General features: G+C 33.8%; 101 protein-coding genes, 1 tRNA gene and 3 pseudogenes (2 of these 105 cut by a window edge). 65 read left to right on the top strand and 40 right to left on the bottom strand.

Features of this window, described 5'->3' with window-relative positions:
• The 3 genes in view from carA to argH are tightly spaced (at most 14 nt apart) and all read left to right on the top strand, a layout consistent with a single transcriptional unit that may run on beyond the window.
• Positions 1 to 835, top strand: partial view of a glutamine-hydrolyzing carbamoyl-phosphate synthase small subunit gene (carA, locus tag ACP5QL_RS02005; RefSeq protein ID WP_012584129.1) — the 3' portion only. 242 nt of this gene lie to the left of the window's left edge; the window shows 835 of its 1,077 coding nt (coding positions 243-1,077); its start codon lies off the left edge, out of view; its stop codon occupies positions 833 to 835.
• 14 nt (positions 836 to 849) lie between these two features.
• Positions 850 to 4,014 carry a carbamoyl-phosphate synthase large subunit gene (carB, locus tag ACP5QL_RS02000; RefSeq protein ID WP_273334422.1) on the top strand — a complete coding sequence of 1,055 codons (3,165 nt, stop codon included), beginning with the start codon at positions 850 to 852 and terminating at the stop codon, positions 4,012 to 4,014.
• Positions 3,978 to 5,417: an argininosuccinate lyase gene (gene argH, locus ACP5QL_RS01995; RefSeq protein ID WP_012584127.1), complete on the top strand. Its 1,440-nt coding sequence runs from the start codon at positions 3,978 to 3,980 to the stop codon at positions 5,415 to 5,417. Before carB ends, argH begins: the two co-directional genes overlap by 37 nt.
• On the opposite strand, the gene ACP5QL_RS01990 is transcribed toward argH, so the two are convergent.
• The 3 genes from ACP5QL_RS01990 to ACP5QL_RS01980 are packed head-to-tail and all read right to left on the bottom strand — an operon-like array spanning position 5,414 to position 6,882.
• Entirely contained in the window at positions 5,414 to 6,406 is a 993-nt protein-coding gene (locus tag ACP5QL_RS01990) for a DUF128 domain-containing protein (protein ID WP_272996602.1), read from the bottom strand. The two genes, argH and ACP5QL_RS01990, sit on opposite strands and share 4 nt — an antisense overlap.
• Before the next feature lie 10 nt (positions 6,407 to 6,416).
• Positions 6,417 to 6,680 carry a hypothetical protein gene (locus ACP5QL_RS01985; RefSeq protein ID WP_428125110.1) on the bottom strand — a complete coding sequence of 88 codons (264 nt, stop codon included), beginning with the start codon at positions 6,678 to 6,680 and terminating at the stop codon, positions 6,417 to 6,419.
• A gap of 19 nt (positions 6,681 to 6,699) precedes the next feature.
• Entirely contained in the window at positions 6,700 to 6,882 is a 183-nt protein-coding gene (locus ACP5QL_RS01980) for a hypothetical protein (RefSeq protein WP_012548709.1), read from the bottom strand.
• 130 nt (positions 6,883 to 7,012) lie between these two features.
• Here ACP5QL_RS01980 and ACP5QL_RS01975 point away from each other — a divergent pair, with 130 nt between their 5' ends.
• The 6 genes and pseudogenes from ACP5QL_RS01975 (at position 7,013) to ACP5QL_RS01950 (ending at position 12,710) form a co-directional block, all read left to right on the top strand.
• Positions 7,013 to 7,801, top strand: coding sequence for a sugar phosphate isomerase/epimerase family protein (locus ACP5QL_RS01975; protein ID WP_012584124.1), 789 nt, complete (start codon positions 7,013 to 7,015; stop codon positions 7,799 to 7,801).
• Between the two features lie 163 nt (positions 7,802 to 7,964).
• Positions 7,965 to 8,763 (top strand): annotated as a pseudogene (locus ACP5QL_RS01970) (C4-dicarboxylate TRAP transporter substrate-binding protein); the annotation flags it as partial.
• Positions 8,764 to 8,842: 79 nt separating this feature from the next.
• Entirely contained in the window at positions 8,843 to 9,322 is a 480-nt protein-coding gene (locus ACP5QL_RS01965) for a TRAP transporter small permease (RefSeq protein ID WP_012584120.1), read from the top strand.
• A gap of 2 nt (positions 9,323 to 9,324) precedes the next feature.
• The gene (locus tag ACP5QL_RS01960; protein WP_428125107.1) at positions 9,325 to 10,608 is read left to right on the top strand and encodes a TRAP transporter large permease; all 1,284 of its coding nucleotides are present in this window, start codon (positions 9,325 to 9,327) and stop codon (positions 10,606 to 10,608) included.
• Between the two features lie 12 nt (positions 10,609 to 10,620).
• Positions 10,621 to 11,379: an SDR family NAD(P)-dependent oxidoreductase gene (locus tag ACP5QL_RS01955; RefSeq protein ID WP_012584118.1), complete on the top strand. Its 759-nt coding sequence runs from the start codon at positions 10,621 to 10,623 to the stop codon at positions 11,377 to 11,379.
• 149 nt (positions 11,380 to 11,528) lie between these two features.
• The gene (locus ACP5QL_RS01950) at positions 11,529 to 12,710 is read left to right on the top strand and encodes an FprA family A-type flavoprotein (RefSeq protein WP_012584117.1); all 1,182 of its coding nucleotides are present in this window, start codon (positions 11,529 to 11,531) and stop codon (positions 12,708 to 12,710) included.
• 21 nt (positions 12,711 to 12,731) lie between these two features.
• Here the strand turns inward: ACP5QL_RS01950 and larE are convergent, their stop codons facing one another.
• On the bottom strand, positions 12,732 to 13,538 hold the full coding sequence (gene larE, locus ACP5QL_RS01945) for an ATP-dependent sacrificial sulfur transferase LarE (protein WP_012584116.1): 807 nt from the start codon (positions 13,536 to 13,538) through the stop codon (positions 12,732 to 12,734).
• A 112-nt stretch (positions 13,539 to 13,650) separates the two neighbouring features.
• Between larE and nikR the strand changes: the two genes are divergently transcribed.
• The 9 genes from nikR (at position 13,651) to ACP5QL_RS01900 (ending at position 21,437) form a co-directional block, all read left to right on the top strand.
• Complete coding sequence (gene nikR, locus ACP5QL_RS01940) at positions 13,651 to 14,058, top strand: nickel-responsive transcriptional regulator NikR (RefSeq protein ID WP_012584115.1); 408 nt, start codon at positions 13,651 to 13,653, stop codon at positions 14,056 to 14,058.
• A 101-nt stretch (positions 14,059 to 14,159) separates the two neighbouring features.
• Positions 14,160 to 14,819 carry a cobalt transporter CbiM gene (gene cbiM / locus ACP5QL_RS01935; protein ID WP_012584114.1) on the top strand — a complete coding sequence of 220 codons (660 nt, stop codon included), beginning with the start codon at positions 14,160 to 14,162 and terminating at the stop codon, positions 14,817 to 14,819.
• Positions 14,820 to 14,832: 13 nt separating this feature from the next.
• Positions 14,833 to 15,174, top strand: a complete 342-nt coding sequence (locus ACP5QL_RS01930) for a PDGLE domain-containing protein (RefSeq protein WP_012584113.1) — start codon at positions 14,833 to 14,835, stop codon at positions 15,172 to 15,174.
• Complete coding sequence (cbiQ, locus tag ACP5QL_RS01925; protein WP_272995956.1) at positions 15,167 to 15,970, top strand: cobalt ECF transporter T component CbiQ; 804 nt, start codon at positions 15,167 to 15,169, stop codon at positions 15,968 to 15,970. The genes ACP5QL_RS01930 and cbiQ overlap by 8 nt, the downstream gene beginning before the upstream one ends.
• Positions 15,940 to 16,686: an energy-coupling factor ABC transporter ATP-binding protein gene (locus ACP5QL_RS01920; RefSeq protein ID WP_273334411.1), complete on the top strand. Its 747-nt coding sequence runs from the start codon at positions 15,940 to 15,942 to the stop codon at positions 16,684 to 16,686. Before cbiQ ends, ACP5QL_RS01920 begins: the two co-directional genes overlap by 31 nt.
• A 9-nt stretch (positions 16,687 to 16,695) precedes the next feature.
• Positions 16,696 to 18,057: an MFS transporter gene (locus tag ACP5QL_RS01915; RefSeq protein WP_273334409.1), complete on the top strand. Its 1,362-nt coding sequence runs from the start codon at positions 16,696 to 16,698 to the stop codon at positions 18,055 to 18,057.
• Positions 18,058 to 18,122: 65 nt separating this feature from the next.
• Positions 18,123 to 19,844 (top strand): hypothetical protein, encoded by a 1,722-nt coding sequence (locus ACP5QL_RS01910; RefSeq protein WP_428125101.1) that lies wholly within the window; start codon positions 18,123 to 18,125, stop codon positions 19,842 to 19,844.
• A gap of 64 nt (positions 19,845 to 19,908) precedes the next feature.
• The gene (locus ACP5QL_RS01905) at positions 19,909 to 20,199 is read left to right on the top strand and encodes an RNA recognition motif domain-containing protein (RefSeq protein ID WP_012584108.1); all 291 of its coding nucleotides are present in this window, start codon (positions 19,909 to 19,911) and stop codon (positions 20,197 to 20,199) included.
• 86 nt (positions 20,200 to 20,285) lie between these two features.
• Positions 20,286 to 21,437 (top strand): alanyl-tRNA editing protein, encoded by a 1,152-nt coding sequence (locus ACP5QL_RS01900; RefSeq protein ID WP_012584107.1) that lies wholly within the window; start codon positions 20,286 to 20,288, stop codon positions 21,435 to 21,437.
• Here ACP5QL_RS01900 and ACP5QL_RS01895 read toward each other — a convergent pair.
• The 9 genes from ACP5QL_RS01895 to ACP5QL_RS01855 form a co-directional block, all read right to left on the bottom strand.
• A complete protein-coding gene (locus tag ACP5QL_RS01895) occupies positions 21,417 to 22,217 on the bottom strand; it encodes a GGDEF domain-containing protein (protein WP_272995494.1) in 801 nt (266 codons plus the stop codon). The genes ACP5QL_RS01900 and ACP5QL_RS01895 overlap by 21 nt on opposite strands.
• A gap of 577 nt (positions 22,218 to 22,794) precedes the next feature.
• Positions 22,795 to 25,893 (bottom strand): alpha-mannosidase, encoded by a 3,099-nt coding sequence (locus ACP5QL_RS01890; RefSeq protein WP_272995496.1) that lies wholly within the window; start codon positions 25,891 to 25,893, stop codon positions 22,795 to 22,797.
• Complete coding sequence (locus ACP5QL_RS01885) at positions 25,890 to 26,918, bottom strand: methionine synthase (RefSeq protein ID WP_012584104.1); 1,029 nt, start codon at positions 26,916 to 26,918, stop codon at positions 25,890 to 25,892. The genes ACP5QL_RS01890 and ACP5QL_RS01885 overlap by 4 nt, the downstream gene beginning before the upstream one ends.
• A complete protein-coding gene (locus tag ACP5QL_RS01880; protein ID WP_272995497.1) occupies positions 26,915 to 27,892 on the bottom strand; it encodes a methylcobamide--CoM methyltransferase in 978 nt (325 codons plus the stop codon). Before ACP5QL_RS01880 ends, ACP5QL_RS01885 begins: the two co-directional genes overlap by 4 nt.
• A 15-nt stretch (positions 27,893 to 27,907) precedes the next feature.
• The gene (gene ilvD / locus ACP5QL_RS01875; RefSeq protein WP_012584102.1) at positions 27,908 to 29,584 is read right to left on the bottom strand and encodes a dihydroxy-acid dehydratase; all 1,677 of its coding nucleotides are present in this window, start codon (positions 29,582 to 29,584) and stop codon (positions 27,908 to 27,910) included.
• A 77-nt stretch (positions 29,585 to 29,661) separates the two neighbouring features.
• Positions 29,662 to 30,819 carry an iron-containing alcohol dehydrogenase gene (locus ACP5QL_RS01870; protein WP_272995499.1) on the bottom strand — a complete coding sequence of 386 codons (1,158 nt, stop codon included), beginning with the start codon at positions 30,817 to 30,819 and terminating at the stop codon, positions 29,662 to 29,664.
• 47 nt (positions 30,820 to 30,866) lie between these two features.
• On the bottom strand, positions 30,867 to 34,088 hold the full coding sequence (locus tag ACP5QL_RS01865) for a diguanylate cyclase (protein WP_428125095.1): 3,222 nt from the start codon (positions 34,086 to 34,088) through the stop codon (positions 30,867 to 30,869).
• Positions 34,089 to 34,128: 40 nt separating this feature from the next.
• Positions 34,129 to 36,285 carry a diguanylate cyclase gene (locus tag ACP5QL_RS01860; protein WP_428125093.1) on the bottom strand — a complete coding sequence of 719 codons (2,157 nt, stop codon included), beginning with the start codon at positions 36,283 to 36,285 and terminating at the stop codon, positions 34,129 to 34,131.
• Between the two features lie 50 nt (positions 36,286 to 36,335).
• Positions 36,336 to 37,535 carry an iron-containing alcohol dehydrogenase gene (locus ACP5QL_RS01855; protein ID WP_428125091.1) on the bottom strand — a complete coding sequence of 400 codons (1,200 nt, stop codon included), beginning with the start codon at positions 37,533 to 37,535 and terminating at the stop codon, positions 36,336 to 36,338.
• 38 nt (positions 37,536 to 37,573) lie between these two features.
• Here ACP5QL_RS01855 and ACP5QL_RS01850 point away from each other — a divergent pair, with 38 nt between their 5' ends.
• From ACP5QL_RS01850 to ACP5QL_RS01825, 6 genes are all read left to right on the top strand, one after another.
• On the top strand, positions 37,574 to 38,464 hold the full coding sequence (locus ACP5QL_RS01850; protein WP_273334397.1) for an AEC family transporter: 891 nt from the start codon (positions 37,574 to 37,576) through the stop codon (positions 38,462 to 38,464).
• A 22-nt stretch (positions 38,465 to 38,486) separates the two neighbouring features.
• Positions 38,487 to 39,887 carry an alpha-glucosidase AglA gene (gene aglA, locus ACP5QL_RS01845; RefSeq protein WP_273334395.1) on the top strand — a complete coding sequence of 467 codons (1,401 nt, stop codon included), beginning with the start codon at positions 38,487 to 38,489 and terminating at the stop codon, positions 39,885 to 39,887.
• Between the two features lie 71 nt (positions 39,888 to 39,958).
• On the top strand, positions 39,959 to 41,671 hold the full coding sequence (locus ACP5QL_RS01840) for a ribulokinase (RefSeq protein ID WP_012584095.1): 1,713 nt from the start codon (positions 39,959 to 39,961) through the stop codon (positions 41,669 to 41,671).
• A gap of 101 nt (positions 41,672 to 41,772) precedes the next feature.
• Entirely contained in the window at positions 41,773 to 42,714 is a 942-nt protein-coding gene (locus ACP5QL_RS01835; protein ID WP_428125086.1) for a 2-hydroxyacyl-CoA dehydratase subunit D, read from the top strand.
• On the top strand, positions 42,689 to 43,915 hold the full coding sequence (locus tag ACP5QL_RS01830) for a 2-hydroxyacyl-CoA dehydratase family protein (RefSeq protein WP_272995511.1): 1,227 nt from the start codon (positions 42,689 to 42,691) through the stop codon (positions 43,913 to 43,915). The genes ACP5QL_RS01835 and ACP5QL_RS01830 overlap by 26 nt, the downstream gene beginning before the upstream one ends.
• Entirely contained in the window at positions 43,912 to 44,697 is a 786-nt protein-coding gene (locus ACP5QL_RS01825) for an acyl-CoA dehydratase activase (protein ID WP_012584092.1), read from the top strand. The genes ACP5QL_RS01830 and ACP5QL_RS01825 overlap by 4 nt, the downstream gene beginning before the upstream one ends.
• Positions 44,698 to 44,701: 4 nt before the next feature.
• On the opposite strand, the gene ACP5QL_RS01820 is transcribed toward ACP5QL_RS01825, so the two are convergent.
• Positions 44,702 to 45,712, bottom strand: coding sequence for a LacI family DNA-binding transcriptional regulator (locus ACP5QL_RS01820; protein WP_012584091.1), 1,011 nt, complete (start codon positions 45,710 to 45,712; stop codon positions 44,702 to 44,704).
• Positions 45,713 to 46,103: 391 nt separating this feature from the next.
• On the opposite strand from ACP5QL_RS01820, the pseudogene ACP5QL_RS01815 reads away from it, so the two are divergent.
• From ACP5QL_RS01815 to ACP5QL_RS01795, 5 genes and pseudogenes are all read left to right on the top strand, one after another.
• Positions 46,104 to 46,925: pseudogene (locus ACP5QL_RS01815) on the top strand (carbohydrate ABC transporter permease); the annotation flags it as partial.
• 4 nt (positions 46,926 to 46,929) lie between these two features.
• Positions 46,930 to 47,787, top strand: a complete 858-nt coding sequence (locus tag ACP5QL_RS01810; protein WP_012584077.1) for a carbohydrate ABC transporter permease — start codon at positions 46,930 to 46,932, stop codon at positions 47,785 to 47,787.
• Between the two features lie 30 nt (positions 47,788 to 47,817).
• Positions 47,818 to 49,236, top strand: coding sequence for an arabinan endo-1,5-alpha-L-arabinosidase (locus ACP5QL_RS01805; protein ID WP_428125082.1), 1,419 nt, complete (start codon positions 47,818 to 47,820; stop codon positions 49,234 to 49,236).
• A gap of 126 nt (positions 49,237 to 49,362) precedes the next feature.
• On the top strand, positions 49,363 to 50,322 hold the full coding sequence (locus ACP5QL_RS01800) for a hypothetical protein (RefSeq protein WP_012584075.1): 960 nt from the start codon (positions 49,363 to 49,365) through the stop codon (positions 50,320 to 50,322).
• A gap of 4 nt (positions 50,323 to 50,326) precedes the next feature.
• On the top strand, positions 50,327 to 51,496 hold the full coding sequence (locus tag ACP5QL_RS01795) for a glycosyltransferase (RefSeq protein WP_012584074.1): 1,170 nt from the start codon (positions 50,327 to 50,329) through the stop codon (positions 51,494 to 51,496).
• On the opposite strand, the gene ACP5QL_RS01790 is transcribed toward ACP5QL_RS01795, so the two are convergent.
• Together ACP5QL_RS01790 and ACP5QL_RS01785 are read right to left on the bottom strand one after the other, a co-directional pair.
• Positions 51,461 to 52,048, bottom strand: a complete 588-nt coding sequence (locus ACP5QL_RS01790; RefSeq protein WP_012584073.1) for an Rrf2 family transcriptional regulator — start codon at positions 52,046 to 52,048, stop codon at positions 51,461 to 51,463. The genes ACP5QL_RS01795 and ACP5QL_RS01790 overlap by 36 nt on opposite strands.
• 2 nt (positions 52,049 to 52,050) lie before the next feature.
• Positions 52,051 to 53,439 (bottom strand): radical SAM protein, encoded by a 1,389-nt coding sequence (locus ACP5QL_RS01785; protein WP_272996405.1) that lies wholly within the window; start codon positions 53,437 to 53,439, stop codon positions 52,051 to 52,053.
• A gap of 256 nt (positions 53,440 to 53,695) precedes the next feature.
• Between ACP5QL_RS01785 and ACP5QL_RS01780 the strand changes: the two genes are divergently transcribed.
• The 5 genes from ACP5QL_RS01780 (at position 53,696) to ACP5QL_RS01760 (ending at position 56,818) form a co-directional block, all read left to right on the top strand.
• Positions 53,696 to 53,929 carry a hypothetical protein gene (locus ACP5QL_RS01780; RefSeq protein ID WP_272996407.1) on the top strand — a complete coding sequence of 78 codons (234 nt, stop codon included), beginning with the start codon at positions 53,696 to 53,698 and terminating at the stop codon, positions 53,927 to 53,929.
• Positions 53,908 to 54,117 carry an oligopeptide/dipeptide ABC transporter ATP-binding protein gene (locus ACP5QL_RS01775; RefSeq protein WP_428125077.1) on the top strand — a complete coding sequence of 70 codons (210 nt, stop codon included), beginning with the start codon at positions 53,908 to 53,910 and terminating at the stop codon, positions 54,115 to 54,117. Before ACP5QL_RS01780 ends, ACP5QL_RS01775 begins: the two co-directional genes overlap by 22 nt.
• Before the next feature lie 2 nt (positions 54,118 to 54,119).
• On the top strand, positions 54,120 to 55,076 hold the full coding sequence (locus tag ACP5QL_RS01770) for an ABC transporter ATP-binding protein (RefSeq protein WP_012584066.1): 957 nt from the start codon (positions 54,120 to 54,122) through the stop codon (positions 55,074 to 55,076).
• 72 nt (positions 55,077 to 55,148) lie between these two features.
• Positions 55,149 to 55,697: a macro domain-containing protein gene (locus ACP5QL_RS01765; protein WP_012584065.1), complete on the top strand. Its 549-nt coding sequence runs from the start codon at positions 55,149 to 55,151 to the stop codon at positions 55,695 to 55,697.
• Positions 55,698 to 55,795: 98 nt separating this feature from the next.
• Positions 55,796 to 56,818 carry a DUF362 domain-containing protein gene (locus tag ACP5QL_RS01760; protein ID WP_428125074.1) on the top strand — a complete coding sequence of 341 codons (1,023 nt, stop codon included), beginning with the start codon at positions 55,796 to 55,798 and terminating at the stop codon, positions 56,816 to 56,818.
• A 32-nt stretch (positions 56,819 to 56,850) separates the two neighbouring features.
• Here ACP5QL_RS01760 and ACP5QL_RS01755 read toward each other — a convergent pair whose 3' ends face one another.
• Together ACP5QL_RS01755 and ACP5QL_RS01750 are read right to left on the bottom strand one after the other, a co-directional pair.
• The gene (locus tag ACP5QL_RS01755; RefSeq protein ID WP_164931033.1) at positions 56,851 to 57,048 is read right to left on the bottom strand and encodes an FmdB family zinc ribbon protein; all 198 of its coding nucleotides are present in this window, start codon (positions 57,046 to 57,048) and stop codon (positions 56,851 to 56,853) included.
• Positions 57,049 to 57,054: 6 nt separating this feature from the next.
• Positions 57,055 to 58,170 carry an MBL fold metallo-hydrolase gene (locus ACP5QL_RS01750; RefSeq protein WP_273333821.1) on the bottom strand — a complete coding sequence of 372 codons (1,116 nt, stop codon included), beginning with the start codon at positions 58,168 to 58,170 and terminating at the stop codon, positions 57,055 to 57,057.
• A 190-nt stretch (positions 58,171 to 58,360) separates the two neighbouring features.
• Here ACP5QL_RS01750 and ACP5QL_RS01745 point away from each other — a divergent pair, with 190 nt between their 5' ends.
• The 4 genes from ACP5QL_RS01745 (at position 58,361) to ACP5QL_RS01730 (ending at position 65,021) form a co-directional block, all read left to right on the top strand.
• Positions 58,361 to 60,793 carry an endo-1,4-beta-xylanase gene (locus ACP5QL_RS01745; protein WP_428125071.1) on the top strand — a complete coding sequence of 811 codons (2,433 nt, stop codon included), beginning with the start codon at positions 58,361 to 58,363 and terminating at the stop codon, positions 60,791 to 60,793.
• 75 nt (positions 60,794 to 60,868) lie between these two features.
• Positions 60,869 to 62,926 carry an alpha-glucuronidase family glycosyl hydrolase gene (locus ACP5QL_RS01740; protein WP_428125068.1) on the top strand — a complete coding sequence of 686 codons (2,058 nt, stop codon included), beginning with the start codon at positions 60,869 to 60,871 and terminating at the stop codon, positions 62,924 to 62,926.
• Positions 62,927 to 62,943: 17 nt separating this feature from the next.
• On the top strand, positions 62,944 to 63,993 hold the full coding sequence (locus ACP5QL_RS01735; protein ID WP_012584060.1) for a uroporphyrinogen decarboxylase family protein: 1,050 nt from the start codon (positions 62,944 to 62,946) through the stop codon (positions 63,991 to 63,993).
• 107 nt (positions 63,994 to 64,100) lie between these two features.
• Complete coding sequence (locus ACP5QL_RS01730; RefSeq protein WP_272996443.1) at positions 64,101 to 65,021, top strand: cation diffusion facilitator family transporter; 921 nt, start codon at positions 64,101 to 64,103, stop codon at positions 65,019 to 65,021.
• Positions 65,022 to 65,030: 9 nt separating this feature from the next.
• Here ACP5QL_RS01730 and ACP5QL_RS01725 read toward each other — a convergent pair whose 3' ends face one another.
• Positions 65,031 to 65,225 (bottom strand): DUF6485 family protein, encoded by a 195-nt coding sequence (locus ACP5QL_RS01725; protein ID WP_012584058.1) that lies wholly within the window; start codon positions 65,223 to 65,225, stop codon positions 65,031 to 65,033.
• Positions 65,226 to 65,272: 47 nt separating this feature from the next.
• Here ACP5QL_RS01725 and ACP5QL_RS01720 point away from each other — a divergent pair, with 47 nt between their 5' ends.
• Positions 65,273 to 66,247, top strand: coding sequence for a radical SAM protein (locus ACP5QL_RS01720; RefSeq protein ID WP_012584057.1), 975 nt, complete (start codon positions 65,273 to 65,275; stop codon positions 66,245 to 66,247).
• Here ACP5QL_RS01720 and ACP5QL_RS01715 read toward each other — a convergent pair whose 3' ends face one another.
• Together ACP5QL_RS01715 and ACP5QL_RS01710 are read right to left on the bottom strand one after the other, a co-directional pair.
• A complete protein-coding gene (locus tag ACP5QL_RS01715) occupies positions 66,248 to 66,742 on the bottom strand; it encodes a ribonuclease H-like domain-containing protein (RefSeq protein WP_012584056.1) in 495 nt (164 codons plus the stop codon). It abuts the gene before it with no gap.
• 11 nt (positions 66,743 to 66,753) lie between these two features.
• On the bottom strand, positions 66,754 to 67,782 hold the full coding sequence (locus ACP5QL_RS01710; RefSeq protein WP_012584055.1) for a LacI family DNA-binding transcriptional regulator: 1,029 nt from the start codon (positions 67,780 to 67,782) through the stop codon (positions 66,754 to 66,756).
• Positions 67,783 to 68,034: 252 nt separating this feature from the next.
• On the opposite strand from ACP5QL_RS01710, the pseudogene ACP5QL_RS01705 reads away from it, so the two are divergent.
• The 9 genes and pseudogenes from ACP5QL_RS01705 (at position 68,035) to ACP5QL_RS01665 (ending at position 77,571) form a co-directional block, all read left to right on the top strand.
• Positions 68,035 to 69,016 (top strand): annotated as a pseudogene (locus ACP5QL_RS01705) (ABC transporter permease).
• Positions 69,017 to 69,030: 14 nt separating this feature from the next.
• Complete coding sequence (locus ACP5QL_RS01700) at positions 69,031 to 70,167, top strand: ABC transporter permease (protein ID WP_428125062.1); 1,137 nt, start codon at positions 69,031 to 69,033, stop codon at positions 70,165 to 70,167.
• A gap of 12 nt (positions 70,168 to 70,179) precedes the next feature.
• Positions 70,180 to 71,184 (top strand): ABC transporter ATP-binding protein, encoded by a 1,005-nt coding sequence (locus tag ACP5QL_RS01695; protein WP_012584052.1) that lies wholly within the window; start codon positions 70,180 to 70,182, stop codon positions 71,182 to 71,184.
• Positions 71,177 to 72,187 carry an ABC transporter ATP-binding protein gene (locus ACP5QL_RS01690; RefSeq protein ID WP_273334114.1) on the top strand — a complete coding sequence of 337 codons (1,011 nt, stop codon included), beginning with the start codon at positions 71,177 to 71,179 and terminating at the stop codon, positions 72,185 to 72,187. Before ACP5QL_RS01695 ends, ACP5QL_RS01690 begins: the two co-directional genes overlap by 8 nt.
• Before the next feature lie 13 nt (positions 72,188 to 72,200).
• Positions 72,201 to 74,117, top strand: coding sequence for an ABC transporter substrate-binding protein (locus ACP5QL_RS01685; protein ID WP_428125058.1), 1,917 nt, complete (start codon positions 72,201 to 72,203; stop codon positions 74,115 to 74,117).
• A 56-nt stretch (positions 74,118 to 74,173) separates the two neighbouring features.
• Complete coding sequence (locus ACP5QL_RS01680; RefSeq protein WP_428125054.1) at positions 74,174 to 74,848, top strand: carbohydrate binding domain-containing protein; 675 nt, start codon at positions 74,174 to 74,176, stop codon at positions 74,846 to 74,848.
• Between the two features lie 96 nt (positions 74,849 to 74,944).
• Positions 74,945 to 75,688, top strand: coding sequence for a DUF4388 domain-containing protein (locus ACP5QL_RS01675; RefSeq protein ID WP_428125048.1), 744 nt, complete (start codon positions 74,945 to 74,947; stop codon positions 75,686 to 75,688).
• 29 nt (positions 75,689 to 75,717) lie between these two features.
• Positions 75,718 to 76,350 carry a hypothetical protein gene (locus tag ACP5QL_RS01670; protein ID WP_428125046.1) on the top strand — a complete coding sequence of 211 codons (633 nt, stop codon included), beginning with the start codon at positions 75,718 to 75,720 and terminating at the stop codon, positions 76,348 to 76,350.
• Between the two features lie 45 nt (positions 76,351 to 76,395).
• Positions 76,396 to 77,571, top strand: coding sequence for an MFS transporter (locus ACP5QL_RS01665; protein WP_012584047.1), 1,176 nt, complete (start codon positions 76,396 to 76,398; stop codon positions 77,569 to 77,571).
• On the opposite strand, the gene ACP5QL_RS01660 is transcribed toward ACP5QL_RS01665, so the two are convergent.
• The 6 genes from ACP5QL_RS01660 to ACP5QL_RS01635 form a co-directional block, all read right to left on the bottom strand.
• The gene (locus tag ACP5QL_RS01660) at positions 77,563 to 78,249 is read right to left on the bottom strand and encodes an anaerobic ribonucleoside-triphosphate reductase activating protein (protein WP_012584046.1); all 687 of its coding nucleotides are present in this window, start codon (positions 78,247 to 78,249) and stop codon (positions 77,563 to 77,565) included. The genes ACP5QL_RS01665 and ACP5QL_RS01660 overlap by 9 nt on opposite strands.
• Positions 78,221 to 80,104: a ribonucleoside triphosphate reductase gene (locus tag ACP5QL_RS01655; protein ID WP_272996459.1), complete on the bottom strand. Its 1,884-nt coding sequence runs from the start codon at positions 80,102 to 80,104 to the stop codon at positions 78,221 to 78,223. The genes ACP5QL_RS01660 and ACP5QL_RS01655 overlap by 29 nt, the downstream gene beginning before the upstream one ends.
• 23 nt (positions 80,105 to 80,127) lie before the next feature.
• On the bottom strand, positions 80,128 to 80,580 hold the full coding sequence (gene nrdR, locus ACP5QL_RS01650; protein WP_012584044.1) for a transcriptional regulator NrdR: 453 nt from the start codon (positions 80,578 to 80,580) through the stop codon (positions 80,128 to 80,130).
• A gap of 198 nt (positions 80,581 to 80,778) precedes the next feature.
• Positions 80,779 to 81,885, bottom strand: coding sequence for a TIM barrel protein (locus ACP5QL_RS01645; RefSeq protein ID WP_012584043.1), 1,107 nt, complete (start codon positions 81,883 to 81,885; stop codon positions 80,779 to 80,781).
• A 47-nt stretch (positions 81,886 to 81,932) separates the two neighbouring features.
• Positions 81,933 to 82,160: a hypothetical protein gene (locus tag ACP5QL_RS01640; protein ID WP_428125141.1), complete on the bottom strand. Its 228-nt coding sequence runs from the start codon at positions 82,158 to 82,160 to the stop codon at positions 81,933 to 81,935.
• Between the two features lie 160 nt (positions 82,161 to 82,320).
• Positions 82,321 to 82,407: transfer RNA gene (locus ACP5QL_RS01635), tRNA-Ser, on the bottom strand.
• A 158-nt stretch (positions 82,408 to 82,565) separates the two neighbouring features.
• Here ACP5QL_RS01635 and ACP5QL_RS01630 point away from each other — a divergent pair.
• A complete protein-coding gene (locus tag ACP5QL_RS01630; RefSeq protein ID WP_428125041.1) occupies positions 82,566 to 83,912 on the top strand; it encodes a sensor domain-containing diguanylate cyclase in 1,347 nt (448 codons plus the stop codon).
• 2 nt (positions 83,913 to 83,914) lie between these two features.
• On the opposite strand, the gene cysS is transcribed toward ACP5QL_RS01630, so the two are convergent.
• On the bottom strand, positions 83,915 to 85,312 hold the full coding sequence (cysS, locus tag ACP5QL_RS01625; protein WP_272996467.1) for a cysteine--tRNA ligase: 1,398 nt from the start codon (positions 85,310 to 85,312) through the stop codon (positions 83,915 to 83,917).
• 57 nt (positions 85,313 to 85,369) lie between these two features.
• Here cysS and ACP5QL_RS01620 point away from each other — a divergent pair, with 57 nt between their 5' ends.
• Entirely contained in the window at positions 85,370 to 86,302 is a 933-nt protein-coding gene (locus ACP5QL_RS01620) for a D-2-hydroxyacid dehydrogenase (protein WP_428125038.1), read from the top strand.
• Between the two features lie 36 nt (positions 86,303 to 86,338).
• Here the strand turns inward: ACP5QL_RS01620 and ACP5QL_RS01615 are convergent, their stop codons facing one another.
• The 3 genes from ACP5QL_RS01615 to ACP5QL_RS01605 are packed head-to-tail and all read right to left on the bottom strand — an operon-like array spanning position 86,339 to position 87,962.
• The gene (locus tag ACP5QL_RS01615; RefSeq protein WP_012584038.1) at positions 86,339 to 86,533 is read right to left on the bottom strand and encodes a hypothetical protein; all 195 of its coding nucleotides are present in this window, start codon (positions 86,531 to 86,533) and stop codon (positions 86,339 to 86,341) included.
• A gap of 48 nt (positions 86,534 to 86,581) precedes the next feature.
• The gene (locus tag ACP5QL_RS01610) at positions 86,582 to 87,295 is read right to left on the bottom strand and encodes an HAD family hydrolase (RefSeq protein WP_272996473.1); all 714 of its coding nucleotides are present in this window, start codon (positions 87,293 to 87,295) and stop codon (positions 86,582 to 86,584) included.
• The gene (locus ACP5QL_RS01605; RefSeq protein WP_428125035.1) at positions 87,288 to 87,962 is read right to left on the bottom strand and encodes a PrsW family intramembrane metalloprotease; all 675 of its coding nucleotides are present in this window, start codon (positions 87,960 to 87,962) and stop codon (positions 87,288 to 87,290) included. Before ACP5QL_RS01605 ends, ACP5QL_RS01610 begins: the two co-directional genes overlap by 8 nt.
• A gap of 76 nt (positions 87,963 to 88,038) precedes the next feature.
• Between ACP5QL_RS01605 and ACP5QL_RS01600 the strand changes: the two genes are divergently transcribed.
• The 3 genes from ACP5QL_RS01600 (at position 88,039) to nuoF (ending at position 92,153) form a co-directional block, all read left to right on the top strand.
• Positions 88,039 to 89,985 (top strand): HD domain-containing phosphohydrolase, encoded by a 1,947-nt coding sequence (locus ACP5QL_RS01600; protein WP_428125033.1) that lies wholly within the window; start codon positions 88,039 to 88,041, stop codon positions 89,983 to 89,985.
• A 72-nt stretch (positions 89,986 to 90,057) separates the two neighbouring features.
• Positions 90,058 to 90,519, top strand: a complete 462-nt coding sequence (nuoE, locus tag ACP5QL_RS01595) for an NADH-quinone oxidoreductase subunit NuoE (protein WP_012584034.1) — start codon at positions 90,058 to 90,060, stop codon at positions 90,517 to 90,519.
• Complete coding sequence (gene nuoF, locus ACP5QL_RS01590) at positions 90,516 to 92,153, top strand: NADH-quinone oxidoreductase subunit NuoF (protein ID WP_012584033.1); 1,638 nt, start codon at positions 90,516 to 90,518, stop codon at positions 92,151 to 92,153. The genes nuoE and nuoF overlap by 4 nt, the downstream gene beginning before the upstream one ends.
• An 11-nt stretch (positions 92,154 to 92,164) precedes the next feature.
• On the opposite strand, the gene ACP5QL_RS01585 is transcribed toward nuoF, so the two are convergent.
• On the bottom strand, positions 92,165 to 93,034 hold the full coding sequence (locus ACP5QL_RS01585) for a VIT1/CCC1 transporter family protein (protein WP_273334099.1): 870 nt from the start codon (positions 93,032 to 93,034) through the stop codon (positions 92,165 to 92,167).
• A gap of 110 nt (positions 93,035 to 93,144) precedes the next feature.
• On the opposite strand from ACP5QL_RS01585, the gene ACP5QL_RS01580 reads away from it, so the two are divergent.
• Positions 93,145 to 94,347 (top strand): ROK family protein, encoded by a 1,203-nt coding sequence (locus tag ACP5QL_RS01580; protein ID WP_428125027.1) that lies wholly within the window; start codon positions 93,145 to 93,147, stop codon positions 94,345 to 94,347.
• Here the strand turns inward: ACP5QL_RS01580 and ACP5QL_RS01575 are convergent, their stop codons facing one another.
• Genes ACP5QL_RS01575 through ACP5QL_RS01565 form a run of 3 tightly spaced genes read right to left on the bottom strand, consistent with a single transcriptional unit; the run spans position 94,348 to position 96,706 of the window.
• Positions 94,348 to 95,145, bottom strand: coding sequence for a metal ABC transporter permease (locus ACP5QL_RS01575; RefSeq protein WP_428125024.1), 798 nt, complete (start codon positions 95,143 to 95,145; stop codon positions 94,348 to 94,350).
• On the bottom strand, positions 95,146 to 95,889 hold the full coding sequence (locus ACP5QL_RS01570) for a metal ABC transporter ATP-binding protein (protein WP_012584029.1): 744 nt from the start codon (positions 95,887 to 95,889) through the stop codon (positions 95,146 to 95,148).
• A complete protein-coding gene (locus tag ACP5QL_RS01565; protein ID WP_273334096.1) occupies positions 95,873 to 96,706 on the bottom strand; it encodes a metal ABC transporter substrate-binding protein in 834 nt (277 codons plus the stop codon). The genes ACP5QL_RS01570 and ACP5QL_RS01565 overlap by 17 nt, the downstream gene beginning before the upstream one ends.
• Positions 96,707 to 96,804: 98 nt before the next feature.
• Here ACP5QL_RS01565 and ACP5QL_RS01560 point away from each other — a divergent pair, with 98 nt between their 5' ends.
• The 5 genes from ACP5QL_RS01560 (at position 96,805) to ACP5QL_RS01540 (ending at position 102,873) form a co-directional block, all read left to right on the top strand.
• Positions 96,805 to 97,935 carry an ROK family transcriptional regulator gene (locus ACP5QL_RS01560; protein WP_012584027.1) on the top strand — a complete coding sequence of 377 codons (1,131 nt, stop codon included), beginning with the start codon at positions 96,805 to 96,807 and terminating at the stop codon, positions 97,933 to 97,935.
• 65 nt (positions 97,936 to 98,000) lie between these two features.
• Positions 98,001 to 99,680 (top strand): 2-oxoacid:acceptor oxidoreductase subunit alpha, encoded by a 1,680-nt coding sequence (locus ACP5QL_RS01555; RefSeq protein ID WP_428125020.1) that lies wholly within the window; start codon positions 98,001 to 98,003, stop codon positions 99,678 to 99,680.
• A complete protein-coding gene (locus ACP5QL_RS01550; RefSeq protein WP_272995181.1) occupies positions 99,677 to 100,531 on the top strand; it encodes a 2-oxoacid:ferredoxin oxidoreductase subunit beta in 855 nt (284 codons plus the stop codon). Before ACP5QL_RS01555 ends, ACP5QL_RS01550 begins: the two co-directional genes overlap by 4 nt.
• An 88-nt stretch (positions 100,532 to 100,619) precedes the next feature.
• Positions 100,620 to 101,870: a 6-phospho-beta-glucosidase gene (locus ACP5QL_RS01545; RefSeq protein WP_012584024.1), complete on the top strand. Its 1,251-nt coding sequence runs from the start codon at positions 100,620 to 100,622 to the stop codon at positions 101,868 to 101,870.
• A 22-nt stretch (positions 101,871 to 101,892) separates the two neighbouring features.
• Positions 101,893 to 102,873: an N-acetylglucosamine kinase gene (locus tag ACP5QL_RS01540; RefSeq protein WP_012584023.1), complete on the top strand. Its 981-nt coding sequence runs from the start codon at positions 101,893 to 101,895 to the stop codon at positions 102,871 to 102,873.
• On the opposite strand, the gene ACP5QL_RS01535 is transcribed toward ACP5QL_RS01540, so the two are convergent.
• Positions 102,835 to 104,334, bottom strand: a complete 1,500-nt coding sequence (locus ACP5QL_RS01535; protein WP_012584022.1) for an alpha-amylase family glycosyl hydrolase — start codon at positions 104,332 to 104,334, stop codon at positions 102,835 to 102,837. The genes ACP5QL_RS01540 and ACP5QL_RS01535 overlap by 39 nt on opposite strands.
• Positions 104,335 to 104,627: 293 nt before the next feature.
• Between ACP5QL_RS01535 and ACP5QL_RS01530 the strand changes: the two genes are divergently transcribed.
• Together ACP5QL_RS01530 and ACP5QL_RS01525 are read left to right on the top strand one after the other, a co-directional pair.
• On the top strand, positions 104,628 to 105,608 hold the full coding sequence (locus tag ACP5QL_RS01530; RefSeq protein WP_012584021.1) for a radical SAM/SPASM domain-containing protein: 981 nt from the start codon (positions 104,628 to 104,630) through the stop codon (positions 105,606 to 105,608).
• 4 nt (positions 105,609 to 105,612) lie between these two features.
• A complete protein-coding gene (locus ACP5QL_RS01525) occupies positions 105,613 to 106,032 on the top strand; it encodes a M67 family metallopeptidase (protein WP_012584020.1) in 420 nt (139 codons plus the stop codon).
• Here the strand turns inward: ACP5QL_RS01525 and ACP5QL_RS01520 are convergent.
• Genes ACP5QL_RS01520 through ACP5QL_RS01505 form a run of 4 tightly spaced genes read right to left on the bottom strand, consistent with a single transcriptional unit; the run spans position 106,006 to position 110,604 of the window.
• Positions 106,006 to 106,962: an ATP-binding protein gene (locus ACP5QL_RS01520; RefSeq protein ID WP_012584019.1), complete on the bottom strand. Its 957-nt coding sequence runs from the start codon at positions 106,960 to 106,962 to the stop codon at positions 106,006 to 106,008. The two genes, ACP5QL_RS01525 and ACP5QL_RS01520, sit on opposite strands and share 27 nt — an antisense overlap.
• Positions 106,962 to 107,159: a MoaD/ThiS family protein gene (locus tag ACP5QL_RS01515; protein ID WP_012584018.1), complete on the bottom strand. Its 198-nt coding sequence runs from the start codon at positions 107,157 to 107,159 to the stop codon at positions 106,962 to 106,964. The genes ACP5QL_RS01520 and ACP5QL_RS01515 overlap by 1 nt, the downstream gene beginning before the upstream one ends.
• 19 nt (positions 107,160 to 107,178) lie before the next feature.
• The gene (locus ACP5QL_RS01510; RefSeq protein ID WP_272995186.1) at positions 107,179 to 109,359 is read right to left on the bottom strand and encodes an alpha-galactosidase; all 2,181 of its coding nucleotides are present in this window, start codon (positions 109,357 to 109,359) and stop codon (positions 107,179 to 107,181) included.
• 42 nt (positions 109,360 to 109,401) lie between these two features.
• Complete coding sequence (locus ACP5QL_RS01505) at positions 109,402 to 110,604, bottom strand: serpin family protein (RefSeq protein WP_272995187.1); 1,203 nt, start codon at positions 110,602 to 110,604, stop codon at positions 109,402 to 109,404.
• A 165-nt stretch (positions 110,605 to 110,769) separates the two neighbouring features.
• Here ACP5QL_RS01505 and ACP5QL_RS01500 point away from each other — a divergent pair, with 165 nt between their 5' ends.
• The 4 genes from ACP5QL_RS01500 to ACP5QL_RS01485 form a co-directional block, all read left to right on the top strand.
• On the top strand, positions 110,770 to 111,765 hold the full coding sequence (locus ACP5QL_RS01500) for a sugar-binding protein (protein ID WP_012584015.1): 996 nt from the start codon (positions 110,770 to 110,772) through the stop codon (positions 111,763 to 111,765).
• Between the two features lie 98 nt (positions 111,766 to 111,863).
• Complete coding sequence (locus ACP5QL_RS01495; RefSeq protein ID WP_353745317.1) at positions 111,864 to 113,354, top strand: sugar ABC transporter ATP-binding protein; 1,491 nt, start codon at positions 111,864 to 111,866, stop codon at positions 113,352 to 113,354.
• Between the two features lie 18 nt (positions 113,355 to 113,372).
• Positions 113,373 to 114,356: an ABC transporter permease gene (locus tag ACP5QL_RS01490; RefSeq protein WP_272995189.1), complete on the top strand. Its 984-nt coding sequence runs from the start codon at positions 113,373 to 113,375 to the stop codon at positions 114,354 to 114,356.
• Between the two features lie 33 nt (positions 114,357 to 114,389).
• Positions 114,390 to 115,343: the 5' portion of a DUF4388 domain-containing protein gene (locus tag ACP5QL_RS01485; RefSeq protein ID WP_428125006.1), read on the top strand. The gene runs 444 nt beyond the window's last position; 954 of the gene's 1,398 nt are visible here — the first part of the coding sequence; it begins with the start codon at positions 114,390 to 114,392; the stop codon falls past the right edge of the window.

The raw sequence follows: 115,343 nt of genomic DNA, 5'->3' as shown, positions 1-115,343 counted from the left end.
TGTGGCAAGGGAGTTTAATGATTACAAGTTTCATTGGAATAGTAAAAAATCTCTAAGGGAATTTTTGATTGAAAACAAAATTGTAGGAATTCATAAAGTAGATACCCGAGCCATAGTGAGAGAGATAAGAAAATTTGGTACCATGAAGGCAATTATATCTACAAAAGAAAAAGATGTCTTTGTGCTTGCCAAAAAGCTTCTAAAATATGATTTTAATTATCTTGACTTAGTAAGAAGAGTTACTACTACGGTACCTTACGAAGTAAATCCAGAGGGAGATAAAAAATTAGCCCTTTTGGATTTTGGAGTAAAAATGGGTATATTAAGGGAGCTTTTAAAGTATAATTTTAGAATAAAAGTCTTTCCCGCTTGGACCTCTTTTGAAGATATTAAAAGCTATAATCCTGATGGTATAGTCTTATCTAATGGTCCTGGGGATCCTTCTAACGTGCCCTATGTTCAAGAGACTATTAGAAGGATTATGGCTCTTGAAAAGCCAGTTCTTGGGATATGCCTTGGTATTCAACTTATAGCTTTAAGCCTTGGTGCAAAAACTTATAAATTAAAGTTTGGACATAGAGGGGCTAACCATCCTGTATACCATGTGGACTCAGGAAGGACTTATATAACTTCTCAAAACCATAGCTATGCTATAGACGAGAGGACTTTACCAAAGGGCTTTGAAGTGAATTATTATAATCTGAACGATCATACTGTGGAAGGAATAAAACACAACTTTTTGCCTCTTGTAGCGGTACAATTTCATCCAGAGGCATCTCCAGGTCCATGGGATACCAAATTTATATTTGAAGAGTACTATAGACTTTTTGATTAGTGAGGTGAGATATATTGAGTAAATATAAGAAGGTTTTAGTTATAGGTTCAGGACCTATAGTGATAGGACAAGCGGCAGAGTTTGACTACTCCGGTACTCAGGCTTGTAGGGCTTTGAAGGAAGAAGGGGTTGAAGTAGTACTTATCAATTCAAATCCTGCTACTATAATGACTGATTGGGAGATGGCTGATAGAATCTACATAGAACCCATAACTGCGGAAGTGATAGAAAGAATCATAGAAAAAGAAAAACCTGATGGCATAATTGCTACTCTTGGCGGACAGACAGGTTTAAACCTTGCCATGGAGCTTGCCTCTATAGGAATACTTGAAAAGTATGGTATTCCTCTTCTTGGAGCATCTCTTGAATCTATTAGTATGGCTGAAGATAGAGAACTTTTTAGGAAGAGAATGGAAGAGATTGGAGAACCTGTACTTCCAAGTGTGGTTGTAAGGTCCATGGAGGAAGGGAGAAAAGCTCTTGAGATAATTGGATTACCTCTTGTCATTAGACCCGCTTATACTCTTGGAGGAACTGGTGGGGGAATTGTAGAGAGCGTTGAAGAATTTGAGAAGGCTCTTTTAAGAAGTTTAAAATTGAGTCCTGTGAGCCAGGCCCTTCTTGAGAAAAGCGTAGTAGGATGGAAGGAAATTGAGTTTGAGGTAATGAGGGATAGAAAAGGTAATGTGATTACTGTTTGTAGTATGGAGAATGTGGATCCTATGGGCATACATACAGGAGACAGTATTGTGGTTGCGCCAACTCAGACCCTTAATGACACAGAGTATCAAATGCTGAGAACAGCCTCTTTAAAAATAATTACTGCACTAAAAATTGAGGGTGGATGTAATATTCAATATGCTTTAAATCCTAATAAAAGGGAATATTATGTGATTGAGGTTAATCCAAGAGTAAGTAGGTCCTCTGCTTTGGCGTCTAAAGCTACGGGTTTTCCTATTGCAAGACTCACAGCCAAAATTGCTCTCGGAAAGACTCTTGATGAAATAAAAAATCCTGTAACCGGTGAAACTTATGCAGCTTTTGAACCTGCCCTGGATTATGTGGTGATAAAGATTCCAAGATGGGCTTTTGAGAAATTTAGAGTTAAAGATAGAAGATTAGGCACCCAAATGCAGGCCACAGGTGAAGTTATGGCTCTTGGAAGAACTTTCGAAGAGGCATTGCTGAAGGCTTTAAGGTCTTTGGAGGTTGATGCAGGGCTTTTTGATAGAAGGTATTCTTATTTTAGCGATGATGAAATAAGAAAGTATTTAAAAATGGCTGATGATAGGAGATTATTTTTACTTGCTGAAGGCTTTATGAGGGGTCTTACGGTAGATGAAGCTTACGAATTAACTAAGATAGATAAATTTTTCCTTACCAAGATATACAACCTTATAGAGGTCTCCAAGAAATATAAGGGTAAAAGTCTAAGTGAGCTTTCTCCTGATGAAATTAGAGAACTTAAAAAGATGGGGTTTGGGGACTATGATCTTTCTTGCTTCTTAAATGCTACAAAAGATGAAATCTTTGCTTATAGAAGGCTCCATAAAATCTTTCCGGTTTATAAGATAGTTGATACTTGTGCGGCAGAATTTTCTGCAAATACTCCTTATTATTACTCTACTTATGAAGAGGAGAATGAGGCTCAGAAAAACCCACAACGATCTGTTGTAGTGCTTGGTAGCGGTCCTATAAGAATAGGACAGGGAATAGAGTTTGATTACTGCACTGTCCATGCTGTAAAGGCTATTAAAGAAGAAGGTTTGGTGTCCATAATGATTAACAATAACCCAGAGACTTTAAGTACTGATTTTGATATGTCGGATCGACTATATTTTGAGCCTCTGACCAGTGAGGATGTTACTAACATTATGGAGCAAGAAGAGCCTCTTGGGTTCCTCTCCCAATTTGGAGGCCAAACCGCTATTAATTTATCAAAGAATCTTGAAAAAAGAGGTTTTTACCTCCTTGGAACATCTCAAAAGAGCATAGATCTTGCAGAAGATAGAGAAAAATTTGATAGATTCCTAAGAAAAAATAAAATCCCAAGACCTAAAGGATTTTATATAAGAAATATTAATGAAGCCAAGGAGGTAATAGAGGAAATTGGATTTCCAGTACTTTTGAGGCCATCTTATGTGCTTGGTGGAAGGGCTATGATTATTGTTTACAATATGGAAGATTTAGAAAGTTATTTTGAAAGAAAAGATATAATCTTACCTTTGTGGATGGATCAATTTATAGTGGGTAAAGAGGCGGAAGTAGATCTTCTCTGTGATGGAAAAGAAGTATTTATTCCTGGGATTATGGAACATATTGAGAGGGCTGGTATTCATTCAGGAGATAGTACTACTGTTTTTCCTCATTATACACTCTCTCAGGAAGTGGTAGATAAAATTGTAGACTATTCCACAAAAATAGCTCTTGGACTTGAAGTTAAGGGGCTTTTGAATATTCAGTATGTAATATCTTCTAAGGATGAAGAAGTATATGTCTTAGAGGCAAATCCAAGAGCCTCAAGAACTATTCCTTATCTTAGTAAAGCTTTAAAATTACCTTTAGTAAAATATGCTACAAAAATTGCTCTTGGTTATACTCTGCGAGAGCTTGGGCTAAAACCTGGACTTTATCCTAAACCCAATTATTATGCTGTAAAAGCCCCTGTTTTCTCATTCACAAAAATAAAGGGTGCAGAAGTAGAACTTGGTCCTGAAATGAGATCTACAGGGGAGGTTATGGGAATAGATTATGAATGGTCTAAAGCTCTCTATAAGGCACTATATGCTAGTGGAGTAAAAGTTCCCATAAATGGGGGTAAAATATTTGTTACCACTGTTATTCCTTCTAAATGGAAAGAATTAAAAAAATTAGGCTTTAAGCTCTTTTCTCTTGAAAATCATGAGGATTTTACAAAGGTAGAGATGAGAGGAGACGAATTATCTACTCTTACTAATTATGATTTTGACCTTGTAGTGGCTGTGAACGATAAAGACAAGCCATGGAGGAGGGCATGTTTTGATATTGGACTTTCTTGTATTGTTTCGGAAGACATGTGGAATGCGGTGGTAAAGATGATTATGGAGTTTGGAGATAAAGATATAGATTATAGAGCAATTCAGGAGTTTTATGAGGAGGAAGTATGGCTCTCTGGGGAAGCCGCTGGAGAAAGCCGTTAGATAAAACGGTAGAAGATTTTACATATTCACTTGACTTTGATAAAAGACTATGGAAGGCAGATCTTACAGGTACCCTTGCCCATGTAATTATGCTTAATAAAATTGGAGTTATTTCAGAAGAGGAATTAAAAACTCTGAAAAAGGAGATTAAAAATCTTTATCTTGAAATTCTAAATAATCCTGATTTAATAAGAGATAGCGAAGATGTTCATACCTTTATTGAGGAAAATTTGACTAAGAAAATTGGAGATATAGGCAAAAAAATTCATACAGGAAGAAGTAGAAATGATCAGGTAGTTCTTGATTTGAGACTTTATCTAAAGGAAGAAGCTTGTAATATAGCGGAGTTACTAATAGATTTAAGAAAAGTCCTTTTTGATCTTTCAGAGAAATTTATAAACGTACCTATGCCAGGATACACTCATCTTCAGCAGGCTCAGCCTGTAACTCTTGCTCATTATTTTTTAGCTTATGATGCTATGTTTAGCAGAGATTTGGAGAGGTTAGAAGATATATATAAGAGGATTGATGTTATGCCTCTTGGCTCTGGTGCTCTTGCAGGGAGTAATATTCCTCTTGATAGAGAGTATACTGCAAAGCTTTTAAGATTCTCAAAGATCTCTGATAATAGTATGGATGCTGTGTCTGATAGAGATTTTGTGCTCGAATTCCTTTTCTTCTCGGCTCTTGTGTATACTCATCTTTCTCGCCTTGCTGAAGAGATAATTCTTTGGTCAACTAAGGAATTTTCTTTTATAAGACTTCCTGAAGAGTACTCTACAGGAAGTAGTATGATGCCTCAAAAAAGAAATCCTGATGTAGCAGAACTTACAAGGGGAAAAACTGGAAAGGTTATAGGAAACCTTGTAAATATGTTTACTGTGGTGAAAGGGTTACCTTTAAGTTATAATAGAGATTTGCAGGAAGATAAACCATCTTTATTTTCTTCTGTGGATGAACTAAAGATAACATTAAAAGTTTGGACTGGGTTTTTATCTCATATTGAATTCAATATTGATGGGATGTATAGGTTTTCCTCTGAGGATTTTCTTTTTGCTACTGACATAGCTGAATATCTTGTGCTAAAAGGTATGCCATTTAGGGAAGCACATAAAGTTGTAGGAGAGATAGTTAGATTTTGTGAGGAAAATAATAAAAAATTTAGAGATCTTTCTCTTGAAGATTGGAGGCGTTTTTCGGATCTTTTTGATGAGAGTGTATTTAGTTTATTAACTCCAGAAAGCAGTTTAAAATTTAAGAAAACCTATGGAAGTCCTAATCCAGATATAAATAGAGAAGTAATTAAAAAGAGAAGGGAAGAAATGAAAAATACAATTGAAAAATGGAATATTTTGAGAAATAATTTACCTGATTTAGCGAAGTTGTTAGAAGGACTTTACTAAATATAGTCTTTTATAGGCTTAAGATCTTCATAGTTATAGAGTATACCCATGGCTTTATTTTCTGCCTCAATATCTGCTTCTATTATGCCAGCAATAGGATTTAACCCCCCCACTATTACAAGGGCTGAGGTTCCTTGAGTAACAGGAACACCAAAAAGTTCTTGATTGGGTTTTCCTAAGTAGATTTTGCCTTTTATATCTATTTCTTTTAGCTCTTCAATTATATTTTGAGCATCCTCCCGAGCAGAATTAGGTATTTCCCTAAAAGTAGCGAGAACTCTTCCTTCTTTCTTTTTTACCACTGAAGAAATAGAAGTCATCTTACTTTTTATGAATATTTCTAAAGGATCAAGAGTTGAACCATTGTAGGTGATTGCTTCTAAGAATCTTGTAGGTTCATGATCTTTTACTTCTAAAACTCCTGCGAACTTTGCATTCACAGGAATGCCATTTTTTATAAGGACACCATGGATGGTTACGCTACAAACAGTTCCTAAAATTACAGATTTTTCAGGGACTATTACCCCTGGAATTATTTCCTCCTCTTTTTTATCAAAAATAATGATTTTCTCACTTATCCCATAGCCCTTTTTAAGTATATCTTTCATTATATTTAAAGATTTTTGGAGATCTTTTTTAGGAATAATAGAGAGGTTTAGAATTACTTTCCCCTTCCCTGTAGATCTATCAAGGGTAACTTGATAAGCAAGATTTTCTATTTTGCTTATAATAAAGCCTAACTTATCAGCTATTAAAGCCTTTTTAATCTCTTCTCTGCCCTTCTCTGTTATAAGTCTTCCCTTTTTTCCTACTACTTTTGTTAGTCCCCGTTCGTCCATTATTTTTAAGTGATATCTCACAGCTCTATCACTTAGCTCTATACCTTTCTCCAAAAGCTTTTCTGATATGGTATTAGCACCAACAGGCTCGTTATAGTTGTTGAGTATCTCAAGGATGGCAATAACTTTTCTTTCAATATCCTTATTCATTGCTCTTTATTTAATGTATGTATGGAGATGGGGGAAAGAAGAGATCAAAATCGTCTTCTTGCTTTAGCCAACCTTCTTGTTGTAAGAATTTTTTAGTAGCTAAAGCAAGGAATTGAGCGAGAATCATTAAATCATCACTATCTACTTCCTCGTCAAATTCATCTTTTAACCTATCGGAAAGTTCCAATTTATCAACATAATTCTCAAGAGCTGTATAATAAAAGGCAATTAATTTTTCTTCCCAATCAAAGGTAGATTTGAATCCCTTTTTCAATATAAGCTCCTCCTAATTATTATTGTTCTTTCTTTAAATTAATTTGTACTGCAGGATCTTCAAGAACCCACCTTAATACAGAGATTATTCTTTGGGCTGTTTCTCTCCTTATATACTCTGGGCCAAAGCTATCTAATAATTTTGAATGTTTATAGTCACTTAATTCTTGTATTAATTGTCTTATTTCTTCCGGTTTTCTCATTTCTATCTCTTACCTCCTTGTTTATTGTAGTTTTTATATTGTGCCTTGGATAGTTTAGCATAGAATAAGGTCTGTGACAAGAATGTGTTAGAATTAGATATATGAATATTGAGAAGGGGGAATAAAAAGTATGGAGATAGTCTGGACAGGAAGTAATTTGATAAGTCTTTCTTTAACAGAAGAAATAGATTTGATAAAGGAATATTCAAAACTTATAATTTTTGATCATCACAAATTGGTCAATTTTTTAAAGGGGAATGATAAGGAGAAAATAAAGGATATTTTGCTACGAAATGATATAAAGCCTTTGTTAATCTCTCATGATTTCAAACTCCCTTTAGAAGGAGAAAATAAGGAGATTTTAGAAATTTATGAGCTTTCAAAAGAATTAGACCTTCCTTTTCTCCTTATTAATCCTTGTGAGAAGCCCTCTAATATAAGCTTTAATGTGGCTTTGGAGATGTTTGCAAAAAATCTTTCAAGGTCTTTATCAAAGATTGATTTGCTAATAGTAATAAGGATAAATGCTTTCTCAGTAGTTAACACTTTAAGTAAAGCTTATAAGGTTTTGAACTTAATAAAAGAGAGGGAAAGATTAAGTTTAGCTTTTGATACTTTTCATTTTTACTTAGGTGGAGAAGATTTTGATGTATTTAGAGATAAGGATTTTTCTCAAATAAAATTTGTTTTTTTAAAGGATGCAGAAAACGTTCCAAGATATTATCTAAAAGAAAATCAGCAAGTTTTTCCAGGCGAAGGGGTTATTCCTTTAGTTCAGATTTTAACTTATTTAAGAGATGGGGGATTTAATGGGTATATTGTTCCCGAGGTAGTAAGGCCAGAATACGAGAAGATGAAGCCAGAAGAATATGTTTCTAAATTAATGGAAACTACAAGAAGGATAATGAGTTATCTATAAAAGTTTTTTGTTTTTGATTCCTATTAGTAATTTTTTACCGGTCTTTTGTAGAAAATTTTCATCTTATAACTCTATTGACATTTTTACACCCTATAATATTATAATTAAACATAGAAATATACTTTAATTTTTTATTTTTGTAAAAATTTTTCTTAAAAGAAATTATCATAGTGCTCAATTAGGAGTTGAAGAGGATATATTGAAGCAGATTAGACAGGGAGCTAATGTAGGGCAGAACACCGATGCTGCAAGAATGGCTATGTATTTGCCAGAAATTGGTGTTATGAATTGCCCTTACTTTGTGGACAGTCCTGAAGAGGTGGCAAAGTTAAAGAAGATGCCAACAGTACATAATTGGTTAAAGACCCTTGAGGAGAAATATGGCTTTAAGGTACTTTCTTTTACTTGGATTCAAGGATTCAGACATTTTATGACTAATAAACCCATTAAAAAACCCGAGGATTTAAAAGGGTCTTAGAATAAGAACTCCTGGAACTCCAGTTTGGCAAGAATCTATCAGAGCTCTTGGAGCAACGCCAGTTGCTCTTGCTTTTGGAGATGTTTATCCTGCTCTCCAGCAAAAGGCTATAGATGGTGTAGAGCTAGTATATAACAACATACCAGGAATGAGACTTTATGAAGTATTAAAGTATGTGAATGAAACTAGACATATTCTCCTTATTAACTTTGAGGTTGTTAGTGCTAAATGGTTTAGAAGCTTGCCACCTACTTATCAGAAGATCTTAGAAGAAGAATGCGATAAGGCAGGACTTGAAACAACCAAGGTTGTGTTCCAGAGAGAAGAAGAAGTAAAGAAGTTAATACAAGAAAAGGGTATGGTAATCGTCCCTACAAAGGATATTGATCTTGAGGCGTTTAAGAAAGCTGGAGAAAAGGCTTATGAAGTATTAAAGGTAAAAGAAGTGAAAGATAGAATCTGGAAAGAGCTGAGGAAGAAGTAGGTGAAAAATTTCAAGGGGGTCCGTTCAATGTAGGACCCCCTTAAATTTTCTCTATTCTTACAGGAGGAGTTGAAAAGCAATGAGAAAAATATATGAGATATTAGGAAAGATTGAACTATATATGGCAGAAATTCTTTTGGTCTTAATTGTAGTATTGGTTTTTTCTGCCGGTGTCTCAAGAACTTTAAGAAGTCCTATATATTGGGCTAATCCATTAGCAAGCTTCTTTTTTGCTTGGGCAACAATGTTTGCGATGGATGCTGCTTATAGAAGAGATAAACTTATGAATGTGGATCTTTTAGTTAAAAGACTTCCTCAAAGGGTTCAGAGTTATATAAAAATTTTTAACTACATTATTATTTTAGCTTTCTTAATTTATCTTATTGTGTTTGGGATTAGACTTGCTTTTGTCCAAAAATATAGAACCTTCGAAGGAATGTATGGTTTTAGCTATATGTGGGCTACTTTAAGTATTCCTGTAGGTTCTTTTCTTTTGGCAATAACAACCATAGTAAAAATTATTGACGAAATAAATAATTTGAGGAAATGGAGGAAATAGCTATGCTGTTGGTTATAATCTTCTTTTTCCTTTTTATGCTCCTTGGAATGCCTGTAGTTTTTGCTATAGCAATTTCAGGTTTTCTTTTCTTTTTACAACACCCAGAGATTCCAATAACAACTCCTATTCAATTGCCTTTAACCCAAAATATTAACTTTGCATTACTTGCTATTCCTTTATTTATTACTGCTGGGAATATGATGAACTATACTGGTATTACTAAGAGATTAATAGATCTTTCTATGGTGCTTGTAGGACATTTAAGGGGAGGACTTGCTCATGTGACTTGTGTCCTTTCTGCTTTGATGGGAGGAGTATCAGGTTCTGCTATTGCAGATGCAGCAATGGAAGCGAGAATGCTTGGACCTGAGATGATAAAAAGGGGACTTCCTAAGGGTTATGCAGCAGGAGCTTTGGTTTATTCTTCTCTTGAAGTTCCAACTATCCCTCCAAGTATAGGATTGGTTTTGTTTGGAACCATTGCCCAAGTCTCCATAGGAAGATTGTTTGCAGGAGGCATTATTCCAGGACTTTTAGTGATGACATTTTTAATGATTACTGTTGCAATTACTTCTCGTATAAGAAATTTTGCACCTTTAAGAGAAAAGAGAGCTTCTATTGTGGAAATTGGAATTTCTTTCATAAAGAGTATTTGGGCTATAATCTTTCCAGTAATACTTATTGTGGGATTGAGAGGAGGACTCTTTACTCCCTCTGAAATTGGAGCTTTATGTGTGGTATATGCATTGTTTGTAGGGATTTTGGCATACCGAGAATTGACTTTAAAGAATTTCATCGAGGCTCTTAGAGATTCTACTATAGATATAGGTGCAACTATGTCTTTAATTGCTTTTTCCAATATATTTTCCTATGGAATTGTTTGGGAGAGAATTCCAGAAATAATTTCCAGCTGGATTTTAGGTATAACAACTAATCCTTACATTTTTTATTTGATTTTAATTGCTTTACTTCTTGTTGCTGGATGTTTTATTGACGCTACTGTTCTTATATTGATGCTAACTTCTATATTTTTCCCCATCGCTATTAAGCTTGGTATTGATCCTGTACATTTTGGACTTGTCTTTGTTATGACTTGTGCTATAGGTAATTTTACCCCTCCTGTAGGTGCTGCCATGTATGCGGTATGTACGATTCTGGATGTTAGCTTAGAGGAGTTTTTAAAAGAATCCTGGCCTTTTCTTTTAGCTGTAGTCCTTGCGATTGTTACTTTGATCTTCTTCCCAAGTCTTGTGCTCTTTATCCCAAACTTAATCTTTGGAAAATAGGAGGGAGAAAAGATGAACTTTAAGGGTAAGGTAGTTCTCATTACTGGTGCAGGTTCTGGTATTGGAAGAAAAACTGCTATTATGTTTGCAGAAAGGGGAGCAAAGGTAGCAGTAAATGATATTTCGGAAGAAAAAGGTAAGGAAACTGTTGAAATCATAAAAAATAATGGTGGTGAAGCTATTTTTATTTTGGGAGATGTCTCCTCTCCTAAGGATGCCGAAAGGATAATAAAAGAAGTGGTTGAAAATTTTGGCAAGATAGATATCCTGGTTAATAATGCTGGAATAGTGGTATATGGTAAGGTGGAGGATACTTCTGAAGAAGATTTTGATAAGACCATGCTTGTGAATGTAAAAGGTCCCTTCTTCCTTTCAAAGTATGCTGTTCTTGAGATGAAAAAACAAGGTGGAGGAGTAATAGTAAATGTATCTTCAGAGGTAGCATTGAAGGCAATTCCCGAAAGATGTGTTTATAGTATGTCAAAGGGAGCCCTTATTTCTTTGACAAAATCTATGGCTATTGACTATGCAAGAGAAAACATAAGAGTTAATGCGGTATGTCCAGGAACCACTTTTACTCAAGGACTTGCAGAAAGGTTAAAGAAATTGCCTAATGCTGATGAGGTATTAAAGCAGATGTCTGAAAGACGTCCTATAGGAAGATTGGGTAAAGAGGAAGAGATTGCTTTTGCTATACTTTTTGCTGCTTGTGATGAGGCAGGGTATATGACTGGAAGTATTATCTCCATTGATGGAGGATTTACCGCTTAGGGAAGGAACAAAGATGTTCCTTCCCTTTTTACCCTTTAATCCCTCAGAAGCTGTTCCTCCTTATTGAAAATTTTTTGCAATTTTGTATTATTAGTATTATAATTATTTTCGAAAAGTATATCTAAAAAGTATAAATTGGAGGGATGAGAATGAAACCAAGAAAAATAAAGGAAAAGGTTTATTATGTGGGAGTGCCTGATTGGAACAGGACACTGTTTGATTCTCTTATTCCTTTGCCTGATGGTACCAGTTATAATGCCTATTTAGTTATAGGAAGTGAGAAAACTGCCTTGATAGATACTGTTGATCCCACTAAAAAAGATATACTATTCTCCTATTTTTCTAATATATCTAAAATTGACTATGTAATATCCCATCATGCCGAGCAAGATCATTCAGGAAGTATTCCTTTTGTTTTAGAAAAATATCCATCAGCTAAGGTAGTGACCAATCCAAAAGGTAAGGAGCTTCTTAAGTCCCATTTACATATACCTGATGATAGATTTATTACAGTGAATGATGGTGAAGAGCTTTCTCTTGGAGATAAAACTTTAAAGTTTATATATACTCCTTGGGTACACTGGCCCGAGACCATGGTAAGTTATCTTATGGAAGATAGAATTCTTTTCACCTGTGATCTTTTTGGTTCCCATTATGCTACTTCAAGTTTATATGTGGAGGATGAAAAAATTGTTTATGAGGCTGCAAAAAGATATTATGCCGAGATCATGATGCCATTTCGTAGTATAATTCAGAAAAATTTGGAAAAGATTAAAGAACTTCATATTGATTTAATAGCTCCAAGTCATGGGCCTATTTATAATAACCCTAATTTTATTATTAATGCTTATAAGGATTGGATAAGTGAAGATCCTAAAAATATAGTAGTTCTTCCCTATGTTTCTATGCATGATAGTACGAAAATAATGGTGGATTATTTAGCAGATAAACTTATTGAAAAAGGAATTGCTGTAGAGATATTTGATCTATCCACTGCTGATATTGGAAAGATAGCTATGGCACTTGTGGATGCTGCAACCATTATAGTGGGAACTCCTACGGTACTTGCTGGACCTCATCCAAAGGCTCTTTATGTTACTTACCTTGCAAATGTTCTTAAGCCAAAGGCAAAGTTTGTATCCATAATTGGATCTTACGGATGGGGTGGAAGAACTCTTGAAATCTTAAAGAATAATCTTACAAATTTGAATGTAGAAATATTAAATCCTGTGCTTGTTAAAGGACTTCCTGAGAAAGAAGATTTTAAATTATTAGATGAGCTTGCTGATGCTATCTATTTAAAACATAAAGAGTTAGGTTTAACTTCCTAAGGGGAGGGAAATTTTCCTCTCCTATTTTTTAATTTCTTGATTCATGCTCCCTGTTCTGTATCCCTCAAGGTCAAGAGTTATATACTTATATCCCAGCTCCTTAAGTTTTCTGATAATTTTCTCCCTTATATCCTTTTTTAGGATCAAAGAGAAGTTTTCTTCCTCTATTTCTATTCTTGCCATGTTTTTATAGTCTCTAACCCTAACCTGATTGAACCCTAATTTAGTCAAATAATCTTCTCCTTCTTCTATTCTTTTTAGCCTTTCTATCTCAATCCTTTCTCCGTAAGGGATTCTTGTGGCAAGGCAGGCGAGGGATGGTTTTTCTGAGGTGGGAAGATTAAATTCTCTTGACAACCTTCGAATTTCTTCCTTTGAAAATCCTAATTCCAAAAGAGGGCTTAAGATTCCTAACTCTTTAAGAGCCATTTTTCCAGGTCTATAATCTTTTAGGTCATCTACATTGCTCCCATCAAGCACACAATCTATATTATTTTCCTTTGCAACTTCAATTATTTTTTGAAAATTATATTTCTTACATATGTAGCATCTTTCAGGAGGATTTTTAATAAACTCTTCATGCTTCAAAAGCTCGTCATTTTTCAGTATTATGTGCCTTACTCCAAGTTCTTCTGCAATTCTTTTTGCCTCTTTAATTTCTCTTTCTGGGAAAATAGGGCTTATAAGGGTTACCGCTAATACATTGTCTCCAAGGGTGTCTTTTGCAACTTTTAAAAGGAAAGTACTATCTACACCTCCCGAGTATGCTACTACTACTTTTTTACAATCTCTTAAGAAATTTTTAAGTTCTTCTAATTTTTCCTTCATATGCTTCACCTCAATTGGTTTTTAAAATATTATACTTAAAAAGTATGAATTGTGAAATAATTTATTTTCATGTGTTATAATTTATTCAAAGATTTTTTACTGGGAGCTTGACATGGCTAAAATTGTTCGCTTTGGGGTTTCTATAGAGGAGGATCTTTTAGAAAATTTTGACAAAATAATAGAAGATAAAGGATATAATAGTAGATCAGAGGCTATAAGAGATCTAATAAGAGATTATATTATAAAGGAAAAATGGAATTTAAAAAAAGAAAAGGTAGCAGGAAGTATAAGCCTCATTTATGAGCATGATGTTTATGGACTTTCTGAAAAGTTGACGGACATACAGCATCATTACCATGATGTAATTATCTCTACCTTGCATGTTCATCTTGATGAAAAAAATTGTATGGAAGTGATACTTGTAAGGGGAAAAGTTGAAAAGATAAAAAGACTTTATGATGAGCTATCTTCTCTTAAGTGGGTAAGACATACAAACATTGCCATAACTGATATTATTTAGCTTCAGATTTTTTTCTTTACGCCTTTAATATATTGATATATAATTTTTTAGTTTTTTAGTAGCACTTTTTTTAAAATTTATAATACACGGAGGTGTGGGTAATGCATATACCTGATGGTTATTTAGGGCCAGAAACTTATGGAAGTCTATTTGTTTTAATGGTTCCTTTTTGGGCTAAAGCTTATAATGCTGTAAAAAAATCTTTAAAAGAAAAAGATGTTCCCCTTCTTGCTATCTCTGCAGCTTTTTCTTTTGTGATTATGATGTTCAATATACCTATTCCCGGAGGAACCACAGGGCATGCAGTAGGGAGTGTCCTTATTGCTATACTTCTTGGACCTTGGACTGCAACTCTTGTTACCTCTATTGTTCTTATAATACAGGCACTGATTTTTGGGGATGGAGGAATTACTGCTATTGGAGCAAATTGTTTTAATATGGCAATTGTTATGCCTTTTTTAGGATATTATGTTTATAAGCTTGTGAAAGGGAAGGCAAATTTAGGTTCTAAAAGAGAAATTATTTCTGCAGGAATTGGAGCATATGTAGGGATAAATGTGGCTGCTTTGCTTACTGCTATAGAGCTTGGTATTCAACCTTATATAGCAAAGGATGCTAATGGGCTTCCTCTTTATTGTCCTTATCCTTTGAAAGTTGCTATTCCTGCGATGATGGTAGAGCATCTTTTAATTTTTGGTATTGTGGAAGCTGTAGTTACAATGGCTGCGCTTTATTATTTAAGAAAAATAGAAAATAAATAGGGGGAGATAAAAAATGAGTAATTGGAAAAGATTGTTTATAGGTATTTTAATTCTTGTACTTTTGTCTCCCATAGGTATTATTTTGCCTACTCTTCTCAATGCTGGATCTGCATGGGGAGAGTGGGGACCTGAAGAGTTAAAAGAGATGATAGGTTATGTGCCAAAGGGAATAGAAAAACTTTCTTCTCTCGCAAAACCTTTATTTCCTGACTATAATATAAAGGGTTGGGAGGATAAGGATGTTTTGTATCAAAGTATTGGATATATAATCAGTGGAATAGTTGGGGTTTTAGTTGTTATACTTATAACTTATGTGATAGGAAGGTGGAGTGTAAAAAAGAAAAAGAATGAATAATTTTATAGATAAAACTTTATATGAGATAAACAGAATAGTAAAGGACTTTCTATTCTTTGAGGTAGTAGAGACTCCGGATTTTTGGAAGGATGTGAAAGACGATATAAAAATAGTAATCTTAATTTTGTCTTTAATTGGAGTAAGTCTTATTCACAATCTTTGTTTTTTATTGTTAGCCTATTTTCTTTTACTAATCTTTGCTTATCTTTTGAAGATAGACTTAAGGAAATTCATGAAGCGCTCTTTTAGTTTTGTATTATTTTTTACAGTTCTTATTGTTATTCCTTACCTTTTCTTTAATCCTGAAACTCTTAATATAGGTTATTCCCATAAAGGGCTTTATGTCGCCCTTAGGTTGATATTTAGAGTTCTGATCTCTATTTCCTTAGCAAATATTCTTTTCTTCACTACTCCTTGGATAAATATAGTAAAGGGTTTGAGGATGCTTGGAGTTCCTTCTTTGGCTATCGCTATTATTTATATGACCTACAGATACATATTCTTTTTTGCTAATTTAGCTCAAGATATTTTTCTTGCTAAAAAAAGTAGAACTATTGAGTTTAATTACAAAAGGGAATATTCTTTTATTGGTTCTGCTATTGGACTTTTGTTTATGAAGGCAAGAATGCTCTCGGAGGAAGTATCTCAAGGAATGATTTCTCGCGGTTTTGGTAAAGAGTTTCATCCTATTATTAAGAGAGAAAAATATACTATAAAGGACTTTTTGCCTATAATAATGGAAATTTTAATAATTGGAGTTTTAATATGGATGGATCGAAAATTTTATTTAAATTAGTAGATGTAAGTTTCTATTATGTTCCTGAAAGGTTGGCTTTAAATTCTATATCCCTTGAGATAAAAGAAGGAGAAAGCATAGGAATATTAGGTCCTAATGGATCAGGAAAATCTACCCTTTTAAAAATTCTTGATGGTCTTTTATTTCCTCAAGAAGGAAAAGTTTTTTTTGAGGGAAGAGAGCTTAGGGAAAAGAGTTTTGAGGACCCTAATTTTAATCGTTATTTTAGAAAAAAGGTGGTCTTACTTTTTCAAAATGTAGATGCTATTCTATTTTCCCCTACTGTAAGGGACGAGCTTGCTTTTGGGCTTCTTCAACTTGGCTATTCTGACTCCGAGATAGAAAGGAAAATTTATGAATGTAGTAGGAAGTTTAGGATTGAAAATCTTTTGAAAAGGTCCCCCTTTCAATTGAGCGAAGGTGAAAAGAAAAAAGTTGCTCTTGCCTCGCTCCTTATAATAGAGCCCGATATTATTCTTTTGGATGAGCCTACAAATGAACTTGATCCAAGAAGTGTTAGAGAGCTTCTTTCCTATATTAAGGAGTTAAGAGCTGCTGGTAAAACTATAATTACTGCAACTCATGATTTACAGATGGTAAATGGATTTTTTGACAGAATTTTTGTTATGAACGAGGAAAAGAAAATTTTGAAAGTAGGTGATTACAAAACTATTTTTTCCGATAAGGAGTTTTTAAAAGAGGTAAATTTGATATAATTTTTTCTTATGAGAGTAAGGAATTTATTTGATATAAGTTTTGTTGAGGATAAAGAATTAAGAAAAAGTTTGAGCCTTGTAATACTTGGCGTATGCTTTGGTATTATATTCTTTAATGTTACCCAAGGAGCACCAATAGCAGGTTTTGCTAAGGAGCTTGGTTTTGGAGATCTTTTATACGGAGTTATGTTGGCAATGCCTGTTCTTGGTGGTGCTATACAACTTTTTGCCTCATATGTACTTGAGAAAACAAGAAAGAGAAAACTTCTTTTCTTTTTAGGTGGATTTATTCAAAGACTTCCATGGCTTTTAGTGGTAATTTTGCCCTTTTTTGTCCACGATAAAAATGTTCTTTTTTCAAGCATTGTTTTTTTATTAAGCATTACTGCTATTGGTAGTGCTTTTATAAATGTAAGTTTTATGTCTTGGATGGGGGATTTGGTTCCCATAGAGATTAGGGGAAGGTTTTTTAGTCATAGAAGTATGCTTGCAACTTTTGTTTCGTTGATAAGTGGTCTTTTAATTGGTGCGTTTCTTGATAGATTTTCTGATCTTTACGGTTTTGCAGTAGTATTTATATTTGCAGTAATTTTGGGAATTTTTGATATTTTGTGCTTCATATGGGTATACGATCCTCCTATGAGGGGAAATGATTTTTCAAATGTTAATTTTGCTAAACTCTTTAAGGAATCAATAACTCATCCTAAATTTTCTCATTTTCTATTATTTGCTGTTCTTTGGAACTTTGCTCTGAATATCTCGGCTCCTTATTTTAATTTATACATGATAAAGTACCTAAAAATGAGTTACTTTGATATAGCTCTTTATGTACAGATCATTAGCAATGTTACTACTATTCTTTCGGTAAGAATTTTGGGAAGACTAATAGATAGATTTGGGAATAAGCCTGTTCTTCAAATAAGTACTTTTATTGTGAGTTTTTTACCTTACATATGGTGCTTTACTACTCCCAATAATTGGTTGTTCTTTGTGATACTCGTACAAATCTTTGCAGGAGTTTTTTGGCCTGGTATTGATCTTTCTTTTAATAATTTAGCATTGGGTCTTTCTCCTAACGAAAACAGGTCTTTTTATATAGCAGTATTAAATTTGTTTGTGGGTATTATCAATGCTATATCTTTTATTCTTGGAGGCTACATTATAGAGTATGTTGCTCCTTCAATAGTTAATTTCATAAATAGTCTTCTCCATATTCATCTTGTGGAGTATCATTTAATATTTATTCTCTCAGGTATGTTGAGATTTACTTTTTCAAGAATCTTTATTCCCAAAATCTCCGAGGAAAGATCAAAACCTGTTGAAGAATTAACCAATCATATTGTTAGAAGAATTAGAAAAAGAACTCCCTAAAATTTTATTGATTTTTTAAAATAATTGTTTTAATATTAAATTATCTTTAAAACTGGGGGGTTATTATGAAGAAAATAATTCTAATTGGCATCCTTTTTGTTTTCCTCTTTTTAGGCTTTGCAGAAGGCAATCAAGAAGGTTTTAATGTACCGAGTATATCTCCAAATATTAAGAGTATAAAGGTGAGATTAAATACTCCTCTTATACTTAGCTCTTCTAATATTAAGATAATTACTATTAAAAAGACTCCTATTGCTTTTAAGCCTTTTAATTATAGCTTTTTTAAAATAACTAAGGACCAGATAATAACTTTAGAAAATGGAAACAAAATTACAGGAGAAGAATTCTTAAAGGAAATAAATGATATTGAGAAGAAATTAAATGATTATGGATACTCTTTAAGGGATAAAGAAGAGGAAATTGTAATTCAAAGGATTTTAATAAAAAGAGAAGATTTAGAAATGCAAAGAAAACTTATGCACAGTATTACGCCTTTTGCTACTTTTGAGCCTGTTCAGAAGGAAGAACCTCTAAAGGAATTTAAGGACTATAATTTTTCAAGAAAATGGGAATTACCATTAGGGGATGATAATTTTAATATTAATATATTTGCAAATCTGGAGATGAAAGGAAGAGAAGATCAAGTATTAACAAACGCCTATGCTTTAGCAGAAGCCAGGGTTTTAGGGCGTAAAGCTGAGCTAATAAAGATTGAGGCCGATCTAAATTCGGCAAGAAATAGTAATAATGATGCTAAATTAAATGTGTACATTCTGGGAAATAAGGAATATTCAAAAAACTTTAATGTCAGTTATAGTTTAAAGGAAAACTTAAAATATGATGTAGACTGGGGATTTCCTATTACTGCTCCTGTGGGACCTTTTAGCATAACAGGAATTTTTGGTATAAGAGGCGGCATAATATTGGAATTAAATTCTAAATTGGATAGTTTGAATTGTTCTATAGGTGTAAAGCCATCCATAGACACAAAAGCTTTTGCAGAAGTTGGGATTGATTATAAGGTGGCTTCTGCAGGAATGGGTGGTGAACTTACTATTTTGAAAGACAGTCTTGAATTAGGAGGCAGTTTGGGATTAGTTTTACAAGACCCCATATATAATTCCTTTTTTGACATCTCTGCTTTTGGAAGAAATAGTTTAAATGCTTTATCAGGAGATTTATATTTCTTTGTAAAAGTAAACTATCTTGTAGGGTCTAAAAAATTTAAGGCACAAATATATGAATGGGATGGATTTTCTTATGAATATTCTCTCTTCAATTATTCTCTAAATGAGCCTGTCTATAAAGATAAAACCGTCTGGTTGGTGGTAAAGGATATTAGGGGAATAACTCCTTATACTGCAAGAAATGAAAAGATTAATATCTCTTCGAAGAGGTTTTATGTGGAAGCTGAAATAGGGGGAGAGATTTTCAGCACTGTAATACCTGACAGAAATGGTGACGGTATTGCTGATTCTAATTGGCTTTTAAAGATTCCCTTGAGTAGCAAAAATACAAAGGTACCCATAAAAATTAGAGTAATTCAGGAATATTCTATGAGAAGCCTGAATTTCAAGAATAATCTGGATATTTTAAAAGGAGAAGGAAAAGATTTAGATTTTGTTCTTGATTTAAATACAAATACTTTAAGTGGTTCAATTAATGGTCAGATAGAAAGGGACTATATTTGTAAAGGGGATACTAATTATTTTGGAGAGAGATATCATAGCATAACTGTAAAGCTTACAGAATCAGTATTTACGCCTGCTCCTGCTCAGGCACAATAAAATTTGACAAAAAAAATAATAAGTGTATAATTAAAGAATAAATTTTTTTAGGAGGTACGTTAAATTGGTTAAGACACTGTATGTAGGCAACCTATCGTGGCAGACCACCGAGGAGGACATCAAGGGACTTTTCGGAGGAGAAGGAGAGATCCAAAGTGTTAGATTGATTACTGATCGTAATACTGGAAGATCCAAAGGATTTGCTTTTGTGGAGACCACAGAAGAGGTAGCACAAAAACTTATTGATTCTTACAATGGTTATGAATTCAATGGAAGGAAGATTGTTGTAAGCGAAGCAAGACCTAAGGAAGAGCGAAGATCTTCTTCTAGCAGAAGCCATAACAGAAGATTTTAAATTATCAAAATTTTGATGGTTTGAAAAAGGGAAGCCCCTGTGAAAAAAAGTAGCAGGGGCTTTTTATTTGATGTATAATTGAGTCCATGAGAACGAGAAAAATTTATTACGAAGATTCAGAAATTTTTAATTGGAAGAGTAGGATTGAGGATATAAAACAAGAAGGAGATTTTCTTCTCTTAAGCTTGGATGAGACCATCTTTTATCCCGAGGGTGGAGGACAACCTTCGGATCGAGGAGAAATAGTGGGAGAAGCCTGGAAGCTTGAAGTAAGTAAAGTCTTTGAAAAAGACGGGGTAATATGGCATAAAGGTAAAATATTTGGGGAAAATTTTCCTAAAATAGGTGAAATTGTTGATCTCTTTATAAATATAGATCTTCGTAGGGAATATATGGAACAGCATACTGCCCAGCATCTTCTCTCTGCTATTTTAGAGAAAGATTATTCTCTTGAGACTACAGGTTTTCAAGTTTTTGAAGATCATACAAAGATTGAGATTCCATATAAAGGGTTAGATCCAGAGGGTTTTATTAAAGAGGTGGAAGGAAAGGTTAATGAGTATATCGGAAGAAATATCTCTATTTCCATATATTGGAAGGATGAAAGTACAAGAATTGTTGAGATTCCAGGTCTTGATGTAAATCCTTGTGGGGGTCTTCATGTGAAAAGTTTAGGAGAACTAAAATTATTAAAGATATTAGATTTTTACAAAAAGAATAATCTATATTGGCGGGTGGAATTTGTAGCAGGCAGGAGAATTATCAAACAGCTTGAGAAAAGGGAAAAAGAATACAAAATTATTAAGGAAAAATTAGGGAATCCTAATATTGTGGAAGGAGTAGATATGCTCTTGTCAAAGGCTGATAACTTAGAAAAGCAGATCAGAAAGCTTAAAGAAGAATTGAATTCCTATAGGTTGGAGGCTTTGTTAAAAGAGACAAAGGAATTTAAAGAATATAAATTTGTTGCAAGAATGATGGATCTTGAAATAGGAGATTTAAAATACGTAGCTCAAGGGCTTTTTGTAAAGGATAAAGTAGTAGGGGTTTTATTTAATCCACAGGGGCAGGGATTTGTATTTGGAAGAAGTGTAGAGAAAGATCTTTGGAATAGTATTTTATCTTTTCTTTTTAGAAATGGATGGAGAGGGAGTAAAGAGGGAGAATTTTTACAAGGAAAGATTGAAAACCCTAAAAAAGTTATAGAGGAAATTTTCTTAGAATTTTTCAAAGATTGATGTTTTATTTCTTTCCCTTTTAGCTTTGTAAAGGGCATTGTCTGCTAATATTAAAAGTTCTCTGGGGTTTTGAGAGTGAATAGGTGAATTTGCTATCCCTATACTTAAAGTTCCTGTTTTTTCTTGAACATTTATAGGTACTATATGCCTTTCTATGTTCCATCTAATTCTTAGCTTTTCTCCTACTTTATAAGCTGAATCAAGGTCTGTTTCAGGTAATATACAAACAAATTCCTCTCCACCAAATCTACCTATACTGTCTATGTTTCTTGTGTTGCGTAGGAGAAAAAGAGCAAGTTCCTTTAAAAAATTATCTCCTATTATATGTCCATACATATCATTGATGTTTTTAAAATGATCAATATCTATGAACAGTAGACTCAAAGGACGGTTATATCTTAGTGCTCTATTTATCTCATTTTCTAAGATCTCATCAATTTTTCTCTTATTGTATACTCCTGTAAGAGGATCAATACAGGAAAGCTTTTCAGTGTGTTCATAAAGAAAAGAGTTTTCAAGAGATATAGTAAGATGATACAGGATCGAAAGTATAGTGTCCTGTAAGTCATAGGAAGAGGGCATTGATAATCCCACAAATCCGTATAATTTTTCATTTCTCTTTAAAGGTATGAGAAGATAATCTTCTGGGATATTATAAGCAAATAGTTTTATATCCTTTGAAGTATAAAAACTATTATCATGACCAAAACTAAGTATATCAATTATCTCTTTTGCTTCTTCTCTACTAATTATTTGAAAATCTTGATAAAATTCTTCCATTACAAAGTTTAGCCACTACTCTTGCTACGTCCACAGGCTTTTTTGCCATATTTAAGTCAGAGATACACTGAAGAAGTATACTTGGATTGCTTCCTTTTTGTTGAAGTAGCCTTATCTATGATTTTTCGGGTTAAATCTCCGATTTCGTCTTTTCTATTTATTTTGTTCGGCTAATTTTTCAAGGGGTTTCACGTAGGTATATTTCATGGAATAGTAGAAAAGCATAGTAAAGAATATTTGAAGAGTAAGAAGAGGCAAAGAAAAAGAAACAGCAGAACCTATAATTTTGTTTCTTAAATCCTTTATGTCAAAACTAAATATTAGCTCTACTGAGTTTAGTGAGCTTTTCGTTAAAGTATAAACATAAAAGTAATTATCTTTGTAATATATGTTCTTTTGAGTAAGGAGATTTTGGGGGATGTCCTCGTATTTTATATTGGGTATTAGTTTATATGTATTGCCATTTTGGAAAATTATACCTTCAACTTTACAACACTTACAAAAATAACTTCTAAAAAAGTGAAAAAGATTAAAGGGAAAATTCTTTTGATTTTTATACCACAAAAGTTTACGTAATTCAATAAATTATTTTAATAGTTTTTATTTCAAAGGGTCTGAAATGCAATTTAAAACAAGAGTTTTTCTGGGGTATTTCTTGTTCTATTTCTTCTAAAAGATTTGTTTCATAAACTTTTTTGATAGGAATATCAAAGTTTATATCAACCTCTTCTTCTTTTCCAAGATACTCTATAAATCTTAAAATTATTCCTTCTTCATCCTCCGATTTTTTAAGCGCTCCAATAATAACGTTTCTTTTATCCCAACTTAAAAATCTTTTTTCTCCTTTATTTTCAGATATTTCCATAATATACAAAGGTCTGTTAAGTGCTTCTGCCTCTTTTAAGGTTGATTCATCTAAGCCTCCTAAATGAGGAAAAACAGAGTATGTAAAGTTATGGATACCTATGTCTGCCATATAATCAGGTGTTATAGGAGATCTTAAGAGGGTAATTCCTATAATATTTTCGTCAATACTATGACCATATTTTCCATTGTTGATTATACTTACCCCAAAATCTCTTTGGGATAGATCAATAAATCTTTGTACTGGGATTTCAAATTGAGCTTTTTCCCAGGAGGTATTTTTGTGTACAGGTTTCCAATAAATTCCATAAGGAACTTCGTATTGAGTAATTGGAGTAAATATATTTATAGGGAAATAAACTCTAAGCATAGTTCTTCTTTCGTGCCATTCAATTTCATTGATAATGTCTAATCTTTTTGAATAGGCATAGAGAGTGTAGTATTGAGTTATTGTTGAACTTTTATATTTTTTTACAACTTTTATTTGGGCTCTTAAAGGTCCCTTTTCCACTATCTCAATTTTTTCTACGTCTTTTATCTCTTTTCCAAATTTTTCATATTCTAAAGGTATATCCCATGCTTCCCAATATCTGGGTCTGTCTGGAAATGCAAATATTTGATTTCCTCTTTCTTTAAAAACTTCTCTGTTTAAGTCTTTATATAAAACGTTTATGGTTCCATCTCCATTTATTTTTACTTTGAGAAAAGAATTTTCTAAATGATCTTCTCCGATAATGAGATCAGTACTTATTTTTTCGTAGGTTTCCTCTTTTGAAACTTGAAGGGTTATAAAACTGAAAGGCTCAATTAATACGTCTCTCGAGTAAACTAACATTTTTTTGTCATAAGTTTTTTGAGAGGGCAAAGCTTTATTTTTGTATACTAGGGTCAAATCTTGATTAGAATCTAATTCAAAATTTAATTCTTGAGGAAAGGAAGTTGGATTATATATGAGAAGGAAATCTCCCTTATCTTTTGAGGTTAAATTGATATTAAAATCAAGGATTTCTTTAAGTTCTTTTTCTGTATCTTCATAGACTTCTCTTATGGAGGATCCTGGAAGAATATCATGAAATTCATTCCTTAAAAGTTTTTTCCATTGCTTGTCTATTTCTTCCTTAGGATATAAAGTATTTTCAAGAGCATTAAATAGGGTAGCTAAACTCTCAATAGTTATTAGGTGGTTTTCTGCTATTCTGTGGAGTCTTTTTATCCTTCCTTGTGTAGTAAAGGTTCCTCTATGAAGCTCTAAATAAAGATCTCCATAATATATAGGAAGTTTTTCTTCATTTATTTTTTCTAAAAACTTAATAGGATTTTCCTTTCTTATTTTAGGAATTAAGGGAAAATCTTTTAAAAGATTGAGCCTTTCAATCATTTCAAAAGTAGGTCCACCACCGCCATCTCCATATCCATAGGAGTAGATAAGAGAGTTTGATAAGTCTTTTTGTTGAAATTCCATAAAGGTTTTTATAATCTCTTTAATATCTGTGGTTCCGTTATAGCCGCAGTGTTTTCCAAAGATGTGAGCAACAATCTTTGTTCCATCTATTCCTTTCCATAAGAAAAGATCATAGGGGAATGTATTGGTTTCATTCCAAGTTAGTTTAGTGGTTGCAAAGTATTTAATACCTGACTTTTTTAGGATTTGAGGAAGGTTAGGGTTAAAGCCAAAAGTATCAGGAAGCCATGCTAATTTACATTTTATCCCAAATTCTTTCTCAAAAAATTTTTGGGCATAGAGAAATTGCCTTACAAAGGATTCTCCAGAAGGAAGTTGACAATCATTTTCTACCCATGTTCCTCCCTCAATTATCCATCTTTCTTCTTTTGCTTTTTCTTTTATCTTCTCAAAAAGATATTTATTTTTTTCTTTTATATCTTGATAAATTTGGGCACTACTTTGAAGAAAGACAAAGTCTGAATAGTTCTTCATAAGAGTGAGAACAGTAGAAAAGGTCCTTTGTGCCTTTCTTATGGTCTCTTCTCGAGGCCATAGCCAAGCATAATCTATATGAGCATGCCCTATGGCATAGAGTTCTCCCATGTTAGGATATTCATTTTTTAATTCAGAGAGCCTTTTTAATGCCAATTGAGAATAATGAGTAATAGATTTTTTTAGCTCCTCAGGTATAGGTTTTTCAATATTTTCAAATTCAGGTTGGCTCCAAAGTCCATTTATAAGGTCCATAGTAAATTTGGTGTTTTGAATTCTTAGCATAAACTCAGAATAAGAGCTTATTAAATCAATTTTTCCAAGGGTCTCCTCTAAAATATTTTGGATTTTCTTTTGGAGTTCTTTATTTGTGTCTTCTAAGGCAAGTCCAAACTCTCTTATGAGATAAAAAGTAAGCCATGCACGATATAATTCTTCATCTTTCTGATAGATATAGGCTTCTTTGAAAATAGGGTTTTTTTGATTTTGCCCAAAAAGCCCTTTGGGAACTGCCTCTATTAAAAAGAGATATTCTTCTTTGTAGGGAATTTTATGATCTTGGTGATAGGGATTTATACCAGCGTAGGGGATATTGTTTAAAAATAAAAATGCCTCTCCCCCTACATCAAGATGTATATAAAGAGGGAGAGCCGACACCTCTCTACTTAACTTAACTCTTTTTATAAAGTATACGGGGAGAGAAATCTTCTTCCATCTCTCCCCAAGTTTTATAACCTCTAAATTTGATAAAGTTTCAATATCTTCCCTTCTATCTGTAAATCCCCACTCATCAAGAATAAACTTTCTGAGAATAGAGTAACTATAAAGTTCATCTAACCAAAAATTCCATTGTTCTAATAGATATTTTTCGCTCATAGCTCTAATCTTATAGTGATTTCAGAAGGATATCCTTGTTTTATTAATTCTTCTCTTACCTCCATTACCGCTTTAACCATATTTTCCAACTTTGCTTTTGCTTCTTCCCAGGTTCTTGTCTTTAAGCCACAATCGGGATCAATAAATACCTGTTCTGGGCTAAAATGTTTTAAGGCTTCTTTTATTCTTGCTTTTATCTCATCTACTGTTTCTATTCTGTGGGAGTGTACATCAATAACCCCAACGGCAACATATTTTTCTTCTGGAAAACCCTCTTTTTCTATAAGAGGATAAAGTTTGTCAGCATTATTAGTGAATTCAAGATCAAATTGATGTACAGGAAAATTTACTACTTCTTTCCATATAGGTCTAAAATCACCGTAACAAATATGGGTTATAAGGAAACTTCTTAAACCTCTTGTAGTAATTTTAAAGGCTTCCTTTGCAATCTCGATCTCCTCAGGATGGGTTGGAACAGCAGGTTCATCTATCTGTACAAATAAGGCTCCCGCCTTTTCTAAGTCTAAAGCTTCCTGATTTATCACTTCTGCAAGGTCAAGGACTAAATCCCTTTTATTGTCATAATATTCGTTAAAGGACCAGTCTGCTATGGTGTAAGGTCCTGTTAACATCCCCTTTACAGGCTTTTTAGTTAGACTCTGGGCATATTTAAACATTTCTACAGTTATAGGTTTTGGTCTTCTTATTTTTCCTATCACAATAGGTTTTTTGTAATATCTATTTCCATAGGACCTTACAAGGCCACTTATGGTAAATCCTTCTAAATTTTCGGCAAAGTAGGTTGCCATGTCGCCTCTTTCCATTTCTCCATGTACCAATATGTCTATTCCTATCTCCTCTTGAAGTTTTATAACCTCTTCTGTGGCTTTTAGTTCTAATTCGTGGAGAGTAGAATAAGGGATTAAACCTCTTGAGTATTGGTTTCTTGCCTTCACCAAATAATCTGGCTTAGGAAAACTTCCCACACTGGTGGTAGGTAATATGGGTAGTTTTATCTCTTTCATCTTTTCTCACCTCTTACTAAATTTACTCCTTTTGCAAGATTTACCAGTTTATCATATGCTCTCTCTCTGGGTAGGTATTCAAGACCACAGCTTGGATTTACAAAAAGTTTGTCTTCTGATATCCATTGTAAAGCTTGTTTTATAAGATCTGCGATTTGTTCTGGAGTTTCTAATTTTGTATTTCTTGCATCCACTATTCCATAACCTAAGGCAAGATTTTTAGGAAATTCTTTTAGTATCTCAAAGTTTTCTTTCCTGGATACAAAATCAATGCCAAAAGTGTCTATTGGAAGATCTTTAATTCTGTTTTTGAGGGGAATTACTGTATGAAAATAAGTGTATATAGCTAAATTTCCTGAAAAATATTTTCTCATTTCTTTATATACATCTATGAAAAGGTCTATATCTTCAGGATAGTATTGAATAGATGGTTCATTAAATTGAAGGTATTTTACCTTGTTTTCTTCAAGAAGTTTAGTTTCTTCTATAAGGGCATTGGTATAGGCTTTTACAAGTTTTTCAAAGTTTTTGTAGTGCTCATCTCTGCTAAGTCTTGCCATAGTGTATGGTCCTGTAAGTACTGCTTTTACTGGAATGTTTCCTGCCCATTTTTGAGCTTTTTTCCAGTCTTCTATAACAATTGGTTCTTTCCATTTTATTTCACCCACAATTACTGGCTGTCTATAATAAGTATTGTTATCAAAATACCTTATAAGTCCTCCGATTTGAGCTCCGTCAAGTTTTTTAGCAATATAGCTTTGTCCATCCTCCCATCTTATTTGTCCATCGGTTATTAACTCTACTCCTGCCGAAATCTGTTCTTGTATAACTTCTTGGGTTACCTCATCAAATATTTTTTCTAATTCTTCTTTTGTAATTTTGCCTTGGTCATAAGCATGAATAGCTTTTCTTAGTTTTGGCTCCTTAGGTGGATTAGGTATTTTAGGATAGTGATCTACTACTGTGATAATCATTTCTTACCCTCCTTTTTATTCATATATGTCTTTTAAAACTGCACCCTTGCTTGCAGATGTAACCAAAGCTGCGTATCTTCTTAAATAACTAAACTCAATATCTCTTTTAATGGGCTTCCATTCTTTCTTTCTCTTTTCAAGCTCCTCGTTACTTAATTTCACATTTAAAGTCCTATTGGGGATATCTATCTCAACAATATCGCCATCTTTGAGAAGGGCTATGGGACCTCCTTCGGCAGCCTCAGGAGAAATATGTCCAATAGCAGCTCCTCTACTTCCTCCTGAGAATCTGCCATCGGTTATTAGGGCTACATCTTCATCAAGTCCCATTCCAGCAAGGGCTGATGTGGGTCCGAGCATTTCTCTCATTCCAGGCCCACCCTTAGGTCCCTCGTATCTTATCACTACTATATCTCCTTTTTTAATATTACCAGCATATATTTCTTTTATAGCTTCCTCCTCGCTGTTAAATACCCTTGCGGGTCCTTCATGCTTTAACATCTTAGGTGAGACTGCGGATTTTTTAACTACAGCACCTTCTGGTGCAAGATTTCCATACAATATAGCAAGACCGCCGTCTTTTGCATAAGGTTCTTCCAATGGCCTTATGATGTTTCTGTCTCTTATTACTGCACTTTCTGCTATTTCTCCTATGGTTTTTCCTGATACTGTTAAGGCATTTGGATCTATTAGGTTCCCTTTGAGAAGTTCTTTTAATACTGCGGGTATTCCTCCCGCCTCATGAAGGTCTTGAATATGTTGAGAAGAAGCTGGGCTTAACTTACATATATTTGGGGTTCTCTCGTTAATTTTTTGGAAAGTGTCAAGAGGTAGGTCCACTTTTGCTTCTTTTGCAATTGCAAGAAGGTGAAGTACTGTATTTGTAGATCCCCCAAGAGCCATATCAACTGCAATGGCATTTTCAAATGCAGATCTTGTTAAAATATCGCGAGCCCTTATATTATCTTTTACTAATTGGACTATTCTTTTTCCAGCTTCTTTTGAAAGTCTTTTTCTCATACCATCATAAGCAGCAGGTAGTGTCCCATTGTAGGGTAGAGCTATACCAAGAGCTTCTGAAAGGCAGTTCATGGTGTTCGCAGTAAACATTCCTGAACATGAACCACATCCAGGGCAAGCATACTGTTCCAATTCATAGAGGTCTTCTTCTCTCAAATTTCCTGCTTTTACTTGTCCTATTCCTTCAAAGACACTTATAAGATCTACATCTTTTCCTCTCCATCTTCCTGCAAGCATAGGACCGCCACTCAATATAAGGGAGGGTAGATTAAGCCTTGCTGCTGCCATCAACATTCCAGGGACGATTTTATCACAATTGGTTATAAGTATTATTCCATCAAGTTGATACGCCTCTACCATAGCTTCAATAGAGTCTGCAATTAATTCTCTGCTGGCAAGGGAATACTTCATCCCTTTATGTCCCATGGCAATTCCATCACATATTCCTATAACCCTAAATTCTAAAGGAGTACCTCCTGCTTCCAAAATACCATATTTTACTGCTTCTGTGATTATATCTAAATGGATATGTCCAGGAATCATTTCATTTCCAGAATTTACTACACCTATAAGAGGTTTTTCTAATTCATCCTTTGTATATCCCATGGCATAAAACAAAGATCTATGAGGTGCTTTTTCTATCCCTTTTTTAACAGCATCACTCCTATGCATAAGCGAGCCTCCTTTTTTCCAAAATGAGAAATTTGCATAATCTTAACAACGATGAGATTATTATGTCAAGGGATTTTTTATAAGCACATCTCTAAAATTTTATACACATCTTCTTTATTTAGTTTCTTTACATTTCCTATGGGTCCAAATTTAGTAGCTTTTTCTGCCATTTCCTCTAAACGTTCATTATTGATTCCTATTCTTGATAGATTAGTAGGAATTCCTAAGCTCTCATAAAAGTCTATAAGTTTATCAATGCCCTTTAGTCCTACTTCAAAATCATCTTCTCCTTGAATACCCCATACATTTCTCGCAAAATTAGCGAATTTGTGAGGAATTACATCTATAACATATTTCATCCAATGAGGAAAAACAATGGCAAGTCCAAGACCATGGGGTATATCATAAAGGGCGGAGATGGCATGTTCAATTGCATGAGAAGCCCAGTCTTGTTCTTTTCCTACGCCTATTATTCCGTTGAGGGCATTAGTTCCGCACCAAAGAATTATGGCTCTACTTTCAAGATCCTCGGGATTTTGGGCAAGTTTTGGTGCGGTTTCTATTACTGTTCTCATTATAGCTTCTGCAAATCTGTCTTGAAGTATGGCATCTTCAGTTCTATCAAAATATTGTTCAAATACATGGGACAATATATCTACAATTCCATAAAGAGTATGGTTTAGGGGAACAGACACAGTATTTTGGGGATCAAGAATAGAAAATTTAGGATAGAGATAAGGACTTGAAATTGCTAACTTTTCTTGGGTATCCATGTTGGATATGACTGCATTACCGTTCATTTCTGAACCTGTCGCAGCTAAGGTTAGGACAACTCCAATAGGTATAGTAGGTTTTATGGGAATTCTTTTGGTAAATAAGTCCCATACGTCTCCCTCATAGGTTAGCCCTGCTGCAATTGCCTTTGCGGTATCAATCACGCTTCCGCCACCCACCGCAAGGAGTATGTCAATTTTATTTTCTCTAACTATTTTTATTCCTTCTCTTACAAGGTCTACTCTTGGATTTGGTTTAACTCCAGAAAGTTCATATATTTCAAGTTCTTCTTTTTTGAGTAAATCTACTACTTTATCATATAATCCTATTTTTTTGATGCTTCCTTGTCCTGTAATGAGAAGTACTTTCTTTCCATAATTTTTTGTTTCCTTTCCCACTTTATTAGTTGAGTCATTTCCAAAGATGATCTTTGTAGGATTATGGAATACAAAATTTCTCATTTTTATGAAAGCCTCCTTTTTTGATATATGTTTTAAAAAAAATTATATCACTCAATTTCTCCTTTTTCTAATAATTCTAAAAATAATTGGGCAATCTCTGGATCAAATTGTTTGCCCATATTTTTCTTTATTTCATTAATGATCTCTTTCTTAGAAAGGCCTTTTCTGTAAGGTCTATTGGATTTCATTGCAGAGTAGGCATCAGCTACTGCGAGAATCCTTGCAAGAAGAGGAATTTCCTTTCCCTGAAGGCTTTGGGGATATCCTTTTCCATCATATCTCTCATGGTGATAAAGTACTGCCTGAAGGAGTTTTTCCATTTTGGGAAGTTGGTTTAATATAAGGTAGCCTAATCTTGGATGTTCCTTAATAATCTTCCATTCCTCATCGGTTAGAGGTCCTGGTTTTTTAAGTATTTCGAAGGGTATTCCAATTTTTCCAATATCATGAAGTTTTCCTGCAAGCTCTAATATCTCAAGATCTTCTTTAGAAAGTCCTAATTTTTCTCCAATTTTTCTTGCATATTTGGCTACTTCGTTACAATGAGTATAAGTGTAATTGTCCTTGTTATCAATGGCATTAATTAAACCAAGAAATACATCAAATTTAGGGGCTTCTTTGGACATGGGAGTTTTGTAGGAGCAAGATATGGTACTAAAAGAATCTCCTCCTGAAGTTTTAGCTTTGTACATGGCTGTATCTGCAAGGGTCAATAGTTTCTCTGGTTCATTAGTATCATCAGGATAAGATGCTATTCCCATACTTATTTTTATAGGGATTTTGTCGTTCGTAGGAGTTGTAATGGTTAAGTTTCTAATACTCTTTAATAATCTTTCTGCAAGTTTAATAGCCCCCTCTAAATTGGTCTCTGGTAAGATTATTGCGAATTCATCTCCTCCATATCTTCCTACTAAGTCCGTTTTTCTACATGAATTTTTTAAAATTTTCGCTAACTCTCTTAGTACTTGGTCTCCAAAAGTGTGTCCATAGGTATCATTAAATAACTTAAAATTATCCACATCTATTACTATTGCAGAAAGGGGTCTATTGTATCTTTTTGCCCTTTCTACATCTTTGTTAAACCCTTCCTCTAAAGCTCTCCTATTTAGAACTCCTGTAAGAGGATCTATGGTTGCTAATTTCTTTATCTCTTCAAATAGAAGGGCATTTTCAATAGCTATAGAAATATAATTGGCAATAGCTTTTAAAAAGTTTACTGTCTTCTCGGTGTATACATCATTTTCATGTTTAAGGACTATGGCACCTTTTACTCCTCTTCCTGTAATTAATGGTACACATAAAATGTTTTTGTTTTCTTTCTTTATAAGCATAGGGTTATTATTTTTTATTGACTCTATTATTATGTTTTTGTCTGCATTAGTTAACTTTTCATGAGTCTTTTTAAGTTTTTTCACTTTTATATCTAAGATATTTTCATTTCCATTTAGAAGAGCTAAGTAAAAAGCATCATAATCAAATAGATTTGCTATTTTGCTTGAGACAAGATCCCATATTAGATCTAGTTCGATGGAGGAGGTTATGGTATTTCCAATCTCATTTAGAATTGATAACTCTCGGATATGTTCTATTAGCTGATCTTCATATGCTCTTCTTTCTTCAAATAATTTTGCTCCCTGGATTCCTGCACTTATTTGGGTTCTTAGAATCTCATAAAAAAATCTATGTGGGATACCAAGTTCAAAAAGAGCATATCCAAAAAATGTATCTTGGAAATATAGGGGTTCTATAATATATGTAAATCTCCTTTTAGGGAGAATTCTTTTAGGTATAAATTCGTCTGAAAATTTTATATCTTTATGTTCTGCATTTTCTGAATAGCCAAAAAGTAAATTCTTTTTATTCTGAGAATTTTCCTGCTCTACAATATAGAAGCTCTTTATACCAAGATCAGGTAAATTATCTTTTAGATAATTTACAATAGCATCTTTATTAAAGGAAGAAATTAGATTTATTCCAAAACCTGTCAGATTTTGAAAATCTTCTTCTAATTGAGCTTTTTTATATCCCTGAGACCTTTCTGCATAATCGCTTATTATGACCCTTGCTTGATGCCAAAGATTTTCTGCAAAGGCCAAATCATCTTTATCCACATAATATATGACAAATCTTCTTAATGTGGAAATGTAATCTTGGAAATATCCTATTTGAGGGGTGATTAATTCCCTTGTCTTAAGGAGTTTCTGGAGATAATTGATAAAATAGTCTGGATTTTTCTCTCTTAAACTGGCAAGAAAGCTTTTGTAAAGTTCTATTAACTCATTTTTTTCTAATTCATACTGGACTTTACTTGCCACTTTTACAAATTCCTCTTTTAAGTCCTCTAATTTCTCCCAGGAGAGGCTTATGTTTACTTTTTTAGGCTCCACCTTTGCTCTGTCCAGCGCTGAATATTTACATCCGCAAGATTCCCTTATAATTAATTTAGTGGGAAGAGGTTCCATATTTTCTATTTCTCTTCCCTCTATAATATTTACTAAGGTCTCTATAGCTTTTTCGCCCATCTCAAAAAGGGGTTGTCTTACCGTAGTGAGAGGTGGAGTTATAAAGCTTGCTTCTTCTACATCGTCAAATCCAGTAATTTTAATATCTTCTGGTATAAGAAAGTTTCTTTTTTTGAGTTCTTCAATAGCTGAAAGAGCCATGTCATCATTGGATGAAATAATAACTTCGGGTTTTATCTTTCTCTCATCAAAAAAGGTTTTTATAGCGTTTTTCCCTGATTCATGTAGAAAATCTCCATAATATATGTGATCTTCTGGTACCTTTATATCATATTGAGACAAAGTCTCTATAAAAGTTTCATATCTTATTCTGGCTTCAATATTATCCATGGGCCCAGTTATAAAAGCAAACTTTGTATAACCATGGTCTTCAATGAGATGGATCAAAAGTTCTTTGAAACCATTAATATTGTCAACAATAAAGCTTGGAACCTTTTCTAAGGGAAGTCCAATACTTACAGTAGGTATATTTTCAGAGAATAGTTTGCAGAATTTTATGGTTTCTTCATTAGGGATGTGAGAACTTAAAGCAGAGGTGAACATTATCAGTCCATCAATATCTTTTTTAGAGATCAAATAATAGATTTTATTGGCACATTTTTCATAATCAAAGGGAGAGTTTAAGGTTTTTCCTACAATACAATAGAGATTTATATCCTTTCTCTCTGCATATGAGAAAATTCCCTTTAAAATATTCCATTGATATACATTTAAATTGTCTACGAATATTCCAATATTTTTCCGCATTAAATTCATCCTCCCCCGCTTTGATATTTAATTTTAATCTTTAAAAACTTGCAATAGAATATTGCTTTCCTCCTAATCTTTTTGCATTATACATTGCTGAATCAGCAAGACTTAAAATTTTTTCTGGATCTTTACTGGTTTCCGGATATGATGCTATACCAATACTTATACTTATGTATATTTTTTCACCTTTGGGAAATTTTATCTCCATTTTTTCAAGGTTTTTTATTATTTTATTTGCAACTTTTATACTCTTTTCAAGATTCGTTTCTGGCAGGATTATTACAAATTCGTCTCCTCCAAATCTTCCTACGGTGTCTACTTTTCTACAAGATTTCTTCAAATTTTCTCCAATCTTCTTTAGTACTTCATCTCCGTATTGATGACCCAAGATGTCATTTATAATTTTGAAATTATCAAGATCGAGCACCATAACCGACAATGGTCTTGAATATCTTTTGGATCTTTCTATCTCTTTTCTAAGTTCCTCTTCAATATATCTCCTATTAAAAAGTTGGGTTAGTGGGTCAGTAATGGCTAATCGGTTTAGTTCTTCGCAGATTTTTGCTCCTTGAATGGCTGCACTAATCTGAGATCTTAAAATTTCATATATTACACCTCTCTTGGGACCATACTCCAATACCATATATCCAAAAAAGTTTTCTTGAAAATAAAGAGGTTTTACTATAAGTTCTTTTCTTTCCTTAGGATAAAGTTTTTTAGGTATTATTTCATCAAAGCTAAGTTTTATTTCTTCTCGAACATTTTCATCTCTTAAGTGGGCAAATATAAGCTTTTTCTCTTTTAGGTTTTCATCGGTGAATACAAGGTAAAAACTGTTGATATTTAACTCTGGAAGTCTTGCAGATATCCTTTCTATAATATCCTCCATTCTAAAACTTGAAAGTAGATCAGAACCAATATATCCTAAAAGTTCTATTTCTTCGTTAGTTTTGTATTGGTCATATCTTAATAACTTTTCTGAATAAGTACTTATTATTCTTTCTGCTTTCAGGATTAGAGTTTCTGCATCTTTCTTTAAATCTTTTTCTAAATATGTTTTAGTAAAGGAGTCAATTAAAAACACTATTTCTTTTAACTCTTCTGTGGTGGAGAGATTTTTTTCCAAGTACTCATGAATTTTTTCTAAAAAGATTTGTCGTTTCTCAAATAGGGAGGTAAAAAATAGATCATAAATTTTAGAGAACAACTCATAGTTTTCCTTTTTAATTTGAGAATCTTCTGTTAGAAATTCTAAAAATTTATTTTTTAGAATTTTAGCCTCAGTAATATTTACTATTTTCTTTTCCGATGGTGGAATTGCTTTATTAAAAATTTCTTCTTTATGTCCACAAGATTCTCTTATTATTAATCTTGTGGGGAGGACAATATTCTCTTTTACTTTTTCTCCTAAGATTATAGATAAGCAGATCTCTAATGCTTTTTCTCCAAGCTCGTAAAGGGGCTGGTTTACGGTAGTAAGAGAAGGGGTTATAAAATAGGATTCCTCAATATTATCAAAGCCGGTTATTGCAATATCTTCTGGAATTTTTATCTTTCTTCTTTTAAGTTCTTCTATTCCACCTATAGCCATCGTGTCGTTGGAAAAGACAATTACATCTGGCTTTAACTTTCTCTCGTCCAAAAAAGTTCTTACTGCATTAATCCCAGAAAACTTTGAGAAATCCCCTTCGTAAATATAGTCATCTTTTATCTCTATATTGTTCTCTCTCATTATTTTCAAAAAGATCTCATATCTCTCTTTTGCCTCATCATTGTTTAGAGGTCCTGTTACGAAGGTAAAATTTTTGTATTTATGGTCTTTTACAAGGTGATCAAGTAGGTTAATAAAGCCCTTTGAGTTATCAATGGTAATAGAAGGAAAGTTTTCTACGGTAAGCCCAATGCTTACTGTAGGTATATCACTAAAATTTTTATAGAATCCAATAATCTTTTCTTTTGGTATGTTGTATCCAAGGACTAAACCAAGAATTATTAATCCATCAATATCTTTATAGTTTATCAACTGATATATTTTATTTCTCTGTAGGTTTTCTATATCATAATTTAGATTTCCTCCCACAAAGATGAAAAGATCAATATTATACTTTCTGGAAGTATTAATTATTCCAGAGATTACCTTTAATTGGTATTCCTCATATAAGTAGTTTACTATGACTCCAATCCTCTTTCTCAAGTTATACCCCTTTTAGAAAAGTTAACTTTCTTAACAATATTATACATCAGTTAAAAATTTTTTAAAATTCCTAAAAATTGATATAAAGTAAGAATAGTAAATCTATCTCTTATGTATAAAGCGTACTGAATTGCTTTTTTGATATCTTCCTTTTTAATACCCCAGTACTCTGGATTTGTAGAAAATCCAATTTTATTACATGCTTTTGTTATCTCTTCTTTCTTATCAAGGAGATTTTCTGCAATGGCATATATTTTGTGCTTGTTCAGTTTTATTCTCTCTATCAGATCTTTTCTAAAAGATAGATCGTTAAATTTTTTAATCCTTTCTATGTTTTCTTTTATTATTCTCTCACTATTTTTAGGAAAGTGGGTTTTTATCTCCCCTTTCCACTGGTCTATATCTATTCTGTAAGCTAAATATTCATCAATATTATCAAGATTAAGCTCAAGAAGTTTTTCATATAGATCTATTACATAGAAGGTGGAAATGCCAACTTTTATTCCGTGAAATATCTCATAACCTAAGAATTCTAGATAATGAGCAATATGATGTTCTGCGCCCGATGCAGGTCTGGAATTACCTACAATTGCCATCAATTCTCCTGATTTTACAAGGGCTTCAAGAAGGAGTTTTTCAAAATCGGGTTTATTTATGCTTTTTACAGTATTCTCACAAGCTTTATACATCTCATTATAAACTTTCTCATTTAAAGGCTCATCTATGAGAATATTTGCTAACTTCCAATCGGAAAGAGCAGTATACTTTCCTATTAGGTCTCCAAAACCAGCCCTTTTAAGTATATCGGGAGCATTTTTTATAATCTCAAGATTGGCAAAGATCTTTTTAGGAGTTTTTGCTATTACCGTAGTTTTTATATCCTCGATTGTAAGAGCTGCAACTGAAGAAGCATAGCCATCCATAGATGGAGCTGTGGGCACAGATATAAATTTAAGCTTCATTTTATAAGCGATAAATCTTGCAATATCTGTTAGACTTCCTGAACCTATGGATACCATCATGTGATGGTGATCTACATAAAGCATTACTTTACAGATGTGTTTCTCATTTGCATGAGTATCCCTGGGCAATATTAACAGATCATAGTTAATGTTTAGTTCTTTTAGTTTGTTTTCAATTTCTTTTCCACATACTTCGTAGGTGTTTTCATCAGCAAGAAGAAAGGGTTTTTCTTTTTGAATTTTGATATAGGAGATTAATTTTGAGTAATCTTTGTCCCAAACTAACATTTTTTGTCCCCCTATAAAAATGATATAATTTTTTTCATATGGCAGAAAGTATCTTAATAAATGTGCTTGTGATAATTATAGGGTATATTGCAAAAAAAATAAAATTATTTCCTGAAGATACAGGAACGGTCCTTAGCAGACTTGTAATATATATAACCCTTCCTGCAACTGTTTTAAAAGTTTTTATTTCTTCAGCTTTGAAGCTTGATCTTTTTATAGTTCCTTTAATTTCATTCTTTTTTGGACTACTAATATTTCTCATTGGTTTTTTACTTTTAAACAATTTGGAGTTAGAAGATAGATTAAAATGGACTTTACTGATAGGAATATGTGGTTATAACGTAGGTCTTTTCTCTTATCCTTTCATTAAAAGTCTTTATGGTGATGAGGGACTTCTCTATATGGCGATGTTTGATATAGGAAATTCTTTTATTGTTTTTGGGCTTTCTTATGCTCTTTCCTTAGTGTCTGAGGATGGATGGTCCTTTAATAAAACTTCTCATCTTTTAGAGAGAGTTTTTTCTTTTTTCCCTTTGCAGGTTTATATAATTTCTATTCTATTAAGTCTTTTAAAAGTTAATTTTCCAGAAATTTTTATCTCTCTTATATCTCAACTTTCTATTCCCAACTCTACTCTTGCTCTTTTTACCCTTGGTTATTTTTTAGATTTTAGGTTAAATAAAGCTGAAATAAGAGCCTTAATATATGGAACTTTAATAAGATTTATCCCAGGAATAATTTTTTCTTTGGTATTAAGATCTATATGGCATTCTTTAATGGTTAAAATTATCTCCATAGGGGTACTGCTTCCAGCACCCCTTGTAGTGGTAATTTATTCCAACGAAAAGGGTTTAAATTCAAAATTTGCCTCTTTTTATGTATCCCTTACTATACTTTTAGGTATAATTTTTCTTGTGTTGTTCAAATAAATTTTGAAAGGGGGTTAATCTTATGAAAATAGCTATTGTAGGAGCAGGAAGTATTAGGTTTTCTTTACAGATTATTGGGGATATTGCTAAAACGCCAAGATTAAATGGGACTTTAATATCCATGGTAGATGTACATGAAGAAAGGTTAAATGCCTCTTATATTCTTGCTAAAAAGTATATAGAAGAGCTTGAAGCTGACTTAAGATTTGAAAAGACAAAAAGTCTTGAAGAGGGGATTGAAGGAGCAGATTTTATTATAAATACTGCCCTTCCTTTTCCTCAAGGACACGAAGATGGATTTATAAAATATGATTTAATTACCCAAATTGGAGAAAAACATGGCTATTATAGGGGAATTGATAGTCAAGAATTAAATATGGTGTCTACTTATACTTATGGGCTTATTTCCTATTACGATTTAAAGCTTGCTCTTGATATAGCAAAAGCCATGAAAAAATATGCTCCATCTTCATGGTTACTTCAAACTGCAAATCCTGTGTTTGAGATTAGTCAGCTTTTGAACAGGTTAACTGATATAAAGGTGGTAGGTATATGTCATGGCTTTCATGGAGTATATGAAGTGTTCAATTCTTTAAGATTAGATCCGAAAGAGGTGGATTGGCAAGTTGCTGGTGTTAATCATGGGATCTTCTTGAACAGATTTTTATATAGGGGCAAAAATGCTTATCCTCTTCTTGACGAATGGATTGAAAAAGAGGCTCAAAATTGGGAACCTAAAAACCCATGGGATCTTCAAATGAGTCCTGCGGTAATAGATATGTATAAATTTTATGGGATGCTTCCTATAGGAGATACCTGTAGAAATGGTACTTGGAAATATAATTATAATCTTGAGACTAAGAAAAAGTGGTATGGAAAATTTGGGGGTATTGATAATGAGATAGAAAGACCTAAATTTCACGAAGAATTGAGGAAGGGTAGAAGAAAGATAATTGAACTCGCTAAAGAAGTGGAAAAAGATAAAAGTATAAAGCTCATGGATATATGGCCTGAGCTATTTAATAGAGATAAGTTAAGCGGTGAGCAACATGTACATTTTATAAATAGCATTACTGGCGGAGGTAATTCAAGATTAATACTAAATGTTCCTAATCGGGGTACTATCTCTGGAATTCCTGATGATGTAGTGGTGGAGATTCCTGTATGGGTAGATGAATCGGGAATAAAGCATGAAAAAATAGAGCCTGATCTTACTCATAGAATAAAAATCTTCTATTTAATACCAAGAATTTTAAGAATGGAATGGGCATTGGAGGGATTTATTTCCAAAGATGTAAAGGTTCTGGAAGAGATATTAATTAGAGATCCAAGAACTAGGTCTTATGAGCAAGTGCTTTCTGTTTTAGATGAGATCCTATCTCAGCCTTTTAATAAAGAGCTTAGAGATTACTTGAACTACTAATATTTTATTTTTGACTTATTTTTAGTAAAATTATTACTAAAAATTGAAGAATATTTTGGGGAGGTGCATATATGGGTAAATATGCTATTGGTTTAGATTATGGGACCAATTCTGTGAGGGCCCTTGTAGTAGATATAAGTAATGGAGAAGAATTAGGCACGTATGTTTATAATTATGAACATGGAGAAGATGGCGTAATTCTTGACCCTAAAAATCCTAATGTGGCAAGACAACATCCGGCAGATTATATAAAAGGTCTTGAGGTAACTATAGAAGGAGCATTAAGGGAGGCAGAGAAAAATAGTAAGGAGTTTAGTAGAAAGGATGTTATAGGGATAGGAATAGATACTACAGGAAGTACTCCTTTACCAATAGATAAGGATGGGGTTCCTCTTGCCTTTCATGAAGAATTTAAAGATAACATTAATGCTTTAGCGTGGCTTTGGAAGGATCACTCAAGTTATGAGGAAGCCGAGGAGATAACGAGACTGGCTAACGAGAAGGGATATCCTTATTTAAGGAAATACGGGGGTGTATATTCCTCAGAATGGTTCTTCTCCAAGATATTACATTGTTTAAGAGTAGATCCTAAGGTGTTTGATTCTGCATATACTTGGGTTGAGATATGTGATTATATACCAGCAGTTTTGACAGGAAAGACTAAACCTCATGAGATAAAAAGAAGTATATGTGCAGCAGGGCATAAAGCTATGTTCAATTTGGAATGGGGAGGATTGCCCAGTAAGGAATTTCTTTCTCAGTTAGATCCTAAGTTAGCAGATTTGAGGGATAGGCTATACGATAAGGCTTATACTTCTGATGTTCCTTTTGGATATATATCAGAGTATTATGCGGATAAATTTGGCTTAAATAAAGATGTAGTAGTAGCTGTAGGAGCTTTTGATGCTCACATGGGTGGAGTTGGAGCAGGAATTAAGCCTGGTGTGCTTGTGAAGGTTATAGGCACTTCTACTTGCGATATGATGGTGGTACCAAATACTGAGAAACTTCCTGACATACCTGGGCTTTGTGGAATAGTAGATGGTTCAATTCTTCCAGGATATTATGGGCTCGAGGCAGGGCAGTCTGCTGTAGGAGATATATTTAACTGGTTTGTGAAGTATTTAACTCCGAGGGAATATTTTGGAGAAGAGGGAAAAAACAAGGATTTGCATCAACTCTTAACAGAGAAGGCAGAGAAGCTAAAGACAGGAGAAAGCGGACTTCTTGCTTTGGATTGGAATAATGGAAATAGAACAGTACTTGTAGATGCAAAGTTAACTGGCCTTCTTATAGGACAAACCCTTCATACAAGACCAGAAGAGATCTACAGAGCGTTAATAGAAGCGACAGCTTTTGGAGCAAGAGTGATAATGGAAAGATTTGAAGAATATGGAGTGAAAGTCAATGAAGTTATAGCATGTGGTGGTATACCTGAAAAGAATCCTTTTATGATGCAGGTTTATGCTGATATATTAGGAAGGACAATAAAAATATCCTATTCTTCTCAAACGCCGGCTCTGGGAGCAGCTATTTTTGGAGCGGTAGCTGCGGGATATGAGAAAAGCGGGTATAGGAATGTGGAGGAAGCACAAAAGGCTATATGTAGAGTAAAGGATAAAGTATATTATCCAAGGCAAGAAGATAGTGAGATTTACAATAAACTTTATAAGTTATATAGGGAGCTTCATGATATTTTTGGAACCAAAGAAGCCTCTTATAATTTGTACCATGTGATGAAAGAATTGATTGAAATTAGAGATAAGGTTAAAGGAGTAAAGTAGTTTTTGTGATATAATCTTTCTCAATGGAGGAAATAGGAGAATATTTTGATTATTATTCATACTTAAAAGACAAGATTAATTCAGGGGGGTATGTAGGATATATGTGTTCCTATGTACCTCCCGAGATTATTTCCGCTTCAGGTTTTGAACCTCTTCCTATAATTTTTCCTCCTTTATATCCAGAAAGAACTGACGAGGTATATCCTAAATATTTCTGTCCATACATCAGAAATGTGAATGAATATATTTTAAGAAATGGTTTAAATTTGGAAAAGATCATTCTTACCGATGGTTGTGATTCCTCAAAGAGAATATATGAGTGTTGGAAAGAGTTAGGAGTTTCTAATAGTATTTATTTCTTAAGAATTCCCTTTAATAGTGATGAGAATTCTGTAAAATACTTTGCTACTGAACTTAAGGAACTTTTTAAAGACCTAAACGGTGGTATAGAAACGGAAAAGCTTGTTAAGACGATTGATTTTTACAACTCTTTAAGGGATAAGATTAGGAGAGATGGGTTAAATCCTTTATCTATATTTTCTCTTCTTACTGGAGAAGCCTATACTAACTTTGAGAATAATTATGATCATAACCCTCAAGTAAAAGTTTATTTACTCTCTTCTATGTTTCCTCTTGATTTTATTAAATACTTACATAGCTTAGGAGTTGAGGTTGCTTATATTGATTCCTGTTTTGGGGGGAATTTATTAGAAAGAGTTGAAAATTACCATAAAGATCCTTTTTATGTTATCTCCGAGTATTATCTTAAAAGAACTGCATGTGTTAGAAGTTTGGGGCAGGAAAAAAGGATTGAAAATATAAAAAGGTTGAAGGAAAATATTGATGGAGTTATTATTTATACTCTAAAATTCTGTGATCCTCTTATCTACCAATCAGCAAGATTGAGGGAGATTATTAAAACTTTGAATCTTCCAGTTCTTACAATTGAGGATGATTATACCTTAGGGAATAAAGGACAAATAAGAACAAGAGTTGAAGCTTTTGTGGAGATGATTTATGAGCGTAGAAAAGTTAGTTTATGAAAGACAAAATTTAATAAAAAGTTTTGTGGGTTCTTTTCCTGTCTATTTAGGGGCAAAGATCTTCATCAACGCGAAATACAAGGAAGACAAAGTTACAAAAATCTCCTACCTATATGCTTTAGATCTGATAAAGTACATATATGGTAAGAAGAGTAAAAAAGTTATGATAAATATTTTTACTCCCTCAGAGATATTCTATGCTTTAGATATATATCCCCTTCTTCCAGAAGTAGCATCAGGTTTTTTCTCTGCTCTTGGTTTATTAAGAAGAGCTCTTAATGAAAGCGAGGGAATTTTGGGAAATTCTGATGTATGTAGTGTACATAGAGGTATTTTGGGATTATCAAAATTAAAGGTTTTTCCTACTCCTGATTTCCTTGTAAGCTATACAAAGCCATGCTTTTCTCCCATATTTTCTTTTAGTCTCATAAAAGAATTGAATGGAGGAGAGATTTTTGTCATAGATTCTTTTGAAGATGAAGAGTATTTAGCTTCTCAAATTGAGAGGATATATTATGAACTTACTAAAAGGCTCGGGGTAAAAGATGGAATAGAAAGGCTTAAGAAAGTTATTATTTTGTCCAATGAGGCTTATAATTATTTTGAAGAAGTGAAAGAACTTAGAAGAGATTACGTAGTGATGGATGGTAAAAATTTTCTTGATTATGCTGGGATGATTTTTTCAGTTTTTGGCTCTAAGTATGGAGTTGAATTCTTTAAGACCCTAAGAGATGAGATAAAAAGTAGAATTCAAAAAGGTAAAATTATAGAACCAAAAGTAAGATTATACTGGATGCATCTTGGCCCCTATTTTAAGACAGACCTTTTTAAGTGGCTAAATGATAAAGGAGCGTACATTGTTTTTGAGGAATCTACATCGGTCTCTTGGGAAAGGCTTGATATTAATAACCCCTTTGAATCTCTTGCTAAAAAGCTAATAAATCTTAAAGCCTTCTCAAGTTTGGAGGATAGAATAAAGGTAGCATTAGAAAACGTAGAAAAATATAAAGCTCATGGGGTGATAATTTTCAATCAATGGGGATGTAGACAAGGTTCAGTACCTACTTATATAATTAGGCAAAAACTTGTAAGAGAGGGAGTTCCCTCTATTGTAATTGATGGAGACCTAGTAGATGAACTTAATTTTCCAAAAGAGCAGATTAAAACGAGAATAGAAGCCTTTTTAGAGGTGATATCATGAAGTATTTCTTAGGAGTAGATATTGGTTCAGCTACCACAAAGGTTGTTTTGCTTTCATCCAATGGGACAAAAGATAATATTTTGGGTTATGCTATAAGAGAAACAGGTTCTGATGGGAATAAAACTGCTTTGGATCTGATTGACGATTTGCTAAAAACTCATAATATCTCTTTAAAGGATATTAACAGTATTGTGGCTACAGGTTATGGAAGGATAAAAGTGGATTTTACTGACAAATCCAAAACTGAAATATCTTGTCATGCTAAAGGTATAAATTTTTTATTTCCAGATGCAAGAACAGTGATAGATATAGGTGGACAAGATAGTAAAGTGATAAAAATTGGTAAAAATGGTGCTGTACTTGATTTTGTAATGAATGACAAGTGTGCCGCAGGGACAGGACGCTTTTTGGAGATCATGTCTAAGGTACTTCAAGTTTCTTTTGATGAATTTGGAGAAATTCATCTTAAAACCTCAGATTACGTGGATATAACTAATATTTGTACTGTTTTTGCAGAATCTGAAATAATAACCCTAATTTCTGAGGGCGTACCTAAGGAAAAAATTATAAAAGGAATTAATTATTCGGTAGCTAAAAGAGCGGTTGCTCTTGTCAAGAGGGTAGGCATAGATCAGGAGGTAGTTATGAGTGGGGGAGTAGCAAAAAATATTGGAGTTGTAAAGGCATTAGAGGAGTTAATAGGAGTAAGTATAAAAACTCCCCATGAACCCCAAATAGTTGGGGCTTTAGGAGCTGCCCTTTTTGCTAAGGAATTATCATAAATTTTTATTTAATTGGTGCAGGGCCAGTGGATTTTCTAATGACAAGGTAAGTATGGATATAGGATACTGCTTTCTCTCCCTTTTCTATGGCTCTAAGTATTAGTTCTGCTGCTTTTGTTCCTACTTCTTGTTGAGGGAATACTACTGTGGTTAAAGAAGGATTTACATAAGATGCCATCATGATATCATCAAGACCTACAATGGATATATCTTCTGGAATTCTTAATCCTTGGTTTTGAGCCTCTCTTAAAGCACCAATTGCCATCATATCGTTAGATGCGAAAACTGCAGTAGGTCTTGGGTCAAGTTTTAAAATTTTTCTCATGGCCTCTTCACCACTTCTCATTTTGAAGTCGCCCTCAAAGATTCTATCCTCGGGTAAGTCAATATGATATCTCTTAAGAGCCATCTTAAAGGCTCTGAGTCTTGCTTGGGCTGTCTCTAAATCAAGGGGTCCCGTAATTATGGCGATATCTGTATGTCCTAAATTGACAAGGTGAGTGACAGCTTCGGATATTCCTGACTGGAAATCTACTAATAACCCGCTGACATCAAGACCCTCTATATTCCTGTCAAAGACTAACACAGGAATATTATACAGTTTAAGAAGTTCTATTACTGAGTCATCCAATCTGTTAGTCATTATTATTACACCATCTACGTTTCTGTCTATGAACCTTTTTATAGATGTACATCCAAGGTCAGGGTCATAATCAGTATTGCAAAGGAAGAGACTATAACCATGTTTTAATAAGACACTCTCCACTCCTATAACCACTGCTGGATAGAAGGGATTTGTAACATCACTTATTACAAGTCCTATAGTATAAGTCTTTTTTAGCTCTCTTTCTGGAGTATAGCCAAGTTCTTGAGCAATTTTTAAAATTTTTGTCTTTGTCTCAGGATTAAGAGATCCTTTGTTATTTAATGCAAAGGATACTGCTGATACAGATACCCCAGCAGCTTTTGCAATATCTTTTAATGTGACCTTTTTCTTTATATCTTCTCTCCTCATTACTATCACCTTTTGACATTAAGAGATTAAAATTTTACTTAAAATATACAATTATTTTAATTAGTAGTCAACAGTTTAAATTAGTCAACAGTTTAAACTTGACTTTAAAAGTAAGTAGTGTTATATTATTTAGTGAAGTTTTTACTAAAAAAATTAAGGGGGCGATAAGGAGTAAGGAGTTTTGTAAATCTTTTAAAGATCCTCTTGGGGTTTCCAAATTTTCTCAAAGGGGAGGGTTATTTATGAGAAAGTTTTTGGTTTTAGCTACCGTTTCTTTATTCCTATTATTAATTGTTGGGGGATATGCCCAAAAACAAGTAGTTTTAAATGTATTTTGACCCCACTATATGGCATATAGCTGGTATATGGGCAGAAAGGAATATAGGTATACCTTTTTATTGTAATACCTTTAATTACTAATATACAGATAAGTTTTCACAACTGGAATTTATTGGGACAAAAGGTTTATGTGGGACTGCAGAATTATATAAGAATATGGACTGATGATAGATTCTGGTTGGCGGTAAAGAATACAGTAATTTTTGCCATAATTAGCATACCTCTTACCATGGCTGTTGCTATGATTATCGCATTAATACTTAACCAAAAGGTATATGGCAAACTATGGCTTCTTGTTGCTTTTGTTTCACCTACCTTTTTTGGATCCGTAGGAATACTTACTACGTGGAAGTGGATATATGCATCCTATCCTACAGGTCTTGCAAATTATGCTTTATTGAAACTTGGTTTTTTAAAAGAGGCAATTTCTTGGTTTGAAACCCCTACAAGGGCTTGGGCTTGTATAATTATAACTACAGTTTGGTGGATTGTTGGGTTTAGCGTCCTCCTTTATTTAGGTGCCCTGCAGAGAATTCCTCCTGAACAATATGAGGCTGCAAAAGTGGATGGCGCTGGTCCTTGGAAGACTTTTTGGAATATTACTCTTCCATGGATGAGAAATGTACTCTTTTTTGATGTGGTCAGACAAGTATTACTTGCTTTTGGTTTATTTGATCAAGTATATTTCTTCACAGGTGGAGGACCCGCAGGGAGCACAAGAACTATGGTGTATTACTTATATTTAGTGGGATTCACAAGACAGGAATTAGGCCAAGCTGCTGCTATATCATGGTATATCTTTGCAATAGTTTTAATTTTTGCTTTGCTTCAGTTGATTTTATTAACAAGGACAGTGAGGAGTGCAGAGGAGTGATATTATGCGATATATAAAGAATTGGAAACAATTTCAGAGAGTCCTAATATCAATTTTTTTGTGGATTATAGCTGCTATTTGGTATATTCCTATTTTTTGGATGCTTTCTACTTCTCTAAAATCCACTCAAATAGCGATTACAGAAGATCCTCCAAGGTTAATTCCTAAGGAACCTACTCTTGAAAATTATAAGACTGTTTTTTCAGCGGCAAGTGGTATAAGTGTTATGAGAGGTATAATAAATAGTATCATTGTAGCTGTTGTCTCTACTATTTTAGGATTAGTAATAGCCACCCCTGCAGCATATGCTTTGTCTCGTCTTAATTTTAAAGGTAGGAATGCTATATTTTGGAGCTATGTAGCAATTTTGGCTTTTCCAGGGGTTTTGTTTTTAGTTCCTCAATATTTCATAATACATAGACTTGGGCTCATGGATAATTTTCTTGCTCTGATTTTACCTGGATTAGGGAGTACCTTTGGAGTATTTCTTCTTAGGCAATACATGTTGGGAATTCCAAGGGAATTAGAAGATGCTGCTTGGATTGATGGGTGTTCCCGTTTAAGATTTTTAATAACAGTGGTTATACCATATGTGAAGCCCGCTCTTACTACCTTAGCGTTAATGTCATTTTTAGGATCGTGGAATAGTTTTTTGTGGCCATTGTTGGTTATGAATTCTCCAGAGAAATTAACCTTACCTATAGCCTTAGTTAGATTTAGTGCTGGGTGGGGAGATCCTTTTAGAGGGATTGGCCCATTAATGGCGGGAGCTTTTATATCTGTTTTGCCTACTCTTATAATTTTTGTGGTCTTTCATAAATATTTGATGCAAGGTATATCTTTAAGTGTTGGAGAGAAATAAGATTTAGTGTTTTATAAAGAGGTGTAAAATATGCGAGTGATTAATTTAGGATTGTTTATTGTTGCTATATCATTTTTAATGCTCCTTGTTGGAAGCTATTCTCAAGGCATTATTTATCCTAAGGAGCCCCCTAAAATTGAGCTTATGGATGCATCTATAGTTAATGATGAAAGTAAATGGAGTATCAATAATGTTCATGATCCATCTATAATTAAAGCAAGTAATGGATGGTATTATATCTACTCTACTGATGTGAAGGCTTATGGTATTCCAAGACCAGGGATACAAATAAGAAAGTCTAAGGATCTGATTAATTGGCAATTTGTGGGCTATGTATTTAATGACGATAAATATGTCTTCAAGGGTATACCTCCGCAAGCTTTTGAGTGGGGTAAGGCTTCTACTCTCTGGGCTCCTGATGTTAAGTTTATGAACAATAAATATTATCTTTACTATTCTGCTTCTACTTTTGGAAAAAACCAATCATATATTGGTTTGGCTACAGCTAATAATCCTGAAGGTCCTTGGAAAGATGAGGGTGAAGTAATAAAGACAAGACAGGGAGATCCTGTCAATGCTATTGATCCGTGTCTTGTGTTTGACGAAAATGGGGAACCTTGGCTTTCCTATGGCTCTTTTTGGAGTGGTATTTATATAATTAGGATTGATAAAAAAACTGGAAAGCCAGCTGAAAAGGGGTTTGGAGTAAATATTGCAAGGAGAAAAGGAACCGTTGCTGGCGCTGTTGAGGGATCTTATATAATTTATAATCCTAAGTTTAAGAAATATTATCTCTTTGTGTCATATGATTCTTTGTTTTCAGATTATAACGTAAGAGTAGGAAGAGCTGATAAAATAACAGGACCCTATGTGGATTATAATGGAAATCCTCTAACAGATTTGACTTTGCCTCCTGAGGAGGTTGGAACTAAAATTCTTGGAGGGTATAAATTTGAAAATGACAATGGCTGGATTGCCCCTGGACATAATTCGGTTTTAAATGATGGAGATAACTGGTATATAGTACATCATGCAAGGCCAGCTCTCAATAAAAATTGGATGTATTTGCATATAAGAAGGATGTTATGGACAAATGATGGGTGGCCTGTGGTTTCTCCAGAAAGGTATGCGGGAGAAATTATTCAAGAAGTACCTCAAGAATTAGTGATAGGAACCTGGGAAAGAATTGTTTTGGACCCTTATGACAAGGTTCAATCTCAATCAAAGAGACTTATATTACAAAAGGATGGGACGTTTGTTTTTGGAGATAGAAAAGGTACATGGGAATTTACTTCTCCTAATAATTTAAGCCTTATTTGGAGAGATTCCAATGAAAAAGAAAATCTCCTGGTTTTGGCTTCTTGGGATTGGGAAAATTGGAGGCCTACTCTTGTTTTCACAGGTTTGAATTCAAGGGGTATTGCTATCTGGGGAAAGAAGATAGAGTAAATTTGTGAATTTATAAATTTTATTGGGGAGCCATGATCATTAGTTTTTATTGATTATGGCTCCCTTTTTGATTTGGTATAATATTATATGTTGTTCAATGCTTTGAGATTTGAGGAGGATAGTTTTATGAATGTGAAAGAGATATATGAAATGTTTATTGATTTGGGGATGAAGAATGATCCGAGGGGTTGGGATAAGGTTCAAGAGATTTTGGAGAGAGCTAAGAAAGATTATGAGAAGTTAAGTGATAAAGAAAAGGAAAAATTTGATTTAGAGAAATTAAGAAATCCATATACTGATACAAGAATATTAAATGGTGATCCTAATAAAGAGGTAAAAAGGGTACTTGTGGGGATAGATATTGATACTTCTGAAATTTTGCTTGCAAAAGAGTTAGGAAGAAATGGAAAAGAAATAGACCTTGTTATATCTCATCATCCTGCAGGTTATGCTTATGCTAATTTCTATGATGTGATGCATCTTCAGGAAGATCTACTTGCAAAGTTAGGAGTTCCAATAAATTATGCTGAGGGTGTTTTATACCCCAGAATTTTAGAAGTTGAGAGAAAAGTAATGCCTGCAAATCATAATAAGAGTGTCGATGCAGCAAGACTTCTTAATATACCCTTTATGTGTTGTCATACTCCAGCGGACAATTGTGTTGCTACTTATCTTCAAAAGCTTTTTGACACAAAAGCTCCTTATAATTTACAGGAGATATTAGAACTTCTAGAGGATATACCAGAGTATAAAGAAGCAACCAAAAGGAATAATCCTCCTAAAATACTTGTGGGAAATCCTAAAAATAGGGCTGGTAAAATATTTGTAGACATGACTGGTGGAACGGAAGGACCCGTAGAAGCTATATCTAAGCTTGCAGAAATAGGAGTTGGTACTATAGTAGGAATGCATATGAGTGAAGAGCATCGTAAAGAGGCAGAGAAACATCATATTAATGTGGTCATTGCAGGACACATGGCTTCTGATTCTCTTGGTATGAATATTCTTTTAGATAATCTTGAAAAAAGTGGAATTGAGATATTAAATTGTTCTGGATTTATAAGGATCTCCAGATTAAAGGGGTAATACTATGAGGGAGAAGATAACTGTTAATATTGTCTCTGAGGCTCAAGCATGGGAGGTAAAAGGACAGGGAGTTTATACCGCAACTTTAGTACTAACAGAAGCTCTGAAAAAGAGAAGTGATGTGGAAGTTTATCTTAATGCCAATGGGTTATTTGATATTGCTCATCTTCATACACCAGGTCCCTATGCTATAAGTAAAGGACTTTTTACAGGAAAGAGATTAGTAATTAGTGCTCATGTGGTTCCAGAGTCCGTTTTAGGAAGTTTTATTCTTTCAAATTTATGGCTTCCTCTTTTTACCTCATATTTAATAAGGTATTATAACTTAGCGGATATGGTAATTGCAGTTTCACCCAAGGTGAAGGAAGAATTGGAAGAGATAGGGGTAAAAGCCCCTATAGTTTTTATACCAAATCCTGTTAATTTGGAAAGATTTTATAAAAGTCAGGAACTAAGAATAGAGGGTAGGAAAAAACTTGGACTTTCCAATAAAGATTTTGTTGTGATTTGCTCTGGACAAATTCAACCAAGAAAAGGAGTTGATACTTTCTTAGAAATTGCAAAAATTTTACCTTTTATTAAATTTGTTTGGGTAGGAGGACAACCCTTCTCAGTTCTTACTGCGGGATATATAGAAATGAATGAGAAAATTAAGAAGGCACCTCCTAATGTTATCTTTACAGGTCTTGTACCTTATGAAGAAATGCCAATTTATTTAAATGCTGCAGACATCTTTTTCTTCCCATCATATCAAGAAAATTTTCCAATGGCAGTTTTAGAAGCTGCATCCTGCGGGCTTCCACTTCTTCTCAGAGATAATCCTGAATATAGAGAGCCTTATAAGGACTGGTACATACCTGCAAAGAATGATGAAGAATTTAAAAACTATATTTTAAAACTTCATCAAGACATATCCTTTAGAGAAGAATATCAAAAGCGAGCCTTAAGGCTTGCAAAAGAATATAGTGCTGATAATGTGGCAGATATGATGGTAGAAGTCTATAAGGAGATATTAAGTAAACCACCACGGATGAAGAGAGATTTTCTCAAATTAGAACCTCTTAGGGAGGAATGGAGAAAGCTTTTCCAAAATTTAGGGCATAAAAATATCCATTCCTCCCCAAGAAAGAGAAGGTATTTAAATATCAAGAACATTCAAAATGAAATTAAGTAGTAATTTTCTTTCCTCCACTGCCAATTGATTAAGAGATTTTATGTAGTCTTCGAAATATGCTTTTATTTTGTTCTTAGGAATAATTTCGTAGATTTTTTTGCCTGCATATCCTACCATTAAAACAGGAAGTAAGATAAGCACTAATTCTAAATTAGATTGGAACACGCCTAAAATTAGGCTAATTATGGACTTTAATTCTTTAGAGAACTTAGCCTCTTTTAATATGGTTAATATAAGAGAAAGAATAATAGCAATTGAGATAGGATATTTATTTAATTCTTGAATACTTGTTATAGAGGTATTTATATCTTCTTTCTCTTCTTTAGGTTTAAAAAATATTTTTCCCCTTCCTCGTTTGTTATTCACAGAATTTTCAAGGTATACCGCTTCTACATATCCGTTTTTGTAAAGAGCTTGCATTATATCATAGGCTGTTGCAGGACTTACTGAAAGTTCTTTTGCAATTTCTGCATAATGTATAGGTCTTTTATTTTTTTTATATAAGTTCTCTAATGCTTGTAGAAATTGTCTTCTTCTTTCAGTAAGGCTCATAATTACTCAACTCCTACTTTCTCTTTTTCTTCCTCGGGGAGATCTCCATGAAATTCTTCAACCCATATGGGATTTAGAGCTTTTCTCACTCCCTTTGCATACTCGTCAATTATAGGAGCAAACTTTGTAATTATATCATCAGCTCCAGGATGGGTTGGGTGAGCACCAGTTTTTTGAACAATTTCTCTCAAGATCCAAGGAGAGTCTATAATCATGCAAGGAAGAAGGAGATTTTCATGGAATGGTTGTCTTTTTCTTATTTCTTTAAAGAATTCCGAATTAAGTACTTCTACAAGAGATTTTTCCTTTATATTATCTACTGCAAAATGGGCAAATATACAGGGTTCAACCTCTCCTTTATGGTTAATATGTAAGTATCTTCTTCCACCTGCTATACATCCACCTACGTATGGGGCGTCATTCCAGAAATCCATAGGAAATATGGGAAGATGTCCTCTTATCTTTCTTATGAATTTTCCATACTCTGCTCTTTGCTCTGGAGTAGGCATTAATGATGGATCGTCGTCTTTTCCAACAGGCATGTAAAGAAATGTCCAGCCAAAGAAGGCACCCTTATTGGCGAGCCATTGATAAAATTCAGGCTTTGTTACAGCCTCAAAGTTATTCCTTGTAAGGGTTATAGAATACCCAAAAGGAATTCCGGCTTTTTTCAAGAGATCCATAGCATTTACTACTTTTTCATACACCCCTAATCCTCTTCTATAATCTGTCTCTTCTTTTCCTCCTTCTAAAGATAAGACAGGTACTACATTCTTGCTCTTCCAAAATCTTTCTATCTTATTTTCATCCAGCAAGGTGGCGTTTGTAAATATCTGAAATACAGATCTTGGATGTCTATTGACTATATCCAAAAGTCCAGGATATACAAAGGGCTCTCCTCCAAGAACAGTATAAAAATAAGTGCCAATTTCTTCTCCTTCTTTTATTATTCTTTCTACAGTTTCTGGGGGAAGATCGTCATTTTTGGTATAGTTTCCTGCGTAACATCCTATGCATTGTAAATTACATCTCATAGTCGGGCTTATTAAAATGGTATATGGAGTTGGTATATCTTTTTTTTGATTTTCATTATTGAAGTATATCCAAAAGAAACCTACGTTCAGTATAACATTAGCAAATATCCTTGAAGCATAATTAGGATCATAATCTGTAAAAACTCTGTGTATCAACCTTTGGACAGCAGGATCTTTCTGTAAATATTCTTCTATGGTGCTTATAATTTTATCTGTCCCTTCGTCAGGGCTAAATCTCTTTACTAAATTCAAAAGTTTAGGAATTCTTTTCTTGTAGTCCTTTGCTACATACTTAAATAGGGACTCAAATAACATGTCTCCAAGATACATCTTAAACTTTAAACTTTGGGTACTCATATAGTTCACCTCCCCTAAATATCCAAAATAACCAAAAAATTTTATAAATTATACTTCCTTCTTATTTTCATTGTCAAACCTATTTAATTTAATTTCATAGCTAAACTTTTTATTTTAATTGACACACTTTTAAATTTAGTTATAATATTATTAAAACGATTGTATGATAGTTTTCCTTAAAGGAGGTGGAGATCTTCTAGTTTTAAGTTTGTGAGTTTTTAAGGTTCAGATTCTTGATAGAAGAGGGGGTTGTTTTATGAGGAAGTTTGTATTTTTCTCTTTATTATTAATATTTTTAATCTTATCGCAGGTAGGTTTTTCTCAGCTTGCTCCTAATGTACCAAGAAATGAGACATTGATTGCAAATATCTTGACAGGTAGGATTGTAGCACCTGATAATTTTAACTCTTGGACCTCTTCTTGGATAACTCCCGATAGAGGAATCCAACAGTTAATGCTTGAGCCTCTTTGGATCCCTTGCCCAAAATAGGTGACAAGTCCTATAAAATTAGTGCGCCAGGTGCCCCGCCCTCCCTCTTAAATCCACCTAAAGGATGTAGATTTCATCCAAGGTGTAGTTATGCTACGGAAGAGTGTAGAGAGTTTGTTCCTAGGCTTGTTGATATAGATACAAATCATAGAGTTGCTTGCTTCTTATATTCAAAGGAGAGGGAATAGTTATGAAACAAGAAATACTTTTGAGGGTTGAGAATTTAAATAAGGTGTTCACTATTGGAAGTATTTTTTCAAGGGTAAGAATTAGAGCTGTAAACAATGTAAATTTTGAGATAGGAAATTCCGAGATATTCACATTAGCTGGTGAAAGTGGAAGCGGAAAAACAACTGTAGCAAAGATAATACTTGGATTTTTAGAACCTACCAGTGGGAAGATATTATACAAAGGTAAAGATATCTCAGAATTACAAAAAGATAGGGCAAAAGATCTTTTAAGAAAAGAAGTGCAAGCGGTATTCCAAAACCCTTTTGAAACCTTCAATCCTTTGCGAAGAGTCAGTAATTATTTAATGGAAACAGTTAAAAATTTTGGTATAAGCGAAAGGCCTGAAGAAGTTATAGAATCTGCATTGAATCTTGTGGGATTAACGTGGAATGAGGTAAAAGATAAGTACCCCAGTGAATTTTCAGGAGGACAACTACAGAGGATCTCCATAGCAAGATCTTTGCTTACAAATCCAACTTTACTTGTTGCTGACGAGCCTGTATCCATGGTAGACGCATCGCTTAGAATGTCTATAGTAAATTTATTCAAAGATTTAAAAGAAAAGAGAGGAGTAAGTGTACTATATATAACTCATGATCTTGCTACCGCTTATTACGTAAGTGATAGAATAGCTATAATGTTCAGAGGAGAGATCGTAGAAATAGGTTCTGTAGAAAAAGTATTGATGGATCCAAAACATCCATATACAATGCTTCTTAAAGAGTCTATTCCAGAGCCAGATCCCAAGAAGAAGTGGACGAAGGATATAAAGATCCTTACTTTGGAAGAGGAAGAGTACCAGATGAAAGGCTGTAAATTTATAAGTAGATGTCCATATAGGATGGAAAAATGCAAAAATCCAGTGCCCGATGTGGAAGTAGATGATAGATTAGTAAAGTGTTATCTTTATACTTAGTTGATTCCTAGGTCCATGCCCTTTTTTTGTTGATATAATTTACTTAAAGGAATTTTAAGGAGGTGAAAGGGCATGGACTTTTTATTCGAAAAAGAGATTAGCGGTGTTAAGTTGAAGGTTGTTAAGGGAGATATTACCCAAGAAGAGGTTGAAGCTATTGTGAATGCAGCAAATTCCTATTTAAAGCATGGAGGAGGAGTGGCAGGAGCTATTGTAAGAGCAGGAGGAGAAATAATCCAGAAAGAAAGTGATGAGTATGTTAAGAGATATGGACCATTACCTGTAGGTAGTGCTACCATAACTTCTGCTGGGAAATTAAAAGCTAAATATGTGATTCATACTGTAGGACCTCAATGGGGAGAGGGTGATGAAGAAAAAAAATTGGAAAGGGCTATTGAAAGTGTTCTTAACCTTGCTAAAGAGAAAAATATTAAATCTCTGAGTATTCCTGCAGTAAGTTGTGGGATTTTTGGATTCCCTCCTGAGCTTGGGACCAGAGTAATTGTTAATAAGGTAGTGGAATTTGTTAAAGAAAATCCTGGAGTCTTTAAAGAAATACACTTTATTGGAATAGGAGACGATATCCCCTCACTATTTGCGGAAGCTTTAAAATCTGTGTAAATTAGGAGGTTTAGAGTAATGAAGGCACCCTTATACTTTATATCCATGAGAGCTACAAATGAAAATGAGTCTGCAAGATAAAAAGACTTACAAAAAAGTTGCTTGAGGGAAGAATAGAAAAGGGAGCTCTTGTAGTAATTAAACTTACTTTTGGAGATCCCGGCAATCATGCCTTTATAAGACCTGTCTTTATACGACAAGCTGTAGAAGCGGTGAGAGAACTTGGAGGTAAACCCTTTTTAACTGATGCTAATACTTTATATAAAGGTGGACGTGCAAATGCTGTGGATCATTTGGAGTCTGCTATCTATAATGGTTTTGGATATTCATCAGTTGGTGCCCCGTTGATCATAGCTGATGGTATAAATGGAGATTATTATAAAGAAGTTGAAGTTAATTTGAAACATTTTAAAAAAATTAAAGTAGCAGGAGCTATATATGATGCTGATTTTCTTTTAGTGTTAACCCATGTTAAGGGACATATGTCAGCAGGATTAGGGGGAGCTATTAAGAATGTGGGAATGGGATGTGCTCCCAGATCTGGAAAGCAAATGCAACATGCTCAATTTAAGCCAAACCCTAATCCCAATCTATGTATAGGTTGTAGAAGGTGTGTTGATCATTGTCCTACGGGAGCTTTAGAGATGGTGGATAAAAAATCGAAGTTAACAAGGCCTGAGCTTTGTATAGGTTGTGGAGAATGTGCAGTGGTGTGTCCTACCTCTGCAATAAAGATTTTATGGAACGAATCTGCTATTGGTCTGCAAGAAAAGATGGTTGAGTTTACTTACGGCATATTGAAACAAAAGGAACCTAAATATGCTTTTATCAATTTTGTCATGGATGTTTCTCCTGATTGCGATTGTGCAGGGTGGCATGATGCAAATTTAGTACCTGATGTGGGAATTTTAGGTGGCTGGGATATTGTGGCTATAGATCAGGCCTCTTCTGATCTTATAAATAAGCAAATCGGGTTGAGAGACACTGCTTTAAAATCTGGATTTAATCCTGGAGAGGACAAATTAAGGGCGGTGCATCCTGATATAGACTGGAGTTGGCAAATAAAATATGCCGAAGAAATAGGACTCGGAACAAAGGAGTATGAACTTATTAAGTTCTAAGGGAGAGCTTTTGAGCTCTCCCTTTTTAAAAATTACCTACAGGAACTGCAACTTCCTCCAGAACAAGAGGAACACGATGGTCCTGAAGAAAGTCCTTGAGTTGCAAATAGGGATAACAATTTTATAATCTTCTTACTGCCACATTTGGGACATGTGATTTCTTCTTCTCCCATTACTAATTTTTCAAATTTCTCTCCACAGTTTTCACACCTATATTCATAGATAGGCATGGTGTTTCACCTCTGAAAGATTTTGAATAATCTTCTTAATGGGTTTTCTGTAGTCTTTTGTTTTTCTGTAAGAATTCCTTCAGGAATATCAAGATTATACTTCCTTAAGGTCTTTATTATATCAATCCTTAAGTTCTCTTTCTCTTCAAGGGTAGCATCTTCTTTAAATTTTTCAAAAAGAAGTTCAAGGGCTGATTCTGGTTGTATTCTAAATTCTGTTGCAACTCCATTTTCAAAATGGATAAGTTCTGGGAAGAAAGGAGAAGAGTTTAGTTCTTTTAATTTTTGCATTAATTTATCTCTATTTTGATAACTGTTTTTGAGATTTTGTAAGATTTCATTGAAAGCGAATAAGTATATCTGGTGTTGTGATTCGTATTTTTTGATATAGTCCAAGCCTACGTCGAGATCATTGAGCCTTGATAGAAAATCAAGTATCAGATTTTTTCTTATTATATCTCCATGTTGAGGAAGAATAAGTTCAGGAAGGGGAGTTAACCTACCTATCTTATCAATGGCAAGTTTTAAAGCTTCCTTAGAGGGCATATATATCTCGTGGAATAATTTTATGCCTTCCCATGAATCTTCGTTAGCATATATTCCATTTACTTCTCTACTTGATAAACCTCCTAATAAGTCTCCTGAGAAAAGCGCTTTTCTCTCGGGAATATATAGCATCCATGCTCCTCTAAAGTGGCAAAAAGGTGTATGTATAAATTCTAACGTATCATCGGTTTTTAAAATCACTCTTCTATTGGGGAAATACTCTATAGGTTGAAATCTTTCTCTGTTTAATCCATAAAATCTTACAAGTCGCCATGTATCTTCAGAAGTGATGAGGATAGTATTTTTGCTCATATCCATAAGGGGTGCCACCGAGGATGACAAATCAGGATCCTGGTGATTCAGAAATATGATATCTATATTTTCTACCCCTCCTATAAGGTCTTTTAAACTTAGGACTAAATCTTTAAAAAATTCCTGAGGGATGGGATCTACTAAAATGTTTATCTTTTCTTCTTTGTTTTTTAAAGTAATAAGATAACTATTTGAGGTAAAAGGATAGTCAGGAGTTTGAATTGCTGTTATATATTCATCTATTTTTGTCACTTTCAAAGGCATATTTTTATCACCTCTACATCTTTTTTGTTATTATTTTACTACTTTTTTAATAAAGTGTATAGAATTATTTTTTTTGTTTTTCTAACTAACATATTAAGGCTTTAAGATAATTTCTTTCAAAAACATTTGTATAAACGATTTTTATCCTTTATAATATTTAACGAATACTTTGAGAGATGGGAGGATAATAATGCTTAAAAAGAGATTCTCTCTTCTATTTTTGATTACATTCCTACTAATCCTCTCTATAACCATTGGCTCTGAAGATCTTACTTTATATTTTAGTTTTGAAAATGGTTCAGAAGAGGGATTCCTGGGGACCAGTGAGAGGGTAAAACTAAGTATTGTAGAAGATGTAGTCTTAGATGGGAAATATGCATTAAAGGTACATAATAGACTCTCTTCTTGGGACGGATGTAGGGTAAGCTTGACTTATAATTTATTACCTGAGATGAATTATTTAGTAAGTGCTTTTGTATACCATACTTCTGATAAACCTCAGCCTTTTCAAATTGTTGCTCGTATTAAAGATATTGTAGGTGAAAGATTTGAACTTATTGGGGAAACCATAGCAATGCCTAAGGTATGGAAGGAGATAAAAGGAAATTTTAAGTTTAATTATTCTGTTTATTTAGAGGCATTAGATTTAATGATTGTATCTCCTAATGAATCTGGATTTGATTTTTATGTGGATAAGATACAAGTATTGGGTCCTAATAAAGTTTCTTCCCCAGGATCTGTGGTTAACTCAACTTTTGAAAGTGGTACTGTGGAAAATTGGGAAGCAAGAGGAGATGGGGTAAAAATCTTAGTTAGGGATAATGTAGCCAAAACTGGAAAGTACTCTCTTTTTGTAACGGGAAGAACAAGAAGTTGGCATGGTGCTCAAATAAATCTTTCAAAAATTTTAGAAACGGGTAAGAGCTATGATATATCAGTTTGGGTGTATCAAAGTTCTGGTGAAACTCAAAAAATAACTCTTACAATGCAGAGGAAATTTGACATAGATGAGAAAACAAGATATGAAACCATAGTCTGGCAAAAGAGTATTCCAGATAAGACTTGGGTTGAGCTTTCAGGATCCTACAATGTTCCACTCAATGTAAAGATTGAAGAGTTAATACTTTATGTGGAATCTCCTAATACCAATTTAGAATTCTATGTGGATGATGTTAAGGTAACCGATAGGACCTTAGTTTTGGGTCAACCAGAATGGGAAATCCCATCCTTAGCTGAGATGTTCAAAGGGTATTTTAAAATTGGAGTTGCTATTCCTTTTAAAGTTTTGATAAATCCTGTTGAGGCTAAAATGGTGGTTAAACATTTTAATAGCATTACTTCGGAAAACGAAATGAAGCCAGAATCTCTTCAACCAAGGGAAGGAGAGTTTGATTTTAGTAAAGCAGATGCTTATGTAAAGTTTGCCGAAGAAAATGGTTTGGTAGTGAGAGGACACACTCTTGTATGGCATAGTCAGACTCCTAATTGGTTCTTCGTAGATAAAGACGGAAAACCTGCTTCTAAGGAATTACTCTTAAAGAGATTGGAAAATCATATTAAAACAGTGGTGGGAAGATACAAGGGAAGGGTTTATGCTTGGGATGTGGTAAATGAAGCTATAGATGAAGCTCAACCTGATGGTTTTAGAAGAAGTAAGTGGTTTGAAATATTAGGTCCCGAATATATAGAGAAAGCCTTCATATGGGCTCATGAAGCAGATCCAAATGCAAAGCTTTTCTATAATGATTATAATACTGAGATTCCTGCTAAGAGGGAATTTATATATAAACTCGTGAAATCTCTTAAAGAAAAAGGTGTTCCGATTCATGGGGTTGGATTACAATGTCACATAAATATCTCTTGGCCAGAGATTGAGGAGATAGAAAATACCATAAAACTGTTTAGTACTATTCCAGGAATAGAAATTCATATTACAGAGCTTGATATGAGTGTCTATACCCAGGCTGGAGAAGAGTATAAAACTCTGCCAAGAGATGTGGCTGTAAGACAAGGGTATAGGTATAGAAAGTTATTCGATATGCTTAAAAAATATAAAAACGTAGTGACTAATGTAACCTTTTGGGGATTAAAAGACGATTATTCTTGGTTAAATCAGAGGGGAAGATTCAATTATCCTCTATTGTTTGACAAAGATTATCAGGCAAAATTGGCTTATTGGGCTTTGGTGTCTCCTAATGTTTTGCCTCCTCTTATTCAAATTGCTAAGATGGCAAGTGGACAGGCTGTGGTGGATGGGATAGAAGATAAAAGCTATAAATCTGCTATACCAGTAATTATAAATGATGGAGAAAGAGATGTAGCTGTGGTTAAACCTATATGGTATATGAGTAAGATATTTGTTTTTGCAGAGGTATTTGATGGAAGAAAAGATGATACAGATTGTTTAACTGTGTTTGTGGACCAAAACAATGCAAAATCCCCATATCTTCAAAGTGATGATGTATATTTTAAGTTCTATAGAAATGGAAAAATAGAAAGTAATTTTGCTCCCATGTTAAAGAATTATACGATAAGAGAAAAAGAAACAGGATATACAATTGAATGCGAAATCCAGTGGGAGATAATTGGAGAGATACAAGAAGGTTTGGAAATCTTGAATTGATACAGTAAGAAAAACCCCTGGGAAAAATATCCCAGGGGTTTTCACATTTTTGGCGTAAAGGAGGATCTTAAATATATGGCTGAAGTTAAACCTTATAATATGTGTTGGTTAGAGTATACAGCTCTTAGTAAGTATAAAAACAAGTATATTAAAGTGTTTGAAAATGTTGTAGTCTTAGGAGGCAATGAATTAAATTTACCCTTGAAAGAATTAAAAAATTTTCTCACCTTCTCTTTAAATATTAAACCTAAAATTTTTAAAAATACTCTTGTAAAAGGCCGAAATTATGTGTTAATTGGGAGGTTAATAGAAATTAAGAAAATTTTCAAAGAGAGTGAAAGATTTGAAAAATTGTTAAATGATGAGGGTTTTATAATAAAGAGAATAGACATTGATGGAAACAAGGTTTTGATAATTACAGCAAAAAGCTATAATGGTATTGTTTATGGGATATTTAATTTGATTGAAAGGTTAAAACGGGGAGAAGATATAGAAAATATAGACATTGTAAGCAATCCCTCTCTAAGGTTTAGAATGTTAAATCATTGGGATAATTTAGATGGGAGTATAGAAAGAGGATATGCAGGGAAATCTATATTTTTTAGGGAGAATAAGATACTTATTAATGAAAGAACTAAGGATTATGCAAGATTGCTATCCTCTATAGGAGTTAATGGGGTAGTGATTAATAATGTAAATGTAAAGAAAAAGGAAGTAGAGCTTATAACACCTTCTTATTTAAAAAAAATAGGAGAGCTTTCTAAAATTTTTTCAGCTTATGGGATTAAAATTTACCTCTCTATAAACTTTGCCTCTCCCATATATCTTGGTGGTTTAAATACTGCTGATCCTCTTGATAAAAGGGTAGCAGTTTGGTGGAAGGCAAAAGTAGACGAAATATATGAGTATGTTCCAGATTTTGGAGGCTTTTTGGTAAAAGCAGATTCTGAGTTTAATCCAGGACCTCATATGTATGGCAGGACTCATGCTGATGGGGCTAATATGTTGGGAGAAGCCTTAGAGTCTTATGGAGGATTTGTAATATGGAGAGCTTTTGTTTACAATTGTTTACAAGATTGGAGAGATACTAATACGGATAGGGCAAAGGCTGCTTATGAGAACTTTAAGCCTCTTGATGGTAAATTTAGTGAAAATGTTATAGTGCAGATAAAATATGGTCCTATGGACTTTCAGGTTAGGGAGCCTGTTAATCCTCTCTTCGGAGGATTAGAACATACAAATCAGATATTGGAGCTACAAATAACTCAAGAGTATACAGGACAGCAAATACATTTATGTTATCTGGGTACTTTGTGGAAAGAAGTTCTTGATTTTGATACTTATGCAAAAGGGGAGGGATCTAAGGTAAAGGAGATATTAAAGGGAAATGTTTTTGATTTGAAAAATAACGGTATGGCGGGGGTATCTAATGTGGGGGATGATATCAATTGGACAGGACATGATTTGGCTCAGGCTAATTTATATACCTTTGGAGCTCTTAGCTGGAATCCTGATGAGAGGATAGAAGAAGTTGTAAAAAGATGGATAGAATTGACTTTCGGAGATAATGAGAAGGTAATTAAAAATATTTCTTATATGTTATTAAGCTCTCATAAGGCTTATGAGAAATATACTACTCCTTTAGGATTGGGATGGATGGTAAATCCAGGTCATCATTATGGACCTAACCCAGAAGGGTACGAATATTCTAAATGGGGTACTTATCATAGAGCAAATTACGAGGCGATAGGAGTGGATAGATCTTCAAGAGGTACAGGCTATACTCTTCAGTATCACTCTCCTTGGAGAGAAATTTACGATAATATAGAGACGTGTCCTGAAGAATTGTTATTGTTCTTTCATAGGGTACCTTACAATTACAAATTAAAGTCGGGAAAAACTCTAATTCAGACTTATTACGATTTGCATTTTGAAGGGGTAGAGGAGGCAGAGGAGATTAGAAAAAAATGGATTGAGTTAAAGGGCGAGATTGAGGATAAGATATATGAAAGGGTTTTAAATAGGTTGGATATACAGATAGAGCATGCGAAAGAATGGAGAGATGTTATAAATACGTATTTCTTTAGGAGAACGGGAATACCAGATGAAAAAGGTAGAAAAATATATCCTTAAAAGGAGGAGGAAAAAACATGAAAGATAAAGAGTGGCAGATTTTGTTGGATTGTGTAAATATGAAAGAGCCTGAGGAGATTCCTATTGCTCTTATTGTGGATAGTCCTTGGATTCCTGGATATTTAGGAATTCCTCACATGCAATTTTATTTTATTCCTGATGTATGGCTTGAAGCCTACAAAGAGATCAAAAGGAGATTTCCTGAAGTTATTTTTATTCCCGATTTCTGGGTCGAGTTTGGAATGGCTCAAGAACCTTCTGCTTTTGGAGCTAAAATTGTCTTTAAGCCTAATGCTACTCCTAATATAGAACCTATATTAAGTTCTGCTGACGATCTTCCTACTTTTATTGCTAGGTTAAAAACTCCAAATCCTAAGACTGATGGATTTATGCCTATTGTTCTTGAGTACTATAAATATATTGAGCCTAAGGTAAAAGGGATGGGAGAAAAGATAAAAATCGTTGCTGCAAGAGGTCCTCTTGCTATTTCCTCTCATTTAATGGGAGTTACCGAGTTCTTAGTCTCGGTGAAGTTATATCCTGAGGAAGCAAAGAGACTTATTGAAATTGCAACAAATTTGGTAATTGATTTTCTTACTGCTCAAATAGAAGTCCTCCATGATGTGGAAGGTATCCTTGTACTTGATGATATTGTAGGCTTTTTCTCGGAGGAAGATTATCTTGAGTTTGCACATCCTTATCTTAAAAAGATATTTTCAAGCTTTGATTATCCAGTAAAGATTTATCATAATGATACTAATAACAATGTTTATTACAAATATTTACCAGAACTTGGTATCAACATATTTAACTTTACTCATCTCCAAAATATAAAAGATGTTTATAATTTAACCCAAGGAAAGATGTGCTTAATGGGAAATGTACCTCCCTTGGATGTTCTTGTTAATGGGAGCAAAGAGGATGTGAAAAGAGTTGTAGAAAAGATACTAATGGATTATGGAATGAAGAAGGGATTACTTCTTTCTGCTGGGGGTGGTGTATCTCCTGGAACCCCTGGCGAAAATATAAGAGCTATGATTGACACATCAAGAAGTTTTAAATTTTAGAGCCTTTGACATAATTTAATTAAAGTAATATAATATGCCTCGTATATAAAGATAAGAAAGCTTCCTGTTTTTTTAACGGGAAGCTTTTGTTTGATAAAAGGTGAGCCATGAATTTTAGTGAGTGGTTGTCAAATAAAATTTTGACTAAAAAAGAATATAGTAAAAAATATGCTGGATATTTGGAAGGTTGGGTAAGTATAGTAGGAAATCTTACTTTATTTTTATTTAAATACTTTGCTGGTCTTTCCTTAGGAAGCATTTCTCTAATTGCTGATGCTTTTCACTCTCTGTCGGACGTATTTACCTCAGTAGTTGTAATTCTTGGTTTTAAATTAGGAAGTAAACCAGCCGATAAAGAACATCCCTATGGGCATGGTAGGATAGAACAGATAGCTACTCTTATAATTGCACTTTTATTATTAATTGTTGCTTATGATCTCGTTAGATCTTCCTTTGAAAGATTGATGAATCCTCACAAGGTTGAATTTAATTTAGGAGTTTTTGTTTTATTGATAATTTCTGCTATTTTTAAAGAATGGATGGCAAGGTTTTCTATCTATTTAGGAAAGAGATTTGATGCTAGTCCTTTAATTGCTGATGCATGGCATCATAGAAGTGATGCTATTGCAACCCTTCTTGTGACAATAGGACTTTTGGGAAGTAAATTAGGTTTTTATAGGCTTGATGGTATTTTAGGAGTTCTTGTATCCTTATTAATTGCCTGGGTAGGAGTTGATCTTTTAAAAAGTGCTACTAGTTTTTTGATTGGTGAGGCGCCGAGTGGCGACCTTGTAAAAAAGATTGATGATATCATAGTGAATACCCCTGGGGTTTTAAATTATCATGACTTATCAGTACATGATTATCAGAACGAGAAGTATATTACTCTTCATATAGAGGTAGACAATAATTTAACTGTGAAAGAAGCTCATGATTTAGCTCTAAAAGTACAAGATGAGATTAAGTCAAAGATTGAAAACTCACAAGTTACGGTACATATAGATCCAAAAGGAGAAAGGGAGGATTAATTGTCCTCCCTATTTGTAAAGAGAGACAAATTTTCCGATAGATCTGTCATAGGTTCTTTCTACTTCAGGAGGAAAGTAACATGCAGGAAGTTCTCCATGACTTCTATGATAAGCTAAGCATTCACAGCATATGCCCTTTCTTGGACAAGGTTCATAGGTACAATTGCAATTTTTTAGGTTCTTTTCTACTCTACACTCTGCCATCTTTTCACCTCCCATCTTTGGTTATTATATCAAAGGCTTGAGGGTTTATGGGAAAAGAGTTTTCCTTTCAATGGCATATAACGGACTTTTGTAATCTGAGATGCAAGCACTGCTATCAAGATATTTTTGATAGAAGTAGAGAGCTTACTTATGATAGGTTAATCCATATTATTCAAGATATATCAGGGTTTTTAAAAGAGCAAGGGTTTGAAAGACTTTCCATAAATATTACTGGAGGTGAGCCTCTAATTTATCCCTATATTAATCCTATTTTAAAAGCATTAGACGAAATAGATATTATAGACGAGATAAATATTATAACTAATGGCATAATAATGCCCGATATTGTGCTCAAAGGGCGTTATGAAAGATTAAAATACTTAAAGGTTTCTCTGGAAGGAGCAAGGGAAGAGACTAATGATTTGATAAGGGGTAGGGGGATTTTTAAAAGGGTTATTGGTAATCTTAAAAATACTAATTATAATTTTCTTTTAATGTTTACTCTTGCAAAATACAATTATAGAGAGTTAGATGATATGTATAGATTATCTCAGAATTTAGGTGCAAAGGGATTTATCTTGGAGAGGTTTATACCTCTTGGAGAAGGGTCAAAAATCAAAGATATGGTATTAAATTCAAAGGATTGGTACCAGGTAGTGGATAGGGTAGCTACTTGGGCTGATCTTACTGTAGAAGATCTGCTTCCTTATAAGGCTTTTTATATTGATTTTGAAGAGAATAGAATCTTAGGAGCTCTTTGCAATTTAGGTGAATCTTGTGCAGTTATGCCTAATGGAGACGTTTATCCTTGTAGGAGGTTTCCTTTAGTTTTGGGTAATTTAAGTCAGGAAAGTTTTTCTAAAATATACCCAAAAATTTTAGATTTTAGGGCTAATTTTACTAAGGATAAATTGAAAGGAAAATGTTTTCTATGTGCCATGGAGGATTGTATAGGATGTAGAGCCCTCTCTTTTTCTCTATTTTCTGATAGTTTTGCTGAAGATTATCAATGCTGGCTTTAATTAGAATCCATATAATTTTTCTCTTAAAGTCTTCAAATTCATAACATCTTCCCTGTTATATTCTAATAGTAAATTTAAGGCATTGTAGTCATTATGTTTTGTATATCTATACCAAAGTATTACTGCTATCCTTCCATTAACTTCTTTCAGTTTTCTTTCAATTCCTAATTTTTCTTCGACTTTTTTTAATCCACCATACAATCCTCTCTCCCAACAACGATACATGAGATCTTCATGGAGAACATGCTTTTCTAAGTCTATTCCAAGTTTTGAATGAATAAAAGGCAAGTCAAATCTTGACCCATTATAGGTATATATAGTGTGTACTTTTTCTATGATGTACAAGAGATTATAAGAAGTTATTTCTTTCCCAATAAGTTGAATAAGGATTGATTCTTCTTTATTTTCAAGATATATTCCAATTACAGTAATATCTGAATATATAGGACTTAATCCTGTAGTCTCTATATCTAAGTAAGCTTCATACTTTTTCATCTTAATTTAACTTATTTAAGAGGAGCGCAGGATTCTCTTATAATCAATTTTGTGGGTAATATTACCTCTTTTCTCTTTTTTCTTCCCCTTTTTAATCTCTCAAAGAGTAGTTTTACTGCAGTCTCTCCTAATTCATATGCTGGTTGATAGACTGCTGTTAGGGGAGGAGAAAAATATGGAAACCAATCCATATCATCAAAAGATATTAAGGAAAGGTCCTTAGGAATTTTTAATCCAAGCTCAGTTATTTTTTTAAGAGCTCCAAGGGCCATAAGATTATTACTGGTAAAAACAGCGGTAGGTGGATTGCTAATGTTAAGTAGGACTTCTATCCCTTTATAACCGCCATCCTCCTTAAAGTTTCCTTCATATATAAGGTTGTCATCCTTATTAATTCCTGACTCCTCTAAGGCTTTAAAATATCCTTCAAGTCTCTCATAACCTGTAGTTGTATCTAAAGGACCTGTTATTATTCCTATCCTTTTATGACCTAAGCTTATCAGGTAATTTATTGCTTCGTATGTTCCTCCCACATTGTCTGCGAGTACCACATCTTCTTCTAATCCTTCAATTTTTCTATCTACAAGAACTACAGGAATGTTTTTCTCTCGAAAAAGATCCAGGTTTTCTCTTGTTTCGCTACTTTTACTTGGAGTAATGATAAGTCCATCAACTCTTCTACTAAAAAGAACCTCTATGTAATTTTTCTCCTTTTCTACGTTTTCATCAGAGTTGCATAGAATAAGATTATAATTGTATTTTGCTAAGTAGTCTTCAACTCCTCTTACTACTTCAGGATAAAAAAGGTTTGTAATGTTAGAGATAATAAGCCCTATGGTGTTAGTTACTTTTTTTCTCAGACTGCTTGCGAGAATATTTGGCCTATATCCTAAGGTTTTTATAGCTCGATAAACCTTTTCTCTTGTTTCAGGCTCTACATACCTGGTCTTGTTTATCACATGGGATACAGTACTTATAGAAACGCCTGCAAGTTTAGCTACGTCCTTCATTGTAGGTGATTTATTTTCTTTTCTCCTCATGTTTCAACTCTCCTTTTCATGTTTTTAAACTTTAACACCACAAGATATAATTGTCTAATTTTTTTTATTCTATGAATTTTTTTTGCATATTTCAAGATTTTTCTTATTTATAAAAGATATTGACTTTGAAAGAGATATAATGTATATTTAAATAAAAACGATTAGCAAACGTTTTTATTGTATAAAATATTTTTTAGGGGGCAAAAAAATTTCATAATTTCTATGTTTCTAATGAGAGGAGGCTAAACTCAGGTGAAAGAGTATCTATTAAGAAGAATCCTTTATATGTTGTTAACCTTATTCTTTGTCTCCATAATTGTTTTTGTAGTAATTCAACTTCCTCCTGGTGATTTTTTGACCTCCTATATAGCTCAGCTTGCCACTAGCGGTGAATCGGTGAATTTAGAGACCATAGAGGCTTTAAAGAAACAATATGGACTTGATAAACCTATATGGGAACAATATCTTCTTTGGATTTGGAATGTTTTACATGGAGATTTTGGGAGGTCTTTACTTTACAATAGACCTGTCAGTGAGCTTATAGGGGAAAGACTTGCTATAACTTTTGTCATATCTTTGTTTACCCTTGTCTTCATTTGGGTAGTTGGTTTCTTAATAGGAACTTATTCTGCTACTCATCAATATTCCTTTGGAGATTACTTTTTTACCTTTTTAGGATATATTGGACTTTCGGTTCCTGCTTTTATGGTGGCTTTGATTCTTCTTTGGGTGGCTTATGCTTATTTTGGGCAGAATTTGACAGGACTTTTTTCACCAGAATATTTAGAAGCAAAATGGAGTTTTGCTAAGTTTGTAGATATGCTGAAACATATATGGGTGCCTGTGGTTATTATTGGTTTAGCAAATACTGCTGGAATGATTAGAACTTTGAGGGCAAATCTTCTTGATGAATTAAATAAGCCTTATGTCTTAACTGCAAGGGCAAAGGGTTTAAAGGAATGGAAAGTGGTATTTAAATATCCCTTAAGGGTTTATGATTCCCTTTATAAGTACTGTAGGTTGGTCTCTTCCCTTTCTGGTTTCTGGTGCTGAAATTACCGCTATAGTTTTGAATCTTCCCACATCTGGCCCTTTACTTCTTGAGGCTCTCAGAAACCAAGATATGTACTTGGCAGGTGCCTTTTTACTTATGTTAAGTTTTCTAACTATGTTAGGGACTTTAATATCGGATCTTCTTCTTGCATGGGTAGATCCTCGCGTAAGGTATGAGTAAGAGGAGGGTATCATATGGCAGAAGTTGAGAAAAGAGAAGAATTTATAGAAGAGGTTCCAGAAAAAGAAGAGAAGATATATGTTGCTTCCAAGTGGAAGTTAATGTGGTGGAGATTTAGAAGGAACAAACTTGCAATTGCTGGTTTGGTGGTTCTTATAATCTTTTATATTATTGCAGCTTTTTGTGAGTTTTTTGCCCCTTATGATCCTTACAAATATGATGTAAGATATGTTCTTGCTCCTCCCCAAAGAATTCATTTTGTGGATGAGCATGGATTTCATTTGAGACCCTTTGTATATGCGTATAAAATGGATATAGATCCAAATACATTAAGAAGGATATACAGTGAAGATAAAACCCGAAAATATCCTATTAAGTTTTTTGTAAGAGGGCATGAGTATAAACTTTTAGGTCTATTTAAGACAGATATACATCTTTTTGGTGTAGAAGGAGATGGGCATATATTTCTCTTTGGAACTGATAGTTTAGGAAGAGATGTGTTTTCAAGGGTTATATATGGTACCCGTATTTCTACTACAGTAGGGCTTGTGGATATATTTTTAAGTTTTCTTTTTGGAATTATTATAGGAGGAATTTCGGGATATTATGGTGGACCTTTTGATATTATTATTCAAAGAATAATAGAGATATTAAGAAGTATTCCTACCTTACCCCTTTGGATGGCTTTATCTGCCGCTGTTCCTGCCAACTGGTCTCCTGTAAAGGTATATTTTGCTATCTCTATAATTCTTTCCTTTATTGGTTGGACAGGACTTGCAAGGGAGGTAAGAAGCAAATTTTTGTCTCTGCGTGAAGAAGATTTTGTAACTGCCGCAAAGCTTGCAGGAGCAAGCGAAGGTAGAATAATCTTTAGACACCTTCTTCCCTCTTTCTTGAGTCATATTATAGCTTCCTTGACTTTATCTATACCTGGTATGATCATAGGTGAGACTTCTTTAAGTTTCCTTGGACTGGGGATAAGACCTCCTGCCATAAGTTGGGGTGTTTTAATACAGGATGCTCAAAATTTTAGAACTGTAGCTTTAGCACCTTGGTTACTGCTTCCTGTGGTTTTTGTTATTCTTGTGGTGCTTTCTTTTAACTTTGTGGGTGATGGATTGAGGGATGCTGCAGATCCTTATGCAAGGTAGGGAGGAGTAAAAATGGATAAGCTTTTAGAGGTAAAGGATTTAAAGACCTATTTTATATTGGATGAGGGTACAGTAAGGGCTGTAGATGGAATAAGTTTTGATGTAAAACCTGGAAAAACTCTCGGGGTAGTAGGAGAATCAGGTTGTGGAAAGAGTGTAACGGCACTATCTATCTTAAAACTTACAGGACCAAGAAGTAAAATTCAAGGAGAGATTTTGTTATATAGAGATGGACAAATTATAGATTTAGCTAAATTAGACCCTAAGGGGGATGAAATAAGGAGTATTAGAGGAAAAGAAATAGCTATGATATTCCAAGAGCCAGGAGCCTCATTTTCTCCTGTGCATACCGTGGGAGAGCAGATAATAGAAGCTATAATGCTCCATCAAAAATTGGATAAGAAGTCTGCAAGAGATGCAGCTATTGAACTCATGAGAATTGCTGGAATTCCAAGACCTGAGTTAAGAGTCGATGAGTATCCTCATCAGTTCAGCGGTGGAATGCTCCAAAGAGCAATGATTGCTATGGCACTCTCTTGTAGACCAAGGCTACTTATAGCAGACGAGCCAACTACAAACTTAGATGTGACGATACAGGCTCAAATTCTTGAGCTTCTCAAAGAGTTACAAAAGCAATTTGGTATGGCAGTTATGATGATAACCCATAACTTAGGGGTAATAGCTGAGATGGCTGAGGAAGTTATTGTAATGTATTTAGGTAAAATTGTAGAAAGTGCTCCTGTAGAAGAGATTTTTTACAATCCAATGCATCCTTATACAAAGGCGCTATTAGAATCTATTCCCAAAATTGGTAAAAAAGTTAAAGGGAAGAGATTAAAAGCCATTAAAGGGATAGTTCCAGATCCTTACAATCTTCCTACAGGCTGCACTTTTCATCCCAGATGTCCTGAATTTGTAAAAGGACTGTGCGATGTAAGGGTTCCAGAACTCATAGAGGTAAAACCAGGACATAAAGTAAGTTGTCTACTTTATGGAGAGGTGAAGAGTCATGAATAATTTGTTGTTAGAGGTGAAAAATCTAAAAAAGTATTTTCCCATAACTAAAGGCTTTTTAAGGAAAAGAGTAGCAACAGTTAGAGCGGTAGATGATATAAGTTTCTTTGTAAGAGAAGGAGAAACTCTTGGGCTTGTGGGAGAGTCGGGTTGTGGAAAGACTACCACAGGAAAAGTGATACTTCGTGCCTATGATCCTACTGATGGAGATGTAATATTGCATGTAGATGGAACAGAAATAAATGTAGCAAAACTTTCTCAAAAGGAACTAAAAAGTGTGAGAAGATATATGCAGATGATATTTCAGGATCCCTTTAGATCTTTAAATCCCAGAATGACAGTAAGGGATATCATAGGAGAACCTTTAATTGTAAATAATGTGGCAAAGGGCAAAGAGTTAGATGAGAGGATAGCAGATCTTATGAGGAAAGTAGGTTTAAGACCAGAATACATGAAAAGATATCCTCACGCTTTTTCTGGAGGGCAAAGACAGAGGATAAGTATTGCAAGGGCACTTGCTTTGAATCCTAAGCTTGTAATATGTGATGAACCTGTATCTGCTCTTGATGTTTCTATTCAAGCTCAAGTTCTAAACTTGCTTATAGATCTTCAACAAGAGTTTAAATTAACTTATCTTTTCATATCTCATGATCTTTCCGTGGTAGAGCATATATGTGATAGGGTGGCAGTAATGTATGTGGGGAAAATTGTAGAACTTGCAAAGACAGAGGAGATATTTGAAAATCCTAAGCATCCATATACTGAAGCTTTACTTTCTGCTGTACCTAAGCCCGACCCTAAGATGAAGACTCGTAGAATTCTTCTTAAAGGCGAGGTTCCTGATGCCTCTAATCCTCCTTCTGGATGCTATTTCCATCCAAGGTGTAGCTATGCAAAGGATATTTGTAAGGAGGTGAGACCTGAGTTAATAGATATTGGGAATGAACATTATGTGGCGTGCCATTTTGCTAAGGAATTAAATTTAAAGGGTATTCCAATAACTTAGGTGGGATTAAGTTATGAAATATGTTAAGTTTTTGAGTATTCTTTTGATTTTCATACTAATATTCAGGAACACCATTGTAGGACAGAAAAAGTATAATGAGTCTCCTATGACTGCAGCACTTGTAAGGGAAGGGAAACTTCCACCAGTAGAACAAAGACTTCCTAAAAATCCCATTGTGGTAAAACCTTTAGAAGAGGTTGGAGTTTATGGTGGAACTCTCAGAAGAGCTTGGATGGGACCTGGAGATAGGTGGGGAATAGCAAAGATTTGTTATGATGCAAATAATCTAATGAGATGGGCATCGGACAGTAAAACTATTCTTCCATGGCTGGTAGAAAAATATACAGTCTCAAAGGATGGTAGAGTGTTTACTTTTAAATTGAGAGAAGGATTGAAGTGGTCTGATGGACATCCTATGACTACTGATGATGTAATCTTCTGGTATGAGGATGTAATAGGAAATGAGGAATTAACCCCTACATTTCCTTCTGGTTTTGTTCAAGATGGAGTTAGAGCTAAATTTATAAAAGTAGATGATTATACTTTTAGGATTGAGTTTAAGAATCCCAATCCAATGTTTATTTATACCTTCCCAACTCAGGGGTGGTTTATTGATAATTCCAAAGGTTCTTTTGCTTTCTATGCACCAAAACATTACTTAATGCAATTTCATCCTAAATATACTCCTAAGGATAAATTAGAGGCTCTTGCAAAACAAAAAGGCTTTAATAAGTGGTATGAATTGTTTCAGTTTATGATAGATTACATTCAAAACCCTGATCTACCTACCATGTCTCCATGGAAGATCGTGAGCAAGAGCCCCAATGAGCCTGTATTTGTAATGGAGAGAAATCCATATTATCCTGTGGTGGACACAGAAGGTAATCAATTGCCGTATATTGATAGGGTAGTTCATTACTTAGTAAGTGATGCAGAAATGATCAACATGAAGGCTGTAGCAGGAGAAATAGACTTCCAAGCTCGCCATATGAGATTACCTAACTACACCCTATTTATGCAAAATAAAGATAAAGGTAATTACAGAATTCTTATTTGGAGAACAGGAACAGGTGCAGATCCTGCCATATATTTGAACCAGAATGTAAAGGATCCAGTGAAGAGGAAACTCTTCCAAGATGCAAGGTTTAGACAAGCCTTATCCCTTGCAATAAATAGGGAAGAGATTAATAAGATTTTATTCTTTGGTCTTGGAGTTCCAATGCAAGCAGCTATTCCACCTGGATCAGCCTATTATGATAAGGCATGGGCACAAGCTTATGCTCAGTATGATCCAGGAAGAGCGAAGATATTACTTGATGCTATTGGGCTTAAGGTTGGAAAAGATGGATTTAGAATTGGACCTGATGGAAAGCCAATTGAGCTTATAGTAAGTTTCACTACATATCCCGGTAGTGCTAACATGAGTACCATGGAGCTTATTAAGAGTTATTGGGAAAAGATAGGAATAAAAACTATAATCAAGCAGGTAGATAGAAGCTTGTATACTACGCAATGTAATTCAGGTGATATAGAAATAGGTGTTTGGGTCATGGATAGAATGAGTAATGTGGCAATTTCTGCAGGAAGACTTCTTGGTACATGGACCGATGGACCATGGGCACCACTCTATGCAAGATGGTATTGGACAAAAGGGCAAGAGGGGGAAGAGCCAACGGGAGACATAAAGAAGATCTATGACTTGTGGGACGAATTCAATAGAACTGTTGATGCAAGAAAAAGAGATACAATTATAAGGCAAATTATAGCTTTACATAGAAAGAATATTTGGATTATTGGAACGGTAGGAGGAATTCCTCAACTTGTGATCGTAAACAATAAGTTAAGAAATGTGCCCGATGGGATACTATGGGATGATCCATATAGATCTGAGTTAAATTCCTTCCCAGAGCAGTTCTTCTTTAAGCAGTAGAAAAAGAGGAGGGGAATATATTCCCCTCCTCTTAAAACCAAAAGGAGGTGTTTAAATTGTATAAGAAGCTATACTATTTGCTTTTGGTGTTATTTTTGATCTTTGTAGTTTCCGGTTGTGCCCCTAAGGAGACAGGGATGCCTATTGCTGTTTCTCAAGAAGCTGTGAAAGAAGTAACTAAGGAAGTTCCAAATATACCTAATGCTGTTCTTATTACTACTTTTGAATCTGGAAAAGAAGAGGGATGGACTCCTAATGGAGAAGGTGTATCCATAGCTGTGGTTGATAAAGATGCGCATACAGGAAAATATAGCTTATATATTACGGGAAGAAAAGTAGGTTGGAATGGAGCTCAAATTCAACTAAAGGATCTTTTAAAACCAGGAAAGACTTACAGTATATCTTTATGGGTTAAGCACAATTCTGAATTACCTCAGCATATTGGTATCACTATGAGAAGAAGGTATGATAGTGATAGTAGTACTCAATATGATTGGATAAGCCACAATCAAGAGACCCCAGGTGGCAAATGGATAGAGCTTTCTGGAACATATCAAATACCTGCAGGAGTAAATATCCTTGATTTAGCTTTATATGTAGAAGTACCTAGTAATTCTACCCTTGATTTATATATTGACGATCTGGTAATTGTGGAAGGGAAACAGAGTTTTAGAATTACTCCAGAACTTTTTAATTTGTTTGCAAGCTATTTTAAAGACTATTTAAATTAATGTATAAATTGTGATATAATTTAAGCAAGGGGAAGGCTCTAAGATGGAGTTCTTCCCCTTCTTTATAAAAATATTATTAAGAAAGGAGAATAACTAATGAGCCTTAATGGGGATCTGAAAAGTGTCTCCTTGTGGGAGGTTTTAGAGATACTATCTTTTAGTAGGAAAACTGGTAGACTACAACTTACAAAGGATAAAAAAAAGACTGATGTTTACTTTGAGGATGGAAAAATAAAGCATATAAAGGCAGACACCTGTGAGGATGAAGATGCTATTTTGCATCTTGCTCTTTGGAAAGAAGGAAATTTTGCTTTTTATCCTGATGAAAAGGCTCCTAAAGCTAATTTAAATCTTGATCCTCTCCATATTTTGGTAGATGTATCAAAGGATATTGATTTAATAGAATATCTTGGGGATTTAGTGTTTCTCTTTGTTAATGTTGCTAATTTATCTGACGAGGAAAGACAAGTAGGAAATCTTTTTGATGGGATTAGAACAACAAAAGATATAATTTTAAATTCCCCTTATGGTGAATATAGAACCCTTAGAATAATTGAGAAATTAAGAAGAAATAAGAATCTTTTAAGAATTGATGATAATATTAATTTATTCTGGACCTATACTTTTTGGAGATACTTCATATTTACCCTTGAAAGAGAAAATGAAAGAGATTTTAGGAAGAAATGGTCCGATCAATTGAATAAATTGACTACTTATAAACTTGCTTTTGAGATACTTACGAAGGATAGAAAAGTAGAATGGTATAATGTCTATCCTTTAATTAAAGATGCTCCTTCTAATGAATATTTTAACGTAATAAAAAATGTATTTTTTTCATAGAAAATTATAGAAAACTTGAGATCAATAATGTGATTGATACTGGAAAGATTTTATTCTTATCTCAGGAATTGGATCCTTTCATGTCTAAAATCTACGTCCCTATAAAATATAGTGAAGTAATTGAAGAAAATATTGTATTGTGGTCTCTTGATGGAAAAAGGACCTTTAAAGATGTAGAGAATATTTTACCCTTTGGAGATCTTAGGAGACTTCAGTTGATAAAGTCGGTCCTTGACAAGAAGTTAGTATTGCCTTTGGGGTATAACATAAAACTTGATCTTCTGAACTATTTCTTTATGGCTTGGCAGGAGATGCTAGCAAAATTTGAAAAAATAGGCAAGAGAGAAGAGTTTGTGAAGGAGTGGGACAGATTTATCTCCGAGAGCTTATCTGATGTCAAGCATTTATTCTCTTATCTCCCATCAGAATCAAAACAGAATTTCCCATATTTTTACAGAAATATTGCCAATTCTCAAGAAGAAGAATTGAGAGCATTCTTGAAAGAAGCCCTTAAGTTAATCATAGATTTTGCCTCTAAGACTTTACCCAAAGAGGAAGTTGATAACTTAATTAACAAGATTATGGATCATGCTAAGACTTATGCATCGGACAAACTAATTGAGGCAGCCCAAAGGATACTTTCTGAGGTCTATGTAAGCTAATTGATGGTTCAATATTTTCTCTATTGGTGATAAAATTACTCTATTGTGAAGAGTAATAGGGTAAATTTTTTAACAAAAATTTTAGTGCTCTTGAGTGTTGGGGGAGTTGGGCTCTCTTTTTTTCAGGCTTTTCGTGGGTTTTCTTTGATATTTTTTATAAACAAGTTTGTTAATTCAAAATCTCAAATAGGGGTTCTACTTTCCTTAGGAAGTTTAGTGGGTATTTTTGTACCACCTTTAGTTGGATTTCTATCAGATAAACTAAAAAAGTTAATAAAAGGAAGAAAGTATCTAATAATTGTCTCTCTGTTTTTTCTTTCTTTATCTATATACTTTTTAGAGAAGACCAAAAATCTTTCAGAATTATATCTTTATTTGACTTTGACTTATATATTCTTTTATTCTGCTATTTCTTTGTATCAAGCCCTTGTTCCTGATCTTTTTAGTAAGGATTTTTTTGCAAGGGCAACAGGGGTTTTAAATTTTGCTTCACAATTTTTTCAAGGAATTTATATTTTTATTATAGTCATATCTCATGCTTCTAATTTGACTTTTACTTTACTAAAATGGAGCATTTTTTTATCCTCATTTCTTTTCTTCTTTATACCTGAAAAAGAAAATAAAAGAATTTCACAAAATTTCTCTATGGATATGAAATTCTTAAGGAGAAAATTTTGGTTTAATCTCTTTCTTTTACAGTTTTTTGTGTGGTATGGAATTTCTTCTGTAAGTTCCTTTATACTACTTTTTTTTCAAGATGTCCTTTCTGCCTCTTTAAGTGACTATATGATTATACTTGTTATTTTTGGAGTGTTGACAGCTTTGTCTACTTTTTTCTCAGGTTTTGTTGCTGATAAGTTTGCAAAGGAAAAACTTTCTGCTATGTCTCTTGCATTATTTGGAATAAGCAGTTTTTTGTTTTCCCAAACTCAAAGAATTAATATGGCTTTTATCTCCTCGGTTTTTTATGGGATAAGTCTTGGTTTTCTCACAGTTATTCCTTATAGTTTGATATTGAGCTATATTCCGAAAGATAAAGAAGGAAGTATTGTAGGGATTAACGCATTAGTGGTTTCGGTTTCTCAAGTTATTGCTTATTTAACATCAGGAGTTATGATTGATATTTTAGGTTATAGGGCTAATTTTTTACAGGGCTTAATTGCTACTATTTTAGGACTGTTAGTACTAAGGAATGTTACGAACAATAAAAAATCATCTTAACTTACCTTTTACAGTAAATGCATATTTTTCTAAAAGCTCATTAGGATAGGGATTTTTGTTCTTAAATTCATAACTTAAGGTTTTATCATTTTTAAAAGGCTGAAGAACATAAGGCACATCTTCGCCAATTGTCTTTCTTATCTCAATGAGATCTTCTTCCTCTACAATTTCAGGTACCACTGTGGTTCTTATCTCAAATCTTACGTTATTTTCTTTTAAAATTCTTAAGGATTCAAAAATATTTTTAAGATATTTACTTGTTTCCCTTTCGGAAAGTCCAATGGCTTTATGATATTTGGGAATAGAGGTTTTAAAGTCCATAGCTACATAATCTAAAAGCTTGCTTTTTATGATTTCCACAAGCATTTTTGGATTAGAGCCATTAGTATCAAGCTTTACTAAAAGTCTTCTTTTCTTAAGCTTAAAAAGGAAGGAGGGGAGATCTTCTTGAAGTGTAGGCTCCCCTCCTGTGATAACAACTCCTTTAATTAATTTTCTTCTTCGATCTATTTCTTCCAGTATAAATTCTTCTGAATATTGTCCCTTCTTTCTTTGCGATATTAACTCAGGATTATGGCAGAAGGGACATCTAAAATTGCATCCTTGTGTAAATATCACAAAACTTGGTATTCCAGGATAGTCTATTAGACTAAATCCCAGGTAACCTGAGATTTTCAATTCTTCTCCTCTCCTTTAATGTCAAGATAAAGGTCTTTCTCAACTTAAATTCTTCCTGTTTTCCTTTATTCCAGCTCTTTACGGGTCTATAGTATCCTACAACTCGAGAGTATATTTCTGTCTCTCTTCCACAAATTGGACATTTTTCATGACTTCCTCTTTGGTAACCGTGTTCTGGGCATATGCTAAAGGTAGGTGTAAGGGTAAAGTATGGGAGTCTGTAGTTTGAAGTAATTAGTTTTACTGCTTCTTTAACCATCTCTATATCTTCTAAGGCTTCTCCTAAGAATATATGGAGTACTGTTCCACCTGTATATAAACTTTGAATCTCGTCTTGATGCTCTAAGACTTCAAAAGGATCAGCGGAGTAATCTACAGGAAGTTGCGTAGAATTGGTATAGAAAGGTTCATCAGTTCCCGATGTATAGATTTCAGGATATTTGTTCTTGTCTATTCTTGCAAGTCTATAAGAAGTGCCTTCTCCAGGGGTTGCTTCTAGATTGTACAAATTATTTGTTTCTTTTTGAAATTCTATCAATTTCTCCCTCATGAATTTTAAAACTTTTATGGTAAATTCCCTTCCTGCAAGAGTTTCTATACCTTCTCCAAGGAAGTTTACACAAGCCTCATGCATTCCAATAAGTCCAATAGTGGCAAAATGATTTCCCCAATATTGTCCTGTTAGTTCATAAATTCCAGAGAGATAATATTTAGAATAAGGATACAAGTTCTTATGAGTTAGGTCTTCAATTACTTGTCTTTTAATCTCTAAACTCTCTTTTGCAAGCTCCATAAGGTAAGATAATCTTTCAAAAAATTCCTCTTCGCTCTTAGAAAGATATCCAAGTCTTGGCATATTGATGGTTACTACGCCTACACTCCCTGTTAATGGATTGGCACCAAAGAGTCCTCCTCCCCTATGTTTTAGTTCATCTACATTTTTGGTATTGTTATTCAAAGTGAAACTTAAGGCTCTTTGTCTTACCAAGGAATTGTCAAGCCTTAATCTACAACACATGGATCTTACATCTGAAGGATCCATATCCGAATTTACAAAGTTGGAGAAATAGGGTGTACCATATTTTGCTGTCATTTCCCAGATTTTCGTAAGGTTTGATTTTTCCCATGGAAAGTCTTTAGTTATGCTATAAGTAGGAATTGGAAAGGTAAATATTCTTCCATTGGCATCACCTTCTATCATTACTTCAGCAAAAGCTTCATTCAAAAGATCCATCTCTCTTTGGAATTCCCCATAGGTCGCTTCTTTTCTTTCTCCACCTATTATTACTTTTTTGTTTTTTAAATCTTCTGGTACTACAAGGTCAAAGCTTAGATTTGTAAATGGGGTTTGAAAACCTGTTCTTGTAGGTATGTTTAAGTTGAAAATAAACTCTTGCATGGCTTGTTTTACTTCTTTGTAAGTGAGACCATCATAGGCTATAAAAGGAGCAAGAAAAGTGTCAAAGTTAGAAAAGGCTATAGCTCCTGCTGCTTCTCCTTGTAAAGTGAACATAAAGTTTACTATTTGTCCTAAGGCTGTTCTAAAGTGTTTAGCAGGCTTGCTTGCTACTTTACCTTCTACTCCTCCAAAGCCTTTGAGAAGTAGGTCTTCAAGATCCCATCCTACACAATATACCGATAGAGAGCCCAAATCATGTATGTGGAAGTCACCACTTTGATGGGCTTTTGATATCTCTGGTGGGTAGATTTCTTCAAGCCAGTATTTTGCGATTAAAGAAGAATATAAATAGTAGTTTAGTCCTTGTAGAGAATATCCCATATTGGAGTTTTCATTAACTCTCCAATCTTCCCTTGTTAAATATTCTTTTATTAAGTCATTCAGATTGCTAATCATGGCTAATCCCCCTTAAGTTAAGATTATTCTTCTTTCATTTGAGATAAAAGCTTTGCAAATTCTTCTAAAGAGCTAAATTCTTGATAAACAGAAGCAAATCTCACATAAGCGACCGCATCTAGATCCTTTAGTTTCTCTAACACCATTTTTCCAATTTCTTTTGAAGTTATTTCGCTTACTCCTTGTTTTCTTATATTTGTGATGATCTCGTCAATTATAGCCTCCAATTTTTCGTTATCTATATTTCTTTTTACTACTGCTCTTTGAAGTCCAGCAAGAAGCTTATTTCTGTCAAAAGGTTCTCTTCTTCCATCTTTTTTAATAACCATGATAGGTTTTTCTTCTATCCTTTCATAGGTAGTAAATCTGTTTTTACAGTTAGGACATTCTCTTCTCCTTCTTATTACCTTCTGATCCTCAATTTCTCTAGTATCTATGACAAAAGTATCCTCATATCCACAGAATGGGCATCTCAATTTTTACCCTCCCCACTAAATATTGTGGTTATATATATACCACAACCCAACATATAGAGCAAGATGGAAAAATCAAAGAAATTAGTATTTTTTTACCTAAATTCTTTTATTTATTTGTATTTTTAGGTTTTTTTGACTATAGGTTAAAGTGAGGTTAAAAATAATGGGGGAGAAAGTCCTCCCCCATCTTTAAAGGGCTTATCTGTGATTTTCAGCAAGAATTAATTCAAGTTCGCCTCTATGGTTTTCTGGATCAAAGTAGCATTCAATGATTCTATCATGAGGTAATCTTTCAATTCTTTCATTCATAATTTGAAGAACTTTCGTATTGATCTCAATAGCCTTAACCACAGGAATTCTCTCTGGATTTATATCTATTCCAAAGTATCCTTGATACCCTACCATTTTTAGGGTGTAAAGAAGAGCCTCGGTGGAATCCCAGTCAACTACTCCTATATTTAGATCTTGGTCATAATTTCCTAAGGGTTGGCTATTCCAATGGGTATGGAATAACCTTCCTTCTCTCGCTACTCTTGCGTAGGCATAAGGAAGATCTTCAAATCCCATTCTTACATGACCTACTTCAGGATTAAGTCCTACAAGAGCATGACCTTCTTGTAAAAGTTTTAAATTTTCAGGATTCTTTAATCTTGCCTCTATGTCTCTTGCAGCTAAAATTCCATCAGCAGTAGTTCTATATATGTTATTAGGAGCAGGCTCATATGGTTTTGGTTCTATAGCTACTTGTACTCCAGGTACCTCATCCATGGCTTGTGCTACAAGTTCTTCAAAGGTATCCCACATATGATAGTATAGATGCCCATAGGAATAAGTATATCCGTCAATTCCAGGCCAAATAATACAAATATCTGCATTAGCCTCTTTCACTAATTTTAATCCATTTACTAACCTTTCATAGGCTATTTTTCTATACTTTTCATAGGGATTAGAAAGAGAGCCAAATTCAAAGATCTTATCATAGAATAGGCTCAGTGGAACCGCAACAAGTCTTATTCCTGTCTCTTTTTCTAACTGTTTATAAAGATGAAGGTTTTCTTCATTTACCTCTGCTGGATAGTGGGCTTCAATTCCTTTTACTCCATATTTTGCCATCTCAGCAGCCATTTCTATTCTTTCTGGGATACCTTTTTGTTCTACATAGGGTTCATGGAACCTACCACCACCAGGGGTAAAGTACCAAATTCCTACGGAAAATTTCAAGTCTAACTTAAAGGTTTGCATGTGTTTGAGAAGTTCTTCTTTTGATCTTCTAATTTTTTGATTACGGTGATCCACAAAAGGCATATTTTTAACCCTCCCGTTTTTTATTTTTATAACATTTTACAATAACATTAACTTTTAGGCAATCGTTTCAATAGGATTCCTAGTATGATTATCCAAATTAGAAGGATAATTACTCCTGAAATCCAATTCTTTTTCAAAGATGGATCTTGCTTTTCAATAATTTCCTCATATTTTTTCAATTTATCTTGGGGAATTAATTTATAACAAAGATATATGCCTATGGGAAGTATTATGTAATCGTCTAAATATCCAAGTATGGGAATAAAATCAGGGATAAGATCAATTGGACTTAAGGTATAACCAAGGAGTATTATGGCAGGAAATTTCTTTATAAGAGGGACAGTAGGATCTTTATAACAGTAGGATCTTTATAAAAGAGGTATAAAATTTTAAGCTTTCTCTTAATATTCTTAACTTTGTTTTTCATGTTTTAAATGGCGGAGAGGGTGGGATTCGAACCCACGAGGCATTTAGCCTACTCGCTTTCGAGGCGAGCGCCTTCGTCCGCTCGGCCACCTCTCCATGAATTATTTTAACACAAAACTTGATATTATAAATCTTATGTTATAATTTTTTCTTAGATATCAAAAAGACTGGAGGTCTTAGACATTATAAAGATAAAGAGTTTTAGATTTAGAATAACAATCTTAGCTTCTGGCGTTATATTGTTGGCTTTTCTCTTGATTTTTCTGCTTTCTTTTCATTTACTTGCTCTAAATCTAAGGGAAAGAGTGACCGAAGAAGTAGAAGCTTATAAGAGAACAATTTTATATATCATAAATAGGGAAAAGCAGATTTTAAAAAATCAAATAAAAGATTATACTTATTGGAAGGACCTTGGTGAGAATGCAGTTGTTAAAAGAGATAAGCTTTGGATTAAATCAAATATAAATCCATGGATAAAAAATACCTTAGGTTATGATGTGGTGCTTTTTACTGAGGATAGAAGAGTAATAACTTCTTCTTTTAATTTTCCGTTAAATAAGATTCCATTAAAGAGAGAGATAGAAATTTCTCTAATGGAGATAAATAAAGATTTTTATCTTTATGCTGTAGGACCTGTGTATGATGAGAATAGAAAAAAATTTTATGGTGCTTATCTTCTCTTTGCGAGGAAAGTCGATACGGAGTATATAAAAGGATTGGAAGAAATTATGGGTATAAGACTTACTTTTGTTTCTAAGGATAGCTCTAACAAAGTTAGTTTAGAAGATTATTACAAGTATCCTTATCTTCATATGGTGGTTCCTTTGGAGAATGGGATTTATGTTGTTATGGACAAGGAAGATACTTCTTTACATAAGTTTAATAAGATGATGCTAATTATTTTTGGTATATCCTTGGGGATTATTTTGATTTTGTCTATATCTCTTATAAGAGTCTTATTGAATATAACTTTTAAGCCTTTTGAAAAACTTGTGGAGGTCTCTCACAAAATAGCAAATGGCGAGTATGAGATAGAGCTTATAAAAAATAGAGATGATGAGCTTGGAGATTTTATTAAGGCATTTACATATATGATTTCCAAGATAAAAGAAAGAGAAGAAAAGTTAAAGTGGGAGAAAAGAGAAACAGAAAAATTGGCTTATTTAGACCATTTAACAGGAGTTTATAACAGAAGATTTCTTGAAGAAAGTTATGAGAATATAAAGAGAAATCATAGTTTGTTTTCTTTAGTTTTTGTTGATCTGGATAATTTTAAAAATATAAATGATAGATGGGGGCATGAATTAGGAGATAGGGTACTTGTAAATGTATCAGAGTTTTTTAAGAAAAACTTTAGGGATTATGATATCTTGGTAAGATATGGGGGAGATGAATTTTGTATTATTTTATTAAACATTGATAAGGATACTGCAGAAAAAATAGTACATAGAGTAAAGGAAAAATTTGAGATTGAAATGATGAGTTCTTTTGGATTTAATTTAAGTTTTACCTATGGCATAGCAGAATATCCTAAGGATGGAGAAGATTTGAATACTCTTTTAAAGGTAGCGGACGAGAGAATGTATAAGTATAAGGATTGATATTATTTTGTTAACGGTGTAGCTTTCTTAACCCTTGGTCCTTGAGGAGTATCTTCAATAATGTAGCCCTTATTCTTTATTTCTTCACGTATTTTGTCGGCTTTTTCCCAGTCTTTGTTTTTTCTTGCTAACTCTCTTTCTTCCACGAGTTTCCAAATTTCTTCAGGAATTTCTATCTTTATCTCTGGGGGATTATTAAGGGAAAGTCCTAAAACTTTATCAAACTGAAGAAGAGTTGCTCTCTTTACTTCGGGAGGTACCTGATCATCTTTTACTAATTCCCAAGTTATGGCAAGGGCTTTTGGCATATCTAAATCATCATTTATAGCTTTATGAAATTCCTCTTCGTATTTTTTATCATAGGAGGCATTTTCTTGAGGGTATCTCTTCATGTTTTCGTATAATCTAAATAGGGCTCTTTGGGCTGATTCTAAAGCAGTCCAAGTAAATCTTAATGGACTTCTATAATGGGCTGTGAGGCAAAAATATCTATAGGATAGAGGATGATATCCCTTTTCTTCTAAATCTGACAAGGTGATGAAATTGCCCTCGGATTTTCCCATTCTTTTTTCACCCATTACAAGGAACTCTCCGTGAAGCCAATATTTTGCCATAGGTTTGTCGTAGGCTGCTTCTGATTGAGCAATTTCATTAGTATGATGTATAGGGATATGGTCTATACCACCACAATGAATATCAAAAGGTTGTCCTAAATATTTTGTGGACATAGCAGAGCACTCAATATGCCATCCAGGAAATCCTATGCCCCATGGAGAGTCCCACTCCATTTGTCTTTTTACATCTTTTGGAGAAAACTTCCATAAAGCAAAGTCTGTAGGATTTTTCTTCTCGGGATTGTATTCTACTCTTGCCCCAGGAAGAAGATTTTCTAAGTCTTGTCCTGCTAATTTTCCATAATCAGGAACTTTTGAAGTATCAAAATAAATTCCGTCAGAAGTTTTATAAGTGTAGCCCTTCTTTTCTAAAATAAGTATTAAATCAATAAAATCTTTGATGTGATCAGTAGCCTTACACCATATATCAGGTTCAAGAATATTTAATTTTTTAATATCTCTTTTAAAGGCTTCAGTATAAAATTCTGCTATTTCCCAAGCGGTTCTTCTTTCTTTTTTAGCCTCTCTTTCTATTTTATCTTCTCCTTCGTCGGCATCAGAGGTAAGATGCCCTACATCGGTAATGTTCATCACATGTTTTACTATATAACCATTATATAATAATACTCTCTTTAATATATCCTCAAAAATATAAGTCCTCAGATTTCCTATATGGGCATAGTTATATACTGTGGGACCACAGGTATACATCCCCACATAGGGCGGATTTAAAGGTTCAAATTTCTCTTTTCTTCTTGTTAGTGTATTATATAAGTAAAGTTCCATAGTGAATAAGATTATAACATAATATAACAAGAAATTTCAAAGGGAGGAAATGTGAAAATGAAAGTATATATAGCTTACCCTTTAAAAGAAGAATATTTAGAACGGATAAAAGAGGCAAGAAATGATGTTGAGATTGTGGAAAATATTGAAGAAGCTGAGGTGTTTTTAGGGGGACATATCTCTAAGGATGATCTTAAAAAGGCAAAAAATCTTAAATGGATTCAATCTTCCTCAGCAGGTATTGATAATCTTCTTTTTGAAGAACTTCTTAATTCAGACATAATTATAACTACTGCAAGTGGTGTTCATCCTAAACCAATTGCCGAACATGTGTTTGCTCTTTTACTTTCTTGGACCAGGAGAATAAATATAGCTCTTAGGGGAAAATTTGAGAGGAAATGGAATAGAGATGAGATAAAATGGTGTGAGGAACTTACAGGAAAGACCATGGGGATAATAGGCTATGGGAAAATAGGTCAAGAGATAGGAAGAATCGCAAAGAGTTTTGGTATGAAAGTTATAGGAGTAAAAAGAGATATAAATCAAAAGGATGATATGGTTTTTCTCCCTGACGAGCTTTTTTCCTATAAGGATTTACATGAAGTGTTGAGAAGATCAGATATTATTGTTTTAGTTTTACCTTTAACTTCTGAGACAAAGGATTTAATAGGTGAAGAGGAATTTAAAGTGATGAAGAAAGATGCCATCTTTATTAATGTAGGAAGAGGGAAGACAGTAAAAGAAGATGCTCTTGTAAAGGCATTAGAAAATGGGCAGATTCAGTGTGCTCTTCTTGATGTGTTTTATGAAGAACCTTTACCAGAAGAAAGTCCATTATGGAATCTTGAGAATGTAATTATAACTCCTCATATAGCAGGAATGACCCCTTATTACGATGGTAGGCTTGTAGAGATATTTATTCATAATTTAAAAAATTATCCTAAGATTAGTAGAATGCTGAATGTGGTAGATAAAAGCTTAGGATATTAAAAATCATGGGAGGGGTTTTCCCCTCCCATTAAATTTTTATTCTTTTTTAGAGAGTTGATCTTTTAACTCTGAATATCCAAAAATGATTAATATTATCCCTAAGAATAAAAGAAATATTGGAACTACTGCCATGAGAGCCTTAACAAAATAAGACCACCAGATTATTAGGCCCCAAATTCCAAGAATTATGGAAGCAAGTCCAAAAAGAATTATTAGGATCTTACTTATCATTTTTGCACCTCCCAAAACCTCAAGGATACTATATTATAACACCTTACTTTATTTAGATAGTAGAGGAAGGAGCTCAAAAAGATCTTTAAGATCTCCCATAAAATCAGGCTTATGATCAAGATTTAAGATGAGATTATTGTGAGGGGTGTATAAAAAGGTTAAGATTCCTAATTTGGAGGCTGAAAGGTCCTCTTTTATATCATTTCCTACCATGAGAGTTTTCTCTGGAGTTACATTTATCCTTTCTAAGATCTCTTTATAATATTCTAAGTTCGGTTTACAGGAGTGCATTACCTCCATGGAAGTTATCAAATCATAGGGATAGTTAATAAGATTAGCCCATTTAAGTCTTTCTTTTATGGCTATAAGGGGAAATACCGCATTAGTAGCAATCACTACTTTTAATCCTAATTCAAAGGATTTCTCAACGACCTCTTTAGCATAGGAATTTGCTCTTGCTTGGGAGAGTTCTTTTAAAAGAGGAAATTTTTTTGAGTAAAAATCCATAAAGAAATCTTCCATGTATTTTCTATCTTTTCCTGTAAGCTTTGTAAACTCTTCCCAGAATACATCATAGTTGGTTTTTGGTCCCTTATTTGCGAGCATCTTTTCAATGGCAAAATTTAGATTTTTAAAAAGATCTTTCTCATCTCCTATCTTTTTGAATTCTTCCATTAGAAGGGAAAAATAATTCTTCATAAATAAATCAAAATTGTTCATAAGAAGGGTGCCATCAAGATCAAAAAGAATTGCTTTAAGCATGTTCTTCCTCCGATTTAAAGATAATAAGCTTTTGGCCTTTTTTCCATATCCACCTTCCTACCCCATAGACTATGGGCAATATAAGAATTGATAAGTACCATTTTGGAGTAATAATTAAAAAATCATATAAGGCATGCCAAAATACAGGATAATAAAGAGCTTGGAGTAGATGCTTTTCAGGATTTGCTCCAAACTTAGCGAGTCCAAAAGAATATCCCATAAATAAGGAAAAAACAAAGTGAGCAGGTACCGCAAGAAAGGCTCTTGTAATTCCTACAAAATATCCTCCCGAAATTACATAAAAGAAGTTCTCAATAGTAGCAAAACCCATTCCTACCATTACTGAGTATACTATGCCATCAAAGGGCTCATCAAATTCCTCTTTTGGATATATATACTTATATATCACATAATACTTTGTTCCTTCCTCTATAATGGCAATGCCTAAAAGGGAATAAAGAAAGAGTGAAACAAAATCACTATTAAAATTAAAAGGAATGATAGATTCCATAATGAGCTCAAAAATAGCAGCAGGAAAGGAAATAATTACTCCAAGGATGAAGGACCAAAGAATCAATTTTGATGGTTCTTTGTTCCATTTATCTTTATTATATACATACCACGCTATAGAGATCCCAGGAGCGAGAGCTAAAATTATAAGTCCCATTTTTTGCAAATCCTTTTTCTTTTTGGTATAGTATAGCATAAATCTTGATATAATTAATTTAAAGAGGTATTAAGGTATGATTATGAAGTTTAGAAATATACTGTTATCAATCTTAATATTTCTTCTTATAAATCTACAGGTTAATGCTCAAAATTCCTTAAAGATTATTGTTGATAAAGATTATCCCCCCTTCACTTTCATAGATGAAAAGGGAAATTTGATAGGAATATCAGTGGATTTTTGGAAAATATGGAGTGAAAGAATGGGAATAAAGGTGGAACTTTTTCCTATGGAATGGGAAAAAGCTCAAAGGGCGCTTCTTGAAGGGAAGTTTGATGCTATTGATACTATCTTTGAGACTCCTGAAAGAGAAAAATACTTAATTTTCTCAAAGCCTATTTTTAAAATTACTTCAAGCATATATTATAAAACTGAAATACCTAAGATCTCTTCTCTAAAGGATTTAACTCCATATCTGGTTGGTGTGGAAAGAGGAGATGCTTTGATAGAAGTTGCTTTAAAGGAGAACCCATATATCAGCTTTAAATTCTTTGATGATTACTCTGAGATTGTAGAATCTGCTAAAAAGGGTGAGATAAAGGTCTTTCTCATGGATGATATACCTGCGAGTTATTATCTTATTAAGCACGACCTTTTGTATAAATTTAGTAAGGGACCTGTTATTACTACTAATTATCTTCATGTAGCAGCCCTTAAAAACAAAGGTTGGGTTATAGCTCTAATAGATCAGGGTATTGATAGAATTGCCAAAAGAGAGTTGGAAGAATTAACAGAAAAATATTTAATCTCCGAAGAGAGAGGAAAAACCTTAATTGAAAGATATGTGTATCCTATATTAATTTCTATTTCTCTTATTGGTTTTTTAATATTTCTCTATAGTAGGCTGCTTTCTTATGAAATAAAAAGGACAAGGAAAAAACTTGAAGATTCCGTAGAGAGATTCTGGAGTTTTTTTATGGGAATATCAGAGATGTCAAATTTGACTTTAAAAGATGAAGAGTTCTTAAGAAAGGTTCTTGAGGTGGTCATTGAACTTGTTCCTAAAGCAATGTATGGAAGCATATTTTTAAAAGAAGAAAACAATTTTAAACTAATAGCTACCATAGGACATGAGAAAAGTTTAGAAGGATTGATCTTGGATGAAGGAAATTACATAGGCTCTGAAAAACCAATTGTGGTTAAGGAGCTTTTAAAAATTGAGAGAAGAAATGAGAAATTAAGAGAGACCCTATTAAAATATAGTAAACCTATAAAAGAATCTTTAATTGTACCTTTAAAATGGAATAATAATTTATGGGGATATTTCTGCCTTGATATTCCTGAGGATAGTAAGGAAAATTTTGATGAATTTGATATAAAACTGATAGAAAAGTTTACAAATACCATATCAATTTTTTATTTTTTTAGGAGCTATTTAAAGGAGAGAGAAATTTATTTAACAAAATTAATTACTGTTTTAGTGAAAACTCTGGAGTATTATGATAGATATACTCAGGGACATTCAGAAAGGGTAGCAAGGTATGCGGTGAAGATAGCCGAGAGGATTGGTCTTGATAGGGAGAGAATTAAAAGGGTTTATTGGGCTTCCCTTGTTCATGATATTGGAAAAATTTACATTCCTCAGAACCTTCTTAATAAGAATGGCAGGTTTACAGAGGACGAGTACGAATTTGTAAAAATACATCCTGTAAAAAGTGAAGAAATTCTTTCTCAAGTGGAAGAGTTGAAGGATCTGGGAAAAATAGTTAGGCATCATCATGAGAGGTGGGACGGAAAAGGATACCCTGATGGGCTTTCAGGAGAAAATATTCCCCTTGAGTCAAGGATAATTGCTGTTGCTGATGCTTTTGAGGCTATGACTGCAGAAAGGCCATATAAAAGGGCTTTAAGTTTAAAAGAAGCAATTCAAGAGATAGAGAAAAATAAAGGTACCCAGTTTGATCCTTTTTTAGCAGAAATAATGATTGGGATTATCAAGGAAGAGGTTGAAGAAAAATCTTGACAGAGTAAATCGTTATTTTTTACACTATTTAAAAGATAAAAAAAGATTTATAATTTGGGGGGGGCTTAAAAAATGAAAACTCGACAGGAAATCTTAGAGTCCTTTCCTAGGGATCCAGACTATATTATTGAGATTCTCCATGAACTGCAAAATAACAATCCTTACAATTATCTTACCCCAGAAGATATAAAAGCCTGTGCGGAGTATTTGGAGCTTCCTGTAAGTTATGTGGAAGGAGTTGCATCCTTTTATTCCATGTTTAGCTTAAAACCCAGAGGAAGATATGTAATAAGACTTTGTGACTCTCCTCCATGTCACTTAGTGGGATCAGAGTCTCTACTTGAGTATTTAGAGAGAAAATTAAATATTAAAGTTGGAGAGACGACCGAAGATAGGGTATTTACTTTAGAAGTTACCAGCTGTCTTGGGGTATGTGCTGTGGCTCCTGCCATGATGATTAATGATGAGGTGTATGGTAATCTTACCTTTGAAAAGATAGACAAAATCTTAGAGGAAAAGAGGGGGAATTTATGAGTATAGCGAGAAGCCATGTGCTTATATCTATAGACGCTAATACTCTCCTTGCGGGAGCAAAAGAGGTGGAAGAAGCGTTAATAAGAGAACTTAAGCAAAGGGGATTAGATAAAGAGATAGCAGTTATTGAAACAGGACCCTTGGGAATTATTGGTAAAGGTGTGGTTATGGTGGTTTATCCTGAGGGAATTTATTATGGAAATGTAAAATTAGAAGATGTACCAGAGCTCGTAGAAGAGCATTTTATTAAAGGAAGGCCCTTAAAGAGACTTATGATTGAAGGAGTGTCTATGCCAACTTTAGTAACCAAAGAAGAGATTGGGCTCACACGAAGGCAAGTAAGAATAGTATTGAGGAATAGTGGAGTTATAAATCCTGAGAGTATTGAAGAGTATATTGCAAATGGTGGATTTGAAGGACTTTCAAAGGCTCTTTCAGAGATGACCCCTGAAGATGTTATAAAAGAGATAAAAGAATCAGGACTTAGAGGTAGAGGTGGGGCAGGGTTTCCTGCAGGGCTAAAGTGGGAGTTTACTTATAAAATACCATCTGACGAAAAATATGTTGTATGTAATGCTGATGAGGGTGAGCCTGGAACTTTTAAGGATAGATTGATTCTTGAAGGTGATCCTTTTAGAATCGTGGAGGCGATGACCATAGCAGGTTATGCTGTGGGAGCTAAAAAGGGTTATATCTATATAAGGGGGGAGTATAAGCTTTCCATTGAGAGAATGCAAAAAGCCATAAATACAGCAAGAGAATATGGACTCTTAGGAGAGAACATATTGGGCACTAATTTTTCCTTTGATATAGAGGTAAGAAAAGGAGCAGGCGCTTATATTTGTGGAGAAGAGACAGCTTTAATTGAGTCCTTAGAAGGTAAAAGGGGCATTCCTCGCATAAAGCCTCCTTATCCCGTATCTCAAGGCTTGAGAAATAAGCCTACGGTAGTTAATAATGTGGAAACTTTGGCAAATGTGCCTGATATTATAAGGAATGGGGCTAAATGGTTTAGGCAGTTTGGAACGGAAAAGTGTCCAGGTACAAAAGTTTATACCATTCTTGGTGATGTGGTCAATGCAGGACTGATTGAGGTGGAAATGGGGACTCCTTTAAGAGACATTATCTTCCAATATGGCGGTGGAATTAAGAATGGTGGAAAATTTAAGTGTGCATTAGTAGGAGGAGCTGCAGGAGCTTTTTTAGGGGAAGAGATGCTTGATGTAAAAATGGATTTTGAAAATCTTAAGGAATATAAGGCGGTTCTTGGTTCTGGAGCTATTTTAGTGATGAGCGATGGGGCTTGTATTGTGGATATGCTTAAGAGTATTTTGAGGTTCTTTAAACATGAGTCCTGTGGCAGATGTACCCCTTGTAGAGTAGGTACTAAGAGACTTGTGGAGATAATTGAAAGATTTGCGTCTCTTGAAGGGACAGAAGAGGATTTGGATGAGATGGTTAATATAAGTTTAGTTATGAAAGATACCTCTTTTTGTCCCTTAGGGCAATCGGTTTATCTTCCTGTAAGTTCTGCAGTTAAGTATTTCAGAGAAGAATTTGTTTCTCACTTTAAGGATAAATATTGTGTTAGTGGAAGGTGTAAACCAAGATTAAGTTTAGTAGGGGAAGCATAGGCTTCCCCTTTTTAATCTAAATTTATCCCAAGAACTCTTTTGATGATTAATCCAATAGCAAAACTTATAAAGGATACTGAGAATATTATGATGGACATTTCGACAAATCTTTTCTTAAAATCTAAGTCTTTTGCCACTGAAATATAGTAATTAAAAATCAACACTAATAGTATGGAAGAAACTAAAGCCAATACAAGAGACAAGGCATAGTTAGGTGTGAGTAAGTAAGGAAAAATCAATATTATTACTGTTATGATATAGGTTATGCCTGTAATAATAGCTGCTTTTAGAGGGTTTCTCTCAGAACTTTCAGCTTTAGTAGATAAATACTCTGATCCAGCCATGGAAAGAGCCGCTGAAATTCCGGTAACAAGTCCTGAAAGAGATATAAGTTTATTGTTTTGAAAGGCAAAAGTTAAGCCTGCCAAAGTTCCAGTCAATTCTACCAATGCATCAGAAAGACCTAAGACTATAGATCCCACATAATGTAATCTCTCTTCGTCGAGGATTTCTAATAGTTTTTGCTCATGAGTTTTTTCTTCTTCTATGATTTTGTTTATATTGGGGAGAGAAGATAGAAGATCGCTGTAACCTTCTATAGCTCTATCTTCTCCCCTTTCCATAAGTTTTGTAGTGAAAGTGAATCCCAATATTTTGGTAAGGAATAAAGTAAGGAAAATCTTTATTTTATCTGGTTTTAAATCTTTCTTGGTATAATTTTTAAGTTGATTGAAATGCTTTAATTCATCCTCAGCAATTTCTAAAAAGATTTTCTTATTCCTCTCGTCTCTTTCCCACTCAGAGAGCTTTTTGTATACAAAGTATTCAGTGATCTCGTTTTTTTGCATTTTTTCAAGAATCATAATTAATTTCTTGTCCATGTTTCTCCTCTTTTGTATTTTTTATATATTATACAATTGACTTTGATTTTATGTTAATAATATAATTTTTTAGTACTAAAAAAAATTATGAGTATTTGGAGGTAGGAGAATTGAAGCCGGTAAATATTAAAAGTATGAGAATGACAAATGTTTCTCTTGTTTTGGATACTATAAGGAGAATGGGACCTATCTCCCGTTATGATATTTCTAAGATTACAAAATTAAGTCCTTCAGCTGTTTCTAGTATTGTGGAAAATTTAATAAATGTGGGCATAGTTAAAGAGACCCCTGCTAAAGTCACTAAGGTAGGAAGAAGACCTATAGAACTTACTTTAAATGAAACAGGATATTACCCTATAGGTATAGAGATTGAAAAAGACAAAATAACAGGAATACTTATGGCTCTTTCTGGGAAGATTTTAAAAAGCAAGGTAATAAATTTAAATACTACTGATGTAAACGAGGTCCTGGTTAGTGTGGTGAATGTTTATAGATCTCTTATAGAAGATGTGAATAAAGAGGAGATAATTGGAGTAGGGGTTGCAGTTCCAGGAACCATAAATAGAAAAGAAGGGGTATGTATTTTTTCTCCAAATCTTGGTTGGAGAAATATAAACATAAAAGAGTATTTAGGACAATATATTAAAGATTATCCCCTTTTTATTGAGCATATAATAAAGGCAGTTACCTATGGAGAGATGTGGTATGGAGCAGGGATTGGAAAGGATAATATCATATGTGTAAGGGTTGGAAGTGGCGTGAGTGCGGGTTTTGTACTTGATGGAAAGTTGTACAGAGGTCCTAATGATAGAGCTGGAGAGTTTGGACACACAGTAATAGAAAGAAATGGCAAAAAATGTAAATGTGGTAGTTATGGATGTTTGGAAACTTATGTCTCTACCCAAGTTCTATATGAAAAGGTTTTTGAAGGTATACAAAAAAATGCGTATACCAAGGTAAATATTGAAAATAAAACAAAAGATGAAATATTAGATGAGATAATAGAGGCAGGAAAAAGTGGGGATAGATTTATTTTAAATATTTTTGAGGAGATGGGAACCTATTTGGGGATTGGCATAGCTAATCTTATAAATCTTTTTAATCCAGAAATAATCATAATTGCAGGGGGATTGTCTAAGGCGGGAGAACTCCTTTTAGAACCTGTAAGAAGGATTGTTAATCTTCATGCTTTTCCACCTATACCTGAGATCATGGTTACTAAACTTGGAGCATTGACAGGTCCCATAGGGGCAGCATCAGAGGTAATTGAAGAGACTTTACTTAAAAAAATCTTTGAGAAAACAGAGGAGTAATTAATAATTCTTTTTTATAAAGAGTGAGATAAGGAAGAACGTTGTAGCTATCATTACAATAGTAGAGCCTGTAGGAATATTGAAGTAATAAGAAAGAATTAGTCCAAGAGTAATGAAAATTAAATTAAGAAGAATTGTGAATAAGATTGATTTTTTAATGTCCTTAACAAAGGGAATAATAGTTGCAGCAGGTATTATAATAAGAGCTGAGGATAAAATAATTCCTACTAATTTGCTTATAAGGACAATAGAGATTCCAGTGAGCATAAGGATCCATCTCTCAATTTTAAAAACCTTAATTCCTGATGCTTCTGCTGTCTCCTTATCAAAGAGTATAAATATGATCTTCCAATAATTTTTAACAAAGAATATTAAAGTTATGGCTGTGAGAAGTAATGTCAATATAATATCCTCTTCTTTTACCGAGAGAATGCTTCCAAAGAGAAAACTAAAAAGGTCAGTAGTATAGCCCTTATGAAATGAAAGTAAGAGAGCACCAAGTGCCATAGATGAGGAGTAAAATATCCCTACAGGAATTTCCTGTTTTAAATTAGATCTTTTCACAATGTGGGGTATGCTCCATATTAAAAAAAGAGTGAAAAGGATAGCGGTTAAAGTCATATTTATTCCTAAAAGATAGCCAATGGCAAGTCCTCCGAAAACTGCGTGGCTTATTCCTGCACTCATAAAAGTCATTCCACGATAAATCAAATAAATTCCTATTATGCTCGAGAGTATACTTATTAAAACTCCTGTAATGAGAGCTCTTTGGGTAAAGGTATGAGTAAGGATCTCCATTTACTCCTCCTTATGGGTAAGAAATAGGAAGTTTTCTCCATAAAGCTCTTTTAAAGTACCATGTATTGCTATTTCCTCGGGGCAACCATGAAGATAAAGTTTTCTATTTAGACAAGCTAATTTATCTACCTCTTTAGTGATTATACCAATATCATGGGATACCAAGATAACTGATGTATTTTGTTTTTTAAAGTTTCTCAGCAAGGTGTAAAATTTATTTTGGGTGCTAATATCTACTCCCACCGTAGGCTCATCAAGGATTAATAATTTAGGTTCTTGAGCAAGGGCTCTTGCAATAAGTACCCTTTGCTGTTGTCCTCCTGAAAGCTCCCCGTAGATTTTATTCTCTATATCTTTTATCTCCATTTCCTCCATAACCCTATCAATTAAATCAAAATCATAGGCAGTTAATTTTTGCCAATTATTCGCCACCCTTCTTCCTAAGGCTACGATTTCTTTAACTTTTAGGGGTAAATATTTTTCTAAATCAGGCTTTTGAGGTACGTAGCCTATCCATTTTTTCTCTTCATTTAAGAATTGTACATCTTTATTGAAAACTTTTACTGTTCCCTTTAATGGTTTAATTATCCCTACAATAATTTTTAGTAAAGTAGACTTTCCTGCACCATTGGGACCGATTATACCTAAAAATTCTCCTTCTAAAAGGTGCAAATTTATGTTCTCAAGTATAAGCTCATGGTTATAGCTATGATATAGATTTTTTATCTCAAGGATTTTGTTCATTAAAGATCACCTTTAGTATAATTACATTTTCTTTAATCAAGCTAAAATAATCTTTATTATATCCTAAAGGATCCATATCCACCAATTTTACTCCTGTCTCTTTTTGTATTGTTTCCAATGTGGGATTATTCACAAAGGGCTCTTTAACAATATATTTTATGTTCTCCCTTTTTATAATCTCAATTATCCCTAAGATCTTTTTAAGGGATGGCTCTTTCCCTTCACCTTCTTCTATATATGATAGGACCTCTATATTATATCTTTTAAAGAAGTAGTAAAAGGAAGGATGATAAGCTATTATTTTCTTATTTTTGAAAGTAGAAAGTTCTTTTATAATATATTTGTGTAGTTCATCTATTTTCTTGTTAAAATCGTTTAGGTTTTTTAGGTAATAGCCTTTATTTGAAGGATCAAGAGTTGAAATTTTATTATAGATTATCTTTGCCATGTCTTTTACCAATATAGGGTCAAGCCAGAAATGAGGATTGGATTCCCTAACTTTCAAGTAATCCGAGATTACTAAAACATCTTTTTTAGTAGAATCGGCAAGTTTTTTTGCCCAAATATCCACGTCCTTCCCATTGATGATTACGAGTTTCGCCTTTTCTATTTCTCTCATGGTTTCTGAAGTGGGTTCAAAGAGATGAGGGTTAGTGTTAGATGGTAATAAAATGGAGATATTCCATAATTTTCCTACAATGTACTTGGTAATGCTACCAATGGGATATATGGAAACTGCAAGATTTTTCTCTTGAGGATAGGACATGGAGAGTATAAGAAAAACTATAATTAGGAGTTTCCATATTTTGTTCTTCATTTCTTTCCACCTCCCATTTTTGTGTTCTAATTATATCACAATAGAAATTTGTGTTAAAATTTATAAAATAAAAATAAAATAAAGTGAGGTTTGATATTATGAGAGAGGGAAGAAAACCAGAATATATAGGCTTATACAATAAAAATCTTGTTCTTGAGATTCTTATAAAAATAGGTCCCAAATCTAGGGCAGAACTCGCAAGAATATCTAAGTTGACAAAGACGGCCATATCTGAGATTGTAGACGAGCTCATTGAAAAAAATATTCTTATAGAGGTAGGAAAGGTTGAAACTTCAAGGGGTAGGAGACCTACTAAATTGACCATTAATCCTGAGTTAAAGGTTTTAGCGATTGATTTAAGTGGATTAGAGGGAAGAGTAGGAGTTGTCAATGCTAATGGAAAAATTGAAGAAGATAGGTATCATCCTATAGAGAAGAAAGAGGATCTCTTTCAACTCATAGATCCTTTGCTTATAAAATACAAAAATAATGTAGTAGCTATTTCTCTTTCGGTTCCCGGTATTATTGATAAATATAATGGAGAAGTAATTCTCTCTGTAGGTTTAAACTGGAAAAACTTTAAATTAAAAGAATTTTTGAAAGAAAAATATCCTAATTATCCTATTTACATGGAGAAAGATACAAATTCTGGACTCCTTTCAGAACTTTGGTTTGGTGAAGGTAAAAATTTCAATATTCTCTTTTATCTCTTGTTTGAAAAAGGCATAGGACTTGGGATTTACTATAAAGGGAATATTATTGAAGGCTTTAATAATATTGAAGGGGAGATTGGACATACTATAGTAAGTAAGGAAATAGGAGAAAAATGTTGGTGTGGAAATAAAGGATGTCTTGAGAGTATTGCTTCAATTCCAAAGATTCAGGAAAAGATATTGGATTTGGGAAGTTTAGAGAAGGCACTCATAAATTATATCCAAGATAACAAAAACTCTGTCTTGCAAGAAATCTTTGAATTTCTCGGAATTTCTTTAGCAAATACTATACATATTCTTGCACCTGAAGCCATATGTATCTCTGGTAATAGGGGTATGACAAAGGATATCTTAAATCTTTTTACTAAAATTCTTAAAGACAAAGTTGATAAATATGTCTTTGAATATTTAAAAGATAAGATATATTTCTATACATCACCCTTGGGAAATGATGGGCTTCTTATTGGAGCAGGTATATTAGGTTTTATAAACTACTTTAGAGAATTACTAAAATAAGATTTATTCTATTTTTTTATCTTCAAATGTTATAATAGTTTAAAAAAATTGGGGGAATGATATTTATGGAATGTAAAATCCTGATAGGGGGAGAAGCAGGTCAGGGAATTCAGACTGTATCAAATATTCTTTCAAAATATTTTTTTAGGATTGGCTATTATGTATTTACTGTTGAAAGCTATCAATCTCGTATTAGGGGTGGGCATAACTATAGTCTCCTTAGGATATCCGACAGACCCATATATGCCATTGATGATGATAAAATAGACATTCTTATTGCTTTAAATTTGGAAACTATTAAGTTGCATATTCCTGAAGTAAAGAGAGAAGGGTATATCCTCTGCGATGAGAACATAAACACAGAAGATTTTCCTAAGGAAGACAGAATTATTAAAATCCCTGTTAGGAGGATAACCCAAGAATTAAAGTCAAGACTTGTAGAAAACACCATCTTTTGTGGAGCTCTTCTTGCATTAAGTAGGGGAGATATGGAGGAAATGAAAAGGGTTATTTCTGAAGGTTTCAAAGAGGAGTATTTTGAAATAAATTTAAGAGCCTTGGAAGAAGGTTATAAACATACTCTAAATTTGGGAAAGAGTTGTGGGAAATTTCCTAAGAGAAATAGAGGTAAAAGATTACTAGTAAATGGGGCTGAGGCTGTAGGATTTGGAGCCATAGTTGCAGGTTGTAAATTTTTAGCTTCCTACCCTATGACTCCTGGTACAGCGGTTATGAACTTTATTGCAGAGCATGAATTGGATTTTGATATAGTGGTGGAACAGGCAGAAGATGAGATAGCTGCAATCAATATGGCAATTGGAGCTTTCTTTGCTGGGGCAAGGTCTATGGTTACTACTTCTGGTGGAGGTTTTGCTCTAATGGTAGAAGGGTTAAGTCTCTCAGGTATGACAGAAACACCAGTAGTTATTCATATAGGTCAGCGTCCAGGACCTGCGACAGGACTTCCCACAAGAACTGAACAAGGTGATCTAAATTTTGTGGTTCATGCAGGACATGGTGAGTTTGCAAGATACATCACTGCTCCAAGAGATCAAAAGGATGCTTTTTATAAAACCATAAAGGCCTTTGAACTTGCTGAAAAATATCAAATCCCATCTATAATTCTTACCGATCAATACCTAATTGACTCCAAAGCAGTAATAGAAGGATTGATTCCGCCTTCTGAAATAAAGTCCTATAGGACAAAAGGTAATGCTGATTACTTAAGACATAGAATTACTGAAGACGGGATTTCTCCCTTTGCTATTCCAGGAGAATCAGAAGCTCTTGTGATTACCGATAGTGATGAACATGATGAAGAGGGGCATATAACAGAAGACCTTGAAATTAGGAAGAAAATGGTAGAAAAGAGGATGAAGAAAAAAGAACTTTTACTAAAAGAGATTGAGGAACCCCTATTCTTTGGTGTGGATAATCCCGAATTTGTATTTATCGGATGGGGATCTACTTATGGCGTAATAAGGGAGGGAATAGAGAGGCTAATTAATGAAGGTTACCCTATTGGGCATCTACATTTTTCCGATGTGTATCCTATAGCTAAAGAATCCTTGGAGAAATTTAAGGGAAGGAAACTTTATACCATAGAACAGAATTATCAAGGACAATTTGCTGCTTTATTGAGAAAGGAAACGGGTATAAATGTGGAGAGAGGAGTAGTTAAATATAATGGATTTCCCTTTTATGTGGAAGAGATTATAAAGGGGGTAAAGGAGATAATGGGATGAGAATAGAGGATTTTGAAAACAATCAAATACCTGCATGGTGTCCTGGATGTGGAAATTGGTCTATCTTAAATTGTTTGAAAAGGGTTCTTTCTGAATTAGAAATTAAACCTAAGGATCTTCTTATGGTCTCAGGAATAGGTCAGGCAGCAAAGGCACCCCATTATTTTAAATGCAATCTTTTTAATGGACTTCATGGAAGGGATATTCCTGCTGCTGTGGGAGCTAAAATTGCTAATAAAGATTTAATAGTAATTTGCGAGTCTGGAGATGGAAATACCTATGGAGAGGGTGGTAATCATCTTATACATAACATTAGGAGAAATTTAAATATAAAGGTTTTTGTCCATAATAACCAAATTTATGGTCTTACAAAAGGACAAGCATCGCCTACAAGTGATCAAGGAATGAAAACAAAGGTACAGCCCTTAGGGGTTCCTTATAAGCCCCTAAATCCTATAGCCTTAGCCATATCTCAGGGGGCATCTTTTGTGGCAAGGTCTTTTTCAGGAGATCCAGATCATTTAGTGGAGATGATGAAGCAAGCTATTTTACACAAAGGTTTTGCTTTGCTTGATATTCTTCAGCCCTGTGTTACCTTTAATAGGATAAATACCTATCAATGGTATAAGGAAAGAATTTATAAACTTGGTCCAGATTATGATCCTACAGATGTTATGAAGGCTTTTGAAAAGGCTTTAGAATGGGGGGATAAAATACCTATTGGGATTATCTATAAAAACGAAAGACAAACTTTTGAGGAAATTTTACCTCAACTAAAAGGTGAACCCCTTTATAAGAAGGTTAGATCGCCTGTTGAGGTTTTTGAAAAGATAGTAAAAGAGTTTCAGTAAAATTAAAAATATATTTAGTAAACATACTTTACAAAAATTTTGGGGTGGTTTATAATATCTTTAAACTTGTTTTGAGGAGGTTTACCTCATGAAGGTAGTTGTTATTGGAGGAGGGAGTACCTACACCCCAGAATTGATTGAGGGATTTTTTGATATATGGGATAAAGTTGATTCCTTAGAAATAGTTCTTATGGATATAGATGAAAATAGGTTAAATATTGTCTATGAGTTTTTGAAGAGAATGATCCATAAAGTCAAAGCTAAAATAGATCTTAAAAAATCCACTGATCTTGATAAGATACTTCCTGGAGCTGATTTTATAATAAATCAAATCAGAGTAGGAGGAAACAAAGCAAGACTTCTTGATGAAACAATTCCTTTAGAATTTAACCTTTTAGGACAAGAGACTACAGGCCCTGGTGGCTTTGCTAATGCATTAAGAACTATTCCTGTGGTTTATAATATTGCTAAGAAAGTTGAAAACTATGCTCCAAATTCCTATTTTATTAATTTTACAAATCCTTCAGGAATCATAACTGAGATGCTCTTAAATTATACAAAGGTAAAGGCTATAGGTTTGTGTAATGTTCCTATAAATTTTCAAAAGTTTTTTGCAGACCTTGCTGAGGTAGATATGAAAGAGGTTTTTTTAGATTATTTTGGGTTAAATCATTTAAGTTTTGTAAGAAGGATTTTTGTTAGAGGTGAAGATAGAACCAGCGAACTTTTGGAGAAGGCAAAAGAGAAAGCTTCAGATTCGGAAAAGAAAATAATAGATTACTTAAAGATGTTTCCTAATTATTATCTTAGATATTATTACTTTCGAGAAGAGATGGTTGAAGAGCTAAAGCATAAACCTAAGAGGGCTGAAGAAGTTATGAAAGTAGAGGAAGACCTTTTAAAGCTTTATCAAGATCCAAATCTTGATACAAAACCAATGGAGCTTTCTAAAAGAGGAGGGGCTTTATATTCTAAGGCTGCTGTAAACTTAATATCACATCTTTATGGCTTGCAGGAAGGTTTTCAAATAATCAATGTGAGAAACGATGGAAGTATTCTTGATCTTCCTCAAGATAGCGTAGTAGAGATACCTGTTTATGTACAAAAAGATAGATTTCACAGATATGTTATCGGGGGTTTACCTATAGAAGTTAGAGGATTAATACAAGCGGTAAAAGTTTATGAGAGGCTAACCATTGAGGCAGCTATGGAAGGTTCGTATAAAAAAGCTCTCTTAGCTCTTTCTCAACATCCCCTTATTTCTTCTCTTTCTCTTTCTGAAAAACTGTTAAATAAATTAATAGAGGTGAATAAAGGACTCTTTCCAGAATTGAAGTAATATAAAAAGGAGAAGATTGAAGATGAAGTATTTTCTCGGAGTGGATGCGGGGGGAACAAAGACGGAAGCTGTTATTTTGGATGGGGAAGGAAGGATAGTAGGTATTGGGAGGTCTGGTCCTGGGAATTATGAGGGAATAGGAGTTGAAGAAGCAAAAAGAAATTGGATTTTAGCAATTGAAAAGGCAAAGGGGGAAAGAAGGAATATAGAGTTTGAGGTTGCCTGTTTTGGGCTTGCTGGAGCAGATTTTCCCGAAGATTTTATTATGCTTGAGAAGGAGATTAAAGAACTTAATATAGCAAAGGAATTTATAGTGGAGAATGATGCTCCCATTGCTCTTAGAGCTGGAAACAAAGAGTTTTGGGGAGTAATTATTGTGATGGGAACGGGAAATAATGGTTATGGAAGAGCAAAGAATGGTAGATGGTATAGGTATTTTGGTGAGGGATATATTTTTGGAGATTGGGGTGGCGCTTCTTCTATAGTACAAGAGATGCTTTTTCATGCTTTTAGATCCTATGATGGAAGGGGAGAAAAGACATTATTAGAAGACATTGTTCTTAACTTTTTTAATGAAAAGGATTATGTTGATCTTGCTAAAAGACTCTATTATAATCCCTCAGAATATAACAAGGCATTAGAACTTGCTCCTTTACTCTTTGAGGCTGTAAGAATGGGGGATAAGGTAGCCATAAAAATTGTAGAAAGGGTTGTAGATGAGACTGTTATTTCAGCTTATAATCTTATGAAAAAACTAGATCTTTTAAGGGAAGAAACTCCTGTGGTTCTTGCAGGAAGTGTTTATAAAGGAGCAGAATGGCTTCCCGAATATATTCAGGGAAAGTTAAGGGTTTATGCAGAAAAGTGTAAAGTAATCCCTCTTAAGATTCCACCAGCTGTAGGAGCAGTACTTATTGCTTATGAGAAAGGAGGCTGTGTCCTAACGGATGAAATTTGGGATTACTTATGGAATTTTGATTATAACAGTGCTATAAGAACCTAAAATCACTTTGTTATTATTAAGTTTAGCGTTTCTAATATAGAGAATATCCTCATTTTTTACGCTAAAACTAAGGTTAAAGGTGGTTTCTACTCTATTTAGATTGTGAATAACTATTAATCCTTCGTTGTTTAGTTCTCGCTTATAGGCAAGGATAGATTTGTCTTGAGTTTCTATCCTCTCAATACTTCCCAGAGATAAAGCTTTATATTTACTTCTTAACTCTAAAATTCTTTTGTAGTGATTATATATACTATTAGGATCTTTTTCTTCCGTATCAAAGGCTATACCGTTTCCTATAAAATTATATCTTGGGATGATCCAATAGGTCTGATACTTGGATTTCATATCATCGGTCCATTTGAAGGGCTCCCTTATATACTCATCAGGTTTTGCTCCCTCCATTCCTATTTCTTCTCCATAATATATAAAAGGAGTTCCTGGTAAAGTCAAATAAATAGATCCAGCAAGAATACTCTTATCTATGCTTCCTCCGAAAGATGTTCTAACTCTTACTTGATCATGGTTTCTCAAAAAGATGGCATCAATAAAGTTAGGATTGCTTTCTTTAAAAAGTTCTCTTTCAAATTGTAGGAATTCTATAAGTCCTAAGTCTCTTTGGTTTGCTACAGAATTTATTATTTTATCAGCAAGGGGAAAATTAAAGTTTGATGGTAAACCTTTGTAATATTCTGCTATCTTATACTCATTATCCCAAACCTCACCTACAAGATAAATATCAGGTTTTATACCTTTTAGATATGAGTAGAACTCCTTCCACCATTGGATGTTTTTATAGTCATCATCGTAGATATGTTTGACTGCATCAAGTCTAAATCCATCAACACCCTTTTCTATCCAGAATTTTGCAATCTTCTTAACCTCTTCTCTTACTTTGGGATTGTCAAAATTTAGATCAGGCATTTCTGACCAAAATAATGCATAGTAGTATCCTGTGGGTTTTTGATACCATAAATTAGGATTTTTATCAGGCTTTTTTGGACTCCATATATAATAGTCCCTATAAGGGGAAGTGTAAGAAGATGTAGCAGAGACAAACCAAGGATGTCTAGAAGAAGTATGGTTTATTACTAAATCAAGAATAATTTTAATATTTTTTTCATGGGCTTTTTTTACCAAATTTTCAAAATCTTCTAAGGTACCATAAGCGGGATGAATATCATAATAATCAGTAACGTCATAGCCATGATAACTTATTGAGGGAAAGATGGGCATCAACCATAAAGCATTAATATTTAGATTTTTAAAGTAGTCTAATTTCTCTATAAGTCCATTTATATCTCCTACCTTGTCTTCGTCACTGTCTGCAAAGGATCTTACAAATACCTCATAGAAGATGGAATCTTTATACCAGGGTTCATTATATCCATGAATATAGGTTATAAAAATTAAGAGTATAAATATGAGGACAAAAGCTTTCTTAATGAAGAACTTTTTTCTCATTTTTCACCTCTATTAACATGTGTTAATAATTTTTGATTTTAGAAGCCCGGGTGGATAAAATCCATATTCCCGGGCTTTTTTCCTACCCTACGCTTCTTGAATAGAGTTTAACACAGATTTAGTTTCTTTGTCAAAAGGTATTGGTATTGGTTACATTATAGTTTTTTCATTATTAGTATTTTTCACATTTGGAAATTTGGTTTTGTAATTGAGTTTTCATGTGGTTTTGACATAAAAATTTTATTAATAGTAAAATATAACAGACTATTATAAAACTGTGAAGGGAGGTTGATATATTCATTACTAATATTATTTGGATCCTTGACATAAGATGTAATTTAAATTGTCCTCACTGTTATGTCCATAGGAGGAATTGGGAGAGAAGAATCTCAAAAAAGAGAGCCTTAAAACTGATAGAAGAAGTAAAGGAACTATCCATTAAAAGTATAGATTTCACAGGAGGGGAACCTCTTTTAATAGAAGATCTTTTTGAATATATAGAAAAGGCTCGTTCTTTAGGACTTGAAGTGTCTTTGAATTCTAATGTTCTTCTGCTTACCAGGGAAATAGCGAAGTTTTTGAAAGACAATAATGTATATCTTTATGTTTCTATTGATGGCTCTAATAGAGAGACTTTTGAAAAGATGAGGGGTAGAGGTAATTTTGACAAGCTGTTAAATAGTATAGACTTAATCAATGAATTTGCTATTCCTTATTCCATAATTTTTTCTATTTCTTCCTTGAATTATTATGACGCTAAAAATATGGTAAAATTTGCTAAGAATATTGGGGCAAAAGATCTTTGTATGATACCAGTAATTCCCTCTGGAGAAGCTAAGAACACAGGAATCTATATAGATTCCAAAATCTTAATAGATACCATTAGGGAAGTTTCTTATGAGGCTGAGAAGGAAGAATATCCCGTAATACTTTGGTGTGTGCCTTTTATGAAGAGTATGAAACTCTCAAACTATGTTATTGTAGATGAATGCCATGTTTTTGATTGTATAGATCTTGCTCCTACAGGTGATATTATGCTTTGTGACGTACTGGATATGCCTCTTTCTGAAATAAGGACAAAATCTCTTTCTGAAGCATTAAGAGAAGTGGAACGGAATGGATTTTATAAGTTACTTAAAGAAAGATATAAACTTTGTTTTGGTTGCGGTGTAGCAGAATTCTGTAAAGGGGGGTGTTATGCGAGATCTTATATAGTAGAGAGGGATATTAGTAAACCAGATCCTTATTGTCCTAAGGTTTTGTCTTTTTTATAAGATAATGGAAATTTATCTTCCTAAGGATATTTTTAAGATGCTTGTTGTACATTCCATCCATGAATATCCCTTTGAGGCGTGTGGAATTCTTGGGGGTGAGGTGGGAGCTTCTCAAATTATCGTTAAAAGCTATTTTACGACTAAGAATGTTTCTTCAGATCCTTATAGAGAATATCTTATAGATCCATGGGAAGAGATTAAAATTTTAAGATTTATAGAGAAAATTGGGCAAAACTTTATAGGGGTTTATCATTCCCATCCTGAAGGAGGACAGTATTTGTCAGAAAAGGACAAAAATAGTATGATTCCAGAGATATGTTATTTAGTTTTTTCTTTGAGAATTAATACTAATCCCACCATAAAACTTGATGCTTATTTTAAAAAAGATGAGGATATATTAAATTTGCCCATAAGAATCTTTTAACTTTATTACAAATTCTTTTATCCGTAGAGGTTCTAAATTTGCCTTTGTCATTTGCCTGCAAAATCCGCATATTTCTGAGGTAGTAGGTTGTCCACAGATTTTACAATTATTTAGCTTTATATCTCTTTTTTCTGGGCTAAAATAAATTTTTCCTTTTTCTAAAAAACCAAAATAAAATTGTTCTTTTGTTCCGGGGGAATCCCTTTCAATGATATTTAAGATTTCCTTATATTTAAGAGATTGAGCATCTATGGACATAGGACATTCGTCAATTATGTATTCAATTTTCTTCATAATACAATAGGCAGAGGTTTCGTACTCTGAGACTCTATAAAGGGGCTTAACTTTTCTTGCAAATCCAACCTCATCTTCAAGGAGTATTGGAGAGTGAGCTTTAAGATAGTCTATTTGCCAATGAAGGATGTTTCCAAGGAGAGTTGCAGATTCGTCATCAAGATTGTGTCCTGTGGCAATCACATTATATTTTAATTCCAGAGCAGCTAAGTTCATTATGTACCTCTTTATTACGCCACAAGTAGCGCAGGGGGTTTTTCTATTTTTATGAGCAATTTCTTTTATTCCTAAACCATATAGGTCCTTTATAGAGATGATATGGAGTTTTAAGTTTTTACTTTCTGCAAATTTTTTAACAGTTTCCTTTGATTTCTCAGAATATTCTGAAATTCCAAGATCGATATGTAAGCCATCAGCTTTATATCCTAAGGAAATTAAAATATCCCATAGGGCAAGGCTGTCCTTTCCTCCGGAGACTGCAACAAGGATTTGGTCATTTTTTTCAAACATCTTATATTTTTTAATAGCTTTCTCTACTTGTCCATATATATATTCTATAAAATGTTCCTTACAAAAGGCAGTATTATGCCTTCTTATATATATGCTTGCTTCATTATGACACTTAGTACAGTGCATTACCTTCCTCCAGAAATCACGGGTATGATTTCTATCTCTTCATCATCTCTTACTATTTTGTCGGGGGTAAGAATCTCTTCTCCCTTTATTACAAGAGCTGTTTCTGGGTTTATATTTAGGACCTTAAATATTTCCCTTACTTTAAGATCTCCTTTAATCTCCCTTATCTCATTATTTCTACGTATAATTACCCTCATTTCACAGAACTCCTCCTTTTTAAGATTTTTCTTTTAATATAAAAGCGAAAGAATCAAAATCTCTCATAGGAGGTATATTTATACCAATGTTCATAAGTTCATCTCCATAGTATTCCTTGTCGGTACCCTCGATTATATATTTTTTGTTGGGATCTAATCCATCAAGTTTAAGCTTTTTAAAAGGAGGATTAGGTTCAGCTAACATATTTACATAAACCACAAAAGCCTCTTTTTTATCAGGAGTAACAAACATCCAAGAAGCAGAGTTTTCCTCAAAGGGGCTTACAAGTCTGTAGAGGTCACCCTCAAAGACAATATGCCATATTCTTTTATATATCTCTATTTGTTCTTTTACTAATTCCTTTTCCTCAGGAGTTAATTTTGTAAGATCCATTTCGTATCCAAATACACCAGACATGGCTACATAGCCTCTGGTTTTTAAGGGAGTTATTCTTCCTACCTGATGATTGGGAACTGCAGATACATGGGCTCCAATGGTGGATGCTGGATATACTATACTGGTTCCCCATTGTATCTTTAATCTTTCTATAGCATCGGTGTCATCACTGGTCCAAATTTGAGGCATATAATAGAGAATTCCGGGGTCAAATCTGCCTCCTCCTCCTGAGCATCCCTCAAAGAGGATATAGGGAAATTCTGAAATAAGTTCCTCCATCATTTCATATAAAGCTAACACATATCTATGAAATACTTCTTTTTGTCTTTCTGGAGGGAGAGCAAGAGAACCTACTTCAGTTAAAGGTCTATTCATGTCCCATTTGATATATTCTATAGGTGCATTTTTTATAATCTCTTTCATCATTCTTAATATTTCTTCTCTTACTTCTTTTCTCGTGATGTCAAGCACATACTGATTTCTACATTGAGAGAGAGTTCTTCCCCTAACTTGTATACACCAATCAGGATGTTTTCTATATAGTTCGCTATCAGGAGAAACCATTTCAGGCTCAAACCAAAGTCCAAATTTAAGTCCTATCTCATTTAATTTTTTGCCCAATCCGTCAAGTCCGTTAGGTAATTTTCTTTTGTCCACATACCAATCTCCAAGAGAACTTGTATCATCGTCTCTTCTTCCAAACCATCCATCATCAAGGACAAAAAGTTCAATTCCAAGTTCTTTAGCCTCTTTAGCTAAGGAGAGAAGTTTTTCTTCATTTATATTAAAATAAACTGCCTCCCATGTGTTTACAAGAATAGGTCTTCTTTTATCTCTATAAACTCCTCTCACAAGTCTTTTTCTATATAATCTGTGATAAGTTCTAGACATTTCTCCTATTCCTTGAGAGGAATAAACCATTACTACTTCTGGTGTTTGAAAACTTTCACCCTTTTCAAGAATCCATGTAAATTCAAAGGGATTAATACCCATAGTGACTCTTGTGGTATTAAATTGATCCACCTCTACGTTTGCTGCAAAGTTTCCACTATATACTAAGCTAAATCCATATACATCGCCATGTTTCTCAGTAGCATCTTTGGAGAGTAAAGCTATAAAGGGGTTGTGTTGGTGAGAGCTTTCTCCACGGGAGCTTTCAATTACTTTTATGCCATGCATCAATGGTACTCTCTCTACGTATCTTTCCCTTGCCCATGATCCCCAAAGATGAAGAAGATCAAAATTACAATGATCAAAGTCAACACAAGTACTTAGAGCTCTTAATATCTTTAGTTTTTGATTTCCCTCATTTATAAATTTAATGCTTCTTGTGATTACGTTATAATCTTTATAAACGGTGTATAATAGAATGACTCTTAAGTTTATAAGTTCATCTGCAAGTTCTAATTCAAGGGTTTCTGCCTCATCTTCGTCTTCTACGTATGTTGCGGGTAAACCTTCAAGCTTAGGCTTTCCTTTATATATTCTGTAGTTGTTAAAAACTAAATGGGTTATTCGGGAACCGTCTTCTTGCTCTACTTGAAAGGCTGGATGTCTGAAATCAGAATTTCCATACGAAGGATACTCTAATAGCATTCTGTCAAAAGTGAAGGATTTGTCATTAGGATCTGGATTTGCCCCAAAGGGAGAGGTGATAAAAGCTTCTGAGAAATGAGAATGGTTTAGTCTTTTCCCCCAGTAAAGATGTACAGGATATTTGTTTTTAAAGATTTTTATAATATAACTGGAATCTCCTGCCATTAAGTGAAAAATATTATTTTCTCTATCATATATTATAGGCATTTTATCACCTCAAATTATTTTTTTATTAATATTACCAAAAAATCAAGGTTCTATAAATCTCCCCATGAAGAGAATTGTATTTGTGGGCTTATGAATTATGAAAAAGAGAAATGGATGATCAGCTTTGAATACTTTAGGGCCTAATCCTATACTTTTTCCTGACATTATAACTGCTGTTGCTGCAGCTGCCTCGGTTCCTTCTTCGTTAACTTCTATGAAGGATTGGTGAATTACTTTACTTATGTAAAGGTCTTTATCTCCTGTCATTCCTGAAAAGTCTGCAAGCATATCAATAAAAGCATCGGTCATTCCAAGTTTCATTAAAGCTTCATTTAAGATATATCTTTTCTCTATTTTAAATCTGGGAATATATAAATCTACTTTTTCTTTCTCCATACTACGACTAATACTGTTTAACATATCATAAGTTAGATTTTTCTCAATTTTTGAAAGATTTCTTTCCTTAGGAAGGATTACCACCATAGAGAGTTCATCACCTGAGTAGGGAAGCTCAATAGCTTGAAGATTTTTATCTTCATAGTAATTAAACTCATTAATTTGGTGCATCATAGAAACCTTTAAGGTTTTATTTTCATTGAGGAAAAATGGCATTTCTCTTGTTTCTTCTTTATTAAAAGTGTACTTCCACTTGCCTTTAAAGTAGATAGCATTGACAAGGACAAGTCTTGTCATAGGATTGAGATCTTCTTTGTGTATTAGTTCTCTTATTTTTTGGTTTGTCCTGTCTTCTACCCATTTGTTTATCTCATTTCTTGCCTTTTCTCTATTAATTTCGTCTACAAAATCTACTAAATTAAATCCAGCAGAATAATATTTTTTAACAAGATCAAGAAAGTCTTCTTGGAAAGGATAATTAATCTGTCCCCATAGAGAGTTGGCAATGGCAAGTTGAAAATCACTTTTAGGGGTATTGAGTATGGAGTTTAGTTTTGAGAAGGCGAAATGTAATTCATCATCAGGCAAATTAAAATATAATACCTCTGACATTTGTTTTTTAGTGTTTCCCCTTGCACCAGCATAAGTCATGGCGAGAGCTGAAGATATGCTATAAGGTGAGATGAAAATATTTCCTCCTTCTTTTATAGTTAGTTTTTGATAGAGGTTCAGGCCAAAAAGGTTATTCCCCTTAGCTATGGTTAATAGATTTTTGTCCACGTTTTCGGCAAGAGCAAAGGAGAAAATAAGAAGAATTAACAAGACGAAAATTTTAGTTGTGTTTTTCATGGTAGTCTCCTAAAATTTTTATTGATTTATTATAACATTAAATTTAAAAATTATTCTACAAACTGAATAGGAAGGGGTGATATAGGGGTTAGAGTTCAGGTGAAAGATTTTCTTAAGGTTTCTTTATTTACGAGTCTTACTAACTAATTTAATGGGGGTGAGGTAATGAAAAAGCTTTTAGTAATTCTATTCATCGTTACGGTATTCCTTTTGATGGCTACTACAGCCCAGACTCCTAAAAAACTCGTATTCGCATGGATTCCTAAAGCTTTGAATAACCCAGTATTTGAGCTTGGTAGAGACGGTGCTTTTAAGAGAGCAGAAGAACTATCTAAGAAAGGTCCTTATAAAGTAGAGGTTCTATATGTGGCATCAGTAGCTTCTGATGCTACGGAGCAAGCAAGAGTTGTGGAAGATGTCGTTGCAAGAAAGGTTGATGGGATAGCTATTTCTTGTAATGATCCTACCGCTTTGATAGATGTAATTAATAAGGCAGTTGAGGCAGGAATTCCGGTAATGACTTTTGACGCAGATTCTCCCAAGAGTAAGAGATTCACATATCTTGGAGTTAACAACTATGAGGGCGGTAAATGGGCTGCAAAACTCCTTGTAAAAGCTATGGGTACCAGTGGAGATGTGGCACTTTTAACTGGTGTACCTGGAGCTCTTAACTTAGAGGAAAGAATGAGAGGATTCAAAGATGAAATTAAGAAATATCCAAAGATAAAGATTGTTACTACTGTAGCTTGTTATGATGATATTAATAGAGGAGTACAGGTAGTAGAAGAGACTATGCAGAAGTATCCAAAGCTTAGAGGTTGGTTCTTTGTAGGACTTTGGCCCCTCTTTGCAGAAAGAGGATCTATGCCTCTTTGGGAAAAGGCTGCAAAGGCTAAGAAAGTATTTACTGTTGCTTTTGATACTCTTCCTGTGGAACTACAATTACTTAAAGAGGGATATCTTTGCGGTTTAGTAGGTCAAAAATATTGGGGTTGGGGTTATGATGCTATAGATATCCTTTATAGGAAAGTGGTAAATAACGAAAAGTTCCCAGATTGGATTGACTCTGGAATGGATATTGTAACCCAGAAAAATGTAGATGCAATGATTAGGGCATGGCTCTTGAAAGATTTCAAGACACCTCTTCCACCTCCATTCTAAACTAATGATACACTAAGAAGTATAGAGGGTACGGCTTTTTTAAGGCCGTACCCTCTTTTTAAATAAGGAGGTGAGTAAGCTTGGAGCCAATTTTAAGGATGGAGGGAATATCTAAAGCATTTCCAGGAGTTCAAGCTCTTGATAGGGTAGATTTTGAGGCATATGCTGGCGAGGTTATGGCACTTGTGGGAGAAAATGGTGCAGGTAAGTCAACCCTTGTGAAGATCTTAAGTGGAGTTTATAAAAGGGATTCAGGGAGGATTTATCTTGAAGGTAAGAGGGTTGAGATACAAGATCCTTATCATGCTCAGCTTTTAGGAATTAGTACTATTCATCAGGAATTGAATGTAACTCCTAATCAAACTGTGGCACAGAATATATTTCTTGGAAGGGAGATTAAGAGAAAAGGAATATGGGGTTTTCTTGGTTTTGTGGATAAAAAAGAAATAGAGGAGAGAGCAAAAAAGCTTTTAGAAAGGGTAGGAGCTAACATTCCTCCTGATGAGCTGGTTAAAAATCTCTCGGTAGCTCAGATCCAACTTGTAGAAATAGCAAAAGCTTTAGCTCTCAAGGCAAAAATAATAATTATGGATGAGCCTACCTCAGCTCTTGGTCCGGAAGAAGTAGAAAAACTTTTTGAAGTAATAAAGCAGTTGAAAGATCAGGGTATTGCTATTGTTTTCATTTCTCATAGATTGGAAGAGGTATTTAGAATTGCCGATAGAATAACCATATTAAGAGATGGTAAATTAGTGGGATATATGTCTAAGGACGAGGCTACACCGGACAAAGTTATTTATCTTATGGTAAATAGGCCTATTGGAGATATGTTTAAGAGGGAAGAAGGTATCAAGGGAGAGCCAATTCTTGAGGTTAGAAATTTGAGTAGTAATGTGGTTAAAAATGTTAGTTTCACTCTTTATAAAGGAGAGATTCTTGGAATTGCAGGACTTGTAGGTTCGGGAAGAACAGAACTTGTGAGACTGATTTTTGGTGCTGATCCTAAAAAATCAGGAGAGATTTTTATTGAGGGTAATAAAGTAGAGATAAATTCTCCTGAGGATGCTGTTAAATTTGGAATTGGATTAGTACCTGAGGATAGACAGAATCAAGGCTTGATATTAAATATGCCTATTAGAGAAAACATAGGAATAACAATTATAAAGAAATTATTAAAACTTTTGAATTTTGTTGATAAAGCTAAGCTTACAAAGATTTCAGAAGAATTTGTTAGGAGATTAAATATTAAGACTCCTTCGGTATTTGAGAAAGTTCTTTATCTTTCGGGAGGAAACCAACAAAAAGTAGTACTTTCAAAGTGGCTTGCTTCCGAGCCTAAGATACTTATTCTTGATGAACCTACTCGAGGAATAGACGTAGGAGCAAAGGCTGAGATACATGCGATTATGAGTCAACTTGCCAGATCTGGAATTTCTATAATCATGATATCTTCGGAAATGCCTGAAGTCCTTGCCATGAGCGATAGAATTCTTGTTATGAGTGAAGGAAAGATTGTAGCAGAAGTTTCAAGGGAAGAGGCCACGCAAGAAAAAATTATGGCATATGCCTCTGGAAATATAGTTAATTAAATGAGAGGAGGATTAGAAATGAAAGAGGGTGTGAAAAGTAAAAGGCTAATAAGAACTGGTAGGATTCAAGAGTTAGGAATATTGGTCATATTATTTTTACTATCTCTTTTTCTAAGCTTAACTACCGAAACATTTTTAACCTCTACAAATATATTTAATATATTACGGGCTTTTTCTTGGATTGCCATTAGTGGTTTTGGTATATTGATGGTTATTATTACTGGAGGAATAGATCTTTCTGTAGGTTCAGTAATGGCTATGGCAGGACTAATAACAGCCATGATGCTTAAAGCAAATTTTGGGGTTTTTCTCTCTATTCTTGGTGGAATATTTATTGGAGGATTAATAGGTTTTATAAATGGAATACTCATAAGTAAAACTAATCTTCCGCCCTTTATAGCTACTCTTGGTACTATGAATATTGCAAGGGGCTTTTGTTATGGAGTAACAGGTGGGTGGCCCGTTAGAGATCTTCCAAAATCCTTTAATTTCCTTGGCCAATATGATGTTCCCTTTTTAGGTGTAGGTATACCTCTTCCTGTAATATTTATGATAATTTTAGGAGTAATTACATCAATTTTTCTTAATAGAACCTCTTGGGGATATAAGATATATGCGGTTGGTGGAAATGAGCAGGCTGCAAGGCTTTCAGGTATTAATACTGGAAGAATAAAAATTTTAGTATATACTCTCTGTGGTGTTCTTACAGCTATTGGTGGTATTTTAATGACTGCAAGATTAGGCGTAGCTGCCCCAACAGCAGCTTTAGGTTATGAGCTTGATGTAATTGCTGCGGCAGTTATAGGTGGAGCTTCTCTTGCTGGAGGTGAAGGAACAGTTCTTGGAGTTATTATTGGAGCTGCTATTATGCAGGTTCTAAGAACAGGAATGGTACTTTTAGGTTTTCCAGCTTACTGGCAACCCTCAGCTATAGGTGCAATAATTATAGCAGCAATTATCTTTGATCAATATAGGAAAAGAAAAATGGGTTTACTAAGATAAAATTTATTTAGGAAGGGGAAAAGGGGGAATGTTATGGGTATAAGGGGAGATTTACAAAGTATTCCTCTTTGGGAATTACTTCAGACTCTTTCCATAGGAAGAAAGACAGGAAAGCTTGAAATAGATAACGGCTTAAAGAGGGTAGAGGTATTTTTTGAAAATGGTAAGATAGTTAATGTTAAAACTGGTTTTATAGAGGGATATAATGCAGTTTTGGGACTTGTGCTCTGGAATATAGGGGACTTTGTTTTTTATCCTGAAGAGAAGACCCAGAATAAAACTTTGAATTTAGATCCTCTTGAGATTATTGTAAATTTCTCTAAACATCTTGACTTAATGAACTATTTAAGCGACTTTGTGCTACTTCCTGTTAGAATGGATGGACTTGCTTTAGAAGAAGAAGTGGTATCTTCCTCTTTTGATGGTACTGCTAAAGTAAGGGATGTGGTTTTAAACTCACCATTAGGAGAGCTAAAAGCTCTTGAGTTAATTCAGAAATTGATAAGGGAGGGAAAGCTTCTTAGAGTAGACGATGATGAGAGGCTCTTCTGGATATATATACTATGGAGGTTTTGGAAATTTTTGATGCAGGAAGAAGGCAGAAGATACTTGATTAATGAAAGAGGGCTGAAAAAGGATATTCAGAGTTTTGTCTCTAAAATTCATGAGGATTTTTCAGGCTTGTTAGAGGATTTGATAAATTCTGAAAAGATGTCATGGCATTACTTCTATAGGCATTTGACAAGATTTGATTTTAATGAAGTGGAATTAGCTATAAGAAATGTATTTGATTTTCTGAATAAGTATGTGAAAAGTGAAATCGACAAGACAAAAGCTGAACAATTTTCGGTAGTATTAAAGGGTGAGGGAAATGATATATTTGTTCCTGTATGTAGAGATTTAAGGACAGATGAATTTGTGGTTTCTCTTTTCTTTGATGGAGAGAGAACTTTAAGGCAAGTTTTTGATTATTCTCCTTTAGAGAAA

The organism is Dictyoglomus sp. (assembly GCF_049968615.1).
Taxonomy (GTDB): domain Bacteria; phylum Dictyoglomota; class Dictyoglomia; order Dictyoglomales; family Dictyoglomaceae; genus Dictyoglomus; species Dictyoglomus turgidum.
This window is presented reverse-complemented; position numbering and strand designations above follow the sequence as displayed.

Coding starts and splice junctions, on each gene's coding strand:
- ACP5QL_RS01745 (WP_428125071.1), top strand. CDS start 58,361: ATGCTTAAAAAGAGATTCTCTCTTCTATTTTTGATTACATTCCTACTA.
- ACP5QL_RS01855 (WP_428125091.1), bottom strand. CDS start 37,535: ATGTTAGTTTGGGACAAAGATTACTCAAAATTAATCTCCTATATCAAA.
- ACP5QL_RS01915 (WP_273334409.1), top strand. CDS start 16,696: ATGAGAGTAAGGAATTTATTTGATATAAGTTTTGTTGAGGATAAAGAA.
- nuoE (WP_012584034.1), top strand. CDS start 90,058: ATGAAAACTCGACAGGAAATCTTAGAGTCCTTTCCTAGGGATCCAGAC.
- ACP5QL_RS01800 (WP_012584075.1), top strand. CDS start 49,363: ATGAATGTGAAAGAGATATATGAAATGTTTATTGATTTGGGGATGAAG.
- ACP5QL_RS01700 (WP_428125062.1), top strand. CDS start 69,031: ATGGCAGAAGTTGAGAAAAGAGAAGAATTTATAGAAGAGGTTCCAGAA.
- ACP5QL_RS01865 (WP_428125095.1), bottom strand. CDS start 34,088: ATGCGGAAAAATATTGGAATATTCGTAGACAATTTAAATGTATATCAA.
- ACP5QL_RS01975 (WP_012584124.1), top strand. CDS start 7,013: ATGGAGATAGTCTGGACAGGAAGTAATTTGATAAGTCTTTCTTTAACA.
- ACP5QL_RS01730 (WP_272996443.1), top strand. CDS start 64,101: ATGAATTTTAGTGAGTGGTTGTCAAATAAAATTTTGACTAAAAAAGAA.
- ACP5QL_RS01620 (WP_428125038.1), top strand. CDS start 85,370: ATGAAAGTATATATAGCTTACCCTTTAAAAGAAGAATATTTAGAACGG.
- ACP5QL_RS01505 (WP_272995187.1), bottom strand. CDS start 110,604: ATGAAAAACACAACTAAAATTTTCGTCTTGTTAATTCTTCTTATTTTC.
- ACP5QL_RS01755 (WP_164931033.1), bottom strand. CDS start 57,048: ATGCCTATCTATGAATATAGGTGTGAAAACTGTGGAGAGAAATTTGAA.
- ACP5QL_RS01510 (WP_272995186.1), bottom strand. CDS start 109,359: ATGCCTATAATATATGATAGAGAAAATAATATTTTTCACTTAATGGCA.
- ACP5QL_RS01805 (WP_428125082.1), top strand. CDS start 47,818: ATGCGAGTGATTAATTTAGGATTGTTTATTGTTGCTATATCATTTTTA.
- ACP5QL_RS01690 (WP_273334114.1), top strand. CDS start 71,177: ATGAATAATTTGTTGTTAGAGGTGAAAAATCTAAAAAAGTATTTTCCC.
- ACP5QL_RS01890 (WP_272995496.1), bottom strand. CDS start 25,893: ATGAGCGAAAAATATCTATTAGAACAATGGAATTTTTGGTTAGATGAA.
- ACP5QL_RS01685 (WP_428125058.1), top strand. CDS start 72,201: ATGAAATATGTTAAGTTTTTGAGTATTCTTTTGATTTTCATACTAATA.
- aglA (WP_273334395.1), top strand. CDS start 38,487: ATGAAAATAGCTATTGTAGGAGCAGGAAGTATTAGGTTTTCTTTACAG.
- ACP5QL_RS01540 (WP_012584023.1), top strand. CDS start 101,893: ATGAAGTATTTTCTCGGAGTGGATGCGGGGGGAACAAAGACGGAAGCT.
- ACP5QL_RS01605 (WP_428125035.1), bottom strand. CDS start 87,962: ATGGGACTTATAATTTTAGCTCTCGCTCCTGGGATCTCTATAGCGTGG.
- ACP5QL_RS01570 (WP_012584029.1), bottom strand. CDS start 95,889: ATGAACAAAATCCTTGAGATAAAAAATCTATATCATAGCTATAACCAT.
- ACP5QL_RS01840 (WP_012584095.1), top strand. CDS start 39,959: ATGGGTAAATATGCTATTGGTTTAGATTATGGGACCAATTCTGTGAGG.
- ACP5QL_RS01720 (WP_012584057.1), top strand. CDS start 65,273: ATGGGAAAAGAGTTTTCCTTTCAATGGCATATAACGGACTTTTGTAAT.
- ACP5QL_RS01600 (WP_428125033.1), top strand. CDS start 88,039: ATGATTATGAAGTTTAGAAATATACTGTTATCAATCTTAATATTTCTT.
- ACP5QL_RS01920 (WP_273334411.1), top strand. CDS start 15,940: ATGGATGGATCGAAAATTTTATTTAAATTAGTAGATGTAAGTTTCTAT.
- ACP5QL_RS01910 (WP_428125101.1), top strand. CDS start 18,123: ATGAAGAAAATAATTCTAATTGGCATCCTTTTTGTTTTCCTCTTTTTA.
- ACP5QL_RS01900 (WP_012584107.1), top strand. CDS start 20,286: ATGAGAACGAGAAAAATTTATTACGAAGATTCAGAAATTTTTAATTGG.
- ACP5QL_RS01675 (WP_428125048.1), top strand. CDS start 74,945: ATGAGCCTTAATGGGGATCTGAAAAGTGTCTCCTTGTGGGAGGTTTTA.
- ACP5QL_RS01645 (WP_012584043.1), bottom strand. CDS start 81,885: ATGCCTTTTGTGGATCACCGTAATCAAAAAATTAGAAGATCAAAAGAA.
- ACP5QL_RS01555 (WP_428125020.1), top strand. CDS start 98,001: ATGGAATGTAAAATCCTGATAGGGGGAGAAGCAGGTCAGGGAATTCAG.
- ACP5QL_RS01750 (WP_273333821.1), bottom strand. CDS start 58,170: ATGCCTTTGAAAGTGACAAAAATAGATGAATATATAACAGCAATTCAA.
- ACP5QL_RS01735 (WP_012584060.1), top strand. CDS start 62,944: ATGAAAGATAAAGAGTGGCAGATTTTGTTGGATTGTGTAAATATGAAA.
- ilvD (WP_012584102.1), bottom strand. CDS start 29,584: ATGCATAGGAGTGATGCTGTTAAAAAAGGGATAGAAAAAGCACCTCAT.
- argH (WP_012584127.1), top strand. CDS start 3,978: ATGGCTCTCTGGGGAAGCCGCTGGAGAAAGCCGTTAGATAAAACGGTA.
- ACP5QL_RS01610 (WP_272996473.1), bottom strand. CDS start 87,295: ATGCTTAAAGCAATTCTTTTTGATCTTGATGGCACCCTTCTTATGAAC.
- ACP5QL_RS01930 (WP_012584113.1), top strand. CDS start 14,833: ATGAGTAATTGGAAAAGATTGTTTATAGGTATTTTAATTCTTGTACTT.
- ACP5QL_RS01980 (WP_012548709.1), bottom strand. CDS start 6,882: ATGAGAAAACCGGAAGAAATAAGACAATTAATACAAGAATTAAGTGAC.
- ACP5QL_RS01565 (WP_273334096.1), bottom strand. CDS start 96,706: ATGAAGAACAAAATATGGAAACTCCTAATTATAGTTTTTCTTATACTC.
- ACP5QL_RS01795 (WP_012584074.1), top strand. CDS start 50,327: ATGAGGGAGAAGATAACTGTTAATATTGTCTCTGAGGCTCAAGCATGG.
- ACP5QL_RS01550 (WP_272995181.1), top strand. CDS start 99,677: ATGAGAATAGAGGATTTTGAAAACAATCAAATACCTGCATGGTGTCCT.
- ACP5QL_RS01495 (WP_353745317.1), top strand. CDS start 111,864: ATGGAGGGAATATCTAAAGCATTTCCAGGAGTTCAAGCTCTTGATAGG.
- ACP5QL_RS01870 (WP_272995499.1), bottom strand. CDS start 30,819: ATGAGAAATTTTGTATTCCATAATCCTACAAAGATCATCTTTGGAAAT.
- ACP5QL_RS01520 (WP_012584019.1), bottom strand. CDS start 106,962: ATGCACTGTACTAAGTGTCATAATGAAGCAAGCATATATATAAGAAGG.
- nikR (WP_012584115.1), top strand. CDS start 13,651: ATGGCTAAAATTGTTCGCTTTGGGGTTTCTATAGAGGAGGATCTTTTA.
- ACP5QL_RS01850 (WP_273334397.1), top strand. CDS start 37,574: ATGGCAGAAAGTATCTTAATAAATGTGCTTGTGATAATTATAGGGTAT.
- ACP5QL_RS01770 (WP_012584066.1), top strand. CDS start 54,120: ATGAAACAAGAAATACTTTTGAGGGTTGAGAATTTAAATAAGGTGTTC.
- ACP5QL_RS01780 (WP_272996407.1), top strand. CDS start 53,696: ATGAGGAAGTTTGTATTTTTCTCTTTATTATTAATATTTTTAATCTTA.
- ACP5QL_RS01955 (WP_012584118.1), top strand. CDS start 10,621: ATGAACTTTAAGGGTAAGGTAGTTCTCATTACTGGTGCAGGTTCTGGT.
- ACP5QL_RS01835 (WP_428125086.1), top strand. CDS start 41,773: ATGTGTTCCTATGTACCTCCCGAGATTATTTCCGCTTCAGGTTTTGAA.
- ACP5QL_RS01725 (WP_012584058.1), bottom strand. CDS start 65,225: ATGGCAGAGTGTAGAGTAGAAAAGAACCTAAAAAATTGCAATTGTACC.
- ACP5QL_RS01765 (WP_012584065.1), top strand. CDS start 55,149: ATGGACTTTTTATTCGAAAAAGAGATTAGCGGTGTTAAGTTGAAGGTT.
- ACP5QL_RS01950 (WP_012584117.1), top strand. CDS start 11,529: ATGAAACCAAGAAAAATAAAGGAAAAGGTTTATTATGTGGGAGTGCCT.
- ACP5QL_RS01825 (WP_012584092.1), top strand. CDS start 43,912: ATGAAGTATTTCTTAGGAGTAGATATTGGTTCAGCTACCACAAAGGTT.
- nuoF (WP_012584033.1), top strand. CDS start 90,516: ATGAGTATAGCGAGAAGCCATGTGCTTATATCTATAGACGCTAATACT.
- ACP5QL_RS01560 (WP_012584027.1), top strand. CDS start 96,805: ATGAGAGAGGGAAGAAAACCAGAATATATAGGCTTATACAATAAAAAT.
- ACP5QL_RS01880 (WP_272995497.1), bottom strand. CDS start 27,892: ATGATTATCACAGTAGTAGATCACTATCCTAAAATACCTAATCCACCT.
- larE (WP_012584116.1), bottom strand. CDS start 13,538: ATGAAGGAAAAATTAGAAGAACTTAAAAATTTCTTAAGAGATTGTAAA.
- ACP5QL_RS01830 (WP_272995511.1), top strand. CDS start 42,689: ATGAGCGTAGAAAAGTTAGTTTATGAAAGACAAAATTTAATAAAAAGT.
- ACP5QL_RS01575 (WP_428125024.1), bottom strand. CDS start 95,145: ATGGAGATCCTTACTCATACCTTTACCCAAAGAGCTCTCATTACAGGA.
- cbiQ (WP_272995956.1), top strand. CDS start 15,167: ATGAATAATTTTATAGATAAAACTTTATATGAGATAAACAGAATAGTA.
- ACP5QL_RS01820 (WP_012584091.1), bottom strand. CDS start 45,712: ATGAGGAGAGAAGATATAAAGAAAAAGGTCACATTAAAAGATATTGCA.
- ACP5QL_RS01525 (WP_012584020.1), top strand. CDS start 105,613: ATGGAAATTTATCTTCCTAAGGATATTTTTAAGATGCTTGTTGTACAT.
- ACP5QL_RS01545 (WP_012584024.1), top strand. CDS start 100,620: ATGAAGGTAGTTGTTATTGGAGGAGGGAGTACCTACACCCCAGAATTG.
- ACP5QL_RS01810 (WP_012584077.1), top strand. CDS start 46,930: ATGCGATATATAAAGAATTGGAAACAATTTCAGAGAGTCCTAATATCA.
- ACP5QL_RS01790 (WP_012584073.1), bottom strand. CDS start 52,048: ATGAGCCTTACTGAAAGAAGAAGACAATTTCTACAAGCATTAGAGAAC.
- ACP5QL_RS01615 (WP_012584038.1), bottom strand. CDS start 86,533: ATGATAAGTAAGATCCTAATAATTCTTTTTGGACTTGCTTCCATAATT.
- ACP5QL_RS01740 (WP_428125068.1), top strand. CDS start 60,869: ATGGCTGAAGTTAAACCTTATAATATGTGTTGGTTAGAGTATACAGCT.
- ACP5QL_RS01710 (WP_012584055.1), bottom strand. CDS start 67,782: ATGAGGAGAAAAGAAAATAAATCACCTACAATGAAGGACGTAGCTAAA.
- ACP5QL_RS01965 (WP_012584120.1), top strand. CDS start 8,843: ATGAGAAAAATATATGAGATATTAGGAAAGATTGAACTATATATGGCA.
- ACP5QL_RS01885 (WP_012584104.1), bottom strand. CDS start 26,918: ATGAAAGAGATAAAACTACCCATATTACCTACCACCAGTGTGGGAAGT.
- ACP5QL_RS01785 (WP_272996405.1), bottom strand. CDS start 53,439: ATGAGTACCCAAAGTTTAAAGTTTAAGATGTATCTTGGAGACATGTTA.
- ACP5QL_RS01715 (WP_012584056.1), bottom strand. CDS start 66,742: ATGAAAAAGTATGAAGCTTACTTAGATATAGAGACTACAGGATTAAGT.
- ACP5QL_RS01585 (WP_273334099.1), bottom strand. CDS start 93,034: ATGGACAAGAAATTAATTATGATTCTTGAAAAAATGCAAAAAAACGAG.
- cbiM (WP_012584114.1), top strand. CDS start 14,160: ATGCATATACCTGATGGTTATTTAGGGCCAGAAACTTATGGAAGTCTA.
- ACP5QL_RS01695 (WP_012584052.1), top strand. CDS start 70,180: ATGGATAAGCTTTTAGAGGTAAAGGATTTAAAGACCTATTTTATATTG.
- ACP5QL_RS01655 (WP_272996459.1), bottom strand. CDS start 80,104: ATGATTAGCAATCTGAATGACTTAATAAAAGAATATTTAACAAGGGAA.
- cysS (WP_272996467.1), bottom strand. CDS start 85,312: ATGGAACTTTACTTATATAATACACTAACAAGAAGAAAAGAGAAATTT.
- ACP5QL_RS01515 (WP_012584018.1), bottom strand. CDS start 107,159: ATGAGGGTAATTATACGTAGAAATAATGAGATAAGGGAGATTAAAGGA.
- ACP5QL_RS01895 (WP_272995494.1), bottom strand. CDS start 22,217: ATGGAAGAATTTTATCAAGATTTTCAAATAATTAGTAGAGAAGAAGCA.
- ACP5QL_RS01960 (WP_428125107.1), top strand. CDS start 9,325: ATGCTGTTGGTTATAATCTTCTTTTTCCTTTTTATGCTCCTTGGAATG.
- ACP5QL_RS01490 (WP_272995189.1), top strand. CDS start 113,373: ATGAAAGAGGGTGTGAAAAGTAAAAGGCTAATAAGAACTGGTAGGATT.
- ACP5QL_RS01535 (WP_012584022.1), bottom strand. CDS start 104,334: ATGAGAAAAAAGTTCTTCATTAAGAAAGCTTTTGTCCTCATATTTATA.
- ACP5QL_RS01990 (WP_272996602.1), bottom strand. CDS start 6,406: ATGAATAAGGATATTGAAAGAAAAGTTATTGCCATCCTTGAGATACTC.
- ACP5QL_RS01500 (WP_012584015.1), top strand. CDS start 110,770: ATGAAAAAGCTTTTAGTAATTCTATTCATCGTTACGGTATTCCTTTTG.